92 protein-coding genes and 2 pseudogenes are annotated in these 111,974 nt (G+C 68.4%); 43 read left to right on the top strand and 51 right to left on the bottom strand.

The window, feature by feature from the left end:
- From AC07PF_RS31435 to AC07PF_RS31450, 4 genes and pseudogenes are all read right to left on the bottom strand, one after another.
- A pseudogene (locus AC07PF_RS31435) lies at window positions 1-95 on the bottom strand (electron transfer flavoprotein subunit beta/FixA family protein); the annotation flags it as partial.
- 136 nt (window positions 96-231) lie between these two features.
- Entirely contained in the window at window positions 232-1,554 is a 1,323-nt protein-coding gene (locus tag AC07PF_RS31440; RefSeq protein WP_494614606.1) for a mechanosensitive ion channel family protein, read from the bottom strand.
- A gap of 821 nt (window positions 1,555-2,375) precedes the next feature.
- Window positions 2,376-3,161 (bottom strand): enoyl-CoA hydratase, encoded by a 786-nt coding sequence (locus tag AC07PF_RS31445; protein WP_494614546.1) that lies wholly within the window; start codon window positions 3,159-3,161, stop codon window positions 2,376-2,378.
- A 19-nt stretch (window positions 3,162-3,180) separates the two neighbouring features.
- On the bottom strand, window positions 3,181-4,134 hold the full coding sequence (locus AC07PF_RS31450) for a histone deacetylase family protein (protein WP_035205114.1): 954 nt from the start codon (window positions 4,132-4,134) through the stop codon (window positions 3,181-3,183).
- Window positions 4,135-4,182: 48 nt separating this feature from the next.
- Between AC07PF_RS31450 and AC07PF_RS31455 the strand changes: the two genes are divergently transcribed.
- From AC07PF_RS31455 to AC07PF_RS31475, 5 genes are all read left to right on the top strand, one after another.
- Entirely contained in the window at window positions 4,183-5,103 is a 921-nt protein-coding gene (locus tag AC07PF_RS31455; RefSeq protein WP_035205112.1) for an AAA family ATPase, read from the top strand.
- 11 nt (window positions 5,104-5,114) lie between these two features.
- Complete coding sequence (locus tag AC07PF_RS31460; RefSeq protein ID WP_494614547.1) at window positions 5,115-6,164, top strand: DUF58 domain-containing protein; 1,050 nt, start codon at window positions 5,115-5,117, stop codon at window positions 6,162-6,164.
- A 70-nt stretch (window positions 6,165-6,234) separates the two neighbouring features.
- On the top strand, window positions 6,235-8,271 hold the full coding sequence (locus AC07PF_RS31465) for a transglutaminase TgpA family protein (protein WP_494614548.1): 2,037 nt from the start codon (window positions 6,235-6,237) through the stop codon (window positions 8,269-8,271).
- Window positions 8,272-8,281: 10 nt separating this feature from the next.
- A complete protein-coding gene (gene mltB / locus AC07PF_RS31470) occupies window positions 8,282-9,358 on the top strand; it encodes a lytic murein transglycosylase B (RefSeq protein ID WP_494614549.1) in 1,077 nt (358 codons plus the stop codon).
- A 41-nt stretch (window positions 9,359-9,399) separates the two neighbouring features.
- A complete protein-coding gene (locus AC07PF_RS31475; RefSeq protein ID WP_494614550.1) occupies window positions 9,400-10,443 on the top strand; it encodes a DUF2059 domain-containing protein in 1,044 nt (347 codons plus the stop codon).
- A 38-nt stretch (window positions 10,444-10,481) separates the two neighbouring features.
- Here AC07PF_RS31475 and AC07PF_RS31480 read toward each other — a convergent pair whose 3' ends face one another.
- The 9 genes from AC07PF_RS31480 to AC07PF_RS31520 all read right to left on the bottom strand — a co-directional run bounded on the left by AC07PF_RS31480 (window position 10,482) and on the right by AC07PF_RS31520 (window position 21,209).
- On the bottom strand, window positions 10,482-11,546 hold the full coding sequence (locus AC07PF_RS31480; protein ID WP_007857660.1) for an LLM class flavin-dependent oxidoreductase: 1,065 nt from the start codon (window positions 11,544-11,546) through the stop codon (window positions 10,482-10,484).
- 158 nt (window positions 11,547-11,704) lie between these two features.
- Window positions 11,705-12,640, bottom strand: coding sequence for an ABC transporter substrate-binding protein (locus AC07PF_RS31485; protein ID WP_494614551.1), 936 nt, complete (start codon window positions 12,638-12,640; stop codon window positions 11,705-11,707).
- Between the two features lie 8 nt (window positions 12,641-12,648).
- Complete coding sequence (locus AC07PF_RS31490; protein ID WP_494614552.1) at window positions 12,649-13,578, bottom strand: ABC transporter substrate-binding protein; 930 nt, start codon at window positions 13,576-13,578, stop codon at window positions 12,649-12,651.
- Window positions 13,579-13,681: 103 nt separating this feature from the next.
- The gene (locus tag AC07PF_RS31495; RefSeq protein ID WP_494614553.1) at window positions 13,682-15,535 is read right to left on the bottom strand and encodes an amino acid ABC transporter permease/ATP-binding protein; all 1,854 of its coding nucleotides are present in this window, start codon (window positions 15,533-15,535) and stop codon (window positions 13,682-13,684) included.
- A gap of 28 nt (window positions 15,536-15,563) precedes the next feature.
- On the bottom strand, window positions 15,564-16,079 hold the full coding sequence (locus tag AC07PF_RS31500; RefSeq protein WP_145695450.1) for a GNAT family N-acetyltransferase: 516 nt from the start codon (window positions 16,077-16,079) through the stop codon (window positions 15,564-15,566).
- A 40-nt stretch (window positions 16,080-16,119) separates the two neighbouring features.
- The gene (locus AC07PF_RS31505; RefSeq protein ID WP_494614554.1) at window positions 16,120-17,331 is read right to left on the bottom strand and encodes a M20 aminoacylase family protein; all 1,212 of its coding nucleotides are present in this window, start codon (window positions 17,329-17,331) and stop codon (window positions 16,120-16,122) included.
- On the bottom strand, window positions 17,331-18,680 hold the full coding sequence (locus tag AC07PF_RS31510) for an LLM class flavin-dependent oxidoreductase (protein ID WP_494614555.1): 1,350 nt from the start codon (window positions 18,678-18,680) through the stop codon (window positions 17,331-17,333). The genes AC07PF_RS31505 and AC07PF_RS31510 overlap by 1 nt, the downstream gene beginning before the upstream one ends.
- A 26-nt stretch (window positions 18,681-18,706) precedes the next feature.
- A complete protein-coding gene (locus AC07PF_RS31515) occupies window positions 18,707-19,708 on the bottom strand; it encodes an LLM class flavin-dependent oxidoreductase (protein WP_007857653.1) in 1,002 nt (333 codons plus the stop codon).
- A 154-nt stretch (window positions 19,709-19,862) separates the two neighbouring features.
- A complete protein-coding gene (locus tag AC07PF_RS31520) occupies window positions 19,863-21,209 on the bottom strand; it encodes a branched-chain amino acid ABC transporter substrate-binding protein (protein WP_494614556.1) in 1,347 nt (448 codons plus the stop codon).
- 95 nt (window positions 21,210-21,304) lie between these two features.
- On the opposite strand from AC07PF_RS31520, the gene AC07PF_RS31525 reads away from it, so the two are divergent.
- Window positions 21,305-21,691: an Hsp20/alpha crystallin family protein gene (locus AC07PF_RS31525; protein ID WP_494614557.1), complete on the top strand. Its 387-nt coding sequence runs from the start codon at window positions 21,305-21,307 to the stop codon at window positions 21,689-21,691.
- Between the two features lie 151 nt (window positions 21,692-21,842).
- On the opposite strand, the gene AC07PF_RS31530 is transcribed toward AC07PF_RS31525, so the two are convergent.
- The 10 genes from AC07PF_RS31530 to AC07PF_RS31575 all read right to left on the bottom strand — a co-directional run bounded on the left by AC07PF_RS31530 (window position 21,843) and on the right by AC07PF_RS31575 (window position 35,637).
- The gene (locus AC07PF_RS31530) at window positions 21,843-23,588 is read right to left on the bottom strand and encodes a bifunctional protein-serine/threonine kinase/phosphatase (RefSeq protein WP_494614558.1); all 1,746 of its coding nucleotides are present in this window, start codon (window positions 23,586-23,588) and stop codon (window positions 21,843-21,845) included.
- 179 nt (window positions 23,589-23,767) lie between these two features.
- Window positions 23,768-24,580 (bottom strand): formate/nitrite transporter family protein, encoded by an 813-nt coding sequence (locus tag AC07PF_RS31535; RefSeq protein ID WP_494609643.1) that lies wholly within the window; start codon window positions 24,578-24,580, stop codon window positions 23,768-23,770.
- Between the two features lie 341 nt (window positions 24,581-24,921).
- A complete protein-coding gene (locus AC07PF_RS31540) occupies window positions 24,922-26,235 on the bottom strand; it encodes a nitrate regulatory protein (RefSeq protein WP_007857648.1) in 1,314 nt (437 codons plus the stop codon).
- A gap of 61 nt (window positions 26,236-26,296) precedes the next feature.
- Window positions 26,297-26,656 (bottom strand): nitrite reductase small subunit NirD, encoded by a 360-nt coding sequence (gene nirD, locus AC07PF_RS31545; protein ID WP_007857647.1) that lies wholly within the window; start codon window positions 26,654-26,656, stop codon window positions 26,297-26,299.
- Between the two features lie 20 nt (window positions 26,657-26,676).
- The gene (gene nirB / locus AC07PF_RS31550) at window positions 26,677-29,214 is read right to left on the bottom strand and encodes a nitrite reductase large subunit NirB (RefSeq protein ID WP_494614559.1); all 2,538 of its coding nucleotides are present in this window, start codon (window positions 29,212-29,214) and stop codon (window positions 26,677-26,679) included.
- 373 nt (window positions 29,215-29,587) lie between these two features.
- The gene (locus AC07PF_RS31555) at window positions 29,588-30,793 is read right to left on the bottom strand and encodes an ABC transporter permease (RefSeq protein ID WP_007857645.1); all 1,206 of its coding nucleotides are present in this window, start codon (window positions 30,791-30,793) and stop codon (window positions 29,588-29,590) included.
- On the bottom strand, window positions 30,793-31,566 hold the full coding sequence (locus AC07PF_RS31560; protein ID WP_494614560.1) for an ABC transporter ATP-binding protein: 774 nt from the start codon (window positions 31,564-31,566) through the stop codon (window positions 30,793-30,795). The genes AC07PF_RS31555 and AC07PF_RS31560 overlap by 1 nt, the downstream gene beginning before the upstream one ends.
- Complete coding sequence (locus tag AC07PF_RS31565; RefSeq protein WP_494614561.1) at window positions 31,563-32,945, bottom strand: efflux RND transporter periplasmic adaptor subunit; 1,383 nt, start codon at window positions 32,943-32,945, stop codon at window positions 31,563-31,565. Before AC07PF_RS31565 ends, AC07PF_RS31560 begins: the two co-directional genes overlap by 4 nt.
- A 148-nt stretch (window positions 32,946-33,093) precedes the next feature.
- Window positions 33,094-34,524 carry an efflux transporter outer membrane subunit gene (locus AC07PF_RS31570; RefSeq protein WP_494614562.1) on the bottom strand — a complete coding sequence of 477 codons (1,431 nt, stop codon included), beginning with the start codon at window positions 34,522-34,524 and terminating at the stop codon, window positions 33,094-33,096.
- A 132-nt stretch (window positions 34,525-34,656) separates the two neighbouring features.
- On the bottom strand, window positions 34,657-35,637 hold the full coding sequence (locus AC07PF_RS31575) for an AraC-like ligand-binding domain-containing protein (RefSeq protein WP_145695440.1): 981 nt from the start codon (window positions 35,635-35,637) through the stop codon (window positions 34,657-34,659).
- A 218-nt stretch (window positions 35,638-35,855) separates the two neighbouring features.
- On the opposite strand from AC07PF_RS31575, the gene AC07PF_RS31580 reads away from it, so the two are divergent.
- From AC07PF_RS31580 to AC07PF_RS31605, 6 genes are read left to right on the top strand one after another with little or no spacing between them, the layout of a single operon-like run.
- A complete protein-coding gene (locus AC07PF_RS31580; protein WP_494614563.1) occupies window positions 35,856-37,049 on the top strand; it encodes an amino acid ABC transporter substrate-binding protein in 1,194 nt (397 codons plus the stop codon).
- Between the two features lie 6 nt (window positions 37,050-37,055).
- On the top strand, window positions 37,056-37,934 hold the full coding sequence (locus tag AC07PF_RS31585) for a branched-chain amino acid ABC transporter permease (protein WP_007857639.1): 879 nt from the start codon (window positions 37,056-37,058) through the stop codon (window positions 37,932-37,934).
- The gene (locus tag AC07PF_RS31590; RefSeq protein WP_494614564.1) at window positions 37,931-38,872 is read left to right on the top strand and encodes a branched-chain amino acid ABC transporter permease; all 942 of its coding nucleotides are present in this window, start codon (window positions 37,931-37,933) and stop codon (window positions 38,870-38,872) included. The genes AC07PF_RS31585 and AC07PF_RS31590 overlap by 4 nt, the downstream gene beginning before the upstream one ends.
- Window positions 38,865-39,629, top strand: a complete 765-nt coding sequence (locus AC07PF_RS31595) for an ABC transporter ATP-binding protein (protein WP_369641900.1) — start codon at window positions 38,865-38,867, stop codon at window positions 39,627-39,629. Before AC07PF_RS31590 ends, AC07PF_RS31595 begins: the two co-directional genes overlap by 8 nt.
- Window positions 39,626-40,336, top strand: a complete 711-nt coding sequence (locus AC07PF_RS31600) for an ABC transporter ATP-binding protein (RefSeq protein ID WP_494614565.1) — start codon at window positions 39,626-39,628, stop codon at window positions 40,334-40,336. The genes AC07PF_RS31595 and AC07PF_RS31600 overlap by 4 nt, the downstream gene beginning before the upstream one ends.
- A gap of 58 nt (window positions 40,337-40,394) precedes the next feature.
- Window positions 40,395-41,846, top strand: coding sequence for an aldehyde dehydrogenase (locus AC07PF_RS31605; RefSeq protein WP_494614566.1), 1,452 nt, complete (start codon window positions 40,395-40,397; stop codon window positions 41,844-41,846).
- Window positions 41,847-42,663: 817 nt separating this feature from the next.
- Here the strand turns inward: AC07PF_RS31605 and AC07PF_RS31610 are convergent.
- The 4 genes from AC07PF_RS31610 to tsaD form a co-directional block, all read right to left on the bottom strand.
- A complete protein-coding gene (locus AC07PF_RS31610) occupies window positions 42,664-43,164 on the bottom strand; it encodes a hypothetical protein (RefSeq protein ID WP_494614567.1) in 501 nt (166 codons plus the stop codon).
- 64 nt (window positions 43,165-43,228) lie between these two features.
- Complete coding sequence (locus AC07PF_RS31615; protein ID WP_494614568.1) at window positions 43,229-44,827, bottom strand: bluetail domain-containing putative surface protein; 1,599 nt, start codon at window positions 44,825-44,827, stop codon at window positions 43,229-43,231.
- Window positions 44,828-44,948: 121 nt separating this feature from the next.
- On the bottom strand, window positions 44,949-46,508 hold the full coding sequence (locus AC07PF_RS31620) for a bluetail domain-containing putative surface protein (protein ID WP_494614569.1): 1,560 nt from the start codon (window positions 46,506-46,508) through the stop codon (window positions 44,949-44,951).
- Between the two features lie 151 nt (window positions 46,509-46,659).
- A complete protein-coding gene (gene tsaD, locus AC07PF_RS31625) occupies window positions 46,660-47,712 on the bottom strand; it encodes a tRNA (adenosine(37)-N6)-threonylcarbamoyltransferase complex transferase subunit TsaD (protein ID WP_145695428.1) in 1,053 nt (350 codons plus the stop codon).
- Between the two features lie 77 nt (window positions 47,713-47,789).
- On the opposite strand from tsaD, the gene AC07PF_RS31630 reads away from it, so the two are divergent.
- Window positions 47,790-49,127: a phenylacetate--CoA ligase family protein gene (locus tag AC07PF_RS31630; RefSeq protein ID WP_494614570.1), complete on the top strand. Its 1,338-nt coding sequence runs from the start codon at window positions 47,790-47,792 to the stop codon at window positions 49,125-49,127.
- Window position 49,128: 1 nt separating this feature from the next.
- On the opposite strand, the gene AC07PF_RS31635 is transcribed toward AC07PF_RS31630, so the two are convergent.
- The 4 genes from AC07PF_RS31635 to AC07PF_RS31650 form a co-directional block, all read right to left on the bottom strand.
- Window positions 49,129-50,277, bottom strand: coding sequence for a hypothetical protein (locus AC07PF_RS31635; protein WP_494614571.1), 1,149 nt, complete (start codon window positions 50,275-50,277; stop codon window positions 49,129-49,131).
- Window positions 50,278-50,586: 309 nt separating this feature from the next.
- Window positions 50,587-52,449 (bottom strand): fibronectin type III domain-containing protein, encoded by a 1,863-nt coding sequence (locus AC07PF_RS31640; RefSeq protein ID WP_494614572.1) that lies wholly within the window; start codon window positions 52,447-52,449, stop codon window positions 50,587-50,589.
- A 161-nt stretch (window positions 52,450-52,610) separates the two neighbouring features.
- Window positions 52,611-53,147 (bottom strand): adenylyl-sulfate kinase, encoded by a 537-nt coding sequence (gene cysC / locus AC07PF_RS31645; protein ID WP_145695424.1) that lies wholly within the window; start codon window positions 53,145-53,147, stop codon window positions 52,611-52,613.
- Between the two features lie 61 nt (window positions 53,148-53,208).
- Window positions 53,209-54,369: a branched-chain amino acid ABC transporter substrate-binding protein gene (locus AC07PF_RS31650; RefSeq protein WP_007855894.1), complete on the bottom strand. Its 1,161-nt coding sequence runs from the start codon at window positions 54,367-54,369 to the stop codon at window positions 53,209-53,211.
- A gap of 206 nt (window positions 54,370-54,575) precedes the next feature.
- Here AC07PF_RS31650 and AC07PF_RS31655 point away from each other — a divergent pair, with 206 nt between their 5' ends.
- From AC07PF_RS31655 to AC07PF_RS31670, 4 genes are all read left to right on the top strand, one after another.
- Window positions 54,576-55,202 (top strand): ANTAR domain-containing response regulator, encoded by a 627-nt coding sequence (locus AC07PF_RS31655; protein WP_007855895.1) that lies wholly within the window; start codon window positions 54,576-54,578, stop codon window positions 55,200-55,202.
- Between the two features lie 438 nt (window positions 55,203-55,640).
- On the top strand, window positions 55,641-56,885 hold the full coding sequence (locus AC07PF_RS31660; RefSeq protein WP_494614573.1) for a CmpA/NrtA family ABC transporter substrate-binding protein: 1,245 nt from the start codon (window positions 55,641-55,643) through the stop codon (window positions 56,883-56,885).
- 51 nt (window positions 56,886-56,936) lie between these two features.
- Window positions 56,937-57,869, top strand: coding sequence for a nitrate ABC transporter permease (ntrB, locus tag AC07PF_RS31665; RefSeq protein ID WP_494614574.1), 933 nt, complete (start codon window positions 56,937-56,939; stop codon window positions 57,867-57,869).
- The gene (locus tag AC07PF_RS31670) at window positions 57,866-58,687 is read left to right on the top strand and encodes an ABC transporter ATP-binding protein (protein WP_145695422.1); all 822 of its coding nucleotides are present in this window, start codon (window positions 57,866-57,868) and stop codon (window positions 58,685-58,687) included. The genes ntrB and AC07PF_RS31670 overlap by 4 nt, the downstream gene beginning before the upstream one ends.
- A gap of 72 nt (window positions 58,688-58,759) precedes the next feature.
- On the opposite strand, the gene AC07PF_RS31675 is transcribed toward AC07PF_RS31670, so the two are convergent.
- Window positions 58,760-59,197, bottom strand: coding sequence for a CBS domain-containing protein (locus AC07PF_RS31675; RefSeq protein ID WP_007855902.1), 438 nt, complete (start codon window positions 59,195-59,197; stop codon window positions 58,760-58,762).
- 445 nt (window positions 59,198-59,642) lie between these two features.
- Between AC07PF_RS31675 and AC07PF_RS31680 the strand changes: the two genes are divergently transcribed.
- Both AC07PF_RS31680 and AC07PF_RS31685 read left to right on the top strand, forming a co-directional pair.
- Window positions 59,643-59,936 (top strand): DUF4148 domain-containing protein, encoded by a 294-nt coding sequence (locus AC07PF_RS31680; protein ID WP_145697286.1) that lies wholly within the window; start codon window positions 59,643-59,645, stop codon window positions 59,934-59,936.
- 77 nt (window positions 59,937-60,013) lie between these two features.
- Window positions 60,014-60,307 carry a DUF4148 domain-containing protein gene (locus AC07PF_RS31685; RefSeq protein ID WP_494609617.1) on the top strand — a complete coding sequence of 98 codons (294 nt, stop codon included), beginning with the start codon at window positions 60,014-60,016 and terminating at the stop codon, window positions 60,305-60,307.
- A 98-nt stretch (window positions 60,308-60,405) separates the two neighbouring features.
- On the opposite strand, the gene AC07PF_RS31690 is transcribed toward AC07PF_RS31685, so the two are convergent.
- The 4 genes from AC07PF_RS31690 to AC07PF_RS31705 are packed head-to-tail and all read right to left on the bottom strand — an operon-like array spanning window position 60,406 to window position 63,782.
- Window positions 60,406-61,419 (bottom strand): TRAP transporter substrate-binding protein, encoded by a 1,014-nt coding sequence (locus AC07PF_RS31690; protein ID WP_494614575.1) that lies wholly within the window; start codon window positions 61,417-61,419, stop codon window positions 60,406-60,408.
- 56 nt (window positions 61,420-61,475) lie between these two features.
- Window positions 61,476-62,771 (bottom strand): TRAP transporter large permease, encoded by a 1,296-nt coding sequence (locus AC07PF_RS31695; protein ID WP_494614576.1) that lies wholly within the window; start codon window positions 62,769-62,771, stop codon window positions 61,476-61,478.
- A 5-nt stretch (window positions 62,772-62,776) separates the two neighbouring features.
- Window positions 62,777-63,295: a TRAP transporter small permease gene (locus AC07PF_RS31700; protein ID WP_494614577.1), complete on the bottom strand. Its 519-nt coding sequence runs from the start codon at window positions 63,293-63,295 to the stop codon at window positions 62,777-62,779.
- Window positions 63,285-63,782, bottom strand: coding sequence for a gluconokinase (locus AC07PF_RS31705; protein ID WP_494614607.1), 498 nt, complete (start codon window positions 63,780-63,782; stop codon window positions 63,285-63,287). Before AC07PF_RS31705 ends, AC07PF_RS31700 begins: the two co-directional genes overlap by 11 nt.
- 204 nt (window positions 63,783-63,986) lie before the next feature.
- On the opposite strand from AC07PF_RS31705, the gene gntR reads away from it, so the two are divergent.
- On the top strand, window positions 63,987-65,012 hold the full coding sequence (gene gntR, locus AC07PF_RS31710; protein WP_494614578.1) for an HTH-type transcriptional regulator GntR: 1,026 nt from the start codon (window positions 63,987-63,989) through the stop codon (window positions 65,010-65,012).
- Between the two features lie 133 nt (window positions 65,013-65,145).
- On the opposite strand, the gene AC07PF_RS31715 is transcribed toward gntR, so the two are convergent.
- Window positions 65,146-66,093: a DUF6279 family lipoprotein gene (locus tag AC07PF_RS31715; RefSeq protein WP_494614579.1), complete on the bottom strand. Its 948-nt coding sequence runs from the start codon at window positions 66,091-66,093 to the stop codon at window positions 65,146-65,148.
- Here AC07PF_RS31715 and AC07PF_RS31720 point away from each other — a divergent pair.
- Window positions 66,092-66,244 (top strand): hypothetical protein, encoded by a 153-nt coding sequence (locus AC07PF_RS31720; RefSeq protein ID WP_494609613.1) that lies wholly within the window; start codon window positions 66,092-66,094, stop codon window positions 66,242-66,244. The genes AC07PF_RS31715 and AC07PF_RS31720 overlap by 2 nt on opposite strands.
- 387 nt (window positions 66,245-66,631) lie before the next feature.
- Here the strand turns inward: AC07PF_RS31720 and AC07PF_RS31725 are convergent, their stop codons facing one another.
- Entirely contained in the window at window positions 66,632-68,281 is a 1,650-nt protein-coding gene (locus AC07PF_RS31725) for a methyl-accepting chemotaxis protein (protein ID WP_494614580.1), read from the bottom strand.
- A gap of 554 nt (window positions 68,282-68,835) precedes the next feature.
- Here AC07PF_RS31725 and AC07PF_RS31730 point away from each other — a divergent pair.
- A complete protein-coding gene (locus AC07PF_RS31730; protein WP_007855920.1) occupies window positions 68,836-70,050 on the top strand; it encodes an MFS transporter in 1,215 nt (404 codons plus the stop codon).
- A gap of 166 nt (window positions 70,051-70,216) precedes the next feature.
- Here the strand turns inward: AC07PF_RS31730 and AC07PF_RS31735 are convergent, their stop codons facing one another.
- Window positions 70,217-71,974, bottom strand: coding sequence for a bifunctional protein-serine/threonine kinase/phosphatase (locus AC07PF_RS31735; RefSeq protein WP_494614581.1), 1,758 nt, complete (start codon window positions 71,972-71,974; stop codon window positions 70,217-70,219).
- A 371-nt stretch (window positions 71,975-72,345) separates the two neighbouring features.
- Between AC07PF_RS31735 and AC07PF_RS31740 the strand changes: the two are divergent.
- From AC07PF_RS31740 to AC07PF_RS31765, 6 genes and pseudogenes are all read left to right on the top strand, one after another.
- A pseudogene (locus AC07PF_RS31740) lies at window positions 72,346-73,557 on the top strand (NAD(P)/FAD-dependent oxidoreductase); the annotation flags it as partial.
- A 68-nt stretch (window positions 73,558-73,625) separates the two neighbouring features.
- Window positions 73,626-74,483: a type IV pili methyl-accepting chemotaxis transducer N-terminal domain-containing protein gene (locus tag AC07PF_RS31745; RefSeq protein ID WP_145695412.1), complete on the top strand. Its 858-nt coding sequence runs from the start codon at window positions 73,626-73,628 to the stop codon at window positions 74,481-74,483.
- Between the two features lie 809 nt (window positions 74,484-75,292).
- Complete coding sequence (locus tag AC07PF_RS31750; protein WP_494614582.1) at window positions 75,293-78,145, top strand: nitrate reductase; 2,853 nt, start codon at window positions 75,293-75,295, stop codon at window positions 78,143-78,145.
- A 61-nt stretch (window positions 78,146-78,206) separates the two neighbouring features.
- A complete protein-coding gene (gene ybiB / locus AC07PF_RS31755; RefSeq protein WP_494614583.1) occupies window positions 78,207-79,142 on the top strand; it encodes a DNA-binding protein YbiB in 936 nt (311 codons plus the stop codon).
- Window positions 79,139-79,969 carry a uroporphyrinogen-III C-methyltransferase gene (cobA, locus tag AC07PF_RS31760; protein ID WP_494614584.1) on the top strand — a complete coding sequence of 277 codons (831 nt, stop codon included), beginning with the start codon at window positions 79,139-79,141 and terminating at the stop codon, window positions 79,967-79,969. Before ybiB ends, cobA begins: the two co-directional genes overlap by 4 nt.
- 215 nt (window positions 79,970-80,184) lie before the next feature.
- Window positions 80,185-80,868 carry a type IV pili methyl-accepting chemotaxis transducer N-terminal domain-containing protein gene (locus AC07PF_RS31765; RefSeq protein ID WP_494614585.1) on the top strand — a complete coding sequence of 228 codons (684 nt, stop codon included), beginning with the start codon at window positions 80,185-80,187 and terminating at the stop codon, window positions 80,866-80,868.
- 17 nt (window positions 80,869-80,885) lie between these two features.
- Here AC07PF_RS31765 and AC07PF_RS31770 read toward each other — a convergent pair whose 3' ends face one another.
- Complete coding sequence (locus AC07PF_RS31770) at window positions 80,886-81,254, bottom strand: nuclear transport factor 2 family protein (RefSeq protein ID WP_007859865.1); 369 nt, start codon at window positions 81,252-81,254, stop codon at window positions 80,886-80,888.
- A gap of 276 nt (window positions 81,255-81,530) precedes the next feature.
- Window positions 81,531-82,034, bottom strand: coding sequence for an acyl-CoA thioesterase (locus tag AC07PF_RS31775; RefSeq protein ID WP_007859668.1), 504 nt, complete (start codon window positions 82,032-82,034; stop codon window positions 81,531-81,533).
- 117 nt (window positions 82,035-82,151) lie between these two features.
- On the opposite strand from AC07PF_RS31775, the gene AC07PF_RS31780 reads away from it, so the two are divergent.
- From AC07PF_RS31780 to AC07PF_RS31800, 5 genes are all read left to right on the top strand, one after another.
- Window positions 82,152-83,285 carry a sterol desaturase family protein gene (locus AC07PF_RS31780; protein ID WP_145695406.1) on the top strand — a complete coding sequence of 378 codons (1,134 nt, stop codon included), beginning with the start codon at window positions 82,152-82,154 and terminating at the stop codon, window positions 83,283-83,285.
- Between the two features lie 474 nt (window positions 83,286-83,759).
- On the top strand, window positions 83,760-85,943 hold the full coding sequence (locus tag AC07PF_RS31785; RefSeq protein WP_494614586.1) for a TonB-dependent siderophore receptor: 2,184 nt from the start codon (window positions 83,760-83,762) through the stop codon (window positions 85,941-85,943).
- Window positions 85,912-86,505 carry a sigma-70 family RNA polymerase sigma factor gene (locus tag AC07PF_RS31790; protein WP_494604752.1) on the top strand — a complete coding sequence of 198 codons (594 nt, stop codon included), beginning with the start codon at window positions 85,912-85,914 and terminating at the stop codon, window positions 86,503-86,505. Before AC07PF_RS31785 ends, AC07PF_RS31790 begins: the two co-directional genes overlap by 32 nt.
- Window positions 86,502-87,527 (top strand): FecR domain-containing protein, encoded by a 1,026-nt coding sequence (locus AC07PF_RS31795; protein WP_494614587.1) that lies wholly within the window; start codon window positions 86,502-86,504, stop codon window positions 87,525-87,527. The genes AC07PF_RS31790 and AC07PF_RS31795 overlap by 4 nt, the downstream gene beginning before the upstream one ends.
- A 107-nt stretch (window positions 87,528-87,634) precedes the next feature.
- The gene (locus AC07PF_RS31800; RefSeq protein WP_494614588.1) at window positions 87,635-90,091 is read left to right on the top strand and encodes a TonB-dependent siderophore receptor; all 2,457 of its coding nucleotides are present in this window, start codon (window positions 87,635-87,637) and stop codon (window positions 90,089-90,091) included.
- Between the two features lie 29 nt (window positions 90,092-90,120).
- Here AC07PF_RS31800 and AC07PF_RS31805 read toward each other — a convergent pair whose 3' ends face one another.
- The gene (locus AC07PF_RS31805; protein ID WP_494614589.1) at window positions 90,121-90,600 is read right to left on the bottom strand and encodes a DUF4124 domain-containing protein; all 480 of its coding nucleotides are present in this window, start codon (window positions 90,598-90,600) and stop codon (window positions 90,121-90,123) included.
- Window positions 90,601-90,677: 77 nt separating this feature from the next.
- Here AC07PF_RS31805 and AC07PF_RS31810 point away from each other — a divergent pair, with 77 nt between their 5' ends.
- Complete coding sequence (locus AC07PF_RS31810; protein ID WP_494614590.1) at window positions 90,678-91,919, top strand: BaiN/RdsA family NAD(P)/FAD-dependent oxidoreductase; 1,242 nt, start codon at window positions 90,678-90,680, stop codon at window positions 91,917-91,919.
- Here the strand turns inward: AC07PF_RS31810 and AC07PF_RS31815 are convergent.
- Complete coding sequence (locus tag AC07PF_RS31815; protein WP_494614591.1) at window positions 91,913-92,656, bottom strand: ArsR/SmtB family transcription factor; 744 nt, start codon at window positions 92,654-92,656, stop codon at window positions 91,913-91,915. The two genes, AC07PF_RS31810 and AC07PF_RS31815, sit on opposite strands and share 7 nt — an antisense overlap.
- A gap of 70 nt (window positions 92,657-92,726) precedes the next feature.
- Window positions 92,727-95,987, bottom strand: a complete 3,261-nt coding sequence (locus AC07PF_RS31820; protein ID WP_494614592.1) for an EAL domain-containing protein — start codon at window positions 95,985-95,987, stop codon at window positions 92,727-92,729.
- Window positions 95,988-96,307: 320 nt separating this feature from the next.
- Between AC07PF_RS31820 and rpsU the strand changes: the two genes are divergently transcribed.
- Window positions 96,308-96,520 (top strand): 30S ribosomal protein S21, encoded by a 213-nt coding sequence (gene rpsU / locus AC07PF_RS31825; protein ID WP_007833691.1) that lies wholly within the window; start codon window positions 96,308-96,310, stop codon window positions 96,518-96,520.
- 113 nt (window positions 96,521-96,633) lie between these two features.
- Window positions 96,634-97,083 (top strand): GatB/YqeY domain-containing protein, encoded by a 450-nt coding sequence (locus tag AC07PF_RS31830; RefSeq protein ID WP_494614593.1) that lies wholly within the window; start codon window positions 96,634-96,636, stop codon window positions 97,081-97,083.
- Between the two features lie 7 nt (window positions 97,084-97,090).
- Here AC07PF_RS31830 and AC07PF_RS31835 read toward each other — a convergent pair whose 3' ends face one another.
- A complete protein-coding gene (locus tag AC07PF_RS31835) occupies window positions 97,091-98,002 on the bottom strand; it encodes a LysR substrate-binding domain-containing protein (protein WP_494614594.1) in 912 nt (303 codons plus the stop codon).
- Between the two features lie 115 nt (window positions 98,003-98,117).
- On the opposite strand from AC07PF_RS31835, the gene AC07PF_RS31840 reads away from it, so the two are divergent.
- Window positions 98,118-99,212 (top strand): tartrate dehydrogenase, encoded by a 1,095-nt coding sequence (locus AC07PF_RS31840; RefSeq protein WP_007858041.1) that lies wholly within the window; start codon window positions 98,118-98,120, stop codon window positions 99,210-99,212.
- A 101-nt stretch (window positions 99,213-99,313) separates the two neighbouring features.
- On the top strand, window positions 99,314-99,805 hold the full coding sequence (locus AC07PF_RS31845) for a hypothetical protein (RefSeq protein WP_494614595.1): 492 nt from the start codon (window positions 99,314-99,316) through the stop codon (window positions 99,803-99,805).
- Between the two features lie 26 nt (window positions 99,806-99,831).
- Here the strand turns inward: AC07PF_RS31845 and AC07PF_RS31850 are convergent, their stop codons facing one another.
- Genes AC07PF_RS31850 through AC07PF_RS31870 form a run of 5 tightly spaced genes read right to left on the bottom strand, consistent with a single transcriptional unit; the run spans window position 99,832 to window position 104,980 of the window.
- Window positions 99,832-100,758 (bottom strand): EamA family transporter, encoded by a 927-nt coding sequence (locus AC07PF_RS31850; RefSeq protein WP_494614596.1) that lies wholly within the window; start codon window positions 100,756-100,758, stop codon window positions 99,832-99,834.
- Window positions 100,755-101,783 (bottom strand): SDR family oxidoreductase, encoded by a 1,029-nt coding sequence (locus tag AC07PF_RS31855; protein ID WP_494614597.1) that lies wholly within the window; start codon window positions 101,781-101,783, stop codon window positions 100,755-100,757. Before AC07PF_RS31855 ends, AC07PF_RS31850 begins: the two co-directional genes overlap by 4 nt.
- Complete coding sequence (locus AC07PF_RS31860; RefSeq protein WP_494614598.1) at window positions 101,780-102,712, bottom strand: bile acid:sodium symporter family protein; 933 nt, start codon at window positions 102,710-102,712, stop codon at window positions 101,780-101,782. Before AC07PF_RS31860 ends, AC07PF_RS31855 begins: the two co-directional genes overlap by 4 nt.
- 16 nt (window positions 102,713-102,728) lie before the next feature.
- Window positions 102,729-104,096 (bottom strand): flavin-containing monooxygenase, encoded by a 1,368-nt coding sequence (locus tag AC07PF_RS31865; RefSeq protein ID WP_494614599.1) that lies wholly within the window; start codon window positions 104,094-104,096, stop codon window positions 102,729-102,731.
- A gap of 23 nt (window positions 104,097-104,119) precedes the next feature.
- Complete coding sequence (locus AC07PF_RS31870; RefSeq protein ID WP_494614600.1) at window positions 104,120-104,980, bottom strand: SDR family oxidoreductase; 861 nt, start codon at window positions 104,978-104,980, stop codon at window positions 104,120-104,122.
- Between the two features lie 97 nt (window positions 104,981-105,077).
- On the opposite strand from AC07PF_RS31870, the gene AC07PF_RS31875 reads away from it, so the two are divergent.
- Window positions 105,078-105,842, top strand: a complete 765-nt coding sequence (locus tag AC07PF_RS31875; RefSeq protein ID WP_007858034.1) for an IclR family transcriptional regulator — start codon at window positions 105,078-105,080, stop codon at window positions 105,840-105,842.
- 4 nt (window positions 105,843-105,846) lie between these two features.
- Here AC07PF_RS31875 and AC07PF_RS31880 read toward each other — a convergent pair whose 3' ends face one another.
- Complete coding sequence (locus tag AC07PF_RS31880) at window positions 105,847-106,803, bottom strand: LysR substrate-binding domain-containing protein (protein ID WP_494614601.1); 957 nt, start codon at window positions 106,801-106,803, stop codon at window positions 105,847-105,849.
- A gap of 121 nt (window positions 106,804-106,924) precedes the next feature.
- On the opposite strand from AC07PF_RS31880, the gene AC07PF_RS31885 reads away from it, so the two are divergent.
- From AC07PF_RS31885 to AC07PF_RS31900, 4 genes are read left to right on the top strand one after another with little or no spacing between them, the layout of a single operon-like run.
- A complete protein-coding gene (locus tag AC07PF_RS31885) occupies window positions 106,925-107,917 on the top strand; it encodes a Bug family tripartite tricarboxylate transporter substrate binding protein (RefSeq protein WP_494614602.1) in 993 nt (330 codons plus the stop codon).
- Window positions 107,918-107,955: 38 nt separating this feature from the next.
- Window positions 107,956-109,521 carry a UxaA family hydrolase gene (locus AC07PF_RS31890; protein ID WP_494614603.1) on the top strand — a complete coding sequence of 522 codons (1,566 nt, stop codon included), beginning with the start codon at window positions 107,956-107,958 and terminating at the stop codon, window positions 109,519-109,521.
- A gap of 32 nt (window positions 109,522-109,553) precedes the next feature.
- Window positions 109,554-111,023, top strand: a complete 1,470-nt coding sequence (locus AC07PF_RS31895) for an NAD-dependent succinate-semialdehyde dehydrogenase (protein ID WP_494614604.1) — start codon at window positions 109,554-109,556, stop codon at window positions 111,021-111,023.
- A gap of 27 nt (window positions 111,024-111,050) precedes the next feature.
- Entirely contained in the window at window positions 111,051-111,860 is an 810-nt protein-coding gene (locus AC07PF_RS31900; protein WP_494614605.1) for an aldolase/citrate lyase family protein, read from the top strand.
- Window positions 111,861-111,974 lie beyond the last annotated feature (114 nt).

Here is a 111,974-nt window from a genome sequence, read left to right on the forward strand (position 1 = left end):
TTCACGTTGGCGATGTCCACACCCGTTTGGTCCGACTTGACTCGGACCTTGACGTTGTAGTCCACCACGCGCTTGACAGGGACCAAGACCTTCATTGCTGCGGCTCCTAGAGTTGGTTGAATTGACGTTTACGTAAACTGGAACATTCTATGCCGCAGTGCACCCACAAGGGTGCAGGCCGGGGCCACCGGCAGCAGGGGCATAAAAAAGAACGATCGTGCTTTTCCGTGATTATAGGGCACTTGGCGGACCGCCCGATGTCTCGCCGGAGGCACTGGCCATACCAGCCCCTGCAGGCAGGCCGGCAGGCACGGCACCGCTGTCCTTGAACTGCACCACGCGCTGGGGATAGGGGATGTCGATGTTCGCCGCGCGCAGGCCGTCGAGGATGGCGATGTTGATGGCCGAGCGCAGGTTGAGCGAGCCGGCCGAGGGGTCGCTGATCCAGAAGTTGAGGCTGAACTCGAGACCATCGGGCGCGAAGTTGATGAGAAAGGCCACGGGCTCGGGCTCCTTGAGCACGCGCGGCTGCGCTGCGGCGGCGCCGCACAGGATGGCCTGCACCTGGGCCACGTCGCTGTCGTAGCCGACGACGATGTTGGTGGTGACGTTGAACTTGCGGTCGGCGTCCGACAGGTTCTCCACGCGCTGGGTGATCAAGGTCTCGTTGGGCACGATGGACTCGCGCCCGTTGCCTGCACGGATCAGGGTATAGCGGGTCTTGATGTCGGTGATGCGGCCCTCGAAGCCATCGACGCGCACGTTGTCGCCGATGCGCAGCGAGCGCTCCAGCAGGATCACGAAGCCGCTCACGTAGTTGGAGGCGAGCTTCTGCAGGCCGAAGCCCAGGCCCACGCCCACCGCCCCGCCCAGCACCGACAGCGCCGTGAGGTCCACCCCGACCGCCGACAGCGCGAACAGCATGCCCAGGAGCAGCAGCACCGCGCGCACCGCGTTGCCCGCGACCTTGCGCATGGACAGGTCGGTCACGGCCGTGCTGAGCACGCGCCGCTCGAAGGTGGCCGAGATCCACAGAGCGGCAACCATCACTAGGCTGGCCGACAGCGCGCCCTCGATCAGCGTGGCGACGCTGACGGTGGACTTGCCGAAGTTGAGCGTGATGCTGTCGAGCTCGCTGCGCACGGCGGGCAGCAGCCCCACGATCCACAACACGGCCGCGCCCCAGATGACCCAGGAGAACAGCCCTTCGAGCAGGCGCACGAGGCCGGAAGCGGGGAATGCCACGCGCAGCACACGGGCGATGAAGCGGATCAGCGCGAGCGAGACCAGCATGGGGACTGCGATGCGCAGCACGAAGACCGGGTGGTAGTGCTCCACCGCGAGGCGGCCTGCAAACGTCAGGACCAGGGCGATCAGGGGGAAGAGCAGGCCGTCGATGGTGTTGCGGCCGATCCAGACCGAATCGGGGGGTTGGTTGCGGCCGATGAGGCGGGCAGCGAACAGGGCGATGGCGATGGCCGCGGCCAGGACGCCGAGTTCCAGCCAGACGCTGGAGTGGTTGAAGTCTGTCAGTAGTTTGTCGAGGATTTCCATGCGGTTGGGGTCCATCACGCTTGGCAATATGGTGCCGGTAGTGACTGTTTGCTTGATTGAAAGGCGGGGGCCGGGATATGCGCCCGGCGGCGCAGTAACTTTCTCTTGGGCCGCCAAGAGAAAGTCACCAAAGAGAAGGCGGCCCCCAGTCTGCGACCCCCGCTCGCCCTGTCGGGCGAACGGGGGCAACCTGCGATGCTCGGATCTGGGGTGGGCGTCGATGAACTCGCTGCGTTCTTCGAACTCCGCTCAAACAGCATCGACGAGCCAGAAGACGAAGTGCATGTGTCCTGCGGCACATGCACCCACCCCAGCTCCTGCGCTTCTCGGCGCAGCCAGCAGGGGTGGCTAGCGGGTACCACCCGGCTGCTGCTCTGGCAGCTACGCCGGGTGTCGGTTACGCGCTGCGCGCTGCCGACGCGCCTGGCTATCGCCCTGGCGAGCCGAGCGCAGCGAAGGACCACAGGCCGAGCGAAGCAATGGCCCGTATGGGGCCTCCAATCCCTTCTGGACGTGCCGAGAAGCGCAGAAGCTGGGGTGAGCGCGTGCCGAAGGACACGCGCATCGTTGTCTGGCTCGCCGAAGCTGTTTGACCGGAGCTGCCTCGCAGAGGCAGCGCAGGGAGTTCTTCGGCGCACCCCAGCTTCGAGCATCGCAGGTTGCCCGTAGCGAAGCGAAGGGACACGGACAGCAGGGTCGCCTTTCTTTTGGGTACTTTTCTTTGGCGAAGCAAAGAACAAGTACCTCGGCCGCCGGGCCGAGACCCGGCCTCCGCCTTCAGCAAAGGAACTGAAGCAATAACAACCCATGTCGGTCGACCATCATTTCCAGGCCGGAGCCCGCTTCTCGACAAAAGCCCGGGCCCCTTCCTGAGCAGCCCCATCCATCATGTTCACCGCCATGGCCTGCCCAGCCAACTGGTAAGCCGCATCCATCCCCAGCTCCCGCTGCTGGTACACCAGCGCCTTGCCCATGGCCACCGCCACACGCGGCTTCTGCAGGATGGACGCCACGAACCTCTCCACCTCAGCATCCAACTCGGCAGCAGAAACCACCCGGTTCACCAGCCCCTGCTCCAACGCAGTGGCCGCATCGATGAAGTCCCCCGTCAACAGCATCTCCATCGCCCGCTTGGCTGGCACATTGCGCACCAGCGGCACGCTGGGCGTGGCGCAGAACAGGCCGTAGTGGATCCCGCTGGTCGCAAAGGTCGCGCTGTCAGCCGCCACTGCCAGGTCGCACTGGGCCACCAGTTGGCAGCCAGCCGCCGTGGCCATGCCCTGCACGCGCGCGATCACCGGCACGGGCAGCTTGTGGATGGTGAGCATCATGCGGCTGCACTGGGCGAAGAGCTGCTGGTACCAGGCCAGGTCGGGGTGGGCCGCCATGTCCTTGAGGTTATGGCCGGCGCAAAAGGCCTTGCCCTCGGCCGCCAGCACCACAACACGCGCCGTCTCGTCACGGGCCACGGCGTCGAGCGCCTGCTGCAGGGCCGTGAGCATCTCCGCGCCCAGGGCATTGAAGCGCGCGGGGTCGTTGAGCGTGAGGGTCACCACGCCGCGCGCGTCGCGTGCAATGCGCAGGGGCTGGTGTTCGGATTCCGTCATGTCGTTGCAGTCCCAAAAATCACAGATCGGCCAGCACGCGCAGGTGGGCTTCCACGCTGCGGGCCAGCGGCCCCATCACATAACCGCCTTCCAGGCAGGACACGATGCGCCCCTTGGAGTAACGCCGCGCGATGTCCTTCACACGCTGGGTGATCCAGGCATAGTCGGACTCGGTCAGGCCCAGCTGCCCCATGTCGTCCTCGCGGTGGCCGTCGAATCCGGCGCTCACGAAGACCATCTCGGGCTTGAAGGCCTCGAGCCGGGGGATCCACATCATCTCGATGATCTCGCGGATGTCCATGCCACGCGTGTAGGCGGGTACCGGCACGTTGACCATGTTGGGGGCCGGGTCCTGGTCGCCACTGTAGGGGTAGAACGGGTGCTGAAAAATGCTGACCATCAGCGCCCGCGGGTCATTGGCCAGGATGTCCTCGGTGCCATTGCCGTGGTGCACGTCGAAATCGACCACCGCCACGCGCTGCAGGTTGTAGCGCTGCAACGCATACTTGGCGGCCACGGCCACGTTGTTGAAGAAGCAGAACCCCATGGCCTTGCTGCGCGTGGCGTGGTGGCCTGGCGGGCGCACGGCGCAAAAGGCGTTCTCCAGCTCGCCGGCCATCACCGCATCGGTAGCGGCCAGGGCGGCCCCGGCGGCGCGCAGCGAGGCCTTCCAGGTATGGGCGTTGATGGAGGTGTCGGGGTCGAGCTGCGAGTAGCTCGGGCCGCCGGCCAGGATCTCCTCGTTGAGCCGGTCGGACAGGCCGCGCATGGCGGCCACGTGCAGGCGGTCGTGGGCCAGCTCGATGTCGGCCAGGGATGCCTCGGGTGCCTCGCGGCGGTCCAGGGCATCGCCCACGCCGGTGATCAGCAGCCGGTCCTCGATGGCGTCGAGCCGCTCGGGGCATTCGGGGTGCCCGGGCCCCATTTCATGCTTCCAGCAATCGCGGTGGGTGAAATAGCCCGTTTTGCTCACAGTCAATCCCCGTGTCTCATACTTTTAGGATAACGTCGCGCCATGACTATGAATGCACAGCACAAGATCAAATCGCTTCTGGACCAGCTTAACACGGTGATCGTGGGCAAAAAGGCCCAGGTGCAGGACTGCGTGGCCTGCCTGCTGGCCGGCGGCCACCTGCTGATCGAAGACGTTCCGGGCGTGGGCAAGACCACGCTGGCGCACGCCCTGTCGCGCACCTTCGGGCTGCAGTTTTCGCGCGTGCAGTTCACGGCCGACCTGATGCCCAGCGACCTCACGGGGGTGTCGGTCTACGAGCGCGGCAAGGAAGCCTTCGTGTTCCACCCCGGGCCGGTGTTTGCCCAGGTGCTGCTGGCCGACGAAATCAACCGCGCCAGCCCCAAGACGCAGAGCGCGCTGCTCGAGGCCATGGAGGAAAAGCAGGTGTCGGTAGAAGGCGAGACGCGCGCCCTGCCCCACCCCTTCTTCGTGATCGCCACACAGAACCCGCACGACCAGCTGGGCACCTTTGCACTGCCCGAGTCGCAGCTGGACCGCTTTCTGATGCGCATCTCCATCGGCTACCCCGATCGCGCGGCCGAGCGCGTGCTGCTGGCCGGTGCTGACCGCCGCGACATGGTGGACACCATGCTGCCCCTGCTGTCGGACGAAGAACTGGCCGAGCTGCAGCGCGAGGTGCAGGCCGTGCACACGGCCGATCCGTTGCTCAACTATGTGCAGGACCTGATCGCCGCCACGCGCTCGGGCCGCTGGTTCCTGCAGGGTCTGTCGCCACGCGCCGGCATTGCCCTGGTGCGCGCGGCCAAGGCGCAGGCGCTCATCAGCGGGCGCGACTATGTGGCGCCCGACGACGTGCAGGCCATCCTGCCCCAGACCATTGCCCACCGCCTGGTGCCGGTCGGCGATGCCGGCCGCGGCGCGGTGGAGCAGGTGCGGGCCATGGTCGAGTCCGTGCCTCTTCCTTGAGCACGAGGGAAATGTCCGCAACCCCATCGCCCGCGGCAGCCGCCGCACCGGCCGGCCGGCTGCGCGCTGCCCTGGCGACGCTCAACCCGCTCACGCGCGTGCGCAAGCGCTTCGAGGCCTGGTGGATGGTGCGCCGGCCGCTGAGCGACACGCTCACGCTGACGCAGCGCAATGTCTACATCCTGCCCACCGGCGCGGGTTGGATGCTGGCGCTCACGCTGCTGATCCTGCTGATAGCCTCCATCAACTACCAGCTCAACCTGGGCTATCTGCTGACCTTTCTGCTGGCCGGCAGCGCCGTGATCGGCATGCACATCTGCCACGCCACGCTGCGCGGCATCACGCTGCAACTCAAGGCGCCCGAGCCGCACTTCATGGGAACCAGCGCCACGGTGGAGGTCCAGGTGTCCAGCGAACGCAAGACGCCGCGCTATGGCATCGGCCTGGCCGTGCATGGCAGCGGCGGCGAGGCGCACCACTGGGCCTGGACCGATGTGCCCGCGCAGGGACGTTCCACCATGCACGTGGCCTTTGCGCCCCCGCGCCGGGGCCTGCACCGCGTGCCCGTGCTCACGGCCGAGACGCGATTTCCGCTGGGCACCTTCCGTGTCTGGACCTACTGGCGCCCGGCGGCCCAGGTGCTGGTGTACCCGGCGCCCGAGCTGCCCCCACCACCGCTGCCCCCCGGCGAGCCGCGCGGCGCCGGCACGGGCAGCGCCCCCTCGCAGGGCATTGGCGAGTTCGACGGTGTGCGCGCCTACCGGCGCGGCGACCCGCTCAAGCTCGTGGTCTGGAAGAAGGCCGCCAAGACGCTGGGCACGGGAACCGACGACCTGGTGAGCCGCGACTCCCAGCAGGCGCAGCGCCACGAACTCTGGCTGGACCCGGCCCTGGCCGCCCTGCCCGACCCCGAGGCCCGTATCTCGCGCCTGGCGGCCTGGGTGCTGCAGGCCGACCGGCTGGGCCTGGACTACGGCCTGCGCCTGCCGGGCGTGGAGATCGCGCCCGACACGGGCACCGCCCACCGCCGCCGCTGCCTGGAAGCGCTGGCGCTGTGCTGAACTTCTGCCGGCAACCAGCCCTCCAAACGCATTGCTCCTTGCCTCCTTTTTCGCGGAAAGCCGACGCTCCATGAGCCTGCGCCAGACCCTCGCCACCCTGCCACGCGACGCGCGGGACACACTGTTCCTGCTGTTCGCCACGGCCTGGGTGATCGCGCCCCAGGTGGCCAACCTGCCCGGCTGGGCCAGCGCCATGGCCTTCGGCATGCTGTTGTGGCGCGGCTGGATGGCCTGGACGGCGCGCCCCCTGCCCGGGCGCTGGCTGCTCACGATGCTGGTCATCGTGGCCGTGGGGGGCACGCTGCTCACGCACCGCACCATCCTCGGGCGCGATGCCGGCGTCACCCTCATGGTGATGATGCTGGCCTTCAAGACCCTGGAGCTGCGCGCGCGCCGCGACGCCATGGTGATCTTCTTCCTGGGCTTCTTCACGATGCTCAGCAACTTCTTCTTCTCGCAGTCGCTGCTCACGGCCGCCGCCATGCTGGTGGCGCTGCTGGGCCTGCTCACGGCCCTGGTCAATGCCCACATGCCGGTGGGGCGCCCGCCGCTGGCGCAGACCTTCCGCATGGCCGGCACCATGGCCCTGCTGGGCGCGCCCATCATGGTGGCGCTGTTCATGCTGTTTCCGCGCATGTCGCCGCTGTGGGGGATGCCCAGCGACAACCTCACGGGGCGCAGCGGCCTCTCGGGCACGATGAAGATCGGCGACATGGCCGAGATTGCGCTCGATGAGCGGGTGGCGATGCGCCTGCGCTTCGAGGGTGCGCCCACCGACATCCCCCCGCAGTCCATGCTGTATTTCCGCGGGCCGGTCATGGCCGCCTTTGACGGCCGGCAATGGCAGGCCGAGCCCTTCCGCGAGGACAGTGCCTGGGCGGCGCGCGTGGCGGTGCCTGCCAATCTGCAGACCCGCGGCCAGGCCGTGCGCTACGAAGTCACCCTGGAGCCGCAACGCCAGCCCTGGCTGATGGTGCTGGAAGCCACGCCCGAAGCCCCCCAGTTGCCCAACATGCAGGCCTACATGACGCAGGACCTGCAGTGGATGACCACGCGCCCCATCACCGAGGTGCTGCGCTACCAGGCAGTGAGCTACCCCGAATTCCGCCATGGCCCGCAGCAATCCGTGCGCCAGTTGCGCGTGCACACCGAGCTGCCGCCCGGCTTCAACCCGCGCACCCTGGCCCTGGCCGAACAGATGAAGGCCGACCCCGCGCTGGCCGGGGCCGGCACCCAGGCACTGGTGAATGCCGTGCTGCAGCGCCTGCGCACGGGCGGCTACAGCTACTCGCTCGAGCCGGGTGTCTTCGGCGAGCACACGGCCGACGAGTTCTGGTTCGACCGCATGGAAGGCTTCTGCGAGCACATCTCCTCGGCCTTCGTGATCCTGATGCGCGCGCTGGATGTGCCGGCACGCATCGTCACCGGCTACCAGGGGGGCGAGCGCAACCCCGTGGATGGCTACTGGACCGTGCGCAACGCCGATGCCCACGCCTGGGCCGAGGTCTGGATGGAAGGCCGCGGCTGGGTGCGCGTGGACCCCACGGGCGCTGTTTCACCAGGCCGCGTAGGCCAGTTCCAGCGGCTGCGGGCGCCCGAGGGCGCATTTGCCAGCGCCATGGGAACCATCAGCCCCGGAATGGTGCAATCCTTGCGCGCCGTCTGGGAGGCCGTGAACAACAGCTGGAGCCAGTGGGTGCTCAACTACAGCCAGAGCCGCCAGTTCGACCTGCTCAAGGCCCTGGGATTCGAATCGCCGAGTTGGCAGGACCTGACCACCGTGCTCGGCGCCCTCATCGTGATCGCTGCCAGCGGCGGTGGCCTGTGGACGCTGTGGGAACGCAGCCAGCACGACCCCTGGCTGCGCCTGCTGGCCCGCGTGCGCCAGCGCCTGGCCAAGGCTGGCCTGGTGCTGCCCGAGACCCTGCCACCGCGTTCCATGGCCCAGCAGGTGACCGCACACTTCGGTGACAGCGCCAGCGGCCTGGCGGCCTGGCTGCTGCGGCTGGAACAGGTACGCTATGCCCCTCTACCTGCCCAGCAGTTCGGCGCCCTGCGCCGCGAATTCAACACCCTGCCCTGGCCCCCGTCCGCACGGGGCCGATGACCCGAACGACATGCGCCTCCTGAAATCCGTTGCCGTCGCCTGTGTGGCGGCGGCCTGTGCCCTGCCGGCCCTTGCCAGCCCTTCCAAGCCCCCCAAGCAGAAAACCACCGCCGCGAGCTCCACCGTACAGGGCGGCACGCCCTACGCCAGCCGGCCCGATGCCATGGCCTTTGCCGACGATCTGGCCGCGCGGCGCGGCCTGGACCGCGAATGGGTGCGCCAGGCCATCGGCCAGGCGCGCCTGCTGTCCCAGGTGCCGCGCCTGATGCTGCCACCGCCCGTGGGCACGCCCAAGAACTGGCGCGTGTACCGCAGCCGCTTCATCGACCCGGTGCGCATCCGCGCCGGGGTGCGCTTCTGGCAGGAGCACCGCGAGGCCCTGGAACGCGCCGAGGCCGAATACGGCGTGCCGGTGGAGATCATCGTCGGCATCATCGGCGTGGAGACCATCTACGGCCAGCAGATGGGCAACTTCCGCGTGATGGACGCGCTGGCCACGCTGTCGTTCGACTTTCCGAATGCCCACCCGCGCGCCAAGGAGCGCCGCGAGTTCTTCCAGCGCGAGCTCGAGCAGTTCCTGAGCCTCGCCAACCGCAGCAACATCGACCCCTTCGAGCCGCGCGGCAGCTACGCCGGCGCCATGGGCCTGGGCCAGTTCATGCCCTCGAGCTGGGTGCGCTATGCGGTGGACTTCGATGGCGACGGCCGCATCGACCTGTTCAGGAGCCCGGTGGACGCCATCGGCTCGGTGGCCAACTACTTCAAGGGCCACAACTGGACCACCGGCATGCCCACGCACTTTGGCGTGCAGTTCGACACCGCACGGCTGCAGCTCGACACCTTGCTGGCACCGGACATCCTGCCCACCTTCAGCGCCGCCAGCATGCAGGCCAAGGGCGCGGTGCTCGACGCCGCAGGCGCGCAGCACACGGGCCCGCTGGCGCTGGTGGAGCTACAGAACGGCGGTGACGCCCCGACCTATGTGGCGGGCACGGAGAACTTCTATGCCATCACCCGCTACAACTGGTCGAGCTACTACGCCATGGCCGTGATCGAGCTGGGGCGCGAGGTGGCGGCGGCGCGGTAGTCCCCGTTACGATGGCGGCCATCGCCAACGGACCTGACCCCATGCATTCCACCGCCGCCCTGCCGCCCCGCCCCCACAACGCACGCGCCTCCCTGCTGGCCACGGCGCTGCTCCTCGCCCTTGCCACCCTGGTGCCGCCCGCAGGCGGCCCGGGCAGGGCCCATGCCGCGCCCAAGGCCACCGCAGCAGCAGGAGCAGTCAACGCGAGCGAAGCCACGCTGCACGCCCTGTTCGATGCCGAGCAGATGCCCGAACGCATGCGCCAGATCATGCAGGCCGTGGACCAGGCACAGCTGGATGCCATTGCCGGCATCGCCGACCCGGCGGAGCAGGAGCGCAAGCGCAAGGCCTATGCCACGGCGCAGCCCGTGATGCAGCAGCATTTCGCGTGGCAGAAGCTGCGCCTCCTGGTCACCGAGGTGTACCAGACCCAGTACACCGAAGCCGATGCGCAGGCCTTGCTGGCCTTCTATGGCACGGCACCGGGCCAATTGCACCTGAACAAGCTGCAGCCCGCCATGATCGAGGCCACCCTCGCACTGGCGAAATTCATGGACGAGCGCGTGGACGCCCTCTTCGATTCCAGCGACGACCAGGGCCGCGCCAAGGGCCCCAAGCCGCCCAAGCCAACGGCCTGGACCGCCGCGGATGCCCACGATGGCCTCGCCGCCGACCTGGTCCGGCTGCTGATGCAGGACGAGTTCAACGCGCGCATGCAGCGTCTGGAGTCCGCCATGCGTGCGCAAACCGGGCTGGTGCAATCCGGAGCCCCCAGCAAGCAGCAGAAGCAGTGGTTTGCCAACATCTCGCAGCGCATGCGCGCGGAGATCCGCTTCGATACCGTGCTGCCCCTGATCGTGCAGCCCCTGCGTGCGCACCTGGCACCCGAGGAACTGCGCGTGCTGCTGGCCAGCGAACGCAGCCCCGCTCGCAAGGCGCAGCGCGCCAAGGCACTGGCCGCCAGCGACGCCCTGAGCGCCCGCATGCAGCAGACGATCCGCACCGAGATCTTCCCCGAGCTGCTGGCGGCCATGGCGCGGGCCGAGAACGCGGCGGCACCCGCCAACAGCGACACCAAGCGCTGAGGCACCGCCCGCGCAGGGCCCAACAACCTGTTCAGGTTCTAAGCAACCCAGGTATCACCCACTCCGGCCGCTGTGGCCTGCGTGGCCCCTGCCCGCCACCCCAGCTCCGGCGCGATCAGCCGGGCTGTGTCCTCCAGGATCTGGCGGTATTCCTCGGGCGCGAAGTCGTAGGGCAGCTCCAGCCGCAGCTCCTGAACCAGGGGCAGGATCGGGTCCTCGCGCAGCCACTGCAGGATCTGCTCGCTGTGGCCCACCAGGTCGCGCGCGAACAGCGTGCGCCGCTCGCCCTGCGGCGCCAGGGTGCGCGCCTGCCGCGTGGCCGCCCAGGCCAGGTAGCGCGCGCGGGTGGAGGCATCGGCCCCGTCCAGCGGCACGATCACCCGCCCCAGCGCCACGCGCGGCACGCTGCCCGGCGGCTGCTGCGCGCGCCAGCGGGCATGGAACAGGTCGAGCTGGGTGCGCTGCGCCTCGAAGAAATGGTCGGTCTGCTCGCCCCGGTTGATGTTGCCGATGAGCAGGTGGTAGCCCTGCTCGCCCGCCCACTGCGCCGAGCGCAGCGAGCCCCCGCCGTACCACAGGCGCTGCGCCAGGCCCGGCGCGTACGGCTGCAGGCGTGGCCGCTGGCGGCCTGCGGGGCTTTCGACAAAGGTCTCCTCGTCACCCAGCAGGTCGCCCTGCAGGTTGCGCCGCAGGCGCTCCACGCGGGCGTGCGAGAAATCGATGCTGCCCGCATCGCCATCGAACAGGCGCTCGCCCAGCAATGCGCCAAAGGGCGGCGCCCCGGCACTCAGGCCCACGTGCAGGCGCCCACGCGCGAGCACGTCCACCGTGGCCAGGTCCTCGGCCAGGCGAAACGGATTCTCGTAGCCCATCTGCACCACGGCCGTTCCCAGGCCGATGCGCAGCGTGCGCTGGCTCGCGGCGGCCAGGAAGGTCGCGGCCGAGGACACCCCGCGCTCCAGGTGGCGCTGGCGCACCCAGGCGCTGTCGAACCCCAGGGCCTCGCCATAGGCGAACAGCTGCAGCGTGTGCTCCAGCCCGTCGAAGGGATCGGTGTCAGGGAAATTACCCGGCGACAGGAAGGCAAGGTGGCGGATGGGCATGGCGTGGAAGTTGGGATGATCTCGGTTTCAGCGGCACACCACATCGCTCGCAGGCCACGAAACCGGCGTGGCCGAAGCGAGTGCCCCCGTGCAAGGGCCGCCCCGCCGCACTGGGGGCGTCGCCCTTTCAGGGGGAAGGCGCGAAGCGACTCAGGGGGTCAAAATTTCGGCAAGCCCGGGGGATTCGTCTCCGACCGCGGCAGCGCCTCTTCCGTCAGGCTCCAGCGCGCCAGCGCCTTGCCGTACTGCCCGCCCTGGATCAGGCCGTTGGCCGCGAGCGTGAGCGCGTCGGCCAGGCCGCTGCCCTTGCGCGTGGTGATGCCCACGTCGGACTTGAGCGGCCAGCCGGCGTTCACGGTGCCCACGAGCTTGATCTTGCCGTCCTTGGCGGCGTGGTAGGCCTGGGGGGCGTTGGGGTTGAAGTTGGCATCGGCCCGGCCCGAGACCACGCCCAGCAGGCGTGCCGCATCGTCGTCGAAGTACAGGATTTCCGCCGGCTTCAGGCCTGCCGCCTGGTTCTTCCTGTTCCATTCGAGCAGGATGCGCTCCTGGTTGGTGCCCGACGCGGTGATGACCTTGAGGCCGGCCACGTCCTTGGGTTCCTTGATGGCGGCGATCTTGCTGTCGGCGCGCACGTAGAAGCCGTGCAGGCCCAGGCGGTAGGTGGAGAAGTCGAACTTCTCCTTGCGCTGCTCGGTCACGCCCACATTGGAGATCACCGCGTCGTACTTGCCCGAGGACAGGCCCAGGGGCCAGTCGGCCCAGGCGATGGGCACCAGCTCCAGCTTGAGGCCCAGCGCATCGGCAATCAGCAGCGCGTAGTCGGGATCGAAACCCACCACGGTCTTGGCATCGGTGGCATAGGTGGAGATGGGGGGCGCGAACGGCGCGATCGCCACGGTCAGCACACCATCCTTGACGAACTTGAAGTCCTTGGGAAGGGCGGCAATGGCGGCGGCGTTGCGCTCGGTGCGCAGCCGGCCCTTTTGCTCGGGGCTGAAGTCGAAGGTCTGGGCCAGGGCGCCGCCGCCGAATGCAGCCAATGCCACCGCGGCCAGCCAGCGCCGCAGGGATGGTGAGGAGAGGATGGTCATGGCGCGCCTCACTTCTTGGGCAGGCCGGGCGGGTTGGTGCGCGAGACCTGGATGGCCTCGGACTGCAGGTTCCAGCGCTCCAGCGACTTGGTGTAGTTGCCGTTCTGGATCTGCGCATTGAGCGCCGCCGTGATGGCATCGGCAATGCCCGATCCCTTGCGCGAGGTCACGGCGATCTCGGCGTTCTGCGGCCAGCCGCCCGAGAAGGCACCGACCAGCTTGGTGCGGCCATCGCGCGCGTTGTGCGCGGCGATGCCGTTGGGCGCAAGGTAGGCGTCGGCGCGGCCCGAGAGGATGGCCAGGTACAGCACCACATCGTCGTCGTAGTACTGGATCTCCACGGGTTTCAGGCCCGCGGCCACGTTCTGCTGGTTCCAGCGCAGGAGGATCTGCTCCTGGTTGGTGCTCGCGCCGACGATGATCTTCAGGCCCGCCACGTCCTTGGGTTCCTTGATCGCGGCGATCTTGCTGTCGGCCTTGACGTAGATGCCGAGCTGGTCATTGCGGTAGGTGGAGAAGTCGAATTTCTCCTTGCGCTCCTCGGTCACCGTGACGTTGGAGATCACCACGTCGAACTTGCCCGACTGCAGGCCCAGCGGCCAGTCGGCCCAGGCCACCGACACCAGCTCGAGCTTGCGCCCCAGGCTGTCGGCCACCAGCTGCGCCACGTCGGGCGCATTGCCCACGGGGGTCTTGTTGTCGGTGGCGTAGGCGCCGAAGGGCAGGCGCCCCGTGGTGGTGCCCACCGTGAGCACGCCCTCCTTGGCGAACTTGAAGTCCTTGGACACGAGCTTGAGCGCCTCGTCGACCTTGGCCGAGCGCGGGCGCCCGGGCTGTTCAGGGCTCAGGTCCACGGCCTGGGCCATGAGCTGCAGCGGTGCCATGGCCGCGGCGGCCAGCGCCAGGGCAAGGAAGGTGGAGCGGCGGGTGAAGTTCATCGGATGGTTCCTGAAAAAAGCCATGAAAAAAAGACCATGCGGGCACGCTGGCGCCCAGCCGGGCGCTGCGCGTGCAAGGAAGGGAAAGAACTGCGGCGGGCTGCTAGAGCACCTTGGCCAGGAACTCTGCGGTGCGCGGGTGCTGCGGGTGGTTGAACACCTGCTCGGGCGTGCCGGTCTCCAGCACCTGTCCCTGCTCCATGAAGACCACGGTGTCGGCCACTTCACGGGCAAAGCCGATCTCGTGCGTGACGATGACCAGCGTGGTGCCTGAGCGCGCCAGTTCCTTGATCACGGCCAGCACCTCGCCCACCAGTTCGGGGTCGAGCGCCGAGGTGGGCTCGTCGAACAACAACACCTTGGGCCGGAGGGCCAGCGCCCGCGCGATCGCCACGCGCTGCTGCTGGCCGCCCGAAAGCTGGCGCGGGTAGCTGTGTGCCTTGTCGGACAGGCCCACGCGGGCCAGCAGCTCCTGCGCCAGGGCCTCGGCCTCGGGGCGCAGCAGGCGGCGCACGCTGATGGGTGCCTCGATGATGTTCTCCAGCACCGTGAGGTGGGGGAACAGGTTGAAGTTCTGGAACACCATGCCCACGTCCACGCGGCGCGCGAGGATGTCCTTCTCGCCCAGTTCGTACAGGGTGTCCGCATCCTGGCGGTAGCCGATGAGCTCGCCGTCGATGGCGATGAAGCCGCCGTCCACCCGCTCCAGGTGGTTGATGGCGCGCAGCAGCGTGGACTTGCCCGAGCCCGACTGGCCCAGCACCACGGTCACGCTGCCGGGCGGCACGGTGAGCGTCACGTCCTTGAGCACCTGCAGCGCGCCGTAGTGCTTGGAGACACCGTGGATGGTGACCTCGCCGCCGCGCGTGAGACCGCCGCTCCAGCGCGGCACGGTGCCGGCGGGTTCCGCCTGGGGCGCGGCCGCGACGGCCGGCTGGGCCTCCAGCGGCACGGCCTTGGGAGCGAAACCCAGGCGCCGCGCGATGGCCGTGAACAGCGAGGGCGGTGGATTGCGCAGCGCGCCCTTGGCGAAATGCCGCTCGATGTAGTGCTGCATGACCGACAGCACCGTGAGGATCACCAGGTACCAGACGGTGGCCACCATCAGCAGCGGGATCACCTCCAGGTTGCGCCGGTAGATGATCTGGATGGTGTAGAACAGCTCGGGCAGTGCCAGGATGTAGACGTTGGACGTGCCCTTGGCCAGACCGATGATGTCGTTGAAGCCGCTGGGCAGAATGGAGCGCATGGCCTGCGGCAGCACGATGCGAAAGGCCTGGCGCCGGCGCGGCAGGCCCAGCGCGGCGGCCGCCTCGAGCTGACCCTGGTCCACCGACAGGATGCCCCCGCGCACGATCTCCGAGGCGAAGGCCGCCTGGTTGAGCGTAAGCCCGATCAACGCCGCCACGAAGGGGCTGATGAGCTGCGTGGTGGGGTACGAGAAGAAGGTCCAGCCCGTGAACGGCACGGAGAGGCTCACCGACTCGTAGAGGTACCCGAGGTTGTTGATGATGAGCAGCAGCACGATCACCGGGATGGAGCGGAAGATCCAGACAAAGGTCCACGACAGCCCCGCCAGCAGCGGCGAACGCGACACCCGGGCCAGCGCCAGCGCCGTGCCCAGCGTGAAGCCGAACAGCGCCCCCAGCGCCGTGAGCAGCAGCGTGCGGCCCAGGCCCACGAGCACCGGCTCGGCAAAGAACCATTCGGCAAAAATGCCCCAGCCCCAGCGCGGGTTGGTGAGCACCGAGTACAGCACCAGCGCGATGACCACCGCGGCGAACACGGTGCCCACCGCGCGTGCCCGGTAGCGTGCGGGCACCACCTTGTAGTGGGAATAGTCGCCCTTCACGGGCGGCGCGGCGGGGACTGCCGCAGCCGCGACAACAGGGGGTGCCGCATGGTGCGCCGGGCCCGCGGGCAGTGCATGGGCATCGAGCGTGGTGGTGGTCGACATCGTGGTGTATGGGAATGGAAGGGACAACTCAGGCGGCGCGTGCCAGCGCAGGCGCCTGCACCAGGATTTTTTCGAACGGCAGCGAGCGGTAAGTGCCCTCAGGCGCCGATGGATCGAACAGCGCCGCATAGCCCTGGCCCAGGTACAGCGCCACAGCTTCGGGCTGGCGAAAGCCCGTGGTCAGGTAGATGCGCGTGTAGCCCTGGCGCAGCGCCTGGGCTTCGAGCTCCTGGACCACACGGCGCGCCAGGCCCTGGCGGCGCAGGGCCGAGTGCGCCCAGACGCGCTTGAGCTCGGCCGTGCCGGGGTCCGGGTGGCGCTTGAACGCGCCGCCGCCAATGGCCACCCCATCGCGCAGCAGCAGCACGAAATTGCCGCCTTCGGGCGGCGAGAACAGCTCGGGCGGGTACTTCTCCATCTCACGCGGGCCGCCCTCGCGTTCGTAGAAATCGCCATAGCGGCTCTCGTACTCGTAGCTGAGTTCCTCGACCAGAGGGCGCGCCAGCGGGTCCAGCGGGGTGGTATAGACGAATCGTTCGCTCATGGTGTTGTCGCGTCCATCAAGGCAACAGGAAGAAGGGAGGTCATGCGGCCGGCGCCAGGAAACGCTCGGCCAGGCGCACCCAGTAGGTGGCCGAGGGCGCGAGGATGGCGTCGTTGAAGTCGTAGTACGGGCTGTGCAGCGAGGCGCCATCGCCATTGCCCACGAAGACATAGCTGCCAGGCCGCTTGAGCAGCATGAAGGCGAAGTCCTCGCTGGCCGTGCGCGGGCGAAAGCCGGCGTCCACGCGCGCGGCGCCAAAGGTGTCCACGGCCACGCTGCGCGCCAGGGCCGTCTCGGCATCGTGGTTCAGCACGGCCGGGTAGCCGGGCCGGTACTGCACCTCGGCCGTGGCGCCGAAGCTCTCGGCCTGGGCCCGGGCGATGGCCGGAATGCGCTCCTTGAGGATGGCGCGCACCTCGGGCTTGAAGGCCCGCGCCGTGAGCTTGAGTTCCACGCTTTCGGGGATCACATTCGGGGCGGCACCGCCGTGGATCGAGCCCACGGTGACCACGCCCATGTCCAGCGGGTCGACGTTGCGCGACACCACCGTCTGCAGTGCCGTGATGATGTGGGCGCTGGCCACCACCGGGTCCACCGTTTCGTGCGGCGCGGCGCCATGGCCGCCCTTGCCGCGCACGGTGATGGTGATCTGGTCCACCGAGGCCATGGCCGGCCCGGTCACGCAGCCGAAGTGCCCTTCGCCCACGCAAGGCCAGTTGTGCAGACCAAAGACCGCGTCGCAGGGAAAGCGCTCGAACAGCCCCTCGGCGATCATGCGGTTGGCACCGCCGCCGTTCTCCTCGGCGGGCTGGAAGATCAGGTTCAACGTGCCGTCGAAGCGGCCCGACTCGGCCAGGAATCGCGCCGCTGCGAGCAGCACCGTGGTGTGGCCATCGTGCCCGCAGGCATGCATCACGCCAGCGTTTTCGCTCGCATAGGGCAGGCCCGTGGCCTCGGTGATGGGCAGGGCATCCATGTCGGCGCGGATGCCCAGCGACTTGCCACGGCCACCGCCATTGCCGCGCACCAGCCTGCCCACCACGCCCGTGCCGGCAATGCCGGTGGTGACCTCGTAACCCCACGCCGCGAGACGCTCGGCCACGATGGCGGCCGTGCGGTGCTCCTGGAACGAGAGTTCCGGGTGGCGGTGCAGGTCCTGGCGCAGGACCTTGAACTCGCCGATGAAGGCGGCAATGCCCTCCTCGACCCGGGCCACATCCTGGGAGCTTTCGACAGGCAATGCGGCGCCCATCAGGCAACCTTCCGGTCGGCAGCGCCCAGCTCTGGCGCAGCCGCATACCGGCTGGCCTTGCGCGGCAGGCCCAGGTGGTCGCGCAGCGTGGCGCCGGGCAAGGTGCGCTCGTAGCGGCCGCGTGCCTCCAGCACCGGGATCACATGCGTCACGAAATCTTCGAGCCCCTGCGCCAGCACCGGGAAACCAAGGATGAAGCCGTCGGCCGCGCCCTCGTCCACCCAGCGGATGATCTCGTCGGCCACCCGCTCGCCCGTGCCCACGAACTGCGAGCGTGGCGTGGCCGCCTCCAGCGCCACCTGGCGCAGCGTGAGGCCGCGCTCCCTGGCATCGGCCTTGATGCGGTCGGTGGTGGAGCGAAAGCTGTTGCGCCCGATCTCGCCCAGTTCGGGGAAGGGCGCGTCCAGCGGGTACTGGCTGAAGTCGTGGTGGTCGAAGTAGCGGCCCAGGTAGGCCAGCGCTTCCTGCACCGTGAGCAGTTCGCGGATGGCCTGGTACTTGGCCTCGGCCTCCTCCTGGGTGGCGCCCACCACCGGGCCGATGCCCGGGAAGATCTTCACGTCGTCGCCCTGGCGGCCCTGCGCCACCGCGCTGGCCTTGACCTGGCGCAGGAAGGCGCGCGTGGCCTCGAGGTTGGGCGAATGCGTGAACACCGCGTCGGCGTACTTGCCCGCCAGGCCCACACCCGCATCGGACGAGCCGGCCTGGAAGATCACCGGCTGGCCCTGGGCCGAGCGCCCGATGTTCAGCGGCCCGGCCACCTGGAAGAAGCGGCCCTTGTGGTTGAGCGTGTGCAGCTTGGCCGGGTCGAAGAACTGGCCGGTGGCCCGGTCGCGCACCACGGCGTCCTCGTCCCAGCTGTCCCACAGGCCTTGCGTCACCTCCAGGTACTCGTCGGCGATCTCGTAGCGCAGCGCGTGGTCGGGGTGCTGGCGGCTGTAGTTGCTGGCCGTGCCTTCGAGCGGCGTGGTCACCACGTTCCAGCCCGCGCGGCCCTGGCTGATGAGGTCCAGCGAGGCGAACTGGCGCGCCACCGTGAACGGGTCGCTGTACGAGGTGGAGATGGTGCCCGCCAGGCCGATCTTCGTCGTGGCCACGGCCAGCGCCGAGAGGATGGAGATGGGCTCGAAGCGGTTGAGGAAGTGCGGGATCGACTTCTCGTTGATGAACAGGCCATCGGCCACGAAGGCGAAGGCGATGCCGTTGGCCTCGGCCTTGCGCGCGGTGTCGATGTAGAACTGCAGGTTCACGCTCGCATCGGCCGGGCCGGCGGGGTGCTTCCACGAATTCATGTGGCCGCCTGCGCCGTGCAGCATCAGGCCGAAGCGGATGGGGGTCGGGTTGCTCATGTGTTTTTTCCTTCTGGGGGCAGGGATCAGGCCTCGGCGGTCTGCAGCGCACCGGCGAGCAGCTCCACCGACGCGAGGCGCTCGGCAAAGCCGGTGACGGGCGTATCGACCACGAACTCCTCGATGCCATAGCGCTCGGCCAGTGCATCGAGCGCATCGCGCACGAAGGCCTGCGAGCCGGCGATCACATGCGGGCGGGTTTCTTCGAGGCGGTAGTCGCTCACGCCGGCCTGGCGCGCGAACTCGGCGGCGGCCTTCTCGTTGGGCAGGTTCACGCTCTGGCCGGTGGACAGGTGCAGCTTGACGATGCGCAGCGCACCCACCAGGCGCTCGGCCTCCTCCTGCGTGTCTGCGACCAGGGCATAGAGCGCGAGCAGTGGCGCGCGGCCCGCGGCCTCGCGGTAGACCTGCACCGAGCGCTCGATGTTCACCGGGTCGCCATTGAAGTGCCCGGCATAGACAAACTGCCAGCCATGGCGCGCGGCCAGCGCGGCACTCTCGGGGCTGCCGCCGAGCAGAAAACGCTCGGGCAGGCTCGGCGGCTCGGGCAGGGCCACGGCACCGGCCAGCGGGTGGTCGGCGGCAAGGGTGTTGGAGACGAAGGCGTCAAGCTCGGCCAGTTGCGCCGCGAAGTCGGCCTTGCGTGCCGGGTCGCGTGCAGCCTGCAGCGCACGGGTGGACAGGGGCAGACCGCCGGGCGCCTTGCCCACGCCCAGGTCCACACGGCCCGGGGCCAGCGCGGCCAGCAACTTGAAGGCCTCGGCCACCTTGAAGGGACTGTAGTGCTGCAGCATGACGCCGCCCGAACCCACGCGGATGCGCGTGGTGCGAGCCAGCAGGTGCGCAACCAGCACCTCGGGTGCCGAGCTGGCCAGGCCCGGGTTGCCATGGTGCTCGGCCACCCAGAAGCGCCGGTAGCCCAGCTGCTCGGCGCGCTGCGCCAGCGCTACGGTGCGCTGCAGCGCCTGGGCCGCGGTGGCGCCTTCAGGAACGGGGCTCTTGTCGAGCAGGGACAGGGCATAGGACACGGTGGGGGCGATTCGCGCATGGGTGATCAATGCCGCAAATTCTGTGGCCCCGGGCCGGCGCGCGTTGCGCTAACTTGTCATATCGATATGCGGACAAAAGGCGCCCCCACCCTTTGCCCGCGCGGCGTGGATCACCACGCCGCCAGCGCCTCCGTCAGGGGCGCTGCATGGTGCAAGTATGGGGCTGTTGCGCCTTTGCAGGGGCGATCTGGCGCACCACGCGAAAACCGTAGCCCGAGCCTTCGACGTCGAACTTGACGCCCGTGGCCCCCTTCTTGTCCATCACGCCCACCACCAGCGCCTGCTGGAACTGGTGGTCCGCCGCGCGCATGCTGCCGCCCTGGCCCGAGAGCTGCACGCTGGCCTTTTCCATCTGGCGCGCCACGGCCACCGGATCGGTGCTGCCCGCGCGCTCGATGGACTGGGCCAGCGCCTCCACCATGAGCTGCATGCGCATGTGCACGTAGTCGTCCTGGGGCTTGGGAAAGCGCTCACGGAAGGACTGGTAGAAGGCCTCGCTCTGCGCGCCCGGCACATTGGGCAGCCAGTCGGCCACGGCCACCACCTTGCCGATGCCGGCATCGCCGATGGCCGCGGGCGCGCCCAGCGCATTGCCGTAGAAGGTGTAGAAGCTGCCGTCGTAGCCCACCTCGCGCGCGGCCTTGACCAACAGCGTGAGATCGTTGCCCCAGTTGCCCGTGACCACGGCCTGCGCGCCGCTGGTCTTGATCTTCACGGCGTAGGGCGCAAAATCCTTCACGCGGCCCACGGGGTGCAGCTCTTCGCCGACCACGGCCACGTCGGGGCGCTGGGCCGACAGTTGCTTCTTGGCCTCGCGCAGCACGGCCTGGCCAAAGCTGTAGTCCTGGCCGATCAGGTAGACGCTCTTCAAGGCCTTGTCGTCGCGCATCACCTCCATGAGTGCGGCCATGCGCATGTCGGCATGGGCGTCGAAACGGAAGTGCCAGAAGCTGCACTTCTCGTTGGTGAGGATGGGGTCCACCGCCGAGTAGTTGAGGAAGATCACGCGCTTGTTCGGCTCGCGCTCGTTGTGCTTGTTGATGGCCTCGATCAGCACCGCGGCAGTGGCCGAGGAATTGCCCTGCAGCACGACCTGCGCACCATCGTCGATGGCCGCGCGCAGGGCCGACAGGGCCTCTTCGTTCTGGCCCTTGCTGTCATAGCGCTCCAGCGCCAGCAGGCGCGGGCCGCCGGCGCTGGCCGGCAGGGCCACGCCACCGCGCGCGTTGACGCGCTCCATGGCCCAGTAGATGTTGCGGTAGACGGCCTCGCCGGTGTTGGCAAAGGCGCCCGAGAGGCTTTCGATCAGCGCCATCTTCACGGGCTTGGCGGGTGCTGCAGCAGCAGCGGGTGCTGTGCCCTGCGCCCAGCTGATGGAGGCCGGTGCCAGCGTGCAGGCCAGTGTGGCAGCGACGGCCAAAACGGAATGACGTAATGCCGCAGCGCCTGATTTCAAGCCCGCGAACCGCAATTTATTCATGCTCTTTTTCCCCTTGAAAACCCGCGCGGCCGTACACAAGTTCTGTCCATGCGGCGACCACGTCGAGAGCCGCGCAGTGTATAGGAGTCCTTTTCATGATCTTCGCCCCCGTCGCCCGCCGTTCCGCCTTCAACGCACCCCGCTCTGCCGACCTGGCACTGCAGCGCTTTTTGCTCGGCAGCTTTGCCAATGCCGCCCCTGCCCGCTCTGCCGGCGTGACCGTCACACAGGACGACAGGGCCACCACCTTGCAGCTCGATGTGCCCGGCCTCGCCCGTGAGCAACTGCAGCTCGCCATCGAAGGCAATGTGGTGCGCCTGTCCAGCGTGGAAGGCGCTCCCCGCCAGGTGCAGCGCGCCTGGGAGCTGGCCACCGACATCGATGCCGCGGCCAGCAGCGCCAAGCTCGAAAACGGCGTGCTCACGCTCACTCTGGTGCGCGTGGAGCCCGTCAGCAAGGCCACCACGCTGAGCATCCAGTAAGTCAATACACGGCGCAGTGGAGCGTGGCCTGGCGGCCGCGCTCCACCCGTGCGTGCACTTTGCCCCTCCCTTTTGCCCCAGTCCGGCAAAGGCCTTATCCCATCAGGGCTTTGCCCCCGCTTATCTCACGCGCCGAACCGCAAGGGTTCCTTCAATTTCCGTACGCGCGCATTCCCAACAGCACCAACACCGCCAGCCCCAGCAGGCACGACACGGCCTGCCAGAACAGCACCGGATTGCGCTCCACCAGCGGTGGCGCACGCAGACGCTGGAATTGTGCACCCGGCGCCTCCAGGTCGTGCAGGAATTCCGAGACCGCCTCCTGGCGTTTGAGCGGCTGCGGCTGCAGGGCCTTGTGCAACACCCCATCGAGCCAGGCCGGCAATTCGGGCCGCAGGTGGCGCACGGGCACATAGCGCAGCTGCTTGAGCTCTGCCGGTGAACGCAGGCGCACCACCTGCAGGCCGTAAGGCAGTTGGCCGGTGAGCATCTGGTACGTCAGCACCGCCAGCGAGAACAAATCCGACCGGGCATCGCCCTCGCCGCCCACGAAGTACTCGGGCGCGGTGTACTGCAGCGTGCCGGCAATGGCATCTGCGCGCGCAGCGCCCGTCCCCTCGGCAAGGCCCGCCACGTGCACCGACCCGAAATCGATGAGCTTCACCGTGCCGCTGCGGTCGACCAGCAGGTTCTCGGGTCGGAGGTCCTGGTGCAGCATTTCGCGCGCATGGAAGGCCTGCAGCCCCTTGCCGATCTGTGCGACCAGGCTGCGCACGGCGTCCAGGCCGGGCCGGGGGTGGTCGGTCATCCATTGGCCAAGGGTCTGGCCCTCCACGAATTCCATGGCCACATAGACATGCTGGCGCGGCCGCTCGCCGCCCGCGGCGCGCAGCACGTGCGGGCTGTGGATGCGCCGCGCCACCCATTCCTCGAGCACAAGGCGGTCCAAGTAGTCCTTCTCGGCGGCCAGCTCCACCGACGGGGTCTTGAGCGCCACCTGCTGGCCCGTGGCGTCGTCCACGGCCAGGTGCACGTGGCTGCGCGAACTCGCATGCAGCTCACGCACGATGGTGTAGCCCTCGAACTGCATGCGCGGCGCCAGCGGCGGCGGCAAGGCCAGCCCCTCGCGCGCAGCCGGCAGGCTGGCCAGGGCCCGGTTCTCGGGCAGCGCATCGATGCGCAGCAACTGCAGTGTCAGGTCATCGGTGGCGCCGCGCGCCCGGGCAGCGGCCACCAGCGCCCGCGCGGCCGCGTCCAGGTCGCCCGCAGCGTGCGCGATGGCAGCCTGCACGGCCGCCACATCCAGGTGCGTGTACGCCCCGTCGGTGGCCAGCAGGTAGACATCGCCCACCTCGGCCGGCAGGCTGCGGTAGTCGATCTCCACATTCGGGCCCATGCCCAGGGCCCGGCCCAGGAAGGACTCGACCGAGGACAGGTGCACACGGTGGTCCTCGGTCAGTTGCTCCAGGGAAGTGGCGTGCACGCGGTAGATGCGCGCATCGCCCACGTGCAGCAGGTGCACCTCGCGGCCCTTGAGGATCAAGGCGCTGAAGGTGGTGACGTAGCCGCGGTCCTTGTCGAAGCGCGCATGGCTGCGCATGGTCTGCGCGTGCAGCCAGGCATTGGTGGCGCCCAGCACGCGCTGGGCCGAGCGGCGCACCGACCAGGCCTCGGAGGTGGCGTAGTAGTCGTCCAGGAAGCCACGCACCGCTGCCGCGCTGGCCTCCTGGCTCACCGCGCTGGAGCCTATGCCGTCGGCCAGCGCCACCACGATGCCCTTGGTGCCGCGCTGCGGCCCCACGGGCAGCATGGCGCCATGGAAGTCCTGGTTGACCCCCTTGTGACCGGCCTCGGAATGCTGGCCGAGTGTGATGTTCAAGCTGTTGCGGTCACTCATAGGAAGGGCGGGCAGGAAGGCGAGGATGAATGGATCTCCACGATGGCGCGTGCCCTGATTTGGGATGGGATGCTAGGCGCAAAGCGCAGCCATAGCCCGTGCTATGGCGAGCATTTGCTTACGCCGAGACCGCCCAAAGCAGGGTACGCGGCGCGTGAGGGACCCGTTCAGCCTCGTCTTTAGGCGATCTTGCGCTTGGGGGCGGTCTTGTAGTGCGTGGAGTACAGCATCGCGCCCACGAAGGTCAGGCCGCCCACCAGGTTGCCGATCACGGTGGGGATTTCATTCCAGACCAGGTAGTCCATGACCGTGAAGTTGCCACCCAGCAGCAGGCCCGAGGGGAACAGGAACATGTTGACGATGCTGTGCTCGAAGCCCATGTAGAAGAACAGGGCGATGGGAATCCACATGCCGATGGCCTTGCCCGACACCGAGGTCGACATCATGGCCGCCACCACGCCGGTGGACACCATCCAGTTGCACATCACGCCGCGGATGAACAGGGTCAGCATGCCGGCGGCGCCGTGTGCGGAGTAACCCACCGTGCGGCCCTCGCCGATGTGGCCGATCTTCACGCCGACGGCGTTGGGCGCCTCGCTGAATCCGAAGGTGAAGATGATGGCCATGAACACCGCCACCATGAAGGCCCCCGCGAAGTTGCCGCAGAACACCAGCGTCCAGTTGCGAAAGACGCCACCCCAGGTGGCGCCAGGGCGCTTGTCGAGCACGGCCAGCGGGGCCAGGGTGAAGACACCGGTCAGCAGGTCATACCCCAGCAGGTACAGCAGGATGAAGCAGCCCGGAAAGAGCAGCGCGCCCAGCAGCGCGTTGCCGGTGTTCACCGTGACGGTGACGGCGAAGGCGGCGCCCAGTGCCAGCATGGCACCGGCCATGAAGGAGCGGATCAGCGTGTCGCGGGTGGACATCAGGAGCTTGGATTCACCGGAATCGACCATCTTGGTCACGAACTCGGCGGGGGCGAGGTAGGCCATTGAAATTCCTTTGGGACGGGAAGACTGACATGCGCCCCAGGGGTCCACCCAGGGAAGCGCGCAAGAAAAGGAGGAAAAGAAAACGGCGTCCGCTGCGCCCCCCATGCAGATGGGGAACGCAATGGACGCCGTTATCCTCGGATGCGCGATTCCTGGACCTGCGGGTGAACCGCAGGCGGTGGATGGCAGGCCGCCGTTAGCCCGCCATCCAATGCACTCCATGCAATTTCCGTACCCTCATTGGGGCCGTTCAGGGTGGCTTGCGTCCCGCATTCCGTGCATGCGCGGCGCCTGCGGAGCAGGAATGGCTTCACGGCGGTGCAGTCAAGCACCACCATGGATCAGCTGGATTTGTCGCCCTTGCGGTCGGGGTGGGCGAAAGCCAGGTCCGGCAGGGACAGCGTGGCCTCGGCCACATCGAGCAGGCGGCGGTTCTGGTCCATCGAGGTCTTTTGCAGCACGCGGAAGGCGACTTCCTCGTTCATGCCCAGGCGGGCCATCAGCACGCCCTTGGCGCGCTCGATCACCTTGCGCTCGTTGAGCGTGCGGCGCGCCGCTTCGAGCTCGGCTTCCATGCTGGCCATGCGCGCCGACTGGGCCTGCAGCAGCTCCAGCAGCGATGCCGATTCGGCCCCCTGCGCTCCCGCTGCCGACTGCTCCACCGCCGTCGGCGCGATGGCGATGTCGAAGAAGCGGTCCACCGCGTGCGTGCGCTGCGGCGGGTTGTCGCGCAGGCCGCGCAACAGGCCCTTGGAGTCCTGCAGGTCCTGCTGGGCCTGCACGATGTGCGCGGCGCAGTCCTCGCGCAGGCGCTGCACCAGGTCCACCTGCAACTGCCACAGGGCCGTGATGCGCTCGGTGCACACATCGAACCAGGCGTCGCTGAGGTTGCTGTCCAGCGCCGCACCCGGCCGCACCACGCACAGCGTGCGCCGCAGCCGCTCCAGCTGGGCCATGCCGGGGGCCAGTTGCTGCTGCTCCCAGCGGGTGCGCAGCGCCACATCGGCAAACTCGGCAAAGGCGCGCAGGCTGCGCTCCTGGGCATCGATCAGGTGCAGCACGCGCTGCTGGTGGGCGTCGCTGCCCTGGCCCGAGGCGAACAGCAGCGCGCCCATGGCCCGCTCCTGCCCCGCCTCTTCCTGCGCCTGTACCAGGTGCACCAGGGCCACGAGCTGGCGCGAGACGCTGGGCAGCCCGGCCGCATCGGCCACGTGGAAGACCAGCTCGACCAGCCCGGCGATCAGGTGGCTGAACGCGGCAATCGAATCGTGGGCGGTCATCGCCTGCTTGTCGATCTGGCTGCGCAAGGCGGGTAGCGCATCGAGGCCCAGCAGCGCCCAGGCCATCAGCGACAGGGCCTTGGCTGTGGCGCCCTGCGCAGGCTCGACATGCTGGGCGAATTCTCCGCGCAGCTGGGCCTCCAGCGCCACGACCTCCTGCACGATGCGACCCCGCAGGTCGGCAAAACGCTGGGCCTTGGAGGCCAGGTAGACGCCCGAAGCGCCGCGCTCGCGCTGCAGCCCCTCGATCAGTTGCCCGACCACGTCGACCAGCGCGGCCCGGCTGGCAAGGTGGCGCACCGCATCGATCTCGAGCTGGCGCGAGCGCAGCACGAGGCTGGAAACGGACAGGGGCGCGGCGGCCAGATCGGGCATGCGGTGACTCCGGGATTCAGGATACGCAGATGCTAACCCCGCCGGACACCGCCCAGGGCATTCAGGCGACGGCCACGCTGATGCGCCCGCCCTCGGCGCGCACACCGTGCGCCTGCACCGAATGCTCGGGCGCCTCCAGGCATTCGCCGGTGCGCAGGTCGAAATGGTTCTTGTACAGCGGCGAGGCGACCACGACGCGCTCGCCCAGGTTGCCGATCAGCCCGCGCGAGAGCACGCTGGCGCCCGACTTGGGGTCCACGTTGTCGATGGCGAAGAACTGGTCGCTGCCGGTGCGGAACACGGCCACATGGCGGTCGGCCACCAGGGCGCAGACGCCGGTGCTGGGCAGGATGTCGTCGACCGCGCAGATGTCGGTCCAGGCAAGGGGGTCGGTGCTGCTGTTCATGGGAAGTGCGCTCATGTTGTCCTCGTCCTTCTTCTTCAAGCGGCCTGGCGGATGGGGATGACCTTGGCGGGGCCTCGTTCGTCGGCGCGCGCCGGGCGGATCTGGCCGCGTTCCTCGACGAAGAGCACGTTCTCGTCGGCCTTGTCGCTGTTCACGAACGAGCGGAAGCGCTTGCGCGTCTCGGGGTCGGTCACGGCGGTCTTCCACTCGCACTGGTAGGTGGCCACCACGTGCTGCATCTGCGATTCGAGCTCGGCGCACAGGCCCAGGCTGTCCTTTTGCAAGACATCCTTGAGGTAGTCGAGGCCACCCTCCAGGTTCTCGCGCCAGGTGCTGGTGCGCTGCAGCCGGTCGGCCGTGCGCACGTAGAACATCAGCACCCGGTCGATCATGCGCACCAGGTCTTCCTTGGACAGGTCGGAGGCGAACAGCTCGGCATGGCGCGGCTTCATGCCGCCGTTGCCGCAGATGTAGAGGTTCCAGCCCTTTTCGGTGGCGATGATGCCGATGTCCTTGCCCTGCGCCTCGGCGCATTCGCGCGTGCAGCCCGAGACGCCGAACTTGATCTTGTGCGGGGCGCGCAGGCCCTTGTAGCGGTTCTCCAGCTCCACGGCCAGGCCCACGCTGTCGCCCACGCCATAGCGGCACCAGGTCGAGCCCACGCAGCTCTTGACCGTGCGCAGCGACTTGCCGTAGGCATGGCCGGACTCGAACCCGGCGGTGATCAACTCTTCCCAGATCAGGGGCAGCTGCTCCAGGCGCGCTCCGAACATGTCCACCCGCGCACCGCCGGTGACCTTGGTGTACAGACCGTACTTCTTGGCCACCTGGCCCACGGCGATCAGGCCGTCGGGCGTGACCTCGCCACCGGGCATGCGCGGCACCACCGAGTAGGAGCCGTCCTTCTGGATGTTGCCCAGGTAGTAGTCATTGCTGTCCTGCAGGCCGGCCAGCTCCTTCTTGAGCACGAACTCGTTCCAGCACGAGGCGAACACGCTGGCCGCCACGGGCTTGCAGATGTCGCAGCCCATGCCCTTGCCATGCTGGGCCAGCAGCTCTGCGAAGCTCCGGATGTTGCCCACGCGCACCAGGTGGTAGATCTCCTGGCGCGAGTACGCGAAGTGCTCGCAGATGTGGTTGTTCACGGCCATGCCGCGGCGCGCCATCTCGGCCTTCATGACCTGGGTGACCAGGGGCACGCAGCCGCCGCAGGTGGCGCCGGCCTTGGTGCAGGCCTTCATCTCGGCGATGGTGCAGGCGCCATTGCCCACCGCCTCGCAGATGCCGGCCTTGGTGACGTTGTTGCACGAGCAGATCTGTGCCGTGTCGGGCAGGGCGTCCACGCCCAGGCCGGGCTTGGCCTTGCCGTCGCTGGACGGGAAGATCAGGAACTCGGGGTCCTCGGGCAGCGTGATGCCGTTCAGGGCCATCTGCAGCAGCGTGCCGTACTCGGTGGCGTCGCCGATCAGCACGGCGCCCAGCAGCTGCTTGCCGTCTTCGCTGATGACGATCTTCTTGTAGACCTGGCGGCGCTCGTCCACGTACTGGCAGGTGCGGCTGTGCGGCGTTTTCGCATGCGCGTCGCCGATGCTGGCCACGTCCACGCCCATGAGCTTGAGCTTGGTGCTCATGTCGGCACCGACGAAGGCCGCGTCGGTCTCGCCCGCGATGTGGCGGGCCGCCACGCGCGCCATGTCGTAGCCGGGGGCCACGAGGCCGAAGGTCTGCTCGTTCCACGAGGCGCATTCGCCGATGGCGTAGACATCGTGGTCGCTGGTGCGGCAGGCACTGTCGATGGCCACGCCACCGCGCGGGCCGATGGCCAGCAGGCTCTGGCGCGCCAGTTCGTCCCGCGGGCGGATGCCGGCGGAGAACACGATCATGTCGGTTTCCAGGTAGGTGCCGTCGGCAAACACCATGCGGTGGCGCGCGCGGGCGCCATCGGTGATCTCCTGGGTGTTGCGGCCGGTGTGCACCTGCACGCCCAGTTCCTCGATCTTGGCGCGCAGAACGCGGCCGCCGCCCTCGTCCACCTGCACGGCCATGAGCCGGGGGGCGAACTCGACCACGTGGGTTTCAAGACCCATGTCGCTCAGGGCCTTGGCGCATTCCAGGCCCAACAGGCCGCCACCCACGACCACGCCGGTCTTGGATTTGGCGCCCGAGGCCTGCATGGCCTCCAGGTCTTCGATGGTGCGGTAGACGAAGCAGTGGTCGCGGTCGCGCCCCGGCACCTGGGGCACGAAGGGGTTGGAGCCGGTGGCCAGCACCAGCTTGTCGTAGTGGAGCACTTCGCCGTCCACCGTGGTCACGGTGCGGATGCGGCGGTCCACCGATGCGGCCCGCGCCGCCAGGCGCAGCGTGTAGCCGGTGCGCTCGAAGAAGCCGGGCTCGACCAGGGAGAGCTCGTCGGCCGAAGTACCACTGAAGAAGGCCGACAGGTGCACCCGGTCGTAGGCGGGGCGCGGCTCCTCGCACAGCACGGTGACTTCGACGCCGGTCATGCCGGTCTCGGCCAGGCTTTCGAGGAACTTGTGGCCGACCATGCCGTGGCCAATGAGAACGATTTTCATGCTTGCTCATCCTGCAAGAACCCGGGGAACCGCATCAAGGGGTGCAGGATGTGCCGTGCCTTGCGGCACAACGCACCCTCCGCGGAACCACGGGCGTGGGTTGGAACTACCAGGCAGCCCGCTGCGACGCTGCGGCTTGCCCGGGTGTTCCGCCATCATTAGCGGAGGGGTTGTTTATCAGTGCGCAGGCAGCTTTACCGGCGGACAGCCAGTGTTCAGCAATAAGCGTGCCCGGCTTTTGAAGGGGGTTCGTCGCCACGTGGTCGGGCTTTGTCCCCTGGGCGCCTCGCTGCGGTGCAGCATGTCACCAATTTGGGGCGGGCCCCTGGCAAGCCCCCGCCCTGCCCCGGTGCCTGGGCACCGGGGAGGCGCCTCACTCGTGGCGCAGGGCGTCGATGGGGTCCATGCGCGCGGCCCGGCGCGCGGGGAAGTAGCCGAACACCACGCCGATGCCGGCCGAGAACACGAAGGACAGCAGGTTCACACCCGGGTTGAACAGGTAGGGCACGCCCATCAGCACCGACAGCCCCAGCGACGCGGCCGTGGCCAGCACGATGCCGATGAGCCCGCCCAGCGCGGCCAGCACCACCGCCTCGACCAGGAACTGCAGCAGCACCTCGCGCTCGAGCGCGCCGATGGCCAGGCGCAGCCCGATCTCGCGGGTGCGCTCGGTCACGCTGACCAGCATGATGTTCATGATGCCGATGCCGCCCACCAGCAGGCTCACGGCCGCCACCGCCCCGAGCAGCGTGGTCATGACCTTGGTGGTGCCCGACAGTGCCTCGCCCAGCTGCTTGGTGTCGAGCACGTTGAAGTTGTCCTCGTCGGTATCGGAGAGCTTGCGCAGCTCGCGCAGCAGCTGGGTCAGGCTGGCCTTCACGCGCTCGGGTTCGCTGCCGTCCTTCATCGACACCAGCAGGGTGTTCACGCGGGTGTTGCCCGTCACGCGGCGCTGCAGGGTGCGCAGCGGCACCAGCACGGTGTCGTCCTGGTCGTTGCCGAAGGCGCCCTGCCCCTTGGAGGCCAGCACGCCCACCACCTCGCACGAGAAGGCCTTCACGCGCAGCTGCTCGCCCACGGCGTCGCGCGTGCCGTAGAGCTCGCGCCGCACCGTCTCGCCGATCACGCAGACGGCGGCACCGGCGCGCAGTTCGTCGTCGCTGAATGCGCGGCCGATGCGCAGCGTCCAGTTGCCCGTTTGCAGCCAGGCGTTGGTGCTGCCGATGATGCTGGTGGACCAGTTGCGCCCGCCGGCCACCACGGTGGCGGCCGCGCGCGATTCGGGCGCCACGGCCAGGATGCCGCCGATCTGCTGGGCGATGGCATCGGCGTCGGTGTCCTTGAAGGCTGCGGCACCAGTGCCGCCGCCCGGGCCCATGCGCTGCCCCGGGCGCACCTGCAGCAGGTTGGTGCCCAGGCCCGAGATCTGGTTCTGAATGGACACCGTGGCGCCATTGCCCAGCGTGACCATGGTGATCACCGCGCTCACGCCGATCACGATGCCCAGGATGGTCAGGAACGAGCGCATGAGGTTGCGCCGGATGGAGCGCAGCGCCAGCAGGATGGAACTGAGGAACATCAGTGCACCTCCGCCGGCAGCAGCGCACCGTGAGCGGCCAGGCCGCGTGGGTGCGGATTCGGCTCGTCGCTGCCCACCACGCCATCGACGAAGCGCACGATGCGCCGTGCGTACTCGGCCATGTCGCCCTCGTGCGTGACCATGAGCACGGTGATGCCCAGGTCCACGTTCAGGCGCCACAGCAGCTGCATGATCTCGTGGCTGCGCTGGGTGTCGAGGTTGCCGGTGGGCTCGTCGGCCAGCAGCACGGCCGGCTCGGTGACGATGGCGCGCGCGATCGCCACGCGCTGCTGCTGCCCGCCCGAGAGCTCCGCCGGCGTGTGGTGCTCCCAGCCCTTGAGGCCCACGGCGGCCAGCGCCTTCGCAGCCGCCGCATGGCGCGCCGCGGCGGGCTCGCCACGGTACAGCAGCGGCAGCTCGACGTTCTCCTGCGCGGAGGTGCGCGCCAGCAGGTTGAAGCCCTGGAAGACGAAGCCGAAGTAGCGCCGGCGCAGCCGCGCGCGCTCGTCGCGCTGCAGCGCCTCCACATGCACGCCCTTGAACAGGTAGTCGCCCGTGGTGGGCCGGTCCAGGCACCCGAGGGTGTTCATGGCCGTGGACTTGCCCGAACCGCTCGGACCCATGATGGCCACGAAGTCGCCCTGGGCGATGTCCAGGTCCACGCCCTTGAGCGCCTGGAAGGCGAGCGCGCCTTCACCATAGACCTTGGTGACGCCGCGCAGGCGGATCAGCGCCGTGTCGCCCGTGCTGTCCATGCGGTGGGTGGCCGTCATCGCGCGGCCCCGTTGCTGCGCTGGTCGGTGATCACCGCCATGCCGGGGGCGATGCCCTCGCCCGTCACCTCGGTCATGCGGCCGTCGCTGATGCCCGCGCGCACCTTCAGGGCCTGCGGCGCGCCGTCCTTGAGCACCCAGACCTGCTTCATCTTCGATGCGGCGTCCTCGCCCGGCGCACCGCCGCCTGCGGGGCGACGCCCACCCTGGCCACCCGGGCGTGGCATGCGCGGCATGAGCTGCCCCATGATGCCGCCGCCCTGCTGCGCCGCCGCGGGCTTGCCGCCGCCAGCGGCCGCGCCCGCCTGCGCCGGCGTGAAGCGCAGCGCGGTGTTGGGCACCAGCAGCACGTCCTTGCGCTCGGTGGAGGTGATGGTGGAGGCCGCCGTCATGCCGGGGCGCAGGCTCATGTCGCGGTTGTCCACCTCCAGCCAGGTGACGTAGGTGACCACGTTGTCGGTCTTGGTGGAGCCGAAGGACACGCGCGTGACCGCGGCCGGGTAGCGCCGCGAGGGGAAGGCGCTGACCGTGAAGCTGGCCTTCTGCCCGACCTGCAGCGAGCCCACGTCGGCCTCGTCCACGCTCACGTCCAGGCGCAGGCGCGTGAGGTCCTCGGCCACGGTGAACAGGGTCACGGCCTGCAGCGATGCGGCCACGGCGTTGCCGGGCTCCACCGTTCGGGTGAGCACCACGCCATCGATGGGCGAGCGGATGGAGGCCTTGGACAGGCTGGTCTCGTCGGTGGACAGCGCCGCACGCGCATCGTCCACGCTGGCACGGGCGCTGGCCTCGTCGGCGCGGGCCCGGTCCAGCGTGGCGCGGCCGGTGTCCAGTTCAGCCGCCGAAGGCACCTTGCCACCCGACAGGCGGGCGACCTCTTCCAGCCGCCCGAGGCCCGCCAGCGCCTCCTTGGTGGTGGCCGCGGCCTGTGCCTGCCGCGCCTGCGCGGACGCCAGCGAAGCGCGCGAGCGCAGCACCTGCGCATCGAGCTTGGCAGTGTCGAGTTCCACCAGCACCTGGCCTTTCTTGACCTTCTCGTTCACGTCCACCATCACCTGGCGCACCGTGCCCGAGAGCTCGCTGCCGATGGTCACCAGCCGCGTGGGCTGCAGCGTGCCATTGGCCGATACCGAGAGCGTGAGGTCACCCGTCTTCACCTCTTCGGTCACGTAGACCGGCGCGGCGCTGGCCTGCTTTTGCAGCTGCCAGGCGTAGATGCCGCCGCCTGCCAGCGCCAGGGCCGCCACGCCCAGCCACAGCGAGGTGCGCCGGTACCAGCGGCGCGGCTTCTCGCCGCCCAGCAGGGCCTGCAGGTCGGCCGGGGCACGGGCCCCGGGGGTGGCAGCGCCGGGCTGCGGTTCCTTGGTGTTGTCGGTCATGGCGATGGGCTCGGGAAAAGACAGGAAATGAGGGGCGACAACGCCCGCGCACGGGCCGTGCGCGGGGTCGGTGGCCTTTGGCTGCCAGGTGTCCGTGCGCCGTGTGCGCCGCGACCTCCAGGTGGCTGTGGATGGAATAAGGGCTCAGTCAGGGCTGCCAGCCGCCGCCGAGCGCCTTGTACAGGCGCACATGGTCGGCGGACAGGCTGGCCACCGTGGTGGCCACGCCCTCCTGCGTGGACAGCAGCGTGCGCTGGGTCTCCAGCACCGCCTGGAAGTCGATCAGCCCGCTGCTGTAGCGCTGGCGCGCGAGCAGTTCGGCATTGCCCGCGGCATCGGCGGCGGAGCGCAGGCGCACCAGGCGCTCGCGGTTGCCGCGCAGGGACACGAGTGCGTCTTCCACGTCCTTGAGCGCCGTGAGCACGGCCGCCTGGTAGGCGATGCGCGCCTGCTCCAGGCCGGCCTCCTGCGCCCGCACCTGGGCGCGCGCGGCACCGCCATCGAGCAGCGGCACCGAGACGCTGCCCAGCAGCGATGCGGCCACGGCGCTGCCGCCGCTGAGCGCTCCCAGCGTCAGGGCGCGCAGGCCCACCGAGCCGCTGATGCCGAAGTCCGGGTAGCGCGCCGCGTCGGCCTGCGAGACGCGGGCCAGCGCCGCGGTGATGCGCTGCTCGGCCGCGCGCACGTCGGGGCGCTGGCGCAGGGTTTCGGCCGGTATCGCCATGGCCAGCTCATCACCGGGCTGGGGCACGGCGGCGCTGGCCGCCAGTTGCGCATCGAGCGCGGCCGGCGCCTGCCCGGTCAGCACGGCCAGGCTGTGGCGCGACTGGGCCAGGCTGGCTTCGAGCGCGGGGATCTGGGCGGCGGTCTGCTCGGACGCCGCACGCGCCTGCTCGGCCACGAGCGAGGTGGTGAGGCCGGCCTGCAGGCGCCACTGCGTGATCTGCAGCGTCTCGCCCTGGCTGGCCAGGTTGCTGCGCGCGATCACCAGGCGCTGCTGCAGGCTGCGCAGCTCGATGTAGTTCACGGCCACCTCGGCGGCCAGCGACACCTGCACGTCGGCCAGGCTGGCCTCGGCGGCGCGGGCATCGGCTTCGCTGGCGTTGACCCCGGCGCGCACGCGGCCGAACACATCGGGCTCCCAGCTCGCGTCGAAGCCCAGCTGGAAATTGTTGCCCGTGCCGCTGTTGCCCGAGCGGCTGCGCTGCGCCGAGGCCGAGGCACCCACCTGGGGCGCCAGGCCGGCAGCCTGCACATCGACCTGGGCGCGGGCCTGCCGCAGCGCGGCCTGGGCCGTGCGCACGCTGGTGTTGGCCGCCAGGGCCTGCTTGACCAGCGCGGTCAGCTGGGCATCGCCCAGGCGCTGCCACCACTGGGCGAGCGAGGTGGCCGTGCTGCCGGGGGCGGCCGTGGTGCCGGCGGACCAGGTGGTGGGCACAGGGGTGTCGGGCAGGCGCGCGTCCTGCGGGGCCATGCTGGCGCAGCCGGCCAGGGCCGCAGCCAGGGCCAGTACCGGCCAGCGCAGGGCATGGCGGCAGGGGGGCAGGCGGCTCAGGGAACGCGGGGAGGAAGGGCGCATGGAATGGGTTGGCTCCGGGTTGATGGCCCTATTGTGCGGACCCCACCCTTCGCAAAGTTAGCCAACGCGTCAACCCCATGTAAAGAATTGCTGCAGTGCACGATGTCCTCTGCCCGGCAGGGAACGGTCTCTTCAATGCGCCTGCAGTTCGGGCGCCGGCAGCGATGCCCGCGCCCGGTACTCGCTCGGGCTGCAGCCCGTGTGGGCCTTGAACACCCGGCTGAAATGGCCGCTGTTGCGAAAGCCCCAGGAGATGGCGATGTCCGTCACCGAGCGGTGCGCATGCCCGGGGTGGCGCAGCTCGCGCAGGCAGGCTTCGAGGCGGCGCTGCTGGATGGTGGCGGCCAGGGTGTCGCCATCGTCGGTCATGGCGTTGTACAGGTGGCGGCGGCTGCAGTTGAGCGCCTGGGCGATGCGGTCGATGGTGAGGTCCGGGTCGGCCAGGTGGCGGTCGATGTACTGGCCGATGCGGTCGCGCAGGGCCTCGCGCTGCGACACGGCGCTGTGCTGGCCGTTGCGCTCCAGCAGCGACAGCTGCACCAGGTGCGTGATGACGTCGGCCACGCCGTCGGCCGCCGCGTCGGACATGGTGGGCAACTCGGTGAAGGCAGCGCGCATCGTGTCCCAGGCCAGGCGCGAAACGCCGCTGGTGCCCGAGAAGCGCTGCACCATGAGGTCGTCGAGCCGCAGCCGGCGCTCGGGCATCTGCTCCTTGGGGATCATCAGCACCATCTGGCGCACGGCCTCGGGGTTGCTCACCGCGTAGGCGCGCGTGGTGTCGTACACGCTCCATTCGCCCGGGGACAGCCAGACCTGGCGGCCGTTCTGCTCGAAGCAGGCACGCCCTTCGAGCTGTGCCACCACCTTGATGTAGGCCCGGTCGCTGCCGCGGATCAGGCTGGGGGTGCGCACCACGCGGTGGCGGCTCACGTCGAGCTGGCACAGGTTGACGTAGCCGGCCTGCCCCGAGGTGATGTGGCCCGCGAAGGCCTCGTCGCCGAAGGCGTCGGACTCCAGCCCGCCGATGAGCCGCCACACCGCGTCGCCCCACAGGTGCAGGCGGTCGCGCGGTGCCACGGTATCGGTGGATACCTCGGTCAGGGGGTGGGCCATGGTGTCTCCAGTACAGCGGCTGGCGCCGCCGGTATGCCCCGGATTATCCGGCGCAGCCCTATTCCCCGGCGCAGCACGGAAATCCGGGTAAACCCGCTGCGCCGTGCACGCTGGGACCAGCGTTTTGTGCACGCTCAGCACAGCAGGCCCGGGCGCCCCTGCCTACGATCGGTCAACGGCCTGCGCTGCGCGGGCCGCCCATCCGAGGAGACAGAAAAATGGTTCAACAATCCAAACGCCAATGGATCAAGGGCATGGCCGCCACGGTGGGCGCCATGTCGGTCGCCCCCCACCTGCTGGCCCAGTCGGGCCCTGTGCGCGTGGGCTACGCCATCGCCCGCACGGGCCCCTGGGCGGCGGGCGCGCAGGTCAGCCAGGAGCCCAACTACCTGCTCTGGGCCGAGCAGGTGAACGCGGCGGGCGGCCTGGCCATCAAGGGCGCCAAGCGCCCCATCGAACTCATCGGCTACGACGACCGCAGCGAGACCGAGACCTGTGTGCGCACCTTCGAGAAGCTCATGGGCAGCGACAAGGTGGACCTGATCCTGCCGCCCTGGGGCTCGGGCGCCAACTTCGCCATCGCACCGCTGGCCAACCGCTTCGGCTACCCGCTGCTGGCGCCCACGGCGCTGTCGCGCAAGCTGATCGACATGAACCTGCCCTACTTCTTCTCCCTGCTGCAGCAGCCCGACAAGATGATGGGCGCGCTGGTGGACATGCTGGTGGCCAACGGCGTCAAGTCGGTGGCCATCGTCTACATGGACGACCTGTTTGGCCTGGAGAACTTCGCGGCGCTGAACAACGCGCTCAAGAAGACCAGCATCCAGGTGGTGGAACGCAAGAGCTACCCGCTGGGCGTGAAGGACCTGGCGCCCGTGCTGCGCGGCATCAAGGACCAGAACCCCGACGCCTTCATCGGCATCACCTACCCGCCCGACACCATCCTGGCCAGCCGCCAGGCGCGCGAGGTGGGGCTGAACCCCAAGTTCTTCTACGCCTCGGTGGGCACGGCCTTCCAGCTGTACAAGAACGTGATGCAGGCCAACACCGAGGGCGTGATCGGCATGGGCTCGTGGAGCGTGAAGACCAGCCCCGAGGCCAAGGCCTATTTCGACGCCCACGTGAAGAAGTTCAACAAGGAGCCCGACCGCTGGGCCAGCGGCCATGCCTGGGCAGGCCTGCAGATCCTGCAGCAGGCCGTGGAGAAGGCGGGCCTGGACCGCAAGGCGCTGCGCGAGCACATCGCCAAGAACGAGTTCAAGACCATCCTGGGCGGCATCCGCTTTGCGGGCAGCGAGAACGCCTCCATCCCCGGCACCGTGAGCCAATGGCAGGGCAGCGACTTCGAGGTGGTCTGGCCCAAGGACCGCGCCACGGCGCAATTGAACACCAACAAGCCTGCCTGGAAGTAACACGGAATGTCCCTGACCTCCTGGGCCGAACTGGTCGCCAGTGGCCTCATTACCGGCGGCATCTATGCGCTGGTGGCCATGGGCCTGAACCTGCAATACGGGCTGATGCGCATCATGAACATCTCGCATGGCGAGTTTCTGATGCTCGGTGCCTTCATCACCTGGTGGGCGCACACCGCCTGGGGCTGGTCGCCGCTGCTGCTGATGCCCATCGCCTTCATCGCGCTGTTCGTGCTGGGGGTGGCGGTGCATGCGCTGTGCTTCAAGCGCCTGGCGGCGCGCGCGCCGAACGTGGACGTGTTCGAGGCGCGCAGCCTGATGGTGGGCTTCGGCCTGATGTTCCTGGTGCAGAACACCGCCCTCTTGATCTGGGGTGGCGACCTGCGTGGCTACGAGTACCTGGCCGACCCGGTGCAAGTGGCGGGCATGCGCTTCACCGAGAACAAGCTGGTGCTGTTCGGCGTGGCGCTGGCGCTGTCGGCCGCGCTGATCGCGCTGCTCAAGCTCACCTTGCTGGGCAAGGCCGTGCGGGCGCTGATGCAGTCGCCCACGGGGGCGCAGCTGGTGGGCATCAACACCCGGCGCCTGCACCCCATGATGTTCGGCATCGGCCTGGGCCTGTCGGGCGTGGCGGGGGCCCTGCTGTCGATGACCTACGAGATCTCCCCCTCGATGGGCGAGCCCTATACCGTGACGGCGCTGATCGTGATCACGCTGGGCGGCTTCGGCAGCCTGGCGGGCAGCCTGGCCGGCGGCCTGCTGCTGGGTGTGGTCGAGGCCCTGGGCATGCACTTCAGCAGCCCGTCTCTCAAGATGCTGCTGAGCTATGCGGTGTTCATCGGCGTGCTGATCTGGCGCCCCAACGGCCTCTTCTCCAAAAAATGAAATCTCTGCATTCCAACAAGCCCTGGCTCGCGCTCGCCATGGGAACGGCCGTGGTCGGCACCCTGCCCTGGCTGGTGTCCGAGTTCGTGGCCTCGGTGCTGCTCAGCTGCCTGATGTACATCGCGCTGGCCACCAGCTGGTCGCTGTTCTGCGGCGCCACGCGCTACCTGTCGCTGGCCACCTCGGCCTTCTTCGGCATCGGGGCCTATGCCAGCGCCACTTTGCTGGAAGTGCTGCCCTGGCCGCTGGTGATCGTGGCCGGCGCGCTGATCGCCGCCGTGGTGGCCGTGGTCATGGGGGCCGCCGTGCTGCACCTGCGCGGCACCTACTTTGCGGTGCTGACCTTCGGCATGACGGAGCTGATCCGCCACGCAGTGACCTTTGTCGAAAAGCAGGTCTCGGGAACCGTGGGCCGTGTGCTCACGGTGGTGCCCAGCAACGAGACGGTGTACCTCACGGTGCTGCTGATCGCGGCGGCCGCCATCGCCACGGCCATCGCCATCCAGCGCAGCCGCTTCGGCCTGGCGCTCTCGGGCATCGGTGCCGACGAGCAGCGTGCGCAGACCCTGGGCGTGGACACGCGCCTGGCCAAGATCGCGGGCTTCGGCATCACGGCCGCGTTTGCAGGCGCCGTGGGCGCGGCCATGGCCGTGCGCTGGACCTACATCGAGCCGGCCGCCGTGTTCAGCCCCTTCATCGGCTTCCAGACGGTGCTGATCGCGCTGATCGGCGGCGCGGCCAGCATCGGCGGGCCGGTGCTGGCGGCCATCGTCTTCAGCCTGCTGGCCGAGACGCTGCGCCTGCAGCTGCCCTATGGCTACATGATGGTGCTGGGCCTGCTGCTGATCCTGTGCGTGATGTACCTGCCCAACGGGCTGGCCACGCTGTGGCAGCGCAAGCGGGCGGCCACGCCTGCAACGGAGGCCGGCCATGTCTGAAGCCCTGCTGACCATCGACAGCGTGACCGTGCGCTTTGGCGGGCTGACCGCCGTGGACGGCGTGAGCGCCACGCTGCATGCCGGCGAACTCATCGGCATCATCGGCCCCAACGGCGCGGGCAAGACCACGTTCTTCAACGCCATCTCGGGCGTGCAGCCACCGACCTCGGGCACGCTGCACTGCGGGGCCGACAACCTGACCGGCAAGGGGCCGCACCACTATGCGGCCCATGGCATCGCGCGCACCTTCCAGACGCCGCGCGTGTTCCCGGACATGACGGTGCGCGACAACGTGCGCTTCGGCATGCAGTTCGCGGGCCGCCACCGCCAGGGCCCCGTGGGCCTGCGCAGCGAGGACGAGATCCTGGCCATGCTGGGCCTGTCGGCCCTGGCCGAGCGGCCCGCGGCCGATGTGACGCCCTCGCAGCAGCGCCTGCTGGAGATCGGCATGGCCCTGGGGACGCGCCCGCGCCTCTTGCTGCTCGACGAGGTGGCCGCCGGCCTGACCGAGGCCGAGGTCGATGCCATGGCCCAGCGCATCCGCCGCCTGCGCGATGACTGGGGCCTCACGGTGGTGTGGATCGAGCATGCGGTGACCACGCTGCTCAAGTACGTGGAGCGCGTGCTGGTGCTGCACCAGGGCCGCAAGATCGCCGATGGCACACCCGCCGAGGTGGTGCGCAACCCGGAGGTGATCGAGGCCTACCTGGGCGATGAGATGGGCACCCAGGCAACACCCGAAGGAGCCACGGCATGAGCGGCGCACACCTCACGGTACAAGGGCTGGTCACGGGCTACAACGGCTTTCAGGTGCTGCAGGACCTGTCGCTCGAGGCCCAGCCCGGCATCACGGTGATCGTCGGCCCCAACGGCGCCGGCAAGACCACGCTGCTCAAGGCCCTGGCCGGCCTGCTGCCGCGCCAGGGCACGGTGCAGCTCGACGGCCAGGCCGTGCCGGCCCTCAATGCGACCGCCTGCGTGCAGCGCGGCCTGGCCCTGGTGGCCGAGGGCCGCCAGCTGTTCCCGCAGATGACGGTGACCGAGAACCTGGAGCTCGGCGGCTGGCTGGTGCCCTCGCGGGTGCGCGCCGGGCGCCTGGCCCAGGCCTTCGAGGACTTTCCGCGCCTCAAGGAGCGTGCCCAGCAACTGGCCGGCACCATGAGCGGCGGCGAGCAGCAGATGGTGGCCGTGGCCCGCGCCATGATGAGCGGGCCGCGCCTGTTGATGCTGGACGAGCCCTCGCTGGGCCTGGCACCGCGCATGGTGGACGAGCTGCTGACCATCGTGCAGCGCATCGCGGCGCAGGGCGTCACCGTGCTCATGGTGGAGCAGAACGTGCGCAAGGCGCTGCAGGTGGCCCAACGCGGCTATGTGCTGGAGCGCGGGCGCATCGTGGCCTCGGGCGATGCCGCCGCGCTGCTGCAGTCCGACGCCGTGCGCCAGGCCTACCTGGGCGTTGCCTGAACGTCCCACACCCCATCCCCATCCGACTTTTCCTTCCTATTCATCCAGGAGACATTCCATGACTGCCATTTCCATGCTGATCAACGGCGAGCGCGTGCAGGCCGCAGGCGGCGCCACCTTCGAGCGCCGCAACCCGCTCGACGGCTCCGTGGCCACCACCGCGCCTGCCGCCACGGTGGCCGATGCCAAGGCCGCCGCCGACGCCGCCGCCAAGGCCTTCCCGGCCTGGTCGGCCCTGGGGCCCAATGCGCGCCGTGCGCTGCTGCTCAAGGCCGCGCATGCGCTCGAAGCCAAGGGCGAGGCCTTTGCCGCCGCCATGGCCGCCGAGACCGGCGCCTCGGGCCTGTGGGCCGGCTTCAACGTGCACCTGGCCGCCGGCCTGCTGCAGGAGGCTGCCGCGCTCACCACCCAGATTGCCGGCGAGGTGATCCCGTCCGACGTGCCCGGCAGCCTGGCCATGGGCGTGCGCCAGCCCGCAGGCGTGGTGCTGGGCATCGCGCCGTGGAACGCGCCCATCATCCTCGGCGTGCGCGCCATCGCCACGCCGCTGGCCTGCGGCAACACGGTGATCCTCAAGGGCTCTGAACTGAGCCCCGCCACGCACGGCCTGATCATCGAGGCCCTGCAGGAGGCCGGCCTGCCCCCGGGCGTGGTGAATTTCGTGACCAATGCCCCGGCCGATGCCGGCGCCGTGGTCGAGGCCATCGTGGCCCACCCGGCTGTGCGCCGCGTGAACTTCACGGGCTCGACCAAGGTCGGCCGCATCGTCGCGCAGACCTGCGCCAAGTACCTCAAGCCCACGGTGCTGGAGCTCGGCGGCAAGGCCCCGCTGGTGGTGCTCGACGATGCCGACGTGGATGCGGCCGTGGATGCCGCCATCTTCGGCTCGTTCGCCAACTCGGGCCAGATCTGCATGTCCACCGAGCGCATCGTGGTGGACGCCTCCATCGCCAACGACTTCGTGGCCCGTTTCGCAGCGCGCGCCCAGGCGCTGCCGCTGGGCGACCCGCGCAAGGGCCCGGTGGTGCTCGGCTCGGTGGTGGACATGGCCACCGTGCAGCGCTGCAACGCGCTGATCGACGACGCCCTGGCCAAGGGTGCCAAGCTGGTCTGCGGTGGCAAAAGCGAGAACACGCTGATGGCTGCCACCATCCTCGACCACGTGACGCCCGCGATGGACATCTACCGCGAGGAGTCCTTCGGCCCGCTCAAGCCCATCGTGCGTGTGAACGGGGTCGAGGAAGCGGTTGCCTGCGCCAACGACAACGAGTTCGGCCTGTCCGCCGCCGTCTTCGGCCGCGATGTGGCCCGTGCCTGGAACGTGGCTGCGCGCATCGAGTCGGGGATCTGCCATATCAATGGACCCACCGTGCACGACGAGGGGCAGATGCCGTTTGGCGGGGTGAAGAATTCGGGGTGGGGGCGGTTTGGGGGGATGGCCGGGGTGCGGGAGTTCACGGAGTTGCGCTGGATCACGGTGCAGACGACTGCGCGGCACTATCCGTTCTGAGCTTTCTGCAAAGTTGCTGCGTGGTTGCTGCGTGCCTTGGTTGAGGGCGGAAGCCGGGTCTCGGCCCGGCAGCCGAGGTACCTTTCTTTGCTTCGCCAAAGAAACGTACCCCAAAGAAAGGCGACCCTGCTGCCCGTGTCCCCCTCGCCCTGCGTACGAGGGGGCAGCCTGCGATGCTCGAAGCTGGGGTGCGCCTCGCAACTCGCTGCGTTCCCCCTTCGGGTGAACTCCGCTCAGACATCTGCGGCGAGTCAGATGACAAAGCGCGTGTGTCCTGCGGCACATGCGCCACCCCAGCTTCTGCGCTTCTCGGCACGGTCAGAAGGGGGTGGAGACCCACACGGGCCATTGCTTCGCTCGGCCCGGTGCACCGTCGCTACGCTCGGTCTGGGCAGGGCAATCGCGCAAGTCGAGTCGGCAGCACGCAGCGCGTAACCGACACCCGGCGCAGCTGCGCAGCAGCAGCCGTCCCTGTCACCGCTCCCCACCCCTGCTGGCTGCGCCGAGAAGCGCAGGAGCTGGGGTGGGCGTGTGTGCCGAAGGACACACACGCTTCGTGCTCTAGCTTGCCGCAGCTGTCTGAGCGGAGTTCGAAGAACGCAGCGAGTTCTGCGGCACCACCCCAGATCCGAGCACCGCAGGCTGCCCCCGTTCGCCCGACAGGACGAACGGGGGACGCAGACTGGGGGTCGCCTTTTCTTTGGTGAATTTCTTTTGGCGACGCAAAAGAAAGTTACTGCGCCGCCGGGCGCACATCCCGGCTCCCGCCCTCAACACAAACCACAGAAGCAACCACAGCCAACATACCAGCAACAGGCTACCCCTCACCGCCAGCAAGCACCCCCACCAAGCTAACCCCCATGGGGTCAGACCCACCAGAGGGGAAGGTAACCAAGGCCCCGGGGTTGCTGGAGTAGGCATAGGAGTCCACCAACTCCCTGTTCCACGCCACAGCGGCAGCATGGAGCACCGCCTGATCCCCCGGGGCGTGATGCTCCAGCCCCGACAGGATCTGCCCCAACTGCAAGGCCACCAGGCCCACATTGGCCTTGCCCACCAGCACCAGGTAGTCCCGCAGGGCCGCCTGCAGCCCAGCGTTGGGCAGCACCCCCAGGTTGCCCAGGAGATGGGTGGACAACTGATCCTCCGACATCCCGACAAAGCCGGCACCAAAGGCCAGGGCAAATGCGCCTGTGCCCATCGATGCGGCCATCGCCACCTGGTGGTTGAAAGCCGTGTACGCAGGCGACTGATCGTTGAACGCCCGGTTCAGGACCGTGGTGACGGCCTGGGGACTGTCGGAAAGGGTCTGTGTCATGGAAGGAGCTCAGGGCACTACAGGGAACGACCGAGCAAGGTGCAGGGCCAGGCCGCCGCCCTCTTCAGGCCACAGCCCACGATGCATCGGCCAGCGTTGTGACACCACTGAGCTTGACGAGGCTGTCGTTGGCGCCCAGGGAGGCCACGGCATCGTTCACCAGGATGTAGGTGTCGGCCCCATAGCGAAAGGCGATGGCCTTGTTGGCGCCCGCCGTGGTGGCGGCCAGGGCCGCGGCATCCAGCAGCGACGCCGACGCGGCAATGCCGTCCAGTTGCGCAGCGCTGGGGGCCGCCTTGGCCGTTGCGCTGGCCGCGCTCAGGCGGATGGTGTCGACGCCGTTCTCGAAGTCGGTCACCCAGATGGCCGACCAGCCGAGCGCCTGCGACGTGCTGGTGTCCAGGTCCCGCGCTGCGGCGCCGGCCAAGCCTCCAATCCGCAGCGTGTCCGCACCGCTGCCCAGGGTCACGATGTGCGCGTTGCTGGCACCGCTGGTGACCACGTCATCGCCATCACCCGAATTGAAGACCAATCGTGCGCCAGAGGCATCGTCGATGGTCAAGGTGTCGCCCGCCGTACCGCCCATGATCCCCACGGTACCAGTGCCGGTGGTGGCAAACCCCAGGTTCAAGGCGCCCGAGAGGGCCGACGCATCGATCGTGCCGATGTGTTCCCCTGTCACCGTGGTGGTGAGCCCCTGGCCACCACGGATCACGATCAGTTGGGCTGCATCGGCAGCGATCCGGGCCTGGTTCACCGTGGTGGACGCCACGGTGCCCGCCTTGCTGTCGATGGTCAGGGTCTCGATGGCGTTCACGATGAGGGTATCGGCTCCAGTGGCATCGGCCAGGGCGATATTGGCCGAGTCGAAGGCACCAGATGCGCCGGCAAAATTCACGGTCAGCGTTCCGCCGGCAAGGGAGTTCTGGATGCCCACGGTGGTCGAGAGCTTCACGCCATCGAAGAAAAGGGAGCCCGTGCCCGCAGCAGCCTCCCGCCACAACTCGGCGATTCCCAAGGACTGCTCAGCGTTGAAGTGGGCGAAGCCAGCGGCGGTGATGAGCACCTTGTCGATACGCTGCATCGAAGGCGTGACCCTTTCGCCATCCCCCAGTGTTGCCTTCAGTACGTCCCCCTGCAGGCCGCGGCCTCCCCCCTGGATGACGTCAGCCGATCCCAGTTGGCCAGGCCGCTCTGCCAGAATGAGGTCGTCATACAGGGTGCCCAGCAGGGCATCGGCACCGTCCGTCAGCGACAGTGTGGAGCTTGGGCCGTCCGAGTAAACCGGCCCGGGAAGGGTCGGTAAGGCGTTGGCTGGGTTGCTGGTGTAAGCATGCGAAGTATCCACCTCCAGATTCCACCTCGCCGCAGCCGCCCCGTAGATGGCCAGGTCGCCCGTTGCGTTCTCCAGGCCCGACAGGATCTGCCCGAGCTGCAGCGCGACAATGCCCACATTGGCCTTGCCCACGGAGACCAGGTAGTCCGTCAACACCGTTTGCAGGCCTGCATTGGGCAGCAGGCCCATGTTCCTCAGGAGCAGGGTGGACAACTGGGCTTCGGTCATGCGCGTGTAGCCCTCGCCATACAGCAGCGCAAAGTGCGTAATTCCATACGAACTGGCTGCCGTAACCATGTTGGTGTAGGCGGCGTAGGAGTGCGACATATCATTGAACGCGCGGCTCAGCATCGTGATGCCTGCGGGAACGCCCGAAACTTGTAGCGGCATATCAACCTCTTGGTTCAGAAAATGGGCGAACAGCAGAGCAGGAAGCGCTCAAGGCGCATCACGCCACCGTCCACGACATCTCGGCCAGCGCCGTCACACCGGTCAGCTTGACCAGGCTGTCGTTCTCCCCCAGTGCCGCGGCGCCGTCATTCACCAGGATGTAGGTGTCGGCACCGAAGCGGAAGGCAATCGCCTTGTTGGCGCCTCCCGTGGTGGCCGCCAAGGTCGCGGCGGACAGCAGCGAGGAGGAGGCTGCGATGCTGGCCAGCTCGGCGCTGCCGGGCGCGGCCTTGGTGGCAGGGTTGGAGCTGGTCAGTCGGAGCATGTCCGTGCCGCTCACGAAGCCGGCCACCTGGATGGCCGACGCGTCGAGCGCGGCCGCGGTGCTGAGGTCCATGTTCTGCGCCACCATGCCCGCCAGGCTGGCAATGGACACCGTATCGGCACCGCTCCCCAGGGTGACCTTGTGCGCGGCCTGGGCGTTGAGGTCGATGGACACGCCTGCGGTCCCCGCAAGCGCCAGGTCCAGTGCATTGACCATGGACCGGGCATCGATCAGAGAAAGCTTGGCACCGGTCACCGTGGTGGCCAGGGCCTGGCCGCCGTAGATGGTGATCTTCTCTGCCTGGTCGGCGGTGATGCGGGCCTGGTTGGTGGTGGTCGCTGCCACATTGCCTGCCGTGCTATGTACAGTCAGGGTTTCGACGCCTGCAACGATGATTTCGTCGTTGCCCGTGGCGTCCGCAAACACGACATTTGCCGCGTCGGCAGTGCCCGTCGCACCCGCGAACTTCACGGTCAGGGCACCGCCTGCGCCGGAGTTCTGGATACCGACGGTGGTTGCCAAGTTCACGTTGGAGAACGTGGCTGCGCCTGCGGCTGCGTCGACCCACAGCTCCGCCAGGCCCGTCGCATTGGCGGCGCTGAATTCGGCTCCGGCACCCGCAGTGATGAACGCCTTTTCAACACTTGTCAGTTTCGGTGACACCACCGCTGCTGCGGCCAGGGTGGCCTTCAAGGTGTCGACGCCGCTGCCGCCATCGACCACATCGGCACTGGACAGCAGGCCTGCCGTGCTGGCCAGGATGGTGTCGCCACGGTCGCTGGTCTGTGCGGAGGACAGAACGTCATCGCCCGAAGTCAGCGTCAGCGTCAGGCCCGGCATATTCATGGGGCCGACATGCGATGGAACGGTGTTGGCGGGATTGGACGAGTAGTTGGACGAAGCCGCATGGTCGCTGCTCCAAGCCAACGCTGCGGCGCTGTAGATGGCCAAGTCGCCGACGGCATTCTCCAGGTTTAACAGGATCTCGCTCAATTGCAGGGCGACGATGCCCACATTGACCTTGCCCACGGACACCAGATAGTCCTTCAAGGCGGTCTGCAGGTTGGCATTGGGCAGCACACCCATGTTCCCCAGCAGCTTGTTGGCCAAGGCCTCCTCGCTCAGGTCCTGGAAACCCGCCCCGTACTGGAATGCAAAAGCCCTGTGGCTCTGGGCCGTCGTGCCTGCAGCCGCCACATCGCTTCTGAATACGGCATTCGAAGGGGCCTGGTTGTTGAACGCACGGTGCAACAGGATGACGGGGTCGTACAGAGGTCCAATCGTTGCAGGCATCGCGAACTCCAAAACAAAAAAGGATGCGCGAAGCGTAGGTGCAGGCCAGGCAGGCCCGTGTGTCAGCCGTCACAAAAAAACATTTTGCAACCTGTCGCGCAGCCGTACGCCGCCCTGGGATGGTCCGGCAGCGCGGGCCGCCCGCAGGTACTCAGGCGGCGGCCGCCGAGATCGAATCCAGCGGCCAGCGCGGCTTCACGTCGAAGGCGTACTCGGCCGAGGCCTGCTGCTGCCCCGATTCGAGGCGCATCGCGGCGGCCATGGCGATCATGGCGCCGTTGTCGGTGCACAGGTGCAGCTCGGGGTAGTGCACGCGCACCTTGTTCTTGGCGCAGGCTTCGTTGAGCTGCTTGCGCAGGTGGCGGTTGGCGCCCACGCCGCCGGCCACGACCACGCGCTTCATGCCGGTCTGCTTCAAGGCGGCCAGGGTCTTCTTCACCAGCACCTCGACGATGGCGGCCTCGGTGCTGGCGGCCAGGTCGGCCTTGCGGGGTTCGAGCTCGTCGCCCAGCTTTTTCGCCTGGGTGAGCACGGCGGTCTTGAGCCCCGCGAACGAGAAATCGAGGTCGCCGCTGTGCAGCAGCGGGCGCGGCAGCTTGAAGGCCGCAGGATCGCCCTGCTCGGCCAGGCGCGACAGCGCGGGGCCGCCAGGGTAGCCCAGGCCCATGAGCTTGGCCGACTTGTCGAAGGCCTCGCCGGCCGCATCGTCGATGGTTTCGCCCAGGATCTCGTAGCGGCCCACGCCGTCCACGCGCATGAGCTGCGTGTGGCCGCCGGACACCAGCAGCGCCACGAAGGGGAACTCCGGTGGGTCGGCGCTCAGGAAGGGCGAGAGCAGGTGCCCTTCAAGGTGGTGCACGCCCAGCACCGGCTTGCCCAGCGCCGCGCCCAGGGCGCAGGCCACGCCCGCCCCGACCAGCAGCGCGCCGGCCAGGCCGGGGCCGCGCGTGTAGGCCACCACGTCCACGTCGGCCAGGGTCTTGCCGGACTCGCCCAGCACCTGGGTCGCCAGGGGCAGCACGCGGCGGATGTGGTCGCGGCTGGCCAGCTCGGGCACCACGCCGCCATAGGCCTGGTGCATCTCGATCTGGCTGTGCAGGGCGTGGGAAAGCAATGCGGGTACCTGCCCTTGCGCGCGCGTTTCCACCAGGGCCACGCCGGTTTCATCGCACGAAGATTCAATACCCAGTATCAGCAACGTCATGCCCCAAGTGTAGAGGGCCTACGCCCGCCGCGAGGCGCCACAATCGGACAACCCCACGCACTGCACGCCTCCCCGCCATGGCCGACGCCCTCCACTTCCACTCGCCCCAGACGGCGCAGATGCTGCTTTTGGCCCAGCAGGTGCGCGCCTGGGAGCGCGTGGCGCCGGCCGAGTACCAGGCCCTGCAGCAGCGCCAGCTGCACACGCTGATGCGACATGCCCACCAGCATTCGCCCTTCTGGCGCCAGCGGCTCGAAACGGCGGGATGGCCGGCCGGGGCCGCATCGCCGCACACGGTGCTCGCCCACCTGCCGGTGCTCACGCGCGCCGACCTGCAGGCGCACTTCGCCCAGGCCCGTGCGCGCTGGCCTGGGCTCCAGGACGAGGGCGTGGCCACGTCCGTCACCTCGGGTTCCACCGGCGAGCCGGTGCGCGTGGAAAAGGCCAGCGCCATGTACTCGCCCCTGTATGCCGCCATTTCCTGGCTCGAAGCCCAGTGGCACCAGCGCGATGCCCGGCGCAAGATCGCCGTGCTGGGCACGGGCCTCACGGATGGAACGCAGGACACCTGGGGCGACATGTACTCCGCCATGGGCCTGCGCGGCCCCTGCGTGCTGCGCAACATCAGCCAGCATGGCATGGACTCGCACCTGGACTGGCTGCTGCAGGAGCAACCCGACTACCTCAAGTGCAGCCCCTTCGCGGCAGCCGAACTGGCACGCATGGCCCTCGCGCGCGGCGTGCAGCTGGCCATCCGGCAGGTGATCTCGCAGTCCGAGCGCGTCACGCCCGCCCAGCGCGCCCTGTGCCGCCAGGCGTTTGGCGCGACCATCGTGGACCGCTATTCCTGCGAGGAGACCGGTTGGATCGCGCTGCAGTGCCCCATGCACGAGCACCTGCACCTGCTGGGCGCCACCACGTTCATGGAGATCGTCGATGGGGAGGGCCAGCCCTGCCCCGTGGGCGTGCCGGGACGGGTGCTGGTGACCAGCCTGCACAGCTTTGCCATGCCCATCCTGCGCTACGAGCTGGGCGACATCGCCGAATGGGGCCCGCCCTGCGGCTGTGGCATGGCCCTGCCCGTGATCGCGAGCATGAGGGGCCGCACCCGGCACTTGGTGCAGACCGGCCGGGGCCCGCTGCCCATGCCCTTCCTGGGCGATGAGCTGGGCCGCATCGAACCCATCCGCGCATTTCGCATGCGGCAGTATGCGGACGGCACGCTGCAGTTGCAGCTGGAGGTGCCGCGCGCGCTCACCGCCGAAGAACATGCTGCCGTGCGCACCGTGTTTGCGGCCAACGCCTTGGCGGACCTGCCCCTGCATGTGGAGGAGTTGGCCCGCATCGATTGGCCGGCCGGGCGCAAGCGCGAGGAGTTCGAGCGCGTGGACCGCGCATTCGAACCCTCGCCCTAGTTCACTGCGGCCAGACCTTGCCCTTGTTCACAAAGGCACCGCTGCCAGCCCGGTAGCCGAAGTGGACCTCGACATTCGCTGCCCGCATCTCCGCTTCGGTGAAGTCCAGCTGCGGCTTGAACTGCAGCGTGGCGGCGTTGGTCACCTGGCTCGCGAAGGCAATGCCCTCGGCGTCCGCCGGCACCTGGCTGGTCCAGGTGCCATCGCCCTTGCGGAAGAACCACAGGTCCGGTGCAGAGCCCTGGGCCGGAATGCGGGCCGCCACCCAGGCGCTGATCTTCGGGTTGGCAGCCACGTCGGCTGCCGTCTGCGCCAGGGTGATGCCCAGTTGCAGCGGCTGGCTGGCCGTGGACAGCACCGCCGTCGCAACCGTTGCGGCCGCCGAGGCCTGGGTGGTCGCCTGCTGGTCCGTGCTGCTGGCGGTGCCCACGGCCGGGCTCGGGCCCTCCACCGGATCGGGGGTGGTTGTAGCGGTCCAGGTGATCGCTGCGTACCCGGCAGCATACTTGGCCATGTCCACGTCGATGGCGCCCTGCACGTCGTACAGCGGGCTGCCGTTGATCTGGCGGATGTAGAGCCAGTTGCCCTGGCTGGTGCTGCCCTTGCTGGCGTCGAGCTGGCCGCCCACGAAGCGCACCGTGCCACCGCCATCGTGCACCACGAGGTGGTCGGCGCCGGGCTCGTTGACCAGGCGCGAGAACGTGGTGTCGATGTGCTCGGTGGCCTGCACGTTGGCGTACTCTGCGGCGCCCAGGGCCGCCTCACGGACCGGTGCCGAGCCGTAGCGCAGCGCGAAGGCGGACTCGGTGCGCTGGGGCGCATAGCCCGAGAACATGAACGAGCGGGTGCCTGCGGGGATGTAGATCCTGAATTCCTTGTACTGCAGCTGGTAGCCGGTGAACTCGGGCAGCGCCAGCGAACCGCCGCCGGGGAACGCGCAGCCGCCCGTGGCGTAACCGATGGCGCAGCCCGTGACGCCCTCGGGAGCGTACTGCTGCTGGAAACCGGTCTTGGTCGTGAAGGTGTAGTCGTAGGTGCCGGCGGCAGGGGGCAGCGCGATCTTGAGCGCCGATTGGTGAAGCGAAACGAAATTGGCAGCGTGGGCCAGCGAGGCCAGCGCAGAAAGACACAGGACAACCAGAAACCGCATTGAAAACCACTCCAGGACAAACAGACAGGCAGAAAAAAGCGCCCCGCGGGCGCCGCGAGGCCTGGCCTCGCCGCGCCCACCAGGGGCGGCCATCATTCAGTTATTTTGAATAACCTTATGCAAGCACTCCGTACGGGCCCGAAGCGGCACGCACAGCCTTGCCCCATGCCATCTGGCGCACGGGGCGAGGCTCAGAGGGGCTGCCAGAAGGGAAGTTCCTGTAAAGACAGGGGTGTTACACCTGGCCCACTGCCCCACCGCGGCGCCGGTAACGATCGCGAGGATTTGCAACGCAATCCTGGCACCTGCTCACTGCAGCGGCCCGAGGTAGGTCGCCTGCATGCCGTTGAGCAGGAACAGGTGCTTGTGGTTCAGGTCGGGAAAGCGCCCCTGGTTGATGACGATGTCCACCTGGCCGTTGTCCCACCGGGTGGGGACCTGCACGACCGCATCGGTGCGCTGCTCCCACTGGGGCGCGTCGGCCAGCTCGATGCGCCGCAAGCTGAAGTCCAGGTAGGGCATGGCGTGGCCGATGAATTCGCCCAGGTCGCCGTTCATCTCCACCGTGTTGTTGAGCAGGAAATAGTCGAGCTTGCCGCCCACGCCCAGCCAGCCGGTGTTCTCGCCGGTGTAGTTGCGCGACACATCGGTGAGCAGCTTGCCGTTGGCATAGAACGCCACCTTGTCGTTGGCAAAGTCGGCCAGGATCTCGTAGCGCATCCAGGTGTTGTCCGTGTACCGGACAGGCGCATCCGAGTAGATGCCGGGCACGCCGGTGTTCGCCCCTTCGGCGCGGGCCGTGAGCGAGCCGCCCTCCTTGGCGGTCCAGACGTTGCGGTTGGGGTTGCTCGAATCGGTCCAGTAAAAGCGCAGGTACTTGCCAGGCGCGTCGATCGTGGACAGGTTGATGTAGCCCGTGTAGTACATCTGCGGGTAGTAGGCATTGGTATCCCACAGGTTCCAGTTGCGCAGTCGGTAGCTGCTCGGGTACCTGTCGCGCGTGGCCTGGGTGATGCTGCGCTTGAGCCAGCGGCCCGAGGGCGTGGTACCGCCCGACAGCTCCAGCGTGGCGCCGGACTCCGTGGCCTGCGCGTTGAAGTCCGTGGAGGTCAGGATGGGGTAGATGCCATCGAGGTGCGTGCGCCATGCCGCCTTGGTGTTGGCCGCAGGCACCTGGCCGGTGGCGCTGCCGAAGTCCGTGAAGCGCGCCAGCAGATGGCGCTGGCCGAAGAAGGTGTAGCCGCCCGCATTGTGGTCGGCCTTGCTGCCCAGGCTGCTGCCGGTGATGCTGTACGGCCGGCCATGGGCGGGGCTGGTGGCGGCCTGCGTGCGGCCCTGCACAACGCCGCTGGCAGCCGATGCGTTGCCGGCGGCGTCCAGCGCATGCACCCGCAGCGCATAGCTGGTGGCAGGGGCCAGGCCGGTGAGGGTATGGCTGGTGGTGGAGACCTTGTCCTGGAGCGCGCCGTCGAGATAGACCGCGTAGGCCGCCACGGCCACGTTGTCGGTGCTGGCCTGCCATTGCAGGCGCAGGCTGTTGCTGGTGGCCTGCACGACACGCAGGTCCGTGGGCGCACTGGGCGGCGTGGCATCAGGGACGCCTGGGCGTGTTCCGCCGGGCCCTGTGCCCTGGGGTGTGGCCGGGCAGGCGGCCACCACCGCTTCGTTGCCCGCGATAGCCCCCACGGCGCCGAAGCGCTGGCGTGCCAGCAGGTCCTCGAAACTGCCGGGGCCGCTCTTGCCAAAGCCGGCAAAGAGCTGCAGACCCGCGAGCCCCGCGGCGCTGCGCACGGCCGGCTCGGCGATGCTCTGGTGCAAGGCGTTGCCGGGGGCCGTGGCCGATTTCTGCGGATGCGCCACATTGCGCAGTGCCGGCGCCGGCCAGGTGCCGGGCTGGTGGGCGGCCCACCCCCCGGCAGCATTGCGATAGAACCAGTGCCCGGAATAGGCTGCGACCAGGTACACGTCGTAGCCCGCGTCCACACTGTCCTGGGCAAGGTCCAGGTCGAAGCGCAACTGAAGGCCCTCGCTCTGATGAAAGCAAGTGCTCGCATTGCCCACGGGTGCCGCGCCGGCGAGGAGGCTGAATGCGCTGGCCAGGGCTCCCAGGGCCAGGCGGCCCCGCCAGGCGGCAGGCACCACGGGCGTGCGGGCGGTGGTGCGGTGTTTCACGGCGTTTTTCATGGCGGCGCTGGTGTGCGTGGGCGCAAGGCACGGTGCCCGGGGGTTGGCGGGTATCGGAAAGCGCCCGACGATACGGGAAAGAACGGCGCGCCGCAACGCCGCGCCCAGCCTTGGGCCTGCGGGGCCGCGGCGACCACGCGCAAGCAGGCTCAGCGCCGCTGCGTGCGCGCCGCCAGCAGCTGCTGCACCATGGCGGCCACCGTGGTGGTCTGGGTGTCGTAGCGCGACTCGGGGGCACGGGGCACCTCGTAGGCGCCGTCCCAGCCGGTCAGGCCGGTGATCAGCCCGGCCCGGGCGCGCGCGTACAGGCCCTTGGGGTCGCGGCGGGCACATTCCTCCACGGGCGTGCTCAGGTGGATCTCATGGAACTCGCCGGGGGCGAACAGGGCGCGCACCCGCTGGCGGTCGGCCTCGAAAGGGGAGACAAAGGCGCACACCACGGTCAGGCCGTTGTGGGCCATCAAGCGCGCCACTTCGCCGGCGCGCCGGATGTTCTCGGCCCGATCGGCGGCCGACAGCCCCAGGTCGGAGCACAGGCCCTTGCGCAGCTCGTCGCCATCGAGCACGCCTGCCCGGCCACCAGCCTGGTTGATGGCACCGGCCAACGCGGTGGCCAGGGTGGTCTTGCCGGCGGCGGGCAGGCCGGTGATCCAATAGACGATGGGGTTCAGACAGGGCTCCAGCATGGGCGGCACAGGGGAAGTGCACCGACTGTAAACCAGCCAGAGGCCTGCCGGTCTGGCGTTCTTACCAGCGGTCCGAGCGCATGCGCAGCTCCCACCCGCCGCCGCGCAGCTCGTACACGCCCACGGCGCCATAGCGCTGCTCGCCCTTGTCGTCCCAGGTCATGGTGCCGATCACCGGCGCATAGCCGTTGATGCTGTGCATGGCCTTGGTGATGGCCTTGGGGTCCGCAGACTTGGCCTTCTGGATCGCAGCGGACAGCACATAGGTGCTGTCGTAGCTGTAGTGGCCCCCATAGGCCGGGGCCTTCTTGAACTCGGCCACGTACTTCTCGAGGAAGGGCTTGCCGGTGGTGAACTCCTTGGCCTCCAGCACGGGTGAGGTGGCATAGATGCCTTCCACGATGCCGACGCCCTTGGCCATGTCGGTGGTCTTGATGGTGTCACCGCCCAGCAGGCGCACCTTGGTGTGATCGACTTTCTTGAGGGCCTCGAGCAGGGCAATGGCCTGGAAGTCGTTGAGCGTGGAGACGATCACCTCGACCCGGGCGGCCTTGAGCTCGCCGGCCAGCGCATCGAAGGCCGTGGTCTTGTCGTCGAAGGACTTGCGCACCACGACTTCTTTCTTCTCGGCCTTGAGCTGCTCGGCCGCACCGTCGGCCAGGCCCTTGCCGTAAGGGGTGCCGTCGTCGAGCGCGGCATAGCGGCTGGCGCCCAGCTGGGTGGCAGCGAACGAGCCGATGGCGCGCGCCTGCAGGGTGTCGTTGGCCACCATGCGGAAGGTGGTGGGAAAGCCCAGCTGCGTGAACTTGGGGTTGGTGGAGATGGCGATCTGCGGGATGTCCTTGGCCGCGTAGATGGGGGCGGTCTCGATGCTCACGCCCGAATTCAGGTGGCCGATGACCGCCACCACGCCGGCATCCACCAGTTGCTGGGCCACGGTCTTGCCGGTGGCGGCGTCGGCCCGGTCGTCCACGGGCACGACCTCCAGCTTCACGCGCTTGCCGTCCACGGTGTAGCCGCCCTTGTTAAGCTCGGCCACGGCCAGGTTCACGCCGTTGAGCAGGTCCTGCCCCAAAGCGGCCAGGGGGCCGCTCAGGGGTTGGGCGACCCCGATCTTGATGGTGTCGGGCACTTTGCCGCAACCCGCCAACAAGGCGGTGGCGGCCACAGCGGTCAAGGCCAGGCTGGCCGAAAATCGGCGCCGGTCGATGGGCAGGTTCATGCAGGAAGCTCCATATCAGTATGTCAATGTGACCGGATGTATATGCGACGCCGCAAAGAGGCGCTATCGGGTATGCCCTCCCAATACTCACTCTATTAGCAAGTTTCAGGCCCTCGCCGCCATGGACCTGCCAAAACCAGGGTAGACCCCTGCCTGCACCAGCCCGGCGCACCAATTTATGGCGTAAATCTTGCTATGCTGACAGCATGAACGAGGCCTTGCGCATAGTGGTGGTCGCCCCCGATCTGGCGGTCACCGACCCCAACGACGAGCACGCCCTGCTGCAGGCAGAGCGCTCGCGGGCGCTGCGCATCGGCCTGCTGGAAAACAACTTCAACCTGGTGGCCACGCTGCCGTCCGACGTGTACCTGAGCGAGCGCCTGGCCCAGTTGCAGCCCGACCTCATCATCGTGGACGCCGAAAGCGAGGCACGCGATGCGCTGGAGCATGTGGTCATGGCCACACGCGACGAGCGCCGCCCCATCGTCATGTTCACCAATGACGAGGACACCTCGCACGTGAAGGCGGCCGTGGCTGCCGGTGTGTCGGCCTACATCGTGGCCGGCCTGTCGCCCCAGCGCATCCGGCCCATCCTGGACGTGGCGATGGCGCGCTTCCAGCACGAGCAGGCGCTGCGCGCCGAACTGGCCGACGCCAAGACCGAGCTCAAGGACCGCAAGACCATCGACCGCGCCAAGGGCCTGCTGATGGAGCGCCAGGGCCTGACCGAGCAGGCCGCATACGAGAAGCTGCGCAAGACGGCCATGGACAAGGGCCTCAAGCTGGTCGACGTCGCCCAGCGCATGCTCGACGTGGCCGATCTCCTGAGCTGACAGACCCCGGCGGCGCACGCCGCAGGGCCAGCATGCAGCGCCGCCAGCACACGCGGCGCACCACTCCCGCCCCCCGCCCTGCCCACCACGGCCCGCGATGGTGCAGCGCACAACACCTGTGCAGTCGAACACGGTGCAAGGCCGGCGCCTTGTCGTGGTGCATGTGGCCAATCTCCGCTTGTCGATTGAACATGTTGCTATCAAAAACTGATCTGACAGGTTGTTGAACAGGTTGGCACAGGGTTTGCATTACCTGGACAAGACCAACGGAGGTCTTCGATGAGCGGTATCCATCCAATGGCGGGCGGGTACCCCTCGCCACCGGACAGAGGCGTCCCCACCCGCGCTTGGCGCTGCGTGACTTTCTTTTGGAAGTTGCAGCAGCCCATGCGCCGAGGGGGACGCCTTTTTTGTTTTTCAAGCCACCAGGGAAGCACCATGACCGATCTGCTCAAAACCAGTCTCAACCGCCGCACCGTGCTGCAGGCCGCCACCGTGGGTGCCGTGGGCGTGAGCCCCGCCCTGCGCGCCCTCGTCCACGCACAGGGCTCGGATGCCCCCGAGAAGAAGGAAGTGAAGATCGGCTTCATCCCGCTGACCGATTGCGCCAGTGTGGTGATGGCCTCGGTGCTGGGCATCGACAAGAAGTACGGCGTGACCATCATCCCCACCAAGGAGGCGAGCTGGGCCGGCGTGCGCGACAAGCTGGTCAACGGCGAGCTGGACTTCGCCCACGTGCTCTACGGCCTGGTCTACGGCGTGCACCTGGGCATCGCCGGCCCCAAGAAGGACATGGCCGTGCTGATGAACCTGAACCACAACGGCCAGGCCATCACGCTGTCCAAGAAGCTGGCCGACAAGGGCGCCGTCAACGGCGCCGGCCTGGCCAAGCTCATGGCCAGCGAGAAGCGCGAGTACACCTTCGCCCAGACCTTCCCCACGGGCACACACGCCATGTGGCTGTACTACTGGCTGGCCGCGCATGGCATCGACCCGATGAAGGATGCCAAGGTCATCACCGTGCCGCCACCGCAGATGGTGGCCAACATGCGCGTGGGCAACATGGACGGCTTCTGCGTGGGCGAGCCCTGGAATCACCGCGCCATCATGGACGGCATCGGGGTGACCGCCACCACCACGCAGGACATCTGGAAGGACCACCCCGAGAAGGTGCTGGGCACGACCTCGGAGTTCGTGCAGAAGTACCCCAACACGGCCCGCGCCGTGACTGCCGCCATCCTTGAAGCCGGTCGCTGGATCGACGAGAGCCTGGGCAACAAGAACAAGATGGCCGAGACCATCGCCGGCAAGGCCTACGTGAACACCGGCGTGGACGCCATCAACCAGCGCATCCTGGGCCGCTACCAGGACGGCATGGGCAAGACCTGGGACGACCCCAACCACATGAAGTTCTACAACGACGGTGCGGTGAACTTCCCCTACCTGTCGGACGGCATGTGGTTCCTGACCCAGCACAAGCGCTGGGGCCTGCTCAAGGACCACCCCGACTACGCCGGCGTGGCCAAGGCCATCAACCGCACCGATGTCTACAAGCAGGCGGCCACCGCCTCCAAGACCCCGCTGCCCAAGAGCGAGATGCGCACGCACAAGCTCGTGGACGGCGTGGTCTGGGATGGCAAGGACCCCGCGAAGTACGCCGACGGCTTCAAGCTCAAGACCTGACAGCCCCTTTCCCCGCACGCCCCACGTTCCCACCCGCACAGGAGATCCACCATGGTCAGTGCCGTTTTCCACTCCCCTCCCGCCGCGCTGCCGGCCGATGCACCGGCAACGCCCGCCCGCGGCGCGGCCACCCAGGCCGAGGCCCGCAAGGAGCCCCCCGCCAGCGTGCCCGCGCCCCGCGCCCCGCGCGACTGGGCCGCGCTTTCGCGCAGCTTCTGGATGGCCGTGCTGCCGCCGCTGTGCGGCCTGGGCCTGCTCATCGGCCTGTGGGCGGTGGTGTCCACCACCACCGGTGGCAACATCCCCAGCCCGCTCGCCACCTGGGCGCAGGCGATGGACATCTTCAGCAACCCGTTCTACCGCAACGGCCCCAATGACCAGGGCGTGGGCTGGAACGTACTGATGTCGCTGGAGCGCGTGGCCGTGGGCTTCGGCCTGGCGGCGCTGGTCGGCATCCCTGCAGGCTTCGTGATCGGGCGCTTCAACTTCCTCTCGCGCATGTTCAACCCGCTGATCAGCCTGCTGCGCCCGGTGTCGCCGCTGGCCTGGCTGCCCATCGGCCTGCTGGTGTTCAAGGGTGCCAACCCGGCCGCCATCTGGACCATCTTCATCTGCTCCATCTGGCCCATGGTCATCAACACCGCGGTGGGGGTGCAGCGCGTGCCGCAGGACTACATGAACGTGGCCCGCGTGCTCAACCTGTCGGAGTGGAAGATCGCCACCAAGATCCTGTTCCCCGCCGTGCTGCCCTACATGCTGACCGGCGTGCGCCTGGCCGTGGGCACGGCCTGGCTGGTGATCGTCGCCGCCGAGATGCTGACCGGCGGCGTGGGCATCGGGTTCTGGGTCTGGGACGAGTGGAACAACCTGAACGTCAAGAACATCATCATCGCGATCTTCGTGATCGGCATCGTGGGGCTGGCGCTGGAGTTCGCGCTCATCAAGCTGGCCACCGCATTCACATTCGAAGAGGTGAAAGCATGACGACCGCTACCGCATCGCAATCCGCCAAGTTCATCCAGGTGCAAGGGGTCGAACAGACCTTCAAGACCACCAAGGGCCTGTTCCCGGCACTCCGGGACATCCACCTGACCATCGCCAAGGGCGAGTTCGTGGCCCTCATCGGCCACTCGGGCTGCGGCAAGTCCACGCTGCTGAACCTGATCGCAGGCCTCACCACGCCCACGGCAGGGGCGCTGCTGTGCGCCAACAAGGAGATCAAGGGCCCCGGCCCCGAGCGCGCCGTGGTGTTCCAGAACCACTCGCTGTTGCCCTGGCTGACCTGCTTCGACAACGTCTACCTGGCGGTGGAGCGCGTGTTCGGCGCACGCGAAACCAAGGCCCAGCTCAAGGCCCGCACCGATGCGGCGCTGGCCCTGGTGGGCCTGACGCATGCGGGCCAGAAGCGCCCCGGCGAAATCTCGGGCGGCATGAAGCAGCGCGTGGGCATCGCCCGCGCCCTGTCGATGGAGCCCCAGGTGCTGCTGATGGACGAGCCCTTCGGCGCCCTGGATGCCCTCACGCGCGCCAAGCTGCAGGACGAGCTGCTGGACATCGTGGCGCGCACGCAGAGCACCGTGGTCATGGTGACGCACGACGTGGACGAGGCGGTGCTGCTGTCCGACAAGATCGTGATGATGACCAACGGCCCGGCCGCCACCATCGGCGAGGTGCTGCAGGTCGACCTGCCCCGCCCGCGCAAGCGCGTGGAGCTGGCCGAAGACCCGCGGTATGTGCACTACCGCAAGGCGGTGATCGATTTTCTCTACACGCGCCAGGGGCACGTCGAGAAGGCAGCATGAAGCCCCGCGCCGCAAGGCGCGGCAACACGCCCAAGGCGCTGACCGATCCCGGTCAGCGCCTTTTTTTCAGGCTCAGTGCGTACCGGTGATGTACTGCTCCAGCTGTTCGATGATGAATTTCTGCTCCGAGATGATGTCCTTGACCAGGTCGCCGATGGAGATCATGCCCACGAGCTTGCCCCCTTCCACCACGGGCAGGTGGCGCAGGCGGCCGGTGCTCATGATCTGCATGCACTGTTCACTGGACTGGTCGGGCCGCACGAAGCGCACCGCCGTGGTCATCACGTCGCGCGCCAGCGTGGCGGCGGAGGTGCGGCCCAGCAGGGCAATCTTTCGCGCATAGTCGCGCTCGGTGAAGATGCCCACGATGGCATCCCCTTCGGTGACCACCAGGGCGCCGATGCCCTTGTCGGCCATGAGCTGCAGGGCAGAGAGCACGGAATCCGTGGGCCGGATGGTGTGCACGGTGGCGTCAGGCTTGGACTGAAGAATCTTGGCTACGACGGTCATGGAAACCTCCCTCTGAGAGACGTGGATCGGGCACACGGTCATTTCAGCCCATCTGCTGCCCGAGTGCAACCGCTAAGCAGCATGCGGCCGACCACTGATGTTTCTGCGCTGTTGCATTGCCCTGCGGCCGAAACAAATCGAAAAGAAACGAAACCGCGTCGAGACCCCCGTTAGGGGTTAACCCGGCACGATACACCCATGTTCAACGCGCTGGCTCTCTCGGGAACAAGCCTGGTGGACACCGCAGGAACTCTGTGGATTGTTTCTGATACCGGAACAGTTAATTTGCGACTAGGTGGTTTTTCTCTGAACACCCCAGGCGTACAGTTCAACCCATCGATGAGCCGAACCCGCAAGGCGACTCACCGAACCCGGTCAGCAGCTTGTTCGTATCGCAGCCGTTCCGGTTTTTTTGAGACGCTTTTTCTAACCATAGGACTTCATCATGAACACGACCGCACGCTTCCTCTCCATCGCCGCTGTTGCCGCTTTCGCATCGTTTGGTGCCCAGGCCGACGAAGCCGACGCTTCGCAATTCGCCACCAAGTTCGAAACCAACCGCACCCGCGCCGAAGTGGCCGCTGAAGCCGCCACCGTGGCCCAGACCCGCAGCATCGAGCCTGCCGGGTCGCGTGTCGTGACCTACAAGTCCACGGCCGACCGCGCTGCCGTGCGTGCCCAGGCTGCTGACGCTGTGCGCACCGGCCAGATCTCTTTTGGCGAAATCGGCGCTCTGTAATTCGCATCCAGTTGGCGAATTGCCCCGTATTTCCCAGTACCTCATCCTCATTTTTCAAGTTTCACAGGAGTTTCACCATGAACACCACTGCACGTTTCCTCTCTATCGCCGCTGTCGCCGCTTTCGCTTCCTTCGGTGCCCAGGCTGACGAAGCCGATGCTTCGCAATTCGCCACCAAGTTCGAGACCAACCGCACCCGTGTTGAAGTGATGGCCGACGCCGCCACCGTGGCCAAGACCCGCAGCACCGAGCCCGCTGGCTCGCGCGTGGTGTCCTACCAATCGACCGCCGACCGCGCTGCCGTGCAGGCCCAGGCTGCTGACGCCGTGCGCACGGGCAAGATCTCGTCGGGCGAACTCGGCTCGCTGTAATCTGCCAGGCGAAGGGGCTGCCGACCGCACGGCCGCCCCAGCCAAAAAAGGCCGGGGCCCCGCAAGGGACCCCGGCCTTTTGCCATGGGGCTGCTCGCCTACTTGCGCGCCGCGGCCACCGCGCCCTGCACTTCCTTCCACAGGTCTTCGCCCACGTTGGCGGCGATGCTGGCGTTCACCGCGCCGAGCTTCTCGCGCATGCGGCTGGCTTCGGCGGACGACAGTTCGTTGACCTGCATGCCCTTGGCCTTGAGGTCGGCCAGCGCCTTGGCGGCCTCGTCACGCGTGTCCTGGCGCTCGAAGTCGCGGCTCTTCTTGGCGGCGTCGAGCAGCACCTTCTGCTCGGCCTTGGACAGGCCGTCCCAGTACTTCTTGCTGACCAGCACGATCCAGGGGCTGTAGACGTGGTTGGTAACCGTGAGGTACTTCTGTACCTCGTAGAACTTGCTCGACAGGATGGTGTTGTAGGGGTTCTCCTGGCCGTCCACGGTGTTGGTCTCGAGGGCCGTGAACAGCTCCGAGAACGGCAGCGGCACGGCATTGGCGCCCAGGGTCTTGAAGCTGTCGAGGAACACGTTGTTCTGCATCACGCGCAGCTTGATGCCGTTCATGTCCTCCAGCTTGGCCACGGGGCGCTTGCTGTTGGTCAGGTTGCGAAAGCCGTTCTCCCAGTAGACCAGGCCGACGAGGCCCTTTTCCTGCAGCTTGTCCATCACCTTCTGGCCCACGGGGCCGTCGAGCACCACGTCGGCCTCCTTGGCATTGTTGAACAGGAAGGGCGTGTCCCAGATCGCCATTTCCTTGGTGATGCCCACCAGCGTGGCGGTGGAGCCGACCATCATCTCCTGCGCGCCGCCGATCAGCGCCTGCTGCATCTGCAGGTCCGAGCCCAGCGCGGCGGCGCCGATGGCGCGCACCTTCATCTTGCCGCCCGAGGCCTTTTCGACCTCCTGGGCGAACAGCTTGGTGGCGCGGCCCTGGTTGGACACCTCGTTGAGGCCATAGCCGAAGCGGATGATGCGCGGCTTGAAGTCCTGGGCGGCGGCCTGGAACGAGGCGGCGACAGCGGCGACCGACAGGGCGGCCAGCAGGGTACGGCGGAAAGTCTTCATGGTTGTCTCCATTGGCAAGGGAAAGAAAGGCACGGAAAAAGAAAGGCGCAACGCCGTCACCGCATCCAGAGGACCGGTGCCGTCACGATCTGCGGGAACACCACCAACAGCGCCAGGATCAGCACGTAGGTGAACAGGAACGGATTGACGCCCTTGATGACGCTGTGCATCGAGATGCGCCCCACGCCGGCCACCACGTTGAGCACGGTGCCCACGGGCGGAGTGATCAGGCCGATGGCGCCGTTGAGCACGAACATCAGGCCGAAGTAGACCGGGTCGATCCCCGCCTTGACGGCGATGGGCAGCATCACCGGCGCGAAGATCAGGATGGTGGGCGTGAGGTCCAGCGCCGTGCCAATGAGCACCAGCACCACCATCATCACCGCCATCAGCAGGCGCGGATTCTCCACCAGCGGACCGAGCCAGCCGGTCAGCACCGTGGGCAGGTCGGCCAGGGTGATCATGTAGCTGGCCACCTGGGCACCGGCGCACAGGAACATCACGATGGCCGTGGTCTTGGCAGCGCGCACCAGCACGCCGTAGATCGCGGGCACCTTCAACTCGCGGTGGACGAACAGGGCCACGGTCAGGGCATAGAAGGCGGCCACGACCGCGGCCTCGGTGGGGGTGAACACGCCCGACTTCATGCCGCCGATGATGATGAGCGGCATGAGCATGGCCCAGAACGCCTTGCGCGTGGCGTGCAGGCGCTCGCGCAGGGGCAGCGGCGCGCGACTTGGCGGCAGGTCGATGCCGCGCAGCACCCAGCGCCACGCGAAGATCAGGCCCACGCCCATCATCAGGCCGGGCACGATGCCCGAGACGAACAGCGCCGAGATGGAGGTGTTGGTCGTCACGCCATAGATCACGAAGGGCATGGACGGCGGGATGATGGGCGCGATGATCCCGCCCGAGGCGATCAGCCCGGCCGAGGTGTTCATCGGGTAACCCTGCTGGCGCATCATGGGCAGCAGGATGGTGGCCAGCGCGGCCGTGTCGGCCAGGGCCGAACCGCTCATGCTGGCCATGAGCACCGCAGCGCCGATGGCCACATAGCCCAGGCCGCCACGGATGTGGCCCACCCAGGCCTGCGCCATGTCGATGATGCGCCGGCTGATGCCGCCGGAGTTCATGAGCTCGCCGGCCAGGATGAAGAAGGGCACGGCCAGCAGAGGGAAGCTGTCGACCCCGGCCACGAGGTTCTGGGCCAGCAGCTGGGTGTCGAAGAAATCGAGCACCCAGGCCATGCCGGCGCCGGTGAGCACCAGGGCCAGGCCCATGTTCATGCCGGTGCCCATGAACACCAGCATGCCCAGCGAGAAAACGATGAATGCCTGCGCTTCGGGACCCATGGCCATCACTCCACTTCAGCGCCGTGACCGAGGTCCAGCGGCTTGCGTTGAATCAATTCGATGAGCGCCATCACCCCGATGGACACCGCGCACAGCAAGGCCGGCAGCGGCAGCAGCGCCGCCGAGTAGCCGAGCACCACCGAGTGGCTGCCCAGCCCCACCACCACCTGCTGCCAGGCGCCCCAGGCCAGCATGCCGCAGGCAGCGATCACCAGCAGCCGGATGAACGCGGAAAGCAGCGCGAAGGCCAGCGGCCGCTTGGCCAGCAGCCCCGCCAGGCTCGTGAAGGCCATGTGCTCGCCTGCCGGGTAGGCTGCCGCGGCACCGATGAACACCATCCACACGAACAACAGGCGCGAGAGTTCTTCGCTGGCCACGATGCCACTGCCGAAACCGTAGCGCAGCACCACGTTGACGAAGACGGCCAGCGCCATCACGCCCAGGCAGGCGGCCATCAGGACCTCGGCGAATTGGCCGAAGCGGCGGGGGGATCCCTGCTCGGGACGGGAGGTTTCAGCGCTCATGGGCAGCTTTCGTGGGATCGGCAAGCCAGGCGGACACCTGGGCCTGCAGGGTGGCAATGCTCTGCAACGCATCCAGGCGCAGCACGCCGGGCTCGCCCACAGGCGATTCCAGCGTGGCGAACTGGCTGTCCACCAGTGTGGTGGAAAAGAAGTGGGTGTTCACCCGGGCCGCCACGCGCTCGCCGGCATGGGCCCGGTCGATGTCCAGGAAGGCGAAGCGCACACTTGCGCAGGCCGCGCGCAGGCGCTCGCGGTAGGCCTTCTTGAGGGCCGAGCAGGTGAGCACGGCGCCCTCGGGGTGGTTCTGCAGCAACTGGCCCAGCGTGGCCAGCCAGCCTTCGCGGTCGGCGTCGGTCAGGGCAATGCCCTGGCTCATCTTCTCGCGGCTGGCGGGACTGTGGTGGTCGTCCCCTTCGATCAGGGGCAGGCCCTGGGCCTGTGCCACGGCGGCGCCGAGGCTGGACTTGCCGCAGCCGGCCACGCCCATGACCACGAGGAATACCGGTGACGGCGGACGGTTCATATTGGTAGCGCTATCCAACAAATTTCAAAAAAACATCCTGGCGGGATGAGAGGAAAATTCAGACAGCACAGAGGAAAATGCCACACTATTGCGCATGCTGGCCTTGCCTCGGCTTCTGGACAGCGCTATCCTAAATCCATCAGGCCGCAACCACCCGAGGGAAAACCCTTGTCCAGATCCGAATCCCGGCGCCGTTCCAGCGGCCGCGTGACGCTCAGCCATGTCGCCGAGGCGGCCAGCGTGAGCCCCATCACTGCCTCGCGCGCACTGCGCGGCGAGCGCGGCGTGGCCGACGAGCTGGTGCAGCGCGTGAAGGCCGCCGCCGCGCAGCTGGGCTATGTGCCCGACCCCGCGGCCCGCGCCCTGGCCTCGCAGCGCAGTGTGCAGGTGCCGGTGCTGGTGCCCCTCTTGTCCAACGCCCTGTTCGTGGACGTGCTCGATGCCGTGCACCGCACCCTGTTCCCGCATGGCTACCAGGCCCTGATCGGCGTGACCCATTACGACCCCGATGAAGAAGAGCAGTTGCTGCGCACCTACCTGGCGCACCGCCCGGCCGGCCTGCTGGTCACGGGCTTTGACCGCACGGAATCCGCACGCCAGATGATTGCCGCCAGCGGCGTGCCCTGCGTACACCTGATGGAGATGACGACGGCGCCCGGCGTGTACTGCGTGGGCTTTTCGCAGCAGGACGCGGGCCACCACATCACCGCCCACCTGCTCGAGCGCGGCCGCCGCCGCGTGGCCTTCGTCGCGGCGCAGCTCGATCCGCGCACCATGCAGCGCGCCGAAGGCTACCGCCGCTGCCTCAAGGAAGCCGGCCTGCACGACCCGCGCCTGGAGCTGCTGAGCGCGCAGCCCTCTTCCATCCGCCTGGGGGCCGAGCTGTTCGAGCAGGTGCTGCGCACCCAGCCCGACGTGGACGCGATCTTCTTTTGCAACGACGACCTGGCCCAGGGCGGCCTGCTGGCCGCGCAACGCCTGGGCGTGGCCGTGCCTGCCCAGGTGGCGGTGGCGGGCTTCAACGACCTGGCGGGCAGCGACCAGATGCTGCCCACGCTGACCACGGTGCGCACGCCGCGCTCGTCCATCGGCGAGGCCAGCGCGCGCATGCTGCTGGCGCTGATGCGCGGCGAGGCGCCCGAGCACAACTCGGTGAACCTGGGCTTCGAGCTGACCGTGCGCGAGAGCACATGAAGGACCAAAAGACGGTGAAAATGGACCGCTGCGGCGTTTTTGCAGCCGACACGCCTCAAGCCCGACTGCCTCCTGGACAGAGTTTCTACACGTGAGATGGATGAGACGACTGCGTCGACAAGCCTGGTCGCATTCAGCGACTCGTGGAAGGCGATGCCGAAGTTTCAGGACCTGCCGAGACAGCGCTGGTTGCAGCCCCCAGCGCTCTGGCGTCGGCCTCCCAGCCGCGCAGTTTGTCGCGAGCATGGCGGCGCTGCTCAGGTGTGGTGCTGTTGTGCAGCTCGGCCAACCAGGCGCAGTTGTTCTCCACCACCTTGCGCTGATAGGCTGCATAGGCCGGACGCGGCGAGCGCAGCCAGCTGCCCATCAAGGCCTTGACCTGCGCCTGGGCGACCGACGCCGCCAAGGCGCGACCGTCGCCGGTGAGGGAACGCAGCGTTTGCAGCGTTTCACGCTGGCGGGCAAGGCGCTCCTGCTGCCACACCTCAGCGTCGTAGGGCGACGCGGCCAGCGCCTTGGACAAACGCTCTCGTTGCGCATCGTCCAGCCGGCCATAGAGCGTTTCAAGCCGCTCGACGGTACGCTTGTGCCGCTCCTCGCGGCGCTTGTCCAGGTCGGGCTGCAGGTAATCGTCGCGGAACTCCTTGTTGCTGCGCTCGTAGCGCTTCTCGATGTGGCGCAGTTGCTGTGGCCTCAGCGACACCACCAGCTCGGTCACGGGCACCACGGCTTGCGCCAGCGCGGCCTCGGTCCGCAGAAGAAGTTCGGGCTCCCAGCGGCACAGCGCGGCGCCGGTGGTGTTGTCCATCACCTGCACCTGCATGCGGGCCAACATCCCTGCGTACTCCGGCATTTGCGTGCTGCGGTGCCAGCGGAACCAGGCGCCGATGGCGTCGCGGGTGCGGGGGCCCTGCTCGTCGTCCAGGTCGGCGTAGTTGTCGATCCACAAGGAGGCCCAGTTCGGGGCCTGGTTGTAGGCCAGCCGCACCACGGTGCAGCCGGCGAGGGCGAGTGCCAGCAGGCTGGCGCCGACTATCCGCGCCCCCTTTCGCCATGGCATTACACAGAACGATTCGCGCATGATTCTCCACATGGTCCTGGTGGCTGCGGGCCAGGAAACCCGCATGGCCTCCGATTCACCCGGCCAGCTGCAACGTGCGTTCGATGCCACCGCCTCGCTGCAGGCAAAAAACACAACCTACGCTGATGAGCCCGGTGGCTTTACTTTCTGACCAGGTTGATGCGCGTGAGTTCCGGCGGCTTGCAAGGTCGAAGCACGAATCCAGGCCATGGTGCTGCGCCGTTGTTGACATAAATGCAAGTCTCCGATCTTGCAACTGCCGCAGCGCGTGCGCTGAGCCCGTTAGGCGCAATGCAGCGCCTGGCCCGCGCGCTGACACCAAAGCGGCCCGCATCCCAAGACGGGAAGGGGGCGAACATGAGTGGACTCCACGATAGGGCCGCCCGACGAGCCGATCGCCCAACCTGTGCGCTTGGCTACCCGTCAAAAAACCCAACTGACCCCGCAAAAGATCATGCAGGCCGCGCTGGTGGCATATCCGGTAGCTCGGGCGGCCAACACGCGAGTTGACAAAGGGGCGGCAGTTTTTCTCGTCGCTTTAAGCCGAGGCGAGCGCCCTTTGCGAAGACGACGACTTCATGGCCTTGCGCAAGGCCACCGCGTCCTGGGCCTGCGCCGGCGCCGACGCATCGAGGCGGAACACCGCCACCGTCTCGGTGACCGATTGGGCCTGGCCCTGCAGCTCCATGGCCGAGGCCGCGTTCTCCTCCACCAGCGCAGCGTTCTGCTGGGTGATGGTGTCGAGCTGGGCCACGGCGGCATTGACCTGCGAGATGCCCGTGAGCTGCTCGTTGGAGGCGTTGTGGATCTCGCCGATCAGCGTGTTCACGCGGCGCACCAGCTCCAGCGATTCGCTCATGGTCTTTTGCGCCGTGTCGGTCTTCTGGTGGCCCTCTTCCACCTTGGTGGCCGAGTCGTCGATGAGCTGGCGGATCTCCTTGGCGGCCGACAGCGTGCGGTGCGAGAGGCTGCGCACCTCGGAGGCCACCACCGCGAAGCCCCGCCCCTGGTCGCCTGCGCGCGCCGCCTCCACGGCGGCATTGAGCGCCAGGATGTTGGTCTGGAAGGCGATGCTGTCGATGAGCTGCGTGATCTCGCCGATGCGGCCCGAAGCGGTCTGGATCTGCTTCATGGTCTCGGCCACGCCGTCCACCGCCTGGTTGCTGCGCTCGGCCACCGAGGTCGCCTGCGTGGCCAGCACCGTGGCCTGGCGCGCCGATTCGGCCGTGTGCTTGACGGTGCCGGTGATCTCCTCCATCGATGCCGCCGTCTGCTGCAGGTTGCTGGCCTGGGTCTCGGTGCGCGAGGAAAGGTCCTGGTTGCCCTGCGCGATCTCGCGCGTGGAGACCTGCATGCGCTCGCTCTCCTGGCGCGCATCGCGCACGATGGACAGCAGGTTCACGTTGAGCTGCGACAGCGCCTTCTGCAGGTTGCCCACGGTGTCGTCGCGCGAGACCTCGATCTTCTGCGTGAGGTCGCCCGCCGCCATGCGGTTGGCCCAGCCCAGCATCTGGAACAGCGGCGCCACCGTGGCACCGTGCAGGTACCAGGCCATGCCCATGGCCAGGGCCAGCACGCCCACCCAGGCCAGGCCCGAGCCGAATGAGAAATCATGCCCGCCCAGGTCGGCAGCGCCCCAGGCCGCCAGCACCAGCACCAGCAGGCACATGCACATCTTGCCCAGGGGGCCGAGCTTGAACCGCGAGGCCAGCGCCCCCCAGGCGGTGTTCCTGACCAGGCGCCCATTGCGCAGCACATGCACCAGGCTGCCGCGCTCCTTTTCGGCACGCATGGTGGCGTAGAGCCGGTCGGCCGCCTGGATCTGCTCGCGCGTGGCCTCGGTGCGCACCGACATGTAGCCCGTGGGGTGGTCGCCCTGCATCAGCGGCGTGACGTTGGCCATCACCCAGTAGAAGCTGCCGTCCTTGCGCCGGTTCTTGACCGCAGCCGACCACGGGTGGCCGTTGCCGATGGTCTCCCACATGTCGCGAAAGGCCTCCTCGGGCATCTCCGGGTGGCGGATCATGTTGTGGGGCTGGCCCAGGAGTTCCTCTCTCTCGTAACCACTGACCTCGATGAACATCGGGTTGCAGTAGAGGATGCGGCCCTTGAGATCGGTCGTGGAGACCAGGGTTTCGCCTTTGGGAAAAACGTACTCTTGGGTGCTGACCGGCAGATTCACGCGCATTGGATTCCCTCCAAGGATGGCATCTCGTCCCCGCTGTCTTCGGCCGTGGAACCAGGCGCACGGCCTGCAGCGGTAAAAACATCCTAGGAAGAATGCCCCGATCGCGCAAACAACATTTGCGCAATGCGGGCATCCCCAGCCTGGTGCAGGCCCTGGTGCATGCCGGCACACGCGAGGTATTGCAGCGCACCACGGCGGCCCACAGGCCCTGCACGGCATTCAAATTTCATAGCACCCAGTGCAATGAATTCGGCCACTTTCGGGCGATTTTGGCATGCCAAACCCGACGCACCATCATTTGGCACACGCCTTGCTTGGAAAGTGGAGCACGGCCGAAGTTGGCCGTTCGTGTTGCCAGATGCAAAGGCGCATCCGGCGGGCACAGGACGCAGGCGTCCCCATGGAGAGTCGTTGGCCCATCGGCCGGCGCACTCCGTGCGGACGCCTTTTTGTTTTTCCATTTTTGCGCAGCAAGCCACGGTACAGAGCAGCGCTGCGGGCAGGCCGGCCCCGCCGCCCCTGCCTGCCAACGCCCTATTCCACGCGAGACATCCATGCTTCAATTTCGGGACTTCCTCAAATCCGGCCACGCCCCCACGCTGTGGTCCGCGTTCCTCTACTTCGCCTTTTCGTGCGCCGTATGGGTCATCAACGGTGCGATGGCGCCGTTCATCACCGAGAGCCTGAAACTCACCCCCACGCAGATGGGGATCATGCTGTCCATCCCGATCTTCGCGGGCGCGCTGATGCGCTTCCCGCTGGGCATCCTGGCCCAGTACATCGGGCGCAAGAACGCCACGCTGGTGGAGATGGCCGGCATCTTCATCGCCATGGGCTTCGGCTACCTGTTCGTCAACGACTACAACGACCTGCTGGCCATGGGCGTGCTGCTGGGCGTGGCGGGGGCCAGCTTCGGCGTGGCGCTGTCGCTGGGCTCGGGGTCCTTCCCACCACGCTACAAGGGGCTGGCCATGGGCATCGTGGGCGCCGGCAACGTGGGCACGGCCGTGTCCGCCCTGCTGGCCCCGGTGCTGGCGCAGAAGTTCGGCTGGCAGTCGGTCTACGGCTTTGCCGCCGTGGGCGTGGCCCTGCCCGCCATCGTGATGGCCGTCTACGCCAAGGAGCCACCCGACCGGGCGCCCCATGCCTCCTTCCGCGAACACATCGCCTGCCTGTTCGAGAAGGACGGCTGGGCCTTCAGCCTGATCTACGCGGTCACCTTCGGCGGCTTCATCGGCCTCATCGCCTTCATGCCCACCTACTTCTACGACCAGTTCGGCGTGAGCAAGGTGCAGGCCGGCCAACTGACCATGATGGCCGCCTTCCTGGGCGCCGCGCTGCGCGTGTTCGGCGGCTGGCTGTCGGACCTGTGGGGCGGCGTGAACACGCTCACCGGCGTGCTGGCCATCACCACCGTCAGCCTGGTGCTGTGCGGCCTGGCCGAGAAGTCCCTGCCGGTCACCATGCTGCTGTTCCTGGTGTGCTTTGCCGCACTGGGCGCGGGCAATGGCGCACTGTTCCAGCTGGTGCCGCTGCGCTGGCCCCTGTCCACCGCCGTGGCCGGCTCGATGATCGGCGAGATCGGCGCCCTGGGCGGCGGCCTGATCCCCAATGCCATGGGCCTGTCGCGCCAGTACAGCGGCACCTACCTCTGGGGCTTCGTCTCCATCGCCGTCTGCGCCGCGGCCATGCTGGTGCTGTTGCGCGTGATGCAGATCCGCTGGACACGCACGTGGGCAGAGAAAGGGGGCCGCGCGCGCAGCGCGTGACCGGCGTAGCCGGTAAGCGCGTCAGCGCTTGCCCCATTTCCAGCGAAAGAGAGGTTGGCGCGCAGCGCCTGAGTTGGCGCGAGCCAACCAACGCGCAGCGTTGCCCTCGCTGCAACTGAAAGGGCGGTCGTGCGCGTAGGCCGCCCGACCTGCCAAGGCTTGCCCCCTACCTCGGCAAGAACAACACCCAATACACCAGCAGCAGATTCACCAGCACGCTCACCGCCAGCGCGATCTTCCAGATCGCCGTGGCATCGCGTTGCATCAGCGGTGCCAGCGGTGCGTGTGCATGCAGGGGCCGCGAGGCGCCCCGCTCCAGCGCCAGCAGCAACTCCTCGGCCGTCTCGAAGCGCTGGGCACGCTGGCGCGCCACGGCCTTCAAGGCAATCTGGTCCAGCCAGATCGGCACCTCGGGGTTGTGGCGGCTGGGGGCCACGGGGTCGCGGTGGTAGCGCCCAATCTGGTAGGGCACCACCTCGCCATAGGGCAGGCGGCCGTGGCTGAGCAGCTGGTACAGAGTCACGCCCAGCGCGAACAGGTCGCTGCCGGCATCGGGCAACTGCCCGGTCTCGCCGTCGGCAGTGCGCTCGTAGCCGGGCCATTGCTCGGGGTTCATGTAGCTCGGCGTGCCGGCATGCAGCTGGCGCGTGGCCTCGGGTTCGCGGCCGCTCAGCGCCACGCCCAGGTCGAGCACGCGCAGCACGCCATCGTCCCCCAGGTGCAGGTTGTCGGGCTTGATGTCCCGGTGCACCACGCCCTGGCGGTGCAGCAGGCCCAGCACGCGCACGGCCTGGGTGACCACGCCCACCGTGCGCGCCACGCCAAAGGGCTGGCGCTGGCGCAGCTGCTGGCCCAGGGTTTCGCCGCGGTGCCAGTCGTAGAGCAGGTAAAAGAAGCTGCTGCCGGCACCCGAGGATGCGGCAGGCCAGTCGTTCAGGCAGGCCAGGTGGGCCGCGGCGCTGCCCGACTGCATGCGCCGCGCCACCCAGGCCTCGTGTGCCAGCGTGGCGCGCTCCTCGGCATCGTGGGCGCGCTGCGGGTTCAGGGTCTTGAGGGCATACAGGCGCTGGGTGGCGGGGTCGCGCACCTGGTAGATGCGGTGGATGCCGCTGTCGGCCACCAGCGCCGTGACCACCAGGCCATCGACCGCGTCGCCCACCTTGAGCAGGGGCAGCACCGGCAGTTCCTGCGCGCGCCGCGACTCGTCCTGCAAGGTGGCCTCGAGCACGCCGCGCACCTGCACCGCCATCGCGGTCACGTTGTCGCTGCTGCCCCGGCGCAAGGCGGTGCGCACCAGTTCCTCGCACAGCGCCTGCGGCGCCGGGCCCTGGCGCATCAGGCTGCGCAGTTCACGCTCGGGCAGGCTGCCATGCACGCCGTCGGACAGCAGCAGAAACAGGTCACCGGTCTGCAGCTCCCCCTGGCTGTAGTCCACCACCACATGGTCGTCGAGCCCCAGGGCGCGCGTGAGCTGGTGGGCCAGGTCGCGCTGCGCGATCACGTGGTCGGCCGTGAGCTGCTGCAGCCGCCCGTCGCGCAGGAGATAGGCGCGCGTATCGCCCACGTGGGCCACGGTGAAGGACTGGCCGCGCAGCACCAGGGCCGTGAGCGTGGTCAGGCCCACGGCGGGCTGGCGCCGCCGGTTCATGGCCGCCAGCCAGGCGTTGTGGGCGCTGAGGATGCGGTCCAGGGCCACCGTGGTGTCCCAGGTCTCGGGCGTGGCGAAGTAGTCGGACAGCAGCGTGCGCACCGTGGTCTGCGCCGCTTCGCGCCCATTGCCCCCGGCGCTCACGCCATCGGCCAGGGCCGCGATCGCGCCGCGCGCATGGTCGCGCCCACGGCCCTCGACCAGGGCGGCGAAATCCTCGTTGCCGTCCTTGCGGCCGGCCTGCGAAACGCAGCCGAAATCCAGTTCAAAGCTCATGCACCACAGGCAAGCATCTTTCATGCCCAAGCTGGTGCAAACCAGGCCTGCCCATGCACTCCCGTAAGGCGATACCGCTTTTCATCCCCATTATGGTGCGGTGCAGCATGGTGCGCCGGGCACCGCCCTGGGGCCGCCCCCACGAACGAGCCTGCCGGCAGGCGTGCCCCGGATCGGGGCGCCGCGTTGGCACACGCATTGCTTATTCGACCGCACGGCCCGCAAGGGCCCCGCGGGCCCCGGTGCAATGGCGCACCCCGGCCGGCAAGGACGAAGGCGTCCCCACATGCGGTGTCGAGCGATTTTCTCGATGCAGCATGGTGTGGGCGCCTTTTTTGTTTTGTTTTTTCGACAAGCGTGTGGGGGCTGCGATGAAAAAATCCAGGCTGGTGATGGTGGGCAATGGCATGGCCGGCGTGCGCACCCTGGAAGAGCTGCTCAAGATCGCCCCGGACCTCTACGACATCACGGTGTTCGGCGCCGAGCCGCACCCCAACTACAACCGCATCCTGCTGTCGCCCGTGCTGGCGGGCGAGCAGACCATCGACGAGATCATCCTCAACGACTGGTCCTGGTACGAAGACCACCAGATCACGCTGCACACCGGCTTCACCGTGACGGACGTGGACCGCGTGCGCCGCGTGGTGCATGCCACCAGCGCGACCGGCGAGACCATCAGCACCGAGTACGACCGCCTGATCCTGGCCACGGGCTCCAACCCCTTCATCCTGCCCGTGCCGGGCAAGGACCTCAAGGGCGTGCTCGCCTACCGCGACATCGCCGACACCGAGGCCATGATCGCCGCCGCGGCCACCTACCGGCATGCGGTGGTCATCGGCGGGGGCCTGTTGGGGCTGGAGGTGGCCAACGGCCTGGTCAAGCGCGGCATGCAGGTGAGCGTGGTGCATGTGGGCAACACGCTCATGGAGCGCCAGCTCGACGAGGTGGCGGGCGGCATGCTGCAGCAGTCGCTGCAGGAGCGCGGCATGCAGTTCCTGCTCAACGCCCAGACCGCGGAACTGGTGGGTGGCCCCGAGGGCCGCGTGACCGCCGTGAAGTTCAAGGACGGCAGCGAAGTGCCGGCCGACCTGGTGGTGATGGCCGTGGGCATCCGCCCGAACACGGCGCTGGCCGAGAAGATGCGCCTGCATGTGAACCGGGGCATCGTGGTCAGCGACACGCTGCAGACCATCACCGATGCACGCATCTACGCCGTGGGCGAGTGCGCCGCGCACCGCGGCATCGCCTACGGCCTGGTGGCCCCGCTGTTCGAGCAGGGCAAGGTGCTGGCCAACCACCTGGCCGAGATGGGCATCGACCGCTACCAGGGCTCGCTCACCTCCACCAAGCTCAAGGTGACGGGCATCGACCTGTTCAGCGCCGGCGATTTCCAGGGTGGCGAGGGCACCGAGGAGATCGTCATGAGCGACCCGGTGACCGGCTCATACAAGAAGCTCGTGATCAAGGACGACAAGCTCGTGGGCGCCTGCCTCTACGGCGACACGGTGGACGGCAGCTGGTACTTCGAGCTGCTGCGCGAAGGCCGCACGGTGGACGAGATCCGCGACCAGCTGATGTTCGGCCCGGCCGCCACCGAATGAATGAACCTGTTTCAGCAGCAGCAGCCATGACCACCAGAAAGGACACGCCCATGACCACCACGACCTTGTCGCCCGCCCTGCAGCGCAGGGCCTTGCTGCTGAAGGCCGGTGCCGCCGCAGGCGCCGCCACCGTGGCCGGCACCCTGGCCCTGGTGGCGGCCCGGCCGGCCCACGCCCAGGTGGCCAACCTCAACGATGCCATCAACAAGGCCGGGCGCCAGCGCATGCTGAGCCAGCGCATGGGCAAGGCCTGGCTGGCCCTGGCCCACAAGGTGCAGGAGCCGGCCGCGCGCCAGGTGCTGGAGCAGTCCGTGGCCCTGTTCGAGCGCCAGCTCGCCGAGCTCAAGTCGTACGCGCCCAATGCCGGCATCCGCGATACCTACGGCCAGCTCGACGCCGCCTGGGCCACGCACAAGGCCACGCTGCTCGGCGGCACGCCCGCCCTGGCCGGCGCCACCGCGATGCTGCAGGCCGACGCCAAGGTGCTGGCCCTCGCCCACCAGGGCACGGTGCAGTACGAGACCGCCTCGGGCAAGCCCGTGGGCCACCTGGTCAACGTGGCCGGCCGCCAGCGCATGCTGAGCCAGCGCATGGCCAAGTTTTATCTGGCGGCGCAGCTGCCGGTGGATGCCGCTGTTGCCGCAGCCGAGATTGCCAAGGCGCGCACGGAGTTCGTTGCGGCGACCGAGGTGCTGCGCAAGGCACCTGAGGCGAATGACCGGATCCGGCAGGAGTTGCTGCTGGCCGACGGGCAGTGGGTGTTCTTTGATGCGGCCTTGCAGCGGATGCAGGCGGGCGGGGTGGCTGGCAGCACGGCGCGGCAGGTGTCGGAGGTGTTTGTGGCGAGTGAGAATTTGCTTTCGAGCATGGATCGGGTGACGGGTCTCTATGCTGCTTTGGCTGGGTGATATCGTGGTCTATGGCGGCTTCTCTTGGGATGTTGAGGGCGGAGGCCGGGAATTGGCGTGCCTGAATTGCGGCATGCCTTGGTACAGGGCGGAGGCCGGGTCTCGGCCCGGCGGCCGAGGTACTTGTTCTTTGCTTCGCCAAAGAAAAGTACCCAAAAGAAAGGCGACCCTGCTGTCCGTGTCCCCTGCGCTGCGCTCCGGGGCAACCTGCGATGCTCGGTCCTGGGGTGTGCCGCAGAACTCGCTGCGTTCTTCGAACTCCGCTCAAACAGTTGCGGCAAGCCAGACAACTAGGCGCGTGTCCTTCGGCACGCGCTCACCCCAGGCCCTGCGCTTCTCGGCACGTCCAGAAGGGATTGGGGGGCCCACACGGGCCATCGCTTCGCTCGGCCCCGTTGCGCCGTCGCTGCGCGTCGTCGTCGGCAGCGCGCAGCGCGTAACCGACACCCGGCGTAGCTGCGCAGGCAGCAGCCGGGTGGTACCCGCTCCCCACCCCTGCTGGCTGCGCCGAGAAGCGCAGGGGCTGGGGTGGGCGTGTATGCCGAAGGACACACGCACTTCGTTGTCTAGCTCGTCGCAGCTGTTTGAGCGGAGTTCGAAGAACGCAGCGAGTTCTGCGACGCCACCCCAGGAACGAGCATCGCAGGTTGCCCGTCGCGAAGCGGAGGGACGCAGACTGGGGGTCGCTTTTTCTTTGCCTACTTTCTTTTGGCGACGCAAAAGAAAGTAGGTGCGCCGCCGGGCGCACATCCCGGCCTCCGCCCTCAGCAAAGCACCGAAGCAACCACCAACAAAAAAAGACCACGCCCATGACAGAAACCAAATCCACCTGCCCCTACTGCGGCGTAGGCTGCGGCGTGATCATCGAATCCCAGGGCGCGCAGATCACCGGCGTGCGCGGCGACCCCACGCACCCCGCCAACTTCGGCCGCCTGTGCACCAAGGGCTCCACCCTGCACCTCACGGCCGCGAGCCCCGTCACGCTGCAGACCCGCCTGCTCCACCCCCTGCACCGCACCCAGCGTGGCGAGGCAGCCCTGCCCCTTGCCTGGGATGCAGCGCTGGGCATGGCGGCCAACAGGTTTGCCGACACCATCGAACAGCACGGCCCCGACGCGGTCGGCTTCTACGTCAGCGGCCAGTTGCTCACCGAGGACTACTACGTCTTCAACAAGCTGGCCAAGGGCCTCATCGGCACCAACAACATCGACACCAACTCGCGCCTGTGCATGAGCAGTGCCGTGGCCGGCTACAAGGCCACGCTGGGGGCCGACGCGCCGCCCGCCTGCTACGACGACGTCAAGCATGCGCAGTGCCTGTTCTTCGTGGGCAGCAATGCGGCCTGGGCGCACCCCATCCTGTTTCGCCGCATCGAGGATGCGCGCGCCGCCAACCCGGCCATGAAGGTCATCGTCGCCGACCCGCGCCGCACCGACACCGCGGGCATGGCCGACCTGTTCCTGCCGATCCAGCCGGGCAGCGACGTGATGCTGTTCAACGGCATGCTGCACCTGATGCTGCGCGAGGGCTGGGTGGATGCCGCCTACATCGGCGCGCACACCAGCGGCTTCGATGCACTCAAGGCGCTGGTGGCCGATTGCACACCCGAGCGCGTGAGCGCCGTGTGCGGCATTCCCGAAGCCGACCTGGCCACGGCCGCGCAGTGGTTCGCCACGTCCAAGGCCACGCTCAGCCTGTACTGCCAGGGGCTGAACCAGAGTACCAGCGGCACGGCCAAGAACGCGGCGCTGATCAACCTGCACCTGGCCACGGCGCAGATCGGCAAGCCGGGCGCGGGCCCGTTCTCGCTGACCGGCCAGCCCAATGCCATGGGCGGGCGTGAAGTGGGCGGCCTGGCCAACCTGCTGAGCGCGCACCGCGACCTCGCCAACCCCGCGCACCGCGCCGAAGTGGCCGCGCTGTGGGGCGTGGCCGATGTGCCCGCCCGGCCTGGCAAGACGGCGGTGGAGATGTTCCAGGCGGCGGCCGACGGCGAGATCCGCGCGCTGTGGATCGCCTGCACCAACCCCGCGCAAAGCATGCCCGACCAGGCCACCGTGCGCCGCGCGCTCGAACGTGCCGAGTTCGTGGTGGTGCAGGAGGCCTTTGCCACCACCGCCACCGCGCAGTACGCCGACCTGCTGCTGCCCGCCACCACCTGGGGCGAGAAGATCGGCACCGTGACCAACAGCGAACGCCGCATCTCGCGCGTGCGCAACGCCGTGCCCGCGCCCGGGCAGACGCGCCACGACTGGGCCATCGGGGTGCAATTCGCGCACCAACTGGAGGCACGGCTGCGCCCCGGCGCACCCAGCCTGTTCCCCTATGCCACCAACGACGACGACGCCGAGGCCGGCGCCGAGGCTGTGTGGAACGAACACCGCGAAACCACGCGCGGCCGCGACCTGGACATCACCGGCCTGTCGTGGGCCCTGCTCGAGGCCAACGGCCCGCAGCAATGGCCGCTGCCCGAAGGCGCAGCCAGCGGCAAGGTCCGCCTGTACGAAGACGGCATTTACCCCACGCCCGATGGGCGTGCACGCTTTGCGGCCCATGCCTGGCAGCCCGTGGCCGAACCGCGCGAGTCGCGCTACCCCTTCGGACTGACCACCGGCCGCCTGCGCGACCAGTGGCATGGCATGAGCCGCACCGGTACGCTGGGCCGGCTGTTCGGGCATGTGGCCGAGCCCTCGGTGCAGATGCACCCGGACGACATGGCGCAGCGCAAGCTGCAGAACGGCGACCTGGTGCACCTCACCAGCAAGCGCGGCTCCATCGTGGTGCCGGTGCAGGCCGATACCAACATCGGCCTGTCGCAGGCCTTCATGGCCATGCACTGGGGCAGCGAGTACCTCAGCGGGCAGTCGTCCACGGGCGAGCGGCTGTCGGGCGTGAATGCGCTGACCACCTCGGCCTACTGCCCCACCTCCAAGCAGCCCGAGCTCAAGCACGCGGCCGTGAAGATCCTCAAGGCCGAGATGCCCTGGACGCTGCTGGCCCTGGCCTGGCTGCCGGCGGACAGCGCGCTGGCGGCGCGCACGGCCCTGTCGGAGCTGATGCAGGCCTTCCCGTTCGCGAGCTGCGTTCCCTTCAGCAACAACGCCCCGCTGTCGGAGCCGGGCCGCGAGCGCACCGGCGTGCTGCTGCGCGCCGCCGCACACGAGGCACCGCCCGATGCCCTGATCGAACGCGTCGAGGCTCTGCTGGGCCTGGCCGGCAGCGACACCCTGCGCTATGCCGACAGGAAGCGCGGCCAGCGCCGCGCCGCGCGCCTGGCACGGCGCGCCGATGGTGCCAGCACCCTCGAGGCCATCGTGCTGGCAGGCGATACCAGCGCCCAGGGCTGGATCAAGACCCTGCTGCAGGAAGAACTGCCCGCGCAGACCTATGGTCGCCTGCTGCTGGTGCCCAGCGCCAAGGCCCCGGTGGCAGTGCAGTCGCGCGGCAAGACCGTGTGCACCTGCTTCAACGTCACCGACCTGGCCATCACCGGCAGGCTGGCGCAGTGCCACGGCACCGACGAGGACCGGCTGGCACAGCTGCAGGGCGCGCTGCGCTGCGGCACCAACTGCGGCTCGTGCCTGCCGGAGCTCAAGCGCATGGTGCGCGCCACCGGCCCCCTGGCCCCCAAGGCCCCCACCATCGCCATTGCCGCCATATAACCAAAAGTTCGCTGGGTTGCGAGAAAATACCCAGCCCCACTCAAAGAGCCATTCACCCACCATGGGCATCAGCCAGTACATCAAGGAAATCGGCCGCGGCCCACGCGGGGCCAGGCCGCTCACGCGCGAACAGGCCACCGACCTGTTCGGCCAGGTGCTGGACGGCACGGTGACCGACCTGGAGGTCGGCGCCTTCTGCCTGGCCATGCGCATCAAGGGCGAGACCGCCGACGAGATGTGCGGTTTCCTGGACGCCACGCACGCCCGCATGGCCCTGCTGCCCGCCAGCGACCGCCCCCTGGTGGTGCTGCCCAGCTACAACGGCGCGCGCAAGCTGCCCGTGCTCACCCCGCTGCTGGCCCTGCTGCTGGCGCGCGAAGGCCAGCCGGTGCTGCTGCACGGCATGCGCACCGAAGCGCGGCGCATCCTGGCGTCCGACGTGCTGGAGGCCCTGGGCACGCCCGCACTCGCAGCGCCGCGCCAGGTCGCTGCCGGCGAGGTGGCCCACATCCATACGCAACAGCTGCACCCCGGGCTGGCACGGTTGCTGGCCGTGCGCGAGGCCGTGGGCCTGCGCAATGCCGGGCACAGCGCCGTGAAGCTCATGAACCCCTGTGCCGGCGCCGCCGTGGTGGTCACCAGCTACACGCACCCCGAGTACTTCGAGATGCTGCAAAACACCTTCAGCGCCATGGGCATGAACGCCCTGCTCTCGCGCGGGCTGGAGGGCGAGGTGGCTGCCGACCCGCGCCGCACACCCCGTTACGACGCCTTCGTGGGCGGGGTGCACCATGTGCTGCAGGAGCAGGAGCCCGGCACCGCGAGAGAGGTGCCCGGCCTGCCCGCCGAGATCGACGTGGCCACCACGGCCGACTACACCCGCCGCGTGCTCATGGGCGAACTGCCGGTGCCGCCCGCCCTCACGCGGCAGGTGGAACATATCTTGCAAATCACCGCTCAAACAGCCACGCCCGCCCTGCCGGAGACACAGACATGAACCGCCCCACGAATCCCCCGACCCCATCCCCGCAGCACAACCGCCCCCACCTGGGCACCGGCGGCTCCTGCACCCTGGTGGGCGCCGGCCCCGGCGATCCGGAGCTGCTCACGCTCAAGGCGCTCAAGGCCATCCAGGCCGCCACAGTGCTGCTGGTCGACGACCTGGTGAGCGACGCCATCGTGGCCTACGCCGCGCCCACGGCGCGCATCGTGCACGTGGGCAAGCGCGGCGGCTGCAAGAGCACGCCGCAGGCCTTCATCGAGAAGCTGATGCTCATGGCCGTGAACGAGGGCGAGAACGTGGTGCGCCTCAAGGGCGGCGACCCCTTCATCTTCGGCCGCGGCGGTGAGGAGGTGGAACACCTGCGCGCGGCGGGCGTGCCGGTCACGGTCATCAACGGCATCACCGCGGGCCTGGCAGGCCTGACCTCGCTGGGCGCGCCGCTCACGCACCGCGAGCATGCCCACGGCGTGGTCTTCGTCACCGGCCATGCCAAGCCCGGCGACACCGGTACCGACTGGCGCCAGTTGGCCGCCACTGCGCGCGACGCGAAGCTGACGCTGGTGATCTACATGGGCGTGAGCGGTGCCGCCACCATCGAGCAGGAACTGCTCACCGGCCTGCCGGCGGCCACGCCCGTGGCCATCATCCAGCACGCCAGCCTGCCGCAGCAGCGCCACGCCGTGACGACACTGGGCGAGCTGCACGCCACCATCGGCCGCGAGGGGCTGGCCAGCCCCTCCGTGATCGTCGTCGGCGACGTGGTGCAGGGCATTGCCGCAGCCGCCCTGCCGCAGTTGCCGGCCCACCAGCGCGCGGCCTGAACCAGCCCTCCACCTGCACACCACGGCTGCGCCGGCACACACCGGCTCCGCAGCCTTGCGCGGGGCCTGCCTGCATGCGCGGACATGCGGCCTCCCACACGCCCGCGAGGGCCCGTCTGCGCACCGTGCGGGCGCAGTGATCCACGCGCCATTGGCCCAGGTATTGCTAGTTGCACTGTGACAAAGCCCGAGGGCTCACTACACAGGATCACACCATGGCAGCCTACCCTCTCTCCACGGCCCGCAGCACGCCATCCACGCCCGCTGCGGCATCGCGCGATGGCGACATGTCCCTGGTCAACATCGCGGCCCGCCAGCGCATGCTGTCGCAGCGCATGGTGCTGCAGACGGTATTGGCCACGCGCGGCAGCGACCTGCATCTGAAGGCGGCACGCAGCTCGCTCGCACTGTTCAGCGACAGCCACGCCAGGCTGGTGGACACGCCGCGCCACCTCGATGCGGCCATGGGCGAGCGCATCCGCGCGACCTACCAGGGGGCCACCGGCGTGGGCCCCACCATCGATGCCTTCATGCAGCAGGTGGAGCGCACGCTGGAGCTGGCCGAGCGGCAGAGCCCCCGCGTGGAAGAAGCCCTGGCCCGCCTGGTGGAGATCACCGACGGCGCACTCGATGCCCTGAACACCGCCACGACCGCCTTCGACCAGATGGGCAAGGCCAAGTCCGAGACGCTGATGAAGGAGCTGGCAGGCATCGTGGCCTCGATCCAGACCGTGGCGCGCGAGGCCAAGGTGGTGAGCTTCAATGCCCAGGTGATGGCCGCGCGCGCAGGCCAGCATGGCCGCGAGTTCGCGGTGGTGGCCAATGTGCTCTCGGGCATCACCAACGAGATCGACGGCCTGTCGCTGCAGGCCGTGTCGCTGGCAGGGCGCAACCGCTGAACAGCCGGGCAGCGAGCTCACAGATTGGTGAAGCCCCCGGCAGGCGCGGGATGGGGAAGGGACCAGCCGAAATAGACCTCCACCTCCACGATGCGCCCCTCGCGGGTGGTCACCACCTCGGTGTTGCGAAAGCGCCCGCCGCCCTGGCGCGTACCCTCGTAGGTGACGAAGACGGTATGGCCCTGCTGGACCAGGTGGATGAACTGGAAGCCGCTGATGCCCTCGCTGTTGGGCCAGCAGCGCGCGAAATAGGTGGCCCGGTCGATGCGGTTGTCGAGCGGGCTCGAGAAATGGAAGTCCTCGTCGATCAGCGCCTCGAGGGCCTCGCGGTCCTTGCGGACATAGGCCTCGTAGCTGGCACGCACCAGGGCGGTGGCATCGTTCATGGTGGCTTGTCTCCCCATTGGGAAGGAGCGCCTGAGCGCTCCAAAGGGACAAGGCTACTCCAGCGAACACGGAGGCCTGTTAGCACATGTTCCAGGCGCCAACCAAACACATCCAGACACGGCGCTGTTTAGCACCAGCTGAGTCGAAACTGGCGCGGCCAAGGCCAGTGCCCCCGCGCAAGGGCCGCCCCGCCGCGCTGGGGGCGTCCCCCTCCCAGATTGCGAAGCAATATGAGAGAGGGGGAAGGCGCGAAGCGACTCAGGGGGTGCTTACATTCAAGCCGCCAGGGGCGCAGGCACCGGGGCCGAGCGGGCCTGCTCGAAGCGTGCCGCCAGCTCCTTGCGCAGGGTCTTGCGCATCACGGCGGCATCCCAGCGGCGGCGCTCGTCGGGGGTGGAAGGCGACAGCGGGGGCACCTGCACGGGCTTGCGTGCTTCGTCCACGGCGACCATGGTGAAGAAGCAGCTGTTCACATGCCGCACGACCTGCGAGCGGATGTCTTCGGCCACCACCTTGATGCCGATCTCCATCGACGAGGAGCCGGTGTAGTTGACGCTGGCCAGGAAGGTCACGAGCTCGCCCACGTGGATGGGCTGCAGGAACATCACCTGGTCCACGCTGAGCGTGACCACGTAGCAGGCCGAGTAGCGGCTGGCACAGGAGTAGGCCACCTGGTCGAGCAGCTTCAGGATGGCGCCGCCGTGGACGTTGCCGGAAAAATTGGCCATGTCCGGGGACATGAGCACGGTCATGCTCAGCTGGTGCGAGGGGATGTTCATGGGCCCCGATTTTACGTGCGATCGCGGTTACACAAGGATGCACACGCCCCCGCTACACTGCGCAACACACAAGCCTGGGCAACACCACTCCACGATCCGGGCGCAGAGGGGTAAAGCATGCTGGAAATCGACAAGCTCAATGAATTCACCGAAAGCCATGGTGCGCTGCGCACCGGGCGCGGATTGGTATCGGGCGTCATCGCGCTCACGCTGGCCATCCTGTGCTTCCTGGGCGTGCTGGCCTTCCATTTCCCCGAGTACCTGACCACGCCCCAGCTGCGCAAGAGCTACGACGTGACCGTGATCCGCTACATCATGCTGGCGGCCATGGCGATTGCGGGCGGCATCTCGCTGGTCAACATCCTGTTCAACCGCTCGCGCTGGCTGGCCACCTTCGCCTTCGCGACCGTGGCGCTGGCCGCCATCCTGGGCGGCCACAAGGTGGAGGTGGACCCCAACTTCCCCGACAACACGCCCTACATCGGCCTCGACTGGTTCATCCTCGACCTGCTGGGCAGCTCGCTGATCTTCATCTTCATCGAGAAGCTGTTCGCGCTGCGCAAGGACCAGCCCATCTTCCGCGAGGAGTGGCAGACCGACTTCCACCACTTCATCGTGAACCACATGGTGGTGGGCTTCGTGCTGCTGGCCACCAACCTCGTCGTGCACAGGTTCTTCGGCTGGGCCGCGAGCGACGGCATCCGCGGCTGGGTGCAGGGCCTGAACTTCTGGGTGGCGCTGTTCCTCATCGTGCTGGTGGCCGACCTGGTGCAGTACTGGACGCACCGCGCCTACCACGAGGTGCCCGTGCTGTGGCGCCTGCATGCCGTGCACCACAGCGTGAAAAGCATGGACTGGATGGCCGGCTCGCGCCAGCACATCCTGGAGCTGCTGATCACGCGCACGCTGGTGCTGGCCCCCATCTACGTGTTCGGCTTTTCCAAGGAAGTGATCGACGCCTACATCGTCGTCGTGGGCTTCCAGGCGGTGTTCAACCACGCCAACGTCAGCGTGCGCCTGGGGCCGCTGCGCTACGTGCTGGTCACGCCCAACTTCCACCACTGGCACCACAGCCAGGACCAGGAGGCGCTGGACAAGAACTATGCGGCGCACTTCGCCTTTCTGGACTACCTGTTCGGTACCGCCGTGAAGAGCACCAAGCTCTGGCCCGAAAAGTACGGCGTGCTGGGCGACTACGTGCCCAACGGCTTCGTCAAGCAGTTCAAGTTTCCGTTCACCTGGAAGGGCTGAGCAGCCGCCCCGAGGGGCCTCCGGGTTGCAAATGAGGCGCAAAAGCAACGCGCCTGGCCCGAATGGCGCCCATCCCAGGCACTCCTATAAAGAATGATTGTTATTTAAAAGTTACAATTGGAGCCATAAACCAGCCACGCCGTGCTCTTCTTGTTGTTGCGCAGCCAGCCAGTTGCCTGCTTTCAACAACCAGGAGCCTGTTCAATGCCTTTTTGAAGCCGCGCAAGTCCCTTTTCGGGATGGGATGCTAGGCGCGGTGCGCAGCCGATAGCCCGTGCTATCGGCAAGCGCCGCAACGCCGCAGACCGCCCGAAAAGGCACTTGCCCGAAGGGTTGGAGTGAAATCGGGCGATTGGACGCCCCGGTTGCTTGCATGGGCACGAGCCCATGCGGCGCATCCGAAGCATCCACTCATCCCGATTGCACTCCAACGCGGCTGCAAAAAGACATTGAACAGGCTCCAAGGAGTGCTCCATGTCCGTTTCCCGTAGGCAGTCCGTCTGCCGCCTGAACCCGTTGGCGCTGGCCGCCATCGCCACTGTGCTGGCCGGCGCAGCCCAGGCCCAGGACGCCGCCCCAGCGGCCTCCACCGACCAGATCACGGCCCCCAAGGCGCTGGACAGCGTCACCGTGTCGGGCTCGCGCGAAAGCGCCTCCACGCGCCTGCAACTGACCGCACGCGAAACGCCGCAGTCCACCACCACGGTGACGCGCGAACAGATCGAGCGCCAGTCGCTGACCAGCATCGACGCCGTGCTGCGCAACGTGAACGGCGTGGCCGTGAGCTTCTACGACACGCAGCGCCCGCTGTACTACGCCCGCGGCTTCCAGATCACCGACTTCCAGATCGACGGCCTGCCCTCGTACAGCAGCAGCACCAACCAGGAATTCGACACCGCCCTGTACGAGCGCGTCGAGATCGTGCGCGGCGCCAACGGCATCCTGACCGGCGTGGGCGTGCCCTCGGCCACGATCAACATGATCCGCAAGCGGCCGCAGCGCGAGTTCGCGGCCTCGGTGGCACTCACCGCCGGTTCGTGGAACCTGTACCGCGGCGAGCTCGACATCAACGCCCCGCTGACCAAGGATGGCAGCGTGCGCAGCCGCCTGGTGATCGCGCCACAGAAGAAGGACAGCTTCCGCGACCGCTACTCCGAAGACAAGACGGCGCTGCTCGCCGCCATCGAGGCCGACCTGGGCTCGTCCACGGTGGCCACGCTGGGCTACCAGCGCCAGTCCAACGACCCCAAGGCGCCGATCTGGGGCACGATCCCGCGCTTTGCGACCAATGGCTCGCCCATCGACCTGCCCACCTCGGTGAGCTTCTCGCCCCCATGGACACGCTGGGAGCGCACCTCGGGCACGCTGTACGCCACGCTGGAGCACCAGCTCAATGACGACTGGAGCGTGAAGGCCGCCCTGAACCACACCGAGGGCGACACCTTCAGCCTGCGCACCTACGGCTATGGCCGCACCGTCTCGCTGGCGCCCTTCGTCAACCCCACCACGGGCGCCGGCACCACGCTGTACGCGGCCGTGGGCGGCGGCAGCGAAAAGCAGGACACGGTGGACGCCTACCTGTCGGGCAAGTTCGAGCTCGGCGGCCGCAAGCACGACCTGATGGTGGGCGTGAGCTCCACGCGCATCGCCACGCGCACCGATGGCTACAGCTCGGTGGCCAACTGGAGCTACGTGATCCCCAACATCTACACCTGGGACGGCAATGCGCCCGAACCCGTGTACTCCAAGACCGGCGCCTGGCGCACGCAGATCACGCAGCAGACGGGCCTGTTCACCTCGGCGCGCTGGCGCGTCGCCGAGCCGCTGTCGGTACTCACCGGCGTGCGCCTGACCGACTGGCACCGCCACAGCGACAGCTACGCCACCACCGGCACCTATGCCGGCAAGAGCGCCATCCAGGACGAGAACCGCAAGGTCACGCCCTACGTCGGCGCCGTGTACGACATCACGCCCACGCTGTCGGCCTATGCGAGCTACACGCGCATCTTCAACCCGCAGAACTACAAGGACCGCAACAACAACCCGCTGTCGCCGGTCATCGGCAGCAACACGGAGGCCGGCCTCAAGGCCGAGCTGCTGGACCGCCGCATCCAGGCGCATTTCGCGGTGTTCCAGACCAAGCAGGACAACTACGGCGTGCGCGATGGCGCCATCACCACGCCGCTGCCCGATGGCACCCTGCCCTACGTCGCGGTCAACGGCACCAAGTCCACCGGTTTCGAGCTCGAGTTCGCGGGCATGGCCACCAGGCAGTGGCGCGTGAGCGCAGGCCTCACCCGCGCCAAGGTCACGCGCGCAGCCACGGACCTGATCTACGCCAACCTGCCCGAGTACCTGCTGCAACTGGGCACCGACTACCAGTTCTCGGGTGCGCTGGCCCCGCTGTCGGTGGGCGGCAACCTGGTCTGGCAAAGCTCGGTCGAGGGCTTCAACATCCCGCATCCGAGCGGCACGGTGACCGTGAAGCAGTCGCCCACGGCCGTCCTGGGCCTGCGCGCCTCGTGGCAGTTCAATCCCAAGCTCAGCGCCACCCTGGCCGTCAACAACGTGACGAACAAGAAGTACTGGGCCAACCTGGACTACGGCAACTACAGTGACCCGCGCAATGTCAGCCTCACGATGCGCGCTGCATTCTGAGCCTTCTCCTGAGGCGCCTGCGCGCCCGGGTTCGGCCGCCACGGCGGTGGCCGCCGCGCACGCCGAGGCGGCCCACCCGGCCGGCCGCTGGTACACCAGCCACCATGCGTGGCTGGTGGTCTGGCTGCAGCGCAAGATGGGCTGCCCGCACGGTGCCGCCGACCTGGCGCAGGACACCTTCCTGCGCGTGCTCGCCGCGCGCGGGATCGAGCAGGTGGCGGAGCCGCGCGCCTTCCTGACCACGCTGGCCAAGCGGGTGCTGTTCAGCCACTGGCGCCGGCGCGAGCTGGAGCAGGCCTACCTGCAGGCGCTGGCCGGGTCGCCGCAGGCCACGGCGCCCTCGGCAGAAGACCTGGCTCTGCTGCACGAGGCATTGCTGGCCATCGACCAGCGCCTCGCCGGCCTGCCCGGCAAGGTCCGCCAGGCCTTTTTGCTGCACCGCATCGACGAACTGACGCATGTGCAGATCGCGCGCGAGATGGGCGTCTCGGTGGCCAGCGTGGAGCGTTACGTGAAACAGGCCTATCTGCACTGCTGCAGGCAGGACGCAGACGCCCCATGAGCAGCGCCCCTCCCGGATCGGCGCAGGACGCCATCACGGCCGCGGTGGACTGGCAGGTGAGGCTGACCTCCGGCAGCGCACATGCACACGAGCACGCGGACTTTGCGCGCTGGCTGGCCGCCGATGCGCGCCACCGGGCCGCCTGGCAGCGCGTGCAGGGTGTGCTCGCGGAGCCCGTGGAACAGATCCACCGCATCGACCAGCGCAGCCCGGGCCAGTTGCCGGCCGTCCACCAGAGCCTGGCTGCGGGCGCAGGACCGGCGTCGCGCCGGCGCAGAAGCCTGCTCGGTGGCTCGGCCCTGCTGCTGGCCACCGGCGTGGGCGCCGCTTGCTTCGCCCACCGCAGCCAGCCACTGGGCGAACTGCTGGCCGATGTGCACACCGGCACCGCCGAAACCCGCCACAGCGTGTTGCCCGACGGCAGTACGCTGGACCTGAACGCCCGCAGTGCGGCCGACCTGCGCTTTGACCACGGGCAGCGCCTGGTGCGGCTGCGCGCCGGTGAACTGCTGGTGCAGGTGGCGCGCGATGCCGTGGCCGACCCCTCTTCGGGCCTGCCGGCGCGCCCTTTCGTCGTCCAGACCCGGCATGGCACGGCCCAGGCCCTGGGCACCCGCTACCTGGTACGCCAGGAGGCAGAGCGCAGCCTGGTGGTGGTGCTGGAGCACAGCGTGGCCGTGCAGACCGGCGACGGCGTGCGGCGCCTGCTGCGCGAAGGCCAGGCCGCCTGGATGGATGGCCAGCGCATCGAGATGGTGGAGCAGCGCATGGCCCACCATGCCAGCTGGACCGAAGGGGTGCTGGATGTGCGCGACGAACCGCTGGGCGAGGTGGTCGCCGCACTGGGCGCCTGGCGCAGGGGCCCGGTGCGCATCAGCCCGGCGGCCGCCCGGCTCCGGGTGTTCGGCGTCTTCCGGCTGAAGGACACCGAGCGGGCCTTGCAGGCCCTGGTGGACACCCAGCCCATCCGCGTCACCCGCTATGGCCCGATGCTGACCCTGATCGACCTGGCTGCCAGCTGATACGGTCTGCCGGACTTTTTTTGTCGCCGGGTGAGGGGTTTTGCGCGGCCCGTTGGACAAGGGGGAAAGAACCCCTTTTTCCATCTTCAGCACAGGAACCCGATCCCATGCCCAGCCCCTCCTTTCGCCCCCGCCTGCTCGTCGCGGCCCTGAGCGCCGCACTGGGCAGTGCCAGCCTGGCACAGACCCTCCCCGCCATGGGCGACACCCTGGTGGCCCAGGCTGGCGCCGTGCAGAACTGGGACCTGCCTGCCGGCGCCCTGGACGAGACCCTGGCCCGCATCGCCCGCCAGGGCGGCAAGATCCTCACCGCCGATCCGGCGCTGCTGCGCGGCAAGACCGCCCCGGCCGTGCGCGGCAGCTTTGCCCTCGAAGAAGCGGCGCAGCGTGCGCTGGCAGGCTCGGGGCTGGGGCTGGTGCGCCTGGGCAGTGACACCCTGACCGTGCGCCCCGCGCCTTCTGCCCCTCCTGCCACCCCCGCTGCGGCACCGGCCGCAGCCGCGCCCGGCACGGCGGAGCGCAGCATGGCGACCGTGACGGTCGAGGGCTCGCGCGACCCCAATCAGGTGTACCAGCCCTTCCCGGGCGGTCAGGTGGCCAAGGGTGCGCGCCTGGGGGCCCTGGGCAACACCGCCCTGCTCGATGCACCCTTCGCCATCAGTGGCTACACCGAGCAGGCCACACGCGATGCGCAGGCCCGGCGCCTGATCGACGTGCTGGCCGTGGACCCGGCCGTGCGCTCCACCAACTCCGAGAGCAATGCGGTGGACGTGTTCTTCCTGCGCGGCCTGCCCATGCTGAGCCAGGACATCTCGTTCAACGAGACCTTCGCGGTGGTGGACACGCGGCGCATCGCCGTCGAGCAGTTCGAGCGCATCGAGGTGCTCAAGGGCCCGAGCGCTTTGCTCAACGGCATCGGTCCAAGCAGCAGCACCACGGGCGGCACGATCAACCTGGTGCCCAAGCGCGGCACCGACGTTCCGCTGACCCGGCTGACCCTGTCCGCCTCGTCCCACGGCCAGCTGGGGGCCCACCTGGATGTGGGGCGCCGCTTCGGCACCGACAACGAATGGGGGGTGCGCATCAACGCCGCCAGCCGGGGCGGTGGTTCCACCGGAGTGCCCGACGAGAAGGTGGGCACCGACCATCTGTCGGCTGCACTCGACTACGCGGGTGACAGGCTGCGCCTGAGCCTGGACCTCGCCCAGAACCGCCGGCACTTCGATGGCTTCCCCCAGTTCTTCCGGTTCAACGAGGGCTTTGCCCTGCCCGCACCGCCAGCGACCAGCCAGGCCTTCAGCCAACCCTGGGACAGCAGCGACACCAAGAGCTCTTCTGCCGTCTCGCGGGTGGAGTTCGACATCACCCCCGACTCCACCGTGTTCGGCGTGCTGGGTGGCGTGAATTATGAGGAGTCGAACATCAACGCGGGCAACCCGCGCATCACCTCGACCAGCGGCAACTTCACGGCCCAGCCCAGCATTTTCAGGACCGCCTCCTCCACGCGCTCGGGTGAGCTGGGCTGGCGCGTGCGCTTTGACACCGGCCCCGTCAAGCACCGGGTGGTGGTGGGTTATTCGCGCTTCACAGGGAAAGGTGCCAGCCTGAGCCAGCAAATGGGCAGCGCTTTCACCAGCAACTTCTACAAGCCGGTCTTCGTCGCACGGCCCACGCTGCCCACCGGTGGTGTTCCGCTGCGCTTCCAGGACGGCAGTTCCGACAGCCTGGCCGTGATGGACTCGATGCACCTGCTGGACGACCGCCTGCACCTGATCGGCGGGCTGCGCTACCAGAAGCTGGACATCGGCGAGTTCTCCGCGGGCGTGGAGCAGCGCCGCTTCGACCAGACGGCCACGGCGCCCTCGCTGGGCGCGAGTTACAAGCTGGCCCCCACCTTCTCGGTGTATGCCAACTACGCCGAAGGCCTGGCGCAAGGGCCGGTGGCACCGGCTTCCACCGCCAACCTCGGCACGGTGTTCCCCCCCTTCAAGGGCAAGCAGATCGAGACGGGCCTGAAGTACGACGGTGGCTCCTTTGGTGCCAGCGCCGCCCTGTTCCAGATCCGCCAGCCGGTGTCCTATGTCAACGGAGCGAACTTCCTCGTGGTCGATGGCGAGCAGCGCAACCGCGGCCTGGAGCTGTCGGTTTACGGCGAGGTGGCGAAGAACCTGCGCCTGAATGCCGGCCTGGCGCTGTTCGACGCCGTGCAGTCCAAGACCCTGAACGGCGCCAACGACGGCAAGAAGGCCATCGGCATTCCCGACCACAGCCTGGTGCTGGGCGCCGAATGGGACATCGCGGCACTGCCCGGCCTGACGGTGACCGGCCGGTACACCAAGGTGGCTCGCCAGATGGCCAGCGTGGACAACAAGCAGAGCATCCCCGGCTTCGACAGCTACGACCTGGGCCTGCGCTATGCAACGCGCCTGGCTGGCAAGCCGACCGTGTTCCGCCTGGCCGTTGAAAACGTGGCGGATTCCTCGCACTGGCTCTCCGTGCGCACCGGTTTCCTCTCGCGCAGCACCCCGCGTACCGCCCTGTTCTCGGTCAGCACGGAGTTCTGACGCGCCTGTGCGTCCTGGCCGGCGCAGGACTACAGGGCGCCAAGCTCCTCTTCCAGCGTTTTCAGTTGCTTGCGCAGCTCCTCGCTGCGGGCCTCGCACGCCGCCTTGCCCTGGCCGGCTGCGGCCGCCCGCTCCTGCGCAAACTGGGTGCCCGATGCCAGGGTGCTGCGAAGCGGACCCGCGCTGGCGACGGCCTCCGCGGATTGCGCTCCACATTCCTTCTGGTTGCGTTCCAGGGCCGCACGCGCCTGGGGCACGCCCTGGTTCTGCAGTTGGTTCTTGCGCTGCCAGGTGGGGCCGAACGCCCCCTCCCTGGAGGTGGAGGGCGGTGACGGGATCGGCGTGGCACCCTCCAGGGCGGGGCGCACCTCGATCTTCTCGCCCTGGCCCGGGCAGGGCGCATCCTGGAAGGACACCTTGCCATCGGCATCCGTGCACTTGTTGATGGCCCAGGCAGGGGCCAGAAAGCCCAGTGCCAGGGTGCAGGCGGCGTAGCGGATCACGGTCATGGGGCAGTCCTTGCGGGATGGATGGCACATGCTAACCGCGCTGCGGTTCATGCGGCACCCTACAATCCGCGGCTTGCATGACCATCCCTTTCTTTGACGCCATCATCATCGGCGCCGGCGCAGCCGGCCTGTTCTGCGCGGGCCAGGCGGGCCAGCGCGGCCTGTCGGTCCTGCTCATCGACCACGCCGAGAAGGTGGCCGAGAAGATCCGCATCTCGGGTGGGGGGCGCTGCAACTTCACCAACCGCGACCTCGACCCGGCGGCCCCCCACAAGCACTTCGTGGGGCAGAACCCGCAGTTCTGCCGCTCGGCACTGTCACGCTACACGCCGCAGGACTTCATCGCGCTGGTGGACAAGCATGGCATTCCCCACCACGAAAAGCACAAGGGCCAGCTGTTCGCCGACCGCTCGGCCGAGGACCTGATCGCCATGCTGCTGGCCGAATGCGCCGAGGGCGGTGTCACCCACTGGCAGCCCTGCGGCGTCAAGAAGGTCGCGCCCGAGCCGCTGGACGATGGCCAGGGCGGCTACCGGGTGGAGACCGACCGGGGCCCGGTGCTGGCGCGCAGCCTGGTGGTGGCCACCGGTGGGCTGTCGATCCCGAAGATCGGCGCCACCGACTTCGGCTACCGGCTGGCCCGGCAGTTCGACGTTCCGCTCATTGAGCAACGCCCGGGGCTGGTGCCCATGACCTTCGACGGTGCCGGCTGGGCGCCGTATGCCCAGCTCGCGGGCCTGGCGCTGCCGGTGCGGATCAGCACCGGGGCCAAGAAGGCGCGCATGGTGTTCGACGAGGACCTGCTGTTCACGCACCGTGGCCTGTCGGGCCCGGCGGTGCTGCAGATATCGAGCTACTGGCAGGAGGGCACGCCCCTGGCCATCGACCTGGCCCCCACGGTGGACCTGCCCGCCGCGCTGGCGCAGGCCAAGATGCGTTCGCGCAAGCTCATCGCCAACGAACTGGCCACCCTGGTGCCGAGCCGCCTGGCCGATGCCTGGGCCCAGCGCGAGGCGGACTGGCAGCGCCCCATCGCCGAGGCCTCGGACAAGGCGCTGGCGCGCCTGGCCGAGCAACTGGCGCGCTGGGAGCTCACGCCCACGGGCACCGAGGGCTACAAGAAGGCCGAGGTGACGCTGGGCGGCGTGGACACGCGCGCCCTGTCGCAGCAGACCATGGAATGCAAGGCGCAGCCTGGGCTGTACTTCATCGGCGAGGTGGTCGACGTGACCGGCTGGCTGGGCGGCTACAACTTCCAGTGGGCCTGGGCCAGTGCCCACGCCTGTGCAGAAGGTCTGGCCGCCAAATCGGCTCAGTGACTGGACGCACTGGCCACCTGGCCCCAGCGCACATGCCCTAGCCAGTTGCGCAGCGCCACCGCGCCGCCGGGCGTGATCTCCAGCGCGCGGCTGTCGGCACGGCGCAGCAGCCAGCCCTCTTGAAGGCAGTGGCTGCAGATCATGGCGCCGAGCTTGCCGGCCACGTGCATGCGCCGCTCGCTCCAGTCCAGACAGGGTCGGCAGTGCGGGCGCTTGCCACTGCCAGCCGCGCCCTGGCTGGCCCCTTCATCCAGGCCCAGGCGCTGCAGCACAGCTGCCGCCTGCGCCGTGACATGGCCGCCCGCATCGCCGTCGAAGGCCATGGCCCCCTCGTCCAGCAGGTGCTCGGTGATGGCCACGCCCAGGCGCCCGGCAATGTGGTCGTAGCAGGTGCGCGCGGTGCGCAGGGCCGCATCGCGCGGGCCCACCACCACGCGCCGGGGTGCCGTTGCAGGCGCCGGCTGCTGCACGGCCAGCTGCATCAGGCCTTCGAGCACGCGCGCCACGTCGGCCGAGGCCAGGCGGTGGTAGCGGTGGCGGCCCTGGCGTTCCAGGCGCAGCAGGCCGGCCTCGACCAGCAGGGCCAGGTGGCGGCTCGCGGTCTGCGCGGTGATGTGGCCGGCATCGGCCAGCTCGCGCGCCGTGAGCGCGCGCCCGTCCATCAGCGCCATCAGCATGGCCGTGCGCGCGGGCTCGCCGACGAGGCCGGCGATGTGGGCGATCTGGTTGGTGTTCATGCCCCCAGTGTGCACCGCATCGGCGCGGCCACACTTCGCTCGCCAGCGAAGCGGGCGGCCCAGGCGCCTTTCAGGGAACGCTCACCAGTTCCCCGAAACGCGAATCCCCGAGCGCCGGGCGCTGGGCATGCAGCAGCACCCATTCCTGCAGCTGCGCCACCGGCAGCGGCCGGGTGAAGTGAAAGCCCTGCAGCTCCTCGCAGTCGAGCGCATCGAGCACCTGCACGGTGGCCAGGTCCTCCACGCCTTCGGCCACGATCTTCAGGCCCAGCGTGTGGCCCAGCGCGATGATGGCGCGCGTGATGGCCATGTCGGCCGGGTTGGTGAGCATGTCGTGGATGAAGGACTTGTCGACCTTGAGCCGGTCGATGTCGAAGCGCTTCAGGTAGGCCAGGCTCGAGTAGCCCGTGCCGAAGTCGTCGATGGACAGCTGCACGCCCAGGGCCTTGAGCGCTGCCAGCTGGCGCTCGGCCGAGTTGGCATGGTCCATGAGCTGCGACTCGGTGATCTCCAGCTCCAGCCGGTGCGCCGGCATGCCGCAGCGCGTGAGCAGCGCCTCGATGTCGGGCACGAGCTGGGGGTCGGCCAGCTGCGCCGCCGAAAGGTTCACCGACACCGAGACCTGTGCCAGCGGGTGCGGCACAGAGCCCTGCGGCCCTTCGTGCTCCAGCGACTGCCAGGCCAGCCACTGCGAGCAGGCCTGCTGCAGCACCCAGGCGCCGATGGCGCGGATCATGCCGGTCTCTTCGGCAATGGGGATGAACTCGCTGGGCGGCACCATGCCCAGCACCGGGTTGTTCCAGCGCAGCAGCGCCTCCACGCCCAGCACACGCGAGCCCCGGGCGCTCAGGCGCGGCTGGTAGTGCAGGCTCAGTTCCGCACGCCCCAGGGCCCGGCGCAGGTGCTGCTCCATGGACTGGCGGGCCAGCGCGCGCTGGTCGGTCTCGGCCGAATAGAACAGGGCCATGTCGCGGCCGGTGGTCTTGGCCTCGTACATGGCGGCATCGGCACGGCGCATGAGCTCGTCGATGTCGCCGCCATCCTCGGGATAGACCGCGATGCCCACGCTGCAGCTCACGTTGAGCTCATGGCCCTCCACCGGATGCGGCTGGCGGATCAGCGGGATCAGGCGGTTTTCGACCAGTTGCTGCACATCCTCGGGCCCGGCCACGTCGCGCATGATGACCACGAACTCGTCGCCGCCCAGGCGGCTCACGGTGTCGCGGCTGCGCACGGCCTGCGTGAGGCGCTGCGCCACCGAGCGCAGCAGGCCATCGCCGATGTGGTGGCCCAGCGTGTCGTTGATGGCCTTGAAGCGGTCCAGGTCGATGAACAGCACCGCGACGCGCTCGCCGAAGGCATTCGCGTGGGCCAGCGCCAGCTGCAGGCGCTGCACGCACAGCGAGCGGTTGGGCAGCTCGGTGAGCACGTCGTGGTGCGCCAGGAACTGGATGCGCTCCTCGTTCTGCTTGCGGTCGGTGATGTCGATGGCGATGCCGATGTGGTTGACCACGGCCCCGGCCTTGCCCTCGCGCACGGCCGAGACCATGAGCCAGGCCGGGTAGGTCTCGCCCGAGCGGCGGCGAAAGCGCACCTCGCCCTGCCAGGACTCCTTGTCCTGCATGGCGCGCGCGATCTGCGCCGACAGCGGCTCCTGCCCTTCACTGTCTTCCTGCAGAAAGCCCAGGCCCTCGCCGATCACCTCGTAGAAGTCGTAGTGCGTGCTGCGGCAGAAGGCCTTGTTCACGCTGATGATCTGCTGGTCGGCATTCATGATGATGATGCCCTCGGACGAGGCCTCGAACACCTTGGCCCACAGCTCCAGGCGCTGCTCCATGACCTTGAGCACGTTGATCGGTGTGAAGGCCGTGAGCACCGCGTCGCGCCCCTGGAACACCAGGCGCCGCGCCGACAGCACGGCCCAGGAGGGCTCGGGCCCGCCCTTCCAGCGCACCTCGAACTCGTCGACCGAGCCCTGGTCCGCCAGGCGCTGGAAGAAGCGCCCGCGCACGCCCGGCTCCAGCCCCGCCACCCAGGGATCGATGGTGCGGCCGTTGAGCCACTGGCCCGCAGGCGTGTTCGAGTGCAGCACCTCGTGCTCGGGGATCGAGGTGACCATGATGGGAATGGGGAAGGCCTCCACCAGTTCGCGCTGCGCCTCGGCGGCGCGCGCGCTGGCGGCCAGCTCCTGCTGCAGCAGGCGCTCGTGGTCGAGCTGGGCCAGCATGCCGTTGAAGGCCGTGACCAGGCGGCCGATCTCGTCGCTGCTGTTCCAGTGGGCGCGCAGCGTGTGGTCGCCGCTCTTTCTCACCTCGTCGGCCACGCGGGCCAGTTGCTGCAGGGGCTTGGCGATCTGGCGCGCCACCAGCGTCACCAGCGACAGGATGCAACCCAGCAGCACCAGCGCCGTGCCCAGGTGCAGCCACATGCGCGAGTACAGGCTGCCCACGCGCTGGTGCAGCAGGCGATCGAGGTCGTTGATGCCCGAGCCCCAGGCGGCCTGCAGGGCGCCGAGCACCCTGGCCTCCTGCTCGGCCAGTTGCGCCATGGTCAGGCGCGACTCCCCGCTGGCGATGGCCTGCAGGTGCGACTGGAATTCGAGCAGCGTGGCGTTGAGCGCCTCGCGGTCGTGCACCAGCGCCGTACGCAGCTCGGGCGAGCCGGCGATGAAGGCCTGGTTGTAGTCCGACTCGATCCCCAGCGTGACGGCCTCCAGCCGCCCCACCAGCGTGAGCAGCTCCGACGACCACTGCGGCCCGCGCGCGGTGCGCGGCGAGTTCAGGAAGCTCACGGTGTCGTGCACGGCCTGCAGCAGCTCAGGGAAACGCAGCACCGACAGCGACATCTCGTAATAGCTGTCGAGATCGGGATCGAGGATCAGGTTGGACTGGTTGCCCACGGTGGTGAGCAGCTCGCGCCCATCGCGCAGCAGCTGGCTGCGCAGGCGCGTGAGGGCCTGCGGATCGGCTGTGGCGGCGGCATCGGTGCCCAGGCGCTCCAGCGCATCCTGGAAGCGCTGGCCGGCCTCCTGCGTGTGCAGGGCCTCGTCGTGCGCGGCACGCACGGTGCCCAGGCGCTCCAGTGTCTGGGCCACCGAGAGGGACGGCTCGCCCGGCTGCAGGAAGCGGCCGAGCAGGCCGTCGCGCACCACGGTGGCGTAGCTCGTGCCCACGATCTCCTTGCGCGTGAAGTCGATGGCCTGGTTCTTCTCGTGGATCAGGATGCTGGAGACGTAGATGACCGCCGTGAGGTCCAGCAGATAGATGAGCATGAGCTTGCGGCCCACACTGAGCCGGCCAAGCCAACCCGATACGCGATGCATGATTGCCATGGGTGCCCAGTTTCCCGTTCCTGCAAGATGCGCCCGGCGGTTCGGCGCCGGGCAGTGAGGTCGTGCGCCGTTGCGCCCGGGTCGGACGCAATGGAAACACTCTGTAAGTACACATGCAATTTCCGCGCCACACGCACCACCTTGGGGCAACCAGAACGCACTTGCACAATTCCCGCATCCAACTGCTATAATGCTCGGCTTCGCTGGCATGCCCCGTCGGCCAATACTAGTTACAGACGGGGACAACCGCCACGCACGGTCTTGAGGCCCGATCTCCCCAAGACCCTCTGCGGGCAAAAAAATTTGGAAACCATTAGCTAATGACTACGATCCGCGTAAAAGAAAACGAACCCTTTGACGTTGCACTGCGCCGCTTCAAGCGCACCATTGAAAAGCTCGGCTTGCTGACCGACCTGCGCGCCCGCGAGTTCTACGAAAAGCCAACGGCCGAGCGCAAGCGCAAGAAGGCTGCCGCCGTCAAGCGCCACTACAAGCGCGTGCGCAGCATGCAGCTGCCCAAGAAGCTGTACTGATCGCTGGCCTTCACAGGCCGCATCAACCCGCGCTCGGGACGCCAGGCGCGGGTTTTTTGCTTTTTGCGCTCTCTTTTTGCAGATTCAACGACAAGACCCTCAGGAGAAATGCCATGTCCCTCAAGGACCAGATCACCGAAGACATGAAGACCGCCATGCGCGCCAAGGACAGCGAGCGCCTGGGCACCATCCGCCTGCTGCTGGCGGCCATGAAGCAAAAGGAAGTCGATGAGCGCATCGAGCTCGACGACGCGGCCGTTGTCGCCATCGTGGACAAGCTGATCAAGCAGCGCAAGGACTCCATCGCCGCCTTCGAGCAGGCTGCGCGCCAGGACCTGGCCGACAAGGAGAAATCCGAGCTGGTGGTGCTGCAGGCCTACCTGCCCGAGCGCATGTCGGCCGAGGAAACCCTGGCCGCCGTCAAGGCCATCGTTGCCGAACTCGGTGCCTCGGGCCCTGGGGAAATGGGCAAGGTGATGGGCGTGGTCAAGACGCGCCTGGCCGGCAAGGCCGACATGGGCCAGGTCTCCGCGGCGGTGAAAACCGCGCTTTCCGGCGGCTGATCGGCCTTCAGCCGATCGCGGACCACTCCTTCTGGAAGTGGTCCTGCAAGAACTCCACGCACACGCGCACCTTGGCCGACAGGTGCAGCCGCGTGGGGTAGACGGCCCAGACGTTGGCGTCCTGGCGCCATTCGGGCAGCACCTGCACCAGCTGCCCGGCCTGCAGATGGGGCTGCACGTCCCACAGCGAGCGCAGCGCAATGCCGCGCCCGTCCACGGCCCACTGCACCACCATCTCGCCGTTGTTGGCCGACAGCGGCCCGCGCACCTTGACCATCTCCTCCACGGCGCCGGCACGCAGGCGCCACACGCCGATGGGGTGGTCGCGCTCCTTGATCACCAGGCAGTCGTGGCTCGACAGCTCGGCCAGCGCGCGCGGCGTGCCGTGGCGCGCCAGGTAGGCCGGCGCGGCGCACAGCACGCGGTGGTTGTCCGCCAGGCGCCGCGCGATCAGGTGCGGGGCGATCTCGTCACCCACGCGCACATCGAGGTCGAAGCCCTCGCCGGCCACGTCCACCAGCCGGTCGAACACCTCCAGCCGCACCTGCAGGCCCGGGTGCCGCTCCACCAGGCGCGACAGCGCGGGCGCCACGACGCGCCGGCCAAAGCCGAAGCTGCTGCTCACGCGCAGCAGGCCGCGCGGCTCGCGGCGCGTGACCGCCACCTCCTGCAGCAGCTGGTCCACGTCGTCCAGGATGCGCTGGGCCCAGTGGAAGACGCGCTCGCCCTCCTCCGTCACCGCCACGCGCCGCGTGGTGCGGTGCAGCAGCTTCACGGCCAGGTCTTCCTCGAGCAGGCGGATGCGCTTGCTCACGTAGGCGGGCGAGGTGCCCAGCTCGGTGGCGGCGTCGGCAAAGCTCGATTTGCGCACGACCACGGTGAACACGCGCAGGTCGTCGTTGGAGGGTGTTTTATGCACGAAGTGTGAACAATGGATGCACAGGCGGCAGATTGTATTTTGGTGAGGGCTGTCCAACAATGCACGCCATGCCCTGTTTGCACGGGCTTAGCCAACCATCCAAGGAAGACATCTGATGAGCAGCACCACCCAGTACACGATCGCCGTGATCCCCGGCGACGGCATCGGCAAGGAAGTCATGCCCGAAGGCCTGCGCGCCGTGAAGGCCGCGGCCGAGCGCTTCGGCATTGCACTGACCTACCGCACCATCGATTGGGCCAGCTGCGACTACTACGCCGAGCACGGCCAGATGATGCCCGACGACTGGAAGGCGCAGCTCTCGGACGTGGACGCGATCTTCTTCGGCGCCGTGGGCTGGCCGGCCACCGTGCCCGACCATGTCTCGCTGTGGGGTTCGCTGCTCAAGTTCCGCCGCGAGTTCGACCAGTACATCAATCTGCGCCCCGTGCGCCTGTTCGAGGGCGTGCCCTGCCCGCTGGCCGGCCGCAAGCCCGGCGACATCGACTACTTCGTGGTGCGCGAGAACACCGAGGGTGAATACACCTCGCTGGGCGGCATCATGTACGAGGGCACGGACCGCGAGATCGTGATCCAGGAATCGGTCTACTCGCGCAAGGGCACGGACCGCCTGCTGCGCTTCGCCTTCGACCTGGCCCAGAGCCGCCCGCGCAAGCACGTGACCTTGGCCACCAAGAGCAACGGCATCGCCATCAGCATGCCCTGGTGGGACAAGCGCGCCGACGAGGTGGCCAAGGACTACCCGGAGATCACACTGGACAAGCAGCACATCGACATCCTGACCGCGCGCTTCGTGCTGCAGCCCGGGCGCTTCGACGTGGTGGCCGCGACCAACCTGTTCGGCGACATTCTCTCGGACCTGGGCCCCGCGACCACCGGCACCATCGGCCTGGCGCCCTCGGCCAACCTGAACCCCGAGCGCAGCTTCCCCTCGCTGTTCGAGCCCGTGCACGGCTCGGCGCCCGACATCTACGGCAAGAACATCGCCAACCCCATCGCCATGATCTGGTCGGGCGCGCTGATGCTGGACTTTTTGACCCAGGGCCAGGGGGCCGGCCGCGCCGCGCACGATGCCATCGTGGAGGCGATCGAAAAGGTGCTCAAGGACGGCCCCCGCACGCCGGATCTGGGGGGCACAGCGAGTACGGTGGACGTGGGACAAGCGATTGCAGCGTTGGTTGCAAGCCACTGAGCGCCCTCGGCTCCTGCAAATCCGGCGCAAAAAACCGCGCGCCGCCGATGTGATGGCAGACTATCGACCTCCATTTCCACTTCTTTGCCAGGAGAGTTGCCTTGGGTGTCAGAACTGTCTCGCTTGTACTGATCATCGGTGGCCTCGCATGGCTGGGAGCCGAGTATGCAGAGAACCGCAAACGGCCTTCGCGGCTGAAGGTCCCCACCGAAGCAGAGCTGAGCACGGTCTCGGGCAAGGCCATCGGTGCCCGCGTGGTGGAACACAAGTCCAAGAAGAATGTGCTGGCCAGCCGCTACACCGAACTCGACGTCAAGGGCTCCGACGGCGTCGTCACCCTGCGCCTGGGAGACCCGCACTCCGAGCGCGTGCTCAATGGGCTGAGCGGGGAAACCGTCACTGCGAAATTCGACCCCAAGGACGAAAAGACGATATTCAGCCTCAGCACGCCAAGCCGCCAGGTGGTTGCCTACCGTGACACGGCTGCCTACAAACACAAACTCGTGGAGTCGAACAGCGGCGGCTACGTGGCTGGCTGGATTGCAATGGTCCTGGGAATTGCGGGCTTCTGGTTCAGCCGAAAGCCGCAATAAGGGCTCGCTCTCGGGCGCGAAGTGCCTCAGCCGCGACCCCACCGGGGTCCAAACTGGTTGATGAGCATGCCGCAGAGCACGATGGCCGTGCCGCCCCACTGCGCTGTGCTGGGCTGCTCACCCAGCACCAGCATGGCCGCCAACAGGCCGACCACCGGGATCAGCAGCGAGAACGGTGACACGCGCCCGGCCGGGTGGCGCTGCAGCAGCCGCGTCCACAGGCTGTAGGCCAGCAAGGTCGCCAGCAGGGCCAGGTAGAGCACGGCGAACAGTGCCTGGCCATTGAACGCTGCGAGCTGCGCGGCCACCGCGGCGGGGCCATCGAGCCACAGCGCCAGCGCGAAGAAGGGCACGATGGGCACCGTGCTGCTCCACACGACAAAAGGGAACGGCGCGTAATCGCCCCCCACGCGCGCCGCAAGGCGCACCACCAGGTTGGATAGGGCCCACATGAAGGCCGCGCCCAGCGTGAGCACGAAGCCCGCCAGGCTCATCTGCAGCGCGCCCTCGCCATGGGCGCTGGCGATTACCAGCAGGCCCGCGAAGGCCACCGCCAGGCCCAGCCACTGCGCCGGGCGCGCGCGCTCGTGCAGCAGCGTGACCGCGAGGATCAGCGTGAAGAAGGCCTGGGTCTGCATGACCACCGAGGCCATGCCCGCCGTCATGCCCAGGCGCAGGCCCAGGAACAGCAGGCCGAACTGCCCCAGGCCCTGCGCCAGGCCATAGGCCACGATGAAGCGCCAGGGCAGCGCCGGGCGGCGCACGAAGAGCAGGAAGGGCAGCGAGGCCGCCATGAAGCGCAGGGCGCCCAGCAGCATGGGGCTGAGCGCCTGCAGGCCCATCTTCATGACCACGAAGTTCGAACCCCAGATGACGATGACCGCCAGCGCGCAGGCCAGGTCGCCCTGCGACAGCGCACGGGCCGGCGCTGCGCCCAATGCCGTGCTGCTCATGCGCGGCTGCCTGCCAGCGCGCCGGCCACGGCCACGGGCCGCCCCTGCTGCTGGCGCGCCGCCACGAAGGCATCGAAGGCCTGGGCGCTGGTCTTGCGCGGCAGGTAACCGAGTTGCTCCTTGAGCGCGGTATTGAGCAGCACCGGCCGGTAGCGCAGGAAGTCGAGCTGCTCGGGCCCATAGCGGCTGATGCCCAGGCGCGAACCCACGAACAGCGCCGACTGCAGCAGCCAGGCCGGCAGGTCGAGCGTGGTCTTGCCCAGGCGTGCAGCGATCTGGTGGATGGTCAGCGCGCCGTCGCCCGCCAGGTTGTAGCAGCCCGGGGCCGCGCCATCGAGGGCATGCAGCAGGGCGCCGGTCACGTCCTCGTCCCAGATGAAGACGAAGGGGCTGTCGCTGCCGCGGATGGCCAGAAGGCGCGGCTTTTCGAACAGCGCGGTGATCTGGTTGTCGACCCGCTCACCCAGGATGGTGCCGATGCGCAAGATGGTCTGCGCCAGCCCTGGGTGGCTCTGGCGCCACTGCCCCAGCATCTCCTCGACCAGGCGCTTGTGGTGCGCGTAGGCAAAGCTTTCGTTGCCGCGCAGCGGGTGCGATTCGGTGAGCCAGGGCGCGTTGTCGGCATGGTAGCCATAGGCCGCGCCGCTGGAGGACACCACCAGGTGCCGCACGCCCTGGGCCGCGCAGGCTTCGAGCACGTTGCGCGTGCCGTTCACGTCCACGTCGTACTCGAAGGCCCGGTTCGAGTCCCGACCCGGCGTGACGATGGAGGCCAGGTGCACCACGGTGTCGATGGCATGGCGCTGCAGCGTGGCGGCCAGGGCCTTGTCGCGCACGTCCTGGGCCTCGTAGGTGACGCCCGGCTGGCGGCGCTCGGGTGGCACCTCGCGCACATCGAGCGCGACCACGCTGCCGGTATCCGGGCGCCGCGCCAGCGCCGCCACCACGCCCCGGCCCAGGAAACCGTCGGCCCCGGTGACGAGGATGTTGCGGGCGCGCGGGACCAGCGCGGTCGGCGCGGTCATGCGCCCTCCCCTTGCGCCAGCACGGGCGCGCCCACCGGGTCCTTGCGGCCCCACCAGCTGGCCAGCGCCAGGCCGGCGATGATGTCCCAGAAGCCCCAGACACCGGCCACCACGGCCATGCCGCCCAGGCCGCCGAAGAAGCTGAAGATCACCACCAGGCCCAGGCCCGCGTTGCGGATGCCGACCTCGATGGCCACGGCGCGCCGGTCGTAGTCCTGCAGGCCGGTGGCGCGCGCGCACAGGTAGCCCGTGCCGAAGGCCAGCGCATCGTGCAGCGCCACGGCCAGCAGCACCATGCCCACATAGTCGAGGAAGAAGCGCCAGTTGCCCGCGATGGCGCCCAGGATGAAGCCGATGAGCGCCAGGAAGCTGACGATGCGCACGGTCTTCTTCACGCGCTGCGTGAGGCGCGGCAGCTGGTGCGCGCACGCGAGGCCCAGCACGAAGGGCACGCCGATGATGGCGACGATGTGGCCCACCATCTCCAGCGGGTCGAGCGCAATGGTCTTCAGGAGCGGCGCGGCCGTGGGGTGCATGCCGCCCCAGAAGGCAAAGTTGAGCGGCATGGCCACGATGGCGATGGCGTTGGAGATCGCCGTCATGGACACCGACAGCGCCACGTTGCCGCGCGCGCGGTGGGTGAGGATGTTGGACACATTGCCCGGCGGGCAGCAGGCCACGAGGATCATGCCCAGCGCAATGCTCGGGCCCACGCCCAGCGCCAGCGTGAGCACATAGGTCACCGCCGGCAGCACGATGAACTGCGCGGCAATGCCCACGGCCATGGCCCAGGGCATCTTGGCCACGCGGCGGAAGTCGTCCACCCGCGTGTCGAGCGCGATGCCGAACATCAGGAAGGCCAGCACCGCATTGAGCAGCATCAGCGACGCGGGGTTGAAGTTCAGGCGGATCTCGTCGACGGGCAGCATGGTCAATGTCTCCTGTTCAGGCCAGTTGCGCCGATGCGTTGCGCACGGCGGCGCGGTAGGTGTCCTTGTGCACGTAGTAGGCCATGCGTTCAAGCTGCAGGTACTTGAAGCCGCCCGACAGGTCGGGCGGCGGGCCCTGTACCGCGGCCGTGAAGGCCTGGGCGGCGGGCGTGCCGGCATCAAGCGCCTTGAAATAGCGCGCCACCAGCTCGGCCTGCTCGTAGCGGCCCTGCCAGCCGATGCCACTGGCCTCGATCATGCCCAGCACGGCCAGGCGGCGGCGCCCTGGTGCAAAGATGTTCAGGTGCAGGCGCGGCGCCATGCCCTGCCAGTTGAGCAGCCCGCGCGCGATGAAGGGGTAGTGCAGCGTATAGCCCGTGGCGGCCAGCACCATGTCGTAGTCCTGCTGCGTGCCGTCCTTGAAGTGCACGGTGGCGCCGTCGAAGCGTGCGATGTCGGGTTTCACATGGATGTCGCCATGGCCCAGGTGGTGCAGGATCAGCGAGTTCACGATGGGGTGCGACTCGTACATCTTGTAGGTGGGCTTGGGAAAGCCGAAGCGCGTGGGGTCGCCCGTGAACCACTTGAGCACCGTGCTGTCCACCTTCTGCTTGAGCCAGGGCGGCAGCGGGCGCTTGCCGCCCAGCGTGTCGGCCGGCTTGCCGAACACGTACTTGGGCACGAAGTAGTAGCCGCGCCGCACCGAGATGTCCACGCCCTCGGCATAGTGCACCGCGTCCACCGCAATGTCGCAGCCCGAGTTGCCGGCGCCGACGATGAGCACACGCTTGCCCTTGAACTGCTCGGCATGCTTGTAGGCCGAGGTGTGCAGCAGCTCGCCGCTGAAATGGCCCTCGAAGCGCGGCATGCTGGGCTCGGCCAGGGTGCCGTTGGCGATCACCACCCCCTTGTACTCGGCGCACTCGGTACGTCCATCGGCCGTGGCGACGGTCACGCGCCACAGGCTGTCCTCGCTGTCGTCCACGGGTTCCACCTTCAGCACGCGCACACCGAAGCGGAAATGCCGGCGCAGGTCGAAACGGTCGGCAAAGGCCGCGAAGTAGCGGCACAGCTCGCGGTGGCTGGGGTAGTCGGCCACGCTGTCGGCCATGGGGAATTCGCTGAACTCGGTGGTGCGCTTGCTCGAGATCAGGTGGGCCGACGCATAGACCGTGGAGCGCGGGTTGGCGATGTTCCACAGCCCGCCCACGTCGGTATAGGCCTCGAAGCCCTGGAACGGGATGCCGAGCTTTTGCAGGTTGCGCGCGCCGGCCAGGCCCGAGGGGCCGGCGCCGATCAACGCAATGGAGCCCCGCGTGGTGGGCGTGGTGCTGTCCACGCAGGCCTGCAGGTCGGCGGGTGCGTTGCGAAGGTCGTCTTGCATGGGCTGGGCCTGGAAGTGGAAATTCAACGGGGCTTGGCGGGCGCTGTGCCATCGGCGGCACCCGGCAGGCCCGGGATGGCGGTGGCACCCGCCTCGCCCACGCGCGGCTTGCGCGGCTGGCCGCGCAGCAGGCGGTCGTAGGTGGCGGCGGGCAGGCAGGCCAGCAGGCGCGAGAGCCAGCCGATATGCCGTGGCAGCACGATGCGCTCGCGCCCGCGCGCCACGCCGGCCAGCAGGGCACGCGCGGCGGCATCGGGCTCCATCAGGCCGGGCATGGCGAAGCGGTTGCCGGCGGTGAGTGCGGTGCGCAGGTAGCCCGGGCTCACGGTATGCACGGACAGGCGCGAGCCCCGGCACTCGGCGCGCAAGCTTTCGAGGTAGCGGATCAGCCCGCCCTTGCTGGCGCAGTAGGCGCCATTGCCGGGCATGCCGCGCCAGCCCGCGATGCTGGCCACGCCCACCAGGGCGCAGCGTGGCCCCTGCACGGCGTGCTCACGCAGCGCCTGCACGAAGGGCTGGAAGGTGGTGGCGGGCCCCAGCAGGTTGATCTCCAGCATGCGGCGCATCACGGCCAGGTCACCGGCCTCGCCGGTGTCGAAGCCGCCGGCCACACCGGCGTTGGCGACCACCAGGTCGGGCAGGCCGGCGCGCGCCATCCAGTCGGTCGCCACCTGCGCCATAGCGGCCGCATCGGCCACGTCGGGTGTGTACACCGCACAGCGCCCGGGCGCCGTGGCGGCCAGGGCGTCCAGCACGTCGCGCTGCAAACCCACCAAGGCCACCTGCGCCCCCTGGGCCAACAGCTCGCGCACCAGGGCCTGGCCCAGGCCGCCACAGGCACCGGTCACGACGGCATTGCGAAAGGGTGCAGGAGATGGGGCCATGGGCGGGGGTATGTCCGGGAGAGGGGTTGCGCCCACTGTAGGGCAGGCCTTATAAATCCCGGAATATTTTCTTATTACGTCTCGGAATCAGAGATTCATGACAGAAAACACCGCCACCACATCGCCCGGCCTGCGCCTGTTCGACCTGCTCGAGGTGCTGGTGCGCGAGGCGCGCCCGCTCACGCTGGCCGAGGCCGTGGCCGCCAGCGGCTGGCCCAAGCCCAGCGTGCACCGGCTGCTGGTGCAGCTGGAGTCCGGCGGGCTGCTGGCGCGCGAGCCCGACGGCCGGCGCTATGCGCCCGCACCGCGCCTGCTGCGCCTGGCCGAGGCCACGCTGGCCGGCAGCACGCAACAGGGCGTGCGCCATGCCGTGCTGCGCCAACTGGTGGCCGAAGTGGGCGAGAGCTGCAACTTCACCGCCCTGTCGGGTGTCGAGGTGGTGTACCTGGACCGCATCGAGTCGGCCTTTCCGCTGCAGATGCAGCTGCGGCCCGGCACGCGCGTGCCGGTGCACTGCTCTGCCAGTGGCAAGCTGCTGCTCGCCCACATGGCAGCAGGCCAGCGCAACCGGCTGCTCGAAGGCCTGGCACTCACACGCCACACCGCCACCACGCTGACCACGCGCGCCGCGCTCGATGCGGAGTTCAGGCGCATCCGCAAGGACGACTATGCGGTGGATGCCGAAGAGTTCGTCGAGGGCCTGGTCTGCGTGGCCGTGCCGGTGCGCGGTGCCGACGGCAAGAGCATCCGCTGCGCCGTGGCACTGCAGGCCCCCGTAGCACGCATGTCGCTGGCGCAGGCGCTGGACAAGCTGCCGCGCCTGCAGGCAGCGGCCGCAGCGTTGGCGCGCACCTGGAACTGAGGCGTCAGGACTTCGAACGTGGCTTTTTGCGCATGCCGCCTGCCACCTGGCGCAGGCAGTCGATCAGTTGCTCGGTGCTGGGCGTGGGCCGCTGGCCGCGCAGCGTGATCAGGCCCACGGGCGGCAGGTCGATGGGCACGGCCAGCGGCAGCACCGCCACCTGGCCCTGCGCCGCAAAGTGCTGCGCCACCGAGCGCGCCATGAAGGCCACCGCGCCGCGCTGGTGGATGAAGGAGAGCTGCGTGAGGAAGGAGGCCGACTCCACGATATCGGCCGGCGGGTGCAGGTCGTGGGCAAAGAACATCTGGTCGAGCTTGACGCGCAACGAGGCCCAGGGCGGCGGCACCACGCAGGGCTGCGCAGCCAGGTCGGCCCACCGGGGCTTGCGCCTGCCGGCGAGCGCGTGGCCCGGCCGCACCACCACCGCCATGGGCTCGGCGTAGAGCGCCTCGGTCTCCAGGTCGGGCGAGGCATAACCGGGTTCGAGCCGGCCCACGAAGAGGTCGAGCTCGCCCAGGCGCAGCTTGGGCAGCAGCCGCGTGAGGTCGCCCTCCTCGACCAGCACCGTGGTGTGGATGGAGCGTGCCTTGAGCCGCTCCACGGCCTGGGCCAGCAGCACCGGTGTGGCCACCACCATGGCGCCCACGCTGGTGCGGCCGCTGGCACCGCTGGCCTCGGCCGCGATCTCGGCGCGCGTGCGCTCGTAGCCGGCCAGCACCGAGCGCGCAAAGCGCACCACGCTGGCGCCCGCGGCCGTGGGCTCGGTGCCGCGCGTGGAACGCTCGAACAGCGGCAGGCCGAACATGCGCTCGATCTCGGCCAGCGTCTTGGAGACGGCGGGCTGCGTGACCGAGAGGAACTCGGCCGCGCGCCCCAGGTGGCGGAACTGGTCCAGCGCCACCAGCATCTGCAGGTGGCGCAGCTTGAGGTTGGAGCGCAACACGCGGTCGATCAGGGTCATGGGGTTTGTCCTTATTCATTGCCTGCAGGCTATGAAGCCAGTCTGCATTTTCATTGGATTGTTATGCAATGCTTGAGAACAATCGCGGCTCCCGACCCCAATAATCACGGAGACAGACACCATGCACGACACCCCACGCCAGGACCGGCGGCAGCTGGTCCTTGGCGCCCTCGGCGCCACCGCACTCACCGCCCTGCCCGGCACGCTGCTGGCCCAGAACTACCCCGACCGCCCCATCACCTTCATCTGCCCCTGGCCTGCGGGCGGCACGGCCGACCAGTCGATGCGCACGCTGTGCACCGTGGCCGGGCGCATCCTGGGCCAGGCCATCGCCGTGGAGAACCGCGCCGGTGCCTCGGGCATGATCGGTTCCAAGGCCCTGGCCGCGGCCAAGGCCGACGGCTACACCATCGGCCAGATCCCCATCTCGGTCACGCGCTTTGCGCAGCTGGGCACCTTGCAGGCCGACCCGCGCAAGGACTTTACCTACCTGGCGCGCACCTCGGGCCAGACCTTCGGCATCGCCGTGCCGGCTGACTCGCGCTTCAAGACCCTGAAGGACTTCGTGGACCATGCCAAGGCCAACCCTGGCAAGGTCACCTACGCCCATGCCGGCGTGGGCGGCGCCACGCATGTGGGCATGGAGGAGTTCGCGGCCGCTGCCGGCATCGCGCTCAACCATGTGCCCTACAAGGGCGGCGCCGAGGCGCTGCAGGGCGTGCTTGGCGGCCATGTGGATGCACTGGCCGACTCCAGCTCCTGGGCCCCGCACGTCGAGGCGGGCAAGCTGCGCCTGTTGGCCACCTGGGGCGAGCAGCGCACCGCGCGCTTCAAGGACACGCCCACCCTGCGCGAATCGGGCTACAACGTGGTGGTGGACGCACCCAACGGCATCGGCGCCCCCAAGGGCCTGGAGCCGGCCGTGGCCGCCAGGCTGCGCGACGCCTTCCGCCAGGCCGTGGCCAGCCCCGAGTTCAAGGCCGTGGCCGACAAGCTCGATGCGCCCCTGCTGTACCTGGACGGCCCCGACTACGAGAAGTATGTGAACGCGGTCTACCAGAAGGAGACCGTGCTGATCGACAAGCTCAAGCTGCGCGAGCTGATGCGCTCCTGAGCACGCAGTTGCGTTCCCCACCACACCAAAGGCCCCCGATGAACTCCCCCGCAGCCACCGCTGCCCTGCCCCAGCCCGCCAGCGAGGCCAGCCCGCTGCTGCACCTGCACCCCCATGACAACGTGCTGGTGGCCAAGACGGCCCTGGCCCTGGGCCAGGCCATCCCCGAACTGGGCGTGCGCACGCGCGCCCAGGTGCCTGCCGGCCACAAGATCGCCGCGCGCCGCATCGCCGAGGGCGAGCAGGTGCGCAAGTACGACACCGTGATCGGCGTGGCCACGCGCGACCTGGAGCCTGGCGACTATGTGCACAGCCACAACCTGAAGATCGTGGACTACTACCGCGACCCCGCCTTCGGCGCCGACGTGCGGCCCGTGGACTACGTGCCCGAGGCCGGGCGCGCCAGCTTCCAGGGCTTTGTGCGGGCCGACGGCAGCGTGGGCACGCGCAACTTCATCGGCATCCTGTCGTCGGTGAACTGCTCGGCCACCGTCATCAGGCGCATCGCCGCGCATTTCACGCCCGAGCGGCTGGCGGCCTTCCCGCATGTGGATGGCGTGGCCGCGTTCGCCCAGACCAGCGGCTGCGGCATGTCTTCGCCCAGCGAGCACTTCGACGTGCTGCGCCGCACCCTGGCCGGCTATGCGCGCCACCCCAACCTGGCGGGCGTGCTCATCGTGGGCCTGGGCTGCGAGCGCAACCAGGTCGATGCGCTGGTGGACTCACAGGGCCTGAAGGCCGGCCGGCTGATGCGCACCCTGGTGATGCAGGAGGTGGGCGGCACGCGCGCCACCATCGAGGCCGGCATCGCTGCCATCGAGGCCATGCTGCCCGAGGCGAACGCCGCGCGGCGCCAGCCGGTGAGCGCCGCCCACCTCAAGATCGGGTTGGAGTGCGGCGGTTCGGACGGCTTTTCGGGCATCACCGCCAACCCGGCGCTGGGCGCGGCCATGGACCTCCTGGTGCGCCATGGCGGCACGGCCATCCTGTCGGAGACGCCCGAAATCCATGGCGTGGAATTCATGCTCACGCGCCGCGCCGTGCGCCCCGAAGTCGGCCAGAAGCTGCTGGACCGCCTGGCCTGGTGGGAGCGCTATGCCGCCGGCCAGAACGCCCAGTTCAACGGCGTGGTGGGCCACGGCAACCAGGCCGGCGGGCTGGCCAACATCTTCGAGAAATCGCTGGGCTCGGCCATGAAGGGCGGCACCACGCCGCTCACGGCCGTGTACGAATACGCCGAGCCCATCACCGAGAGCGGCTTCGTCTTCATGGACTCGCCCGGCTACGACCCCGTGGCCTGCACCGGCCAGATCGCCAGCGGCGCGCAGCTGATCTGCTTTACCACCGGGCGCGGCTCCATGTTCGGCAGCAAGCCGGCACCCACCATCAAGCTGGCCAGCAACACGCCCATGTACACCCGGCTCGAGGAGGACATGGACATCAACTGCGGCGTGGTCATCGACGAGGGCGTCTCCGTGCCCGAGATGGGCCAGCGCATCTTCGAGCAGATCCTGCGCCACGCCAGCGGCAAAGCCACCAAGAGCGAGGCCCTGGGCCTGGGCGACCACGAGTTCGTGCCCTGGCATCTCGGGATTGTGAGCTGAGCCCGCACCGACCACCCCATCGACAGACACCCATGCCCTTGACCCTGACCCGCCCCGACCTGCTGCGCAGCGCCAACTTCATCGCCGGCCAATGGACGCCCGGCCCCGGCGCCCTGCTGGCCGTGACCGACCCGGCCACCGGCGCCACCATCACCGAAGTGCCCGACAGCGGCGCCGCCGAAGCCCAGGCTGCGCTCGATGCCGCGCACGCCGCCTTCCCCGCGTGGAAGAAGGTGCCCGCCAAGCAGCGCGCGGCCACCATCAAGCGCTGGAACGACCTGGTGCTGGCCCACCAGGACGACCTGGGCAGGCTCATCTCGCGCGAGCAGGGCAAGCCCCTGGCCGAAGGCAAGGGCGAGGTGGCCTATGCGGCCAGCTACATCGCGTGGTTTGCCGAAGAGGCCACACGCATGAACGGCGAAGTCATCCCCGCGCCCGTGCCGGGCCGGCGCATGTTCGCACTGAAGGAGCCCGTGGGCGTGGTCGCCGCCATCACGCCCTGGAACTTTCCGGCGGCGATGATCGCGCGCAAGATCGCCCCGGCCCTGGCCGCCGGCTGCACGGTGGTCTGCAAGCCGGCCGAGGACACGCCGCTGACCTCGCTGGCCCTGGTGCTGCTGGCCCACGAGGCGGGCGTGCCGGCCGGCGTGCTCAACATCGTGACCGCCTCGCGCGAGAAGACCCCCGAGGTGGTGGACGTTTGGCTGGACGATGCGCGCGTGCGCAAGATCACCTTCACCGGATCCACCCCCGTGGGCAAGCACCTGGCGCGGCGCAGCGCCGACACGCTCAAGAAGCTCTCGCTGGAGCTGGGCGGCAACGCGCCCTTCATCGTGTTCGAGGACGCCGATGTGGATGCCGCGGTGGACGGCTTCATGGCCGCCAAGTTCCGAAACGGCGGCCAGACCTGCGTGTGCCCGAACCGCGTGTTCGTGCACGAGGCCGTGCACGACGTTTTCGCCAGCAAGCTCGCCGCCCGCGTGGCGGCCCTGAAGGTCGGCCCCGCCAGCGACCCCGCCTCGCAGATCGGCCCCATGATCAACCACCGGGCCGTGGAGAAGATCGAGCGCCACGTGCAGGACGCCGTGGCGCGCGGTGCCCGCGTGCTCACGGGCGGCGCGCGCCTGCCGCAGCTGGGCCCCACCTACTACGCGCCCACCGTGCTCGTGGGTGCCGACGCCACCATGGCCTGCGCCTGCGAAGAGACCTTCGGCCCCGTGGCGCCGCTCACGCGCTTCACCGACGAGGCCGAGGTACTCGCCGCCGCCAACGACACGCCCTTCGGCCTGGCCGCGTACTTCTACAGCAACGACGTGCGGCGCATCTGGCGCGTGGCCGACGCGCTGGAGACCGGCATCGTGGGCATCAACGAAGGCGCCATCGCGGCCGAGGCGGCGCCCTTCGGCGGCGTCAAGGAGTCGGGCTACGGGCGCGAGGGCTCGACCCATGGCCTGGACGACTACCTGCACACCAAGTACCTCTGCCAGGGCCTGCTGGATTGATTGAGCGAACCACGGAGAACGACACCCATGCCTGCACACAACCCCTTCAAGGCCGCCCTGGCCGCACGCCAGCCCCGCATCGGCCTGTGGCTTTCCATGGCCGACCCCTACCTGGCCGAAGCGGCCGCCACCTGTGGCTACGACTGGCTGCTGGTCGACGGCGAGCATGCGCCCAACGATGTGCGCAGCACCCTGGCCGCGCTGCAGTCGGTGGCGGCCCACAGCGCCCAGCCCGTGGTGCGCGTGGTGGAAGGCAGCACGGCACTCATCAAGCAGATGCTGGACATCGGCGCCCGCACACTGCTGGTGCCCATGGTGGACACCGCCGAACAGGCCCGCGCCCTCGTGGCCGCCACCCGGTACCCGCCGCACGGCATCCGCGGCGTGGGCAGCGCCGTGGGGCGCGCCTCCGGGTGGAGTGCGCGCGCTGACTACCTGAATGTGGCCGATGACGAGGTCTGCCTGTTGGTGCAGGCCGAGACGGTGGCCGCCCTGGGCAACCTCGCGGCCATCTGCGCGGTGGACGGTGTGCACGGCGTGTTCATCGGCCCGGCCGATCTGGCTGCCTCGATGGGCCACCGCGGCAACCCCGGCCACCCGGAGGTGCAGGCGGCCATCGAGGGGGCGATGAAGACCATCATCGCCAGTGGCAAGGCGGCGGGGACGCTGACCTCGGACCCGGTGTTGGCGCAGCGCTATCTGGACCTGGGGTGCACCTTTGTCGCCGTGGGCGTGGATGTGCTGGTGTTTGTGAATGCGGCGCGCAAGTTGCGGGTTCAGTTTGGGGGTAGTAGTGCCGCTGCTGGCGTGCCGGCTCAAGCCAATGCGGCGTATTGATCGCATGAGGACGATAGTTGCTTCTCGCCTTTGCCGTGGGCGGGAGCCGGGGTGTGCGCCCGGCGGCGCACCTACCTTCTTTTGCTTCGCCAAAAGAACGTAGGCCAAGAAAAG

This window comes from Acidovorax sp. GW821-FHT10A04 (assembly GCF_059415825.1).

What these genes read in the sequence shown, in the direction of transcription:
- AC07PF_RS31440 (WP_494614606.1), bottom strand. Translation starts at nt 1,554, where the DNA reads ATGGAAATCCTCGACAAACTACTGACAGACTTCAACCACTCCAGCGTC.
- AC07PF_RS31445 (WP_494614546.1), bottom strand. Translation starts at nt 3,161, where the DNA reads ATGACGGAATCCGAACACCAGCCCCTGCGCATTGCACGCGACGCGCGC.
- AC07PF_RS31455 (WP_035205112.1), top strand. Translation starts at nt 4,183, where the DNA reads ATGAATGCACAGCACAAGATCAAATCGCTTCTGGACCAGCTTAACACG.
- AC07PF_RS31460 (WP_494614547.1), top strand. Translation starts at nt 5,115, where the DNA reads ATGTCCGCAACCCCATCGCCCGCGGCAGCCGCCGCACCGGCCGGCCGG.
- AC07PF_RS31465 (WP_494614548.1), top strand. Translation starts at nt 6,235, where the DNA reads ATGAGCCTGCGCCAGACCCTCGCCACCCTGCCACGCGACGCGCGGGAC.
- mltB (WP_494614549.1), top strand. Translation starts at nt 8,282, where the DNA reads ATGCGCCTCCTGAAATCCGTTGCCGTCGCCTGTGTGGCGGCGGCCTGT.
- AC07PF_RS31475 (WP_494614550.1), top strand. Translation starts at nt 9,400, where the DNA reads ATGCATTCCACCGCCGCCCTGCCGCCCCGCCCCCACAACGCACGCGCC.
- AC07PF_RS31480 (WP_007857660.1), bottom strand. Translation starts at nt 11,546, where the DNA reads ATGCCCATCCGCCACCTTGCCTTCCTGTCGCCGGGTAATTTCCCTGAC.
- AC07PF_RS31485 (WP_494614551.1), bottom strand. Translation starts at nt 12,640, where the DNA reads ATGACCATCCTCTCCTCACCATCCCTGCGGCGCTGGCTGGCCGCGGTG.
- AC07PF_RS31490 (WP_494614552.1), bottom strand. Translation starts at nt 13,578, where the DNA reads ATGAACTTCACCCGCCGCTCCACCTTCCTTGCCCTGGCGCTGGCCGCC.
- AC07PF_RS31495 (WP_494614553.1), bottom strand. Translation starts at nt 15,535, where the DNA reads ATGTCGACCACCACCACGCTCGATGCCCATGCACTGCCCGCGGGCCCG.
- AC07PF_RS31500 (WP_145695450.1), bottom strand. Translation starts at nt 16,079, where the DNA reads ATGAGCGAACGATTCGTCTATACCACCCCGCTGGACCCGCTGGCGCGC.
- AC07PF_RS31505 (WP_494614554.1), bottom strand. Translation starts at nt 17,331, where the DNA reads ATGGGCGCCGCATTGCCTGTCGAAAGCTCCCAGGATGTGGCCCGGGTC.
- AC07PF_RS31510 (WP_494614555.1), bottom strand. Translation starts at nt 18,680, where the DNA reads ATGAGCAACCCGACCCCCATCCGCTTCGGCCTGATGCTGCACGGCGCA.
- AC07PF_RS31520 (WP_494614556.1), bottom strand. Translation starts at nt 21,209, where the DNA reads ATGAATAAATTGCGGTTCGCGGGCTTGAAATCAGGCGCTGCGGCATTA.
- AC07PF_RS31525 (WP_494614557.1), top strand. Translation starts at nt 21,305, where the DNA reads ATGATCTTCGCCCCCGTCGCCCGCCGTTCCGCCTTCAACGCACCCCGC.
- AC07PF_RS31530 (WP_494614558.1), bottom strand. Translation starts at nt 23,588, where the DNA reads ATGAGTGACCGCAACAGCTTGAACATCACACTCGGCCAGCATTCCGAG.
- AC07PF_RS31535 (WP_494609643.1), bottom strand. Translation starts at nt 24,580, where the DNA reads ATGGCCTACCTCGCCCCCGCCGAGTTCGTGACCAAGATGGTCGATTCC.
- AC07PF_RS31540 (WP_007857648.1), bottom strand. Translation starts at nt 26,235, where the DNA reads ATGCCCGATCTGGCCGCCGCGCCCCTGTCCGTTTCCAGCCTCGTGCTG.
- nirD (WP_007857647.1), bottom strand. Translation starts at nt 26,656, where the DNA reads ATGAGCGCACTTCCCATGAACAGCAGCACCGACCCCCTTGCCTGGACC.
- nirB (WP_494614559.1), bottom strand. Translation starts at nt 29,214, where the DNA reads ATGAAAATCGTTCTCATTGGCCACGGCATGGTCGGCCACAAGTTCCTC.
- AC07PF_RS31555 (WP_007857645.1), bottom strand. Translation starts at nt 30,793, where the DNA reads ATGTTCCTCAGTTCCATCCTGCTGGCGCTGCGCTCCATCCGGCGCAAC.
- AC07PF_RS31560 (WP_494614560.1), bottom strand. Translation starts at nt 31,566, where the DNA reads ATGACGGCCACCCACCGCATGGACAGCACGGGCGACACGGCGCTGATC.
- AC07PF_RS31565 (WP_494614561.1), bottom strand. Translation starts at nt 32,945, where the DNA reads ATGACCGACAACACCAAGGAACCGCAGCCCGGCGCTGCCACCCCCGGG.
- AC07PF_RS31570 (WP_494614562.1), bottom strand. Translation starts at nt 34,524, where the DNA reads ATGCGCCCTTCCTCCCCGCGTTCCCTGAGCCGCCTGCCCCCCTGCCGC.
- AC07PF_RS31575 (WP_145695440.1), bottom strand. Translation starts at nt 35,637, where the DNA reads ATGGCCCACCCCCTGACCGAGGTATCCACCGATACCGTGGCACCGCGC.
- AC07PF_RS31580 (WP_494614563.1), top strand. Translation starts at nt 35,856, where the DNA reads ATGGTTCAACAATCCAAACGCCAATGGATCAAGGGCATGGCCGCCACG.
- AC07PF_RS31585 (WP_007857639.1), top strand. Translation starts at nt 37,056, where the DNA reads ATGTCCCTGACCTCCTGGGCCGAACTGGTCGCCAGTGGCCTCATTACC.
- AC07PF_RS31590 (WP_494614564.1), top strand. Translation starts at nt 37,931, where the DNA reads ATGAAATCTCTGCATTCCAACAAGCCCTGGCTCGCGCTCGCCATGGGA.
- AC07PF_RS31595 (WP_369641900.1), top strand. Translation starts at nt 38,865, where the DNA reads ATGTCTGAAGCCCTGCTGACCATCGACAGCGTGACCGTGCGCTTTGGC.
- AC07PF_RS31600 (WP_494614565.1), top strand. Translation starts at nt 39,626, where the DNA reads ATGAGCGGCGCACACCTCACGGTACAAGGGCTGGTCACGGGCTACAAC.
- AC07PF_RS31605 (WP_494614566.1), top strand. Translation starts at nt 40,395, where the DNA reads ATGACTGCCATTTCCATGCTGATCAACGGCGAGCGCGTGCAGGCCGCA.
- AC07PF_RS31610 (WP_494614567.1), bottom strand. Translation starts at nt 43,164, where the DNA reads ATGACACAGACCCTTTCCGACAGTCCCCAGGCCGTCACCACGGTCCTG.
- AC07PF_RS31615 (WP_494614568.1), bottom strand. Translation starts at nt 44,827, where the DNA reads ATGTCGCACTCCTACGCCGCCTACACCAACATGGTTACGGCAGCCAGT.
- AC07PF_RS31620 (WP_494614569.1), bottom strand. Translation starts at nt 46,508, where the DNA reads ATGCCTGCAACGATTGGACCTCTGTACGACCCCGTCATCCTGTTGCAC.
- tsaD (WP_145695428.1), bottom strand. Translation starts at nt 47,712, where the DNA reads ATGACGTTGCTGATACTGGGTATTGAATCTTCGTGCGATGAAACCGGC.
- AC07PF_RS31630 (WP_494614570.1), top strand. Translation starts at nt 47,790, where the DNA reads ATGGCCGACGCCCTCCACTTCCACTCGCCCCAGACGGCGCAGATGCTG.
- AC07PF_RS31635 (WP_494614571.1), bottom strand. Translation starts at nt 50,277, where the DNA reads ATGCGGTTTCTGGTTGTCCTGTGTCTTTCTGCGCTGGCCTCGCTGGCC.
- cysC (WP_145695424.1), bottom strand. Translation starts at nt 53,147, where the DNA reads ATGCTGGAGCCCTGTCTGAACCCCATCGTCTATTGGATCACCGGCCTG.
- AC07PF_RS31650 (WP_007855894.1), bottom strand. Translation starts at nt 54,369, where the DNA reads ATGAACCTGCCCATCGACCGGCGCCGATTTTCGGCCAGCCTGGCCTTG.
- AC07PF_RS31655 (WP_007855895.1), top strand. Translation starts at nt 54,576, where the DNA reads ATGAACGAGGCCTTGCGCATAGTGGTGGTCGCCCCCGATCTGGCGGTC.
- AC07PF_RS31660 (WP_494614573.1), top strand. Translation starts at nt 55,641, where the DNA reads ATGACCGATCTGCTCAAAACCAGTCTCAACCGCCGCACCGTGCTGCAG.
- ntrB (WP_494614574.1), top strand. Translation starts at nt 56,937, where the DNA reads ATGGTCAGTGCCGTTTTCCACTCCCCTCCCGCCGCGCTGCCGGCCGAT.
- AC07PF_RS31670 (WP_145695422.1), top strand. Translation starts at nt 57,866, where the DNA reads ATGACGACCGCTACCGCATCGCAATCCGCCAAGTTCATCCAGGTGCAA.
- AC07PF_RS31675 (WP_007855902.1), bottom strand. Translation starts at nt 59,197, where the DNA reads ATGACCGTCGTAGCCAAGATTCTTCAGTCCAAGCCTGACGCCACCGTG.
- AC07PF_RS31680 (WP_145697286.1), top strand. Translation starts at nt 59,643, where the DNA reads ATGAACACGACCGCACGCTTCCTCTCCATCGCCGCTGTTGCCGCTTTC.
- AC07PF_RS31685 (WP_494609617.1), top strand. Translation starts at nt 60,014, where the DNA reads ATGAACACCACTGCACGTTTCCTCTCTATCGCCGCTGTCGCCGCTTTC.
- AC07PF_RS31690 (WP_494614575.1), bottom strand. Translation starts at nt 61,419, where the DNA reads ATGAAGACTTTCCGCCGTACCCTGCTGGCCGCCCTGTCGGTCGCCGCT.
- AC07PF_RS31695 (WP_494614576.1), bottom strand. Translation starts at nt 62,771, where the DNA reads ATGGGTCCCGAAGCGCAGGCATTCATCGTTTTCTCGCTGGGCATGCTG.
- AC07PF_RS31700 (WP_494614577.1), bottom strand. Translation starts at nt 63,295, where the DNA reads ATGAGCGCTGAAACCTCCCGTCCCGAGCAGGGATCCCCCCGCCGCTTC.
- AC07PF_RS31705 (WP_494614607.1), bottom strand. Translation starts at nt 63,782, where the DNA reads ATGGGCGTGGCCGGCTGCGGCAAGTCCAGCCTCGGCGCCGCCGTGGCA.
- AC07PF_RS31720 (WP_494609613.1), top strand. Translation starts at nt 66,092, where the DNA reads ATGATTCTCCACATGGTCCTGGTGGCTGCGGGCCAGGAAACCCGCATG.
- AC07PF_RS31715 (WP_494614579.1), bottom strand. Translation starts at nt 66,093, where the DNA reads ATGCGCGAATCGTTCTGTGTAATGCCATGGCGAAAGGGGGCGCGGATA.
- AC07PF_RS31725 (WP_494614580.1), bottom strand. Translation starts at nt 68,281, where the DNA reads ATGCGCGTGAATCTGCCGGTCAGCACCCAAGAGTACGTTTTTCCCAAA.
- AC07PF_RS31730 (WP_007855920.1), top strand. Translation starts at nt 68,836, where the DNA reads ATGCTTCAATTTCGGGACTTCCTCAAATCCGGCCACGCCCCCACGCTG.
- AC07PF_RS31735 (WP_494614581.1), bottom strand. Translation starts at nt 71,974, where the DNA reads ATGAGCTTTGAACTGGATTTCGGCTGCGTTTCGCAGGCCGGCCGCAAG.
- AC07PF_RS31745 (WP_145695412.1), top strand. Translation starts at nt 73,626, where the DNA reads ATGACCACCACGACCTTGTCGCCCGCCCTGCAGCGCAGGGCCTTGCTG.
- AC07PF_RS31750 (WP_494614582.1), top strand. Translation starts at nt 75,293, where the DNA reads ATGACAGAAACCAAATCCACCTGCCCCTACTGCGGCGTAGGCTGCGGC.
- ybiB (WP_494614583.1), top strand. Translation starts at nt 78,207, where the DNA reads ATGGGCATCAGCCAGTACATCAAGGAAATCGGCCGCGGCCCACGCGGG.
- cobA (WP_494614584.1), top strand. Translation starts at nt 79,139, where the DNA reads ATGAACCGCCCCACGAATCCCCCGACCCCATCCCCGCAGCACAACCGC.
- AC07PF_RS31765 (WP_494614585.1), top strand. Translation starts at nt 80,185, where the DNA reads ATGGCAGCCTACCCTCTCTCCACGGCCCGCAGCACGCCATCCACGCCC.
- AC07PF_RS31770 (WP_007859865.1), bottom strand. Translation starts at nt 81,254, where the DNA reads ATGAACGATGCCACCGCCCTGGTGCGTGCCAGCTACGAGGCCTATGTC.
- AC07PF_RS31775 (WP_007859668.1), bottom strand. Translation starts at nt 82,034, where the DNA reads ATGAACATCCCCTCGCACCAGCTGAGCATGACCGTGCTCATGTCCCCG.
- AC07PF_RS31780 (WP_145695406.1), top strand. Translation starts at nt 82,152, where the DNA reads ATGCTGGAAATCGACAAGCTCAATGAATTCACCGAAAGCCATGGTGCG.
- AC07PF_RS31785 (WP_494614586.1), top strand. Translation starts at nt 83,760, where the DNA reads ATGTCCGTTTCCCGTAGGCAGTCCGTCTGCCGCCTGAACCCGTTGGCG.
- AC07PF_RS31790 (WP_494604752.1), top strand. Translation starts at nt 85,912, where the DNA reads ATGTCAGCCTCACGATGCGCGCTGCATTCTGAGCCTTCTCCTGAGGCG.
- AC07PF_RS31795 (WP_494614587.1), top strand. Translation starts at nt 86,502, where the DNA reads ATGAGCAGCGCCCCTCCCGGATCGGCGCAGGACGCCATCACGGCCGCG.
- AC07PF_RS31800 (WP_494614588.1), top strand. Translation starts at nt 87,635, where the DNA reads ATGCCCAGCCCCTCCTTTCGCCCCCGCCTGCTCGTCGCGGCCCTGAGC.
- AC07PF_RS31805 (WP_494614589.1), bottom strand. Translation starts at nt 90,600, where the DNA reads ATGACCGTGATCCGCTACGCCGCCTGCACCCTGGCACTGGGCTTTCTG.
- AC07PF_RS31810 (WP_494614590.1), top strand. Translation starts at nt 90,678, where the DNA reads ATGACCATCCCTTTCTTTGACGCCATCATCATCGGCGCCGGCGCAGCC.
- AC07PF_RS31815 (WP_494614591.1), bottom strand. Translation starts at nt 92,656, where the DNA reads ATGAACACCAACCAGATCGCCCACATCGCCGGCCTCGTCGGCGAGCCC.
- AC07PF_RS31820 (WP_494614592.1), bottom strand. Translation starts at nt 95,987, where the DNA reads ATGGCAATCATGCATCGCGTATCGGGTTGGCTTGGCCGGCTCAGTGTG.
- rpsU (WP_007833691.1), top strand. Translation starts at nt 96,308, where the DNA reads ATGACTACGATCCGCGTAAAAGAAAACGAACCCTTTGACGTTGCACTG.
- AC07PF_RS31830 (WP_494614593.1), top strand. Translation starts at nt 96,634, where the DNA reads ATGTCCCTCAAGGACCAGATCACCGAAGACATGAAGACCGCCATGCGC.
- AC07PF_RS31840 (WP_007858041.1), top strand. Translation starts at nt 98,118, where the DNA reads ATGAGCAGCACCACCCAGTACACGATCGCCGTGATCCCCGGCGACGGC.
- AC07PF_RS31850 (WP_494614596.1), bottom strand. Translation starts at nt 100,758, where the DNA reads ATGAGCAGCACGGCATTGGGCGCAGCGCCGGCCCGTGCGCTGTCGCAG.
- AC07PF_RS31855 (WP_494614597.1), bottom strand. Translation starts at nt 101,783, where the DNA reads ATGACCGCGCCGACCGCGCTGGTCCCGCGCGCCCGCAACATCCTCGTC.
- AC07PF_RS31860 (WP_494614598.1), bottom strand. Translation starts at nt 102,712, where the DNA reads ATGCTGCCCGTCGACGAGATCCGCCTGAACTTCAACCCCGCGTCGCTG.
- AC07PF_RS31865 (WP_494614599.1), bottom strand. Translation starts at nt 104,096, where the DNA reads ATGCAAGACGACCTTCGCAACGCACCCGCCGACCTGCAGGCCTGCGTG.
- AC07PF_RS31870 (WP_494614600.1), bottom strand. Translation starts at nt 104,980, where the DNA reads ATGGCCCCATCTCCTGCACCCTTTCGCAATGCCGTCGTGACCGGTGCC.
- AC07PF_RS31875 (WP_007858034.1), top strand. Translation starts at nt 105,078, where the DNA reads ATGACAGAAAACACCGCCACCACATCGCCCGGCCTGCGCCTGTTCGAC.
- AC07PF_RS31880 (WP_494614601.1), bottom strand. Translation starts at nt 106,803, where the DNA reads ATGACCCTGATCGACCGCGTGTTGCGCTCCAACCTCAAGCTGCGCCAC.
- AC07PF_RS31885 (WP_494614602.1), top strand. Translation starts at nt 106,925, where the DNA reads ATGCACGACACCCCACGCCAGGACCGGCGGCAGCTGGTCCTTGGCGCC.
- AC07PF_RS31890 (WP_494614603.1), top strand. Translation starts at nt 107,956, where the DNA reads ATGAACTCCCCCGCAGCCACCGCTGCCCTGCCCCAGCCCGCCAGCGAG.
- AC07PF_RS31895 (WP_494614604.1), top strand. Translation starts at nt 109,554, where the DNA reads ATGCCCTTGACCCTGACCCGCCCCGACCTGCTGCGCAGCGCCAACTTC.
- AC07PF_RS31900 (WP_494614605.1), top strand. Translation starts at nt 111,051, where the DNA reads ATGCCTGCACACAACCCCTTCAAGGCCGCCCTGGCCGCACGCCAGCCC.